Origin of the sequence: Rhodoblastus acidophilus (assembly GCF_009720655.1) — a bacterium.
GTDB classification, from domain to species: Bacteria; Pseudomonadota; Alphaproteobacteria; order Rhizobiales; family Beijerinckiaceae; genus Rhodoblastus; species Rhodoblastus acidophilus_A.
In genome coordinates, this window is the sequence record NZ_WNKS01000015.1 from 1 (window position 1) to 108,262 (window position 108,262).

Genomic DNA, 108,262 nt, shown 5'->3' on the forward strand with positions numbered 1-108,262 from the left:
GCGATTCATGACCACAAAGCTTAGCCTTATTGTGCGCACCAGGGAATCCGACCGAGTCATTCAGCCGGAAACCGTATCAGACGCTGAAGCCAGCGCCCCAGTCCCCCTCACCCTAACCCACACCCCGCACGCGGGGAGAGGGGACAGGCCCGTCATTGGGCGAGGCGCGCCTTACACCCCCCGATCGCAGAATTCGCGGGAGGGCAACAAAATGGCCACGCCAACGCCTTGATCTTACGCGACTTAACCGCTGCCGGGCTTGTCGAGCCTTGCGCTGAGCCGCACTGGACTCATGTCCAGAGCACAAACCCCTGACCTCAACCCAGACCATCCCAAGAGGTACGAGCCACGCGCAAGTGGCGAGCACAGGAGTAGAAGTTTGAAGGTTTTGACGATCCTCGTCGCGCTCGTCGCGACGCCGACCGCCACGATGGCTTCCGAATACGCCATCCGTTCCATGATCTCCGCCAAGGTCTCGTCCGAGATCGGCGCGCAATGGGTTCCAACGGCGTTAAAAATCGCCCAGATCGAATCCCGCATGCAGTGCAATCCGCGCGGCAACACCCGACATCACGGCGTCTTTCAGGTCGGCGATCCCCACCGTTTCGGCATCTCTCCTTCCGCCGCCCGCACCTGCGCCGGCGGCATCGCGGCGGGCGTCGCCCATATGGCCGCCTGTATCAGAATGGGCGCCGCCAACGCCCGCCAGATGATGATCTGCCACAACGCCGGCAACCCCTTCGCCCGGCATGTCGAAAGGGCCTATCGCGTCGCGCTTCGCTAGCAGCGAGACTCCCGGGCGCGCCTTCGCAGCGCGCCCGGGACCGCGTCAGAGCGGGAAGCCAATCCGACGATCTAAAGCACCTTCCCCGGGTTCAGCGTCCCCTTCGGGTCCAGCGCGGCCTTGAAGCGGCGCATCACCTCCAGCGCCACCGGGTCTTTGACGCCCGGCAGCAGGTCGCGCTTCAGCACGCCCACGCCGTGTTCGGCGGAAATCGAGCCGTTCATGCGCGTCACAACCGCATGCACCGCCTCGTTCAGCTCCTCCCAGCGCGCCAAAAAACCCGCCTTGTCGGCGCCGACGGGTTGCGTGACGTTGTAATGCACGTTGCCGTCGCCCATGTGCCCGAACGGCACGGGACGCGCGCCCGGAATTGTCTTTTCGACAATCGGCCCGGCCTCGGCCAGAAAGGCCGGAACCAGCGCCACCGGCAAGCACACGTCGTGCTTGATCGACCCGCCCTCGTGCTTCTGCTTCTCCGACAGATTTTCGCGCAGCGTCCAAAACGCTGTCCGCTGGTCGAGCGAGGCGGCGACGACCGCGTCCTCGATGATTTCTTTTTCGAACGCGGCTTCGAGCAGCGCCATCAGCTTGTCGTTGAGGCCGGCTTCGGACTGCGAGGCCAATTCGAGAAGCACATACCAGTTGTGCTCGCCCTCCAGCGGCTCGCGCGCGCCGTCCGTGTGCTGGACCACGATCTCGACGCCGAACCGCGACATGAACTCAAACGTTTTCAGGTCCGGTCCGCCCATTTCCTGGGCCAGCATCAGCAGCTCAAGGCATTTTTCCGGGCTGTCCAAGCCGACCAGCGCCGTCTCCACCGCGCGCGGGCGCGGATAAAGTTTTACAACTGCCGCCGTGATCACCCCGAGCGTGCCTTCGGAGCCCATGAACACGTGCTTCAAATCGTAGCCGGTGTTGTCCTTGCGCAATTTCGAAAGATTGTTCAGCAGCTTGCCGTCGGCCAGAGCCACTTCCAGCCCGGTGACGAGGTCCCGCGCATTGCCATAGGCCAGCACGGCGGTGCCGCCCGCGTTGGACGCCAAATTGCCGCCGATGGTGCAAGAGCCCTCGGCCGCCAGCGACAGCGGAAACAGCCGGTCCACGCTCTCGGCGGCTTCCTGGACCTTTTGCAAGGTCACGCCGGCTTCGACGATCATGGTGTTGGAGGCGGGGTCGATCTCGCGAATCTTGTCGAGCCGGTTCAGCGACAACAAAATTTGCGTGCCGGATTGATCGGTGATCTGTCCGCCGACGAGGCCGGTATTGCCGCCCTGCGGCACCACTTTCAGGCCGTGGGCGTCGGCGTAGCCCAGCACCGCAGCCACTTCCTGGGCGGAGCCGGGGCGGACGACGCAGGCCGCCTTGCCATGCCAGAGATCGCGCGGCTCGCTCATATAGCCGGCCATATCGGCGCCGACCAAAACGTATTTGTCGCCGACAATGCCCGCGAGCGCCTTGGCGATTTGCTCAGCCATTTCATCCTCAAACGTCAGCCAAGCAGGCGGCGCTTCTTCCTTTTGGCGCGCGCATCGCTGGCGAAAATCCCGATCAGCTCCACATGCGGCGAATAGAGGAATTGGTCAACAGGAATGACGCTTTCCAGCACATAGCCGCCCGCGACCAAAGTTTTTGCATCGCGCGCAAATGTTTGCGCGTTGCAGGATGCCGCCGCAATTTTCGGCACGGTGCTGCGCGCCAGTTCGCGCGCTTGCGCCTCGGCGCCGGCGCGCGGCGGGTCGAACACGACCGCGTCGAATTTTTCCAGCTCCGCCGGAAGCAGGGGGCGAACAAAAAGGTCGCGCGCCTCGCCCTTCACGCCGCGCAAACCCTGCGTGTTGCGCGCGGCGCGCAAACACGCGTTCAGCGCGGCGGCGTCGTTCTCGACGCAGAAAACGTCCGCCTTTTCCGCCAGACGCAGGGCGAAGGCGCCCGAGCCGGAAAACAGGTCGGCGCATTTTTTCGCGCCCGCGAGCGCCTCGACGACCACGGAGGTCAAAATCTCCTCCCCCGCCGCCGTCGCCTGCAAAAAGCTGCCCGGCGGCGGCGTGACCACCGCGCGTCCGGACAAAATTTCAGGCGCGCGGCGCTCGATCAGGACGATGCCGTGATTGGAAATGCGCGCGAGGTCGAGTTTTTGGGCGACCGCGACCAGAGCCTGTTCCGTATGGAAATCGAGCTTGCCGCAGCCGCGCACGTCCACGTCGAGCCCGGTTCGCGCGCCGGTGACGACGAGATCCAGCGGTTTTTCGTTCTGCGCCAGTTTTTCCGCGATCTCGCGCGCGGCGGCCACGGCGCCGGCCATTTCGGGCGCGAGAATCGGGCAGGCGTCGAGTTCAAAAATCGTGTGGCTGCGCGCCTCCATGAAGCCGACGCGGGCGCGTCCGCGAAAATCGAACCGCGCATGGAACGTGGCGCGGCGCCGACCGGCGCCCCAGGCCGCGCGCAGCGGCGCGACCTCCGCGCTCACGCCCGCGTGGCGTAAGGCGTCCACCACAAGGCCCCGTTTCCATTCGGCATAGGCGTCGGGGGCCAGCGTCTGAACGGCGCAGCCGCCGCAGGCGGAAAAATGCGGGCAGGGCGCGGCCACCCGGTCCGGCGAGGGTTTCAAAACCTCGATCAGCCGGCCGCGCTCGCCGTCGACTTCGGCCAAAACCTCTTCGCCGGGCAGGGCGAAGGGAACGAAGACGGGGCCTTTCGCCATGCCTTCGCCACGCGAAGTCAATTTGTCGATGAAAAGATGGGCGTTGAGGTCGATCACGCGCGGCGCGCTCCTAGCAAGAATTCCACATTGCCGTCGCCGCCGCAGATCGGCGAGGGGACGACGCCCAGCACGCGCCACCCCAATTCGGTGACCAGCGCCTTTGTTTTTTCGCAGACGGCGTCGCGCACACAGGCGTCGCGGACAAAACCCTTTTTGACGTGCTCCGGCCCGGCCTCGAACTGCGGTTTGATCAGGATCGCGGCCTCGGCGCCCGGCGCGGCCAAGGCGAAAACCGGCGGCAGGACCAGGGTGAGCGATATGAAACTGACGTCGCAGACCAATAATTCCGGCGCGCCCGGCAGGTCGGCGGGGGTCAGCTTGCGCGCGTCAAACTTTTCAAGCGCGGTCACGCGCGGGTCGGCGGCGATCCGCGCGTGCAACTGGCCGGAGCCGACATCGACGCAGGTCACATGCGCGGCGCCGCGCGACAGCAGCACATCGGCGAACCCGCCTGTCGAGGCGCCGACATCCAGCGCCCGTTTTCCCGCGGGGTCAATGGCGAAGGCCTCCAGCGCCGCCGCCAGTTTTACGCCGCCGCGCGATACCCACGGATACGGCGCTTCCGCCTCGATCCGCGCGGCGTCCTCCACCGGCTCGGACGGCTTTCGAACCAAAACCCCGTCGAGCCGCACCAGCCCGGCCTCGATCGCCTCGCGCGCCTTGGCGCGGCTCGGGAAAAAGCCCCGGGCGACCAGAGCCAGATCGGCGCGCTGGGTCATGAGAAATTGTCCTTGGGGATCGGGCGAAAGCGGGGCTTGTCGAGCGCGAGGAGTCCTGCGCCTATCACATCGGGACGCGCGAGAGAAGCGGCGGGGCGCATGGACGACACATCGGACAAGATCGCGGTTCGGACGTTTCGCCAGATTCTGTTCTGGCCGTTGCAGCTCATGCCGCTGTCCGCGCCGCGCGCGCAACATTGGCACGCCTTGGAGGATCATTCCGACTGGATGCTGCTGGAGGACGATTTTCCCTCCGACGTCGCGCGCTACCGCGAGCGCCATTACCGCGAATTCGTCGCCTTCCTGCCCCACGTCCAGCGTTTTCTCTATGGCGAGCGCTGCGGCGGCGCGGCGAGCTATGGCGAGTCGCCGCTGCGGATCTATCGGCGAAAAAACATTTCCGCCGTGCGGGTGCGCGCCCCGGACGAGACGGAAAGCCGCACCTTTCGCGTCAAGCACGCCGACGTCTACTTCTTTTTCGACGCCGATGTGATCATCCCCGTGATCGAAATCTGGGCCGACGACATCGACCTCGATGTCGCCCTGGACACGATGAACCGGTTCGGGCGCGCTTATCCTTCGGGTTGGGACGAGCGCGGCGATCCCGCCAATTGTTTCGACAGCGTCGAATGGCTCGACGCCCAGGGGCAGCCTCTCGCCCAGTCCGATCTTGGCGACAAGGAGCGGTTCTATTCGGCGGTCGTCAGCGAACAGGTGGTGGAGATCGGCGCCCACTGGGACTATTTGCTGCGTCCGATGCGGCTCAACCGCGCCGGGGTGAAGGCGCCGGTGCGCTACCGTCCCCTGGAGTTCCATCGCATGCCGCTGATGGCGTTCCTCGCGGTGGACGATCCCCTGCGCCTCACCCGCGCGGAATTCGTGCGCCTCGCCTATTCCGCCGCGCCCGGCCCGCGCGCCGCCCTGCCGCTCTCCGGCGCCTTTCTCGAAGATTTCGAGAAGAACCATTGCTACGACCGCTACTTCGACCCCGAGCGCAGCGAACCCGACTGGCTCAACATGCGGATCATGTGCACGGCGCAGGCCCTGGTCATGGTCGGCCGCGCCGGCGATCCCGCCTATGCCGACCCCGAGCGCGGCTATCTCGGCCAGTTCCGCCACCAGTTCTTCATGCTCGGCATGATCGCGCATTTTCATCGCGCGGCGGTGTTGATGATGTCGAACCGCCTTGTCGAGGTCATCCGCAGGCTCGATCCTGGCGACGGCCGCACGGTCGCGCGGTTCCGCCGCGACATCCGCAACCTCTCGGCCGGCTTCCTGCGCTTCACCCACCGCTATTATTTCTCCGAAGTCTCGGACCAGGCGGTGCTGCGCGACATTTTTCGGCTGTGGTCGACGCAACTCGGCACGGCCGCGCTGTTTCAGGAGTTGCGCGACGAGGTCAACGACGGCGAGGGGTTTATGGAAGCCGACCTGTTGCGCCGGCAGGCCGTGACCATTCTGCAACTCACCGTCGTCACCATGCTCAGCCTGATCGGCACGGTCACCACCGGTTTTTTGGGAATGAACATTTTTGGCTATGCCGAACTGCCGGCGTGGGATCGCTTCCTGATTTTCTTGGCGGTGTTCATTCCGATCACGTTCCTCACCTTCTACACGGTGATGAAGTCGCGTCGGCTCGCCAACTTCCTCGATTTGCTTGGCAATGAACGGGCGAATTGGAAAATGCGCTTCAAGGCGCTGGCCAATGTCTGGCGCCGCGGCGAGGGGGATTTTGGGGAGTGACCGCGCGCGCCTTCTCCCCTTGCGGGAGAAGGTGGCCCCGAAGGGGCCGGATGAGGGGTTCGTCTCTTCAAGACCCAGCCGAACTGCGGGGTGCGTCGCCCCATACGGTTTCCGCAAGTTCGCTTCGCGATCCGCGAAAACGAAATCGCGAGGAAATCCTCCAGGCGAAGGGCGGATTTTCGCAATCGTATCATCCGTCTCCCGCAAGGGGAGAAGGGCAAAGCCTCAGACCGTCGCCGCCTCGACCGGCGTCTTCCCCAGCACGTTCAAAACCTTGGCGACGATGCCCGCCGCATCCAACCCGGACTTGGCGTAAAGTTTTTCCGGGCTGTCGTGGTCGAGATAGACGTCGGGCAGGACCATGGCGCGGGCCTTCAGCCCACGGTCGAGGAAGCCGTCCTCGGCGAGCTGCTGCATCACGTAAGAGCCGAAGCCGCCGATGGAGCCTTCCTCCACCGTGATCAGCGCCTCGTGCGACGAAGCGAGCTGGCGCAACAGTTCAACGTCCAGCGGCTTGGCGAAGCGGGCGTCGGCGACCGTCACCGAAATCCCCTGCGCGGCCAGTTGATCGGCGGCGTTCAGCGCCTCGTAGAGACGCGGACCCAGGGTCAGGATGGCGACCTTCTCGCCCTGGCGGACGATGCGGCCCTTGCCGATTTCGAGCGGAACGCCCTCTTGCGGCATCTCGACGCCAAATCCGTCGCCGCGCGGATAGCGCAGCGCGATCGGGCCATTGTCATAGGCGACGCAGGTCGCGACCATGTGCACCAGCTCCGCCTCATCGGCGGCGGCCATGATCACCATGTTCGGCAGGCAGCCCAAAAAGGCCACGTCGAACGAGCCCGCATGGGTGGCGCCGTCGGCGCCGACCAGACCGGCGCGGTCGATGGCGAAGCGCACCGGCAGCTTTTGCAGCGACACGTCGTGCATCACCTGGTCGTAGGCGCGCTGCAGGAAGCTGGAATAGATCGCGCAAAACGGCTTCAAACCTTCCGCCGCGAGGCCGGCGGCGAAAGTGACCGCGTGCTGCTCGGCGATGCCCACGTCAAAGGTGCGATCCGGAAAAACGTGCTCGAACAGGTCGACGCCGGTGCCGGTCGGCATGGCCGCGGTGATGGCGACGATCTTCGGGTCCTTTTCCCCCTCCTTGGCCAGCGACTGGCCAAACACTTTTGTGAAAGACGGGGCGTTGGCCTTGGGCTTGATCTGCGCGCCGGTGACCACGTCGAACTTGTTGACGCCGTGGTACTTGTCCTTGGCGGCTTCGGCGGGCGGATAGCCCTTGCCCTTCTGCGTGACCACGTGCAGCAGCACGGGGCCGCCCGGATCGGCGTCGCGCACGTTTTTCAGGACGGGCAGCAGGTGGTCGAGGTTATGGCCGTCGATCGGGCCGACGTAGTAAAAGCCGAGCTCCTCGAACAAGGTGCCGCCGGTGACATAGGTGCGGGCGTGCTCGACGGCGCGGGTGAGGGCGCGATCGACGCTCTTCGGCAGATGGGCGGAGAGATGCTTGCCCACATCGCGCAGTTTCAGGAAATTTTTGTCGGACGACAGGCGGGCGAGATAGGACGACATGGCGCCGGTCGGCGGCGCGATCGACATGTCGTTGTCATTGAGAATGACCGTCAGCCGTGACTGCATGGCGCCGGCGTTGTTCATCGCCTCATAGGCCATGCCGGCGGACAGCGAGCCGTCGCCGATGACGGCGATCACATGATTGTCGCGTTTCAGCAGATCGCGGGCCACCGCCATGCCGACGCCAACCGAGATCGACGTGGAGGAGTGTCCGGCGCCAAAGGGATCGTATTCGCTCTCGGTGCGCTTGGTGAAGCCGGAGAGGCCGCCGCCCTGGCGCAGGGTTTTGATGCGGTCGCGGCGCCCGGTGAGGAGCTTGTGCGGGTAGGCCTGGTGTCCCACGTCCCAAATCAGGCGGTCGTCCGGCGTGTTGAAGACGTAGTGCAGCGCCACGGTGAGTTCGACCACGCCGAGGCTGGAGCCAAGGTGCCCGCCGGTGACCGACACCGTGTCGATCGTCGCGCGCCGGACTTCGTCGGCCAAGGCCCTGAGGTCGCTCTCCGGAAGGCGGCGCAGATCGGCGGGGATTTTCACCCTGTCGAGCAGGGAGTATTTCGTCAAATCAGTCACAGCACTCAATATCTCACGGGCTCGGGGAGCCAGGGCGAAAGGCTGCTTTACACGCAACCGGCCGCTGGGGCAATGAATCCCATGCAAGTTTGTGATGCGTGCGGTCCAGTCACGCTTTAGCCCTTTTGATTAGGAACACCTTGACGCGCCTGCGCCGGGCGGTATTCATCCTGTTGGTTCCCGTCAGGGAGGCGGAGAACCAGCCCGCGGACCATTCAGCTTCGCGTGGCGTCAAACTTTTGTCGTACGCTAAAGGAAAACAAAAATGGCGAAATGGGTTTACTCGTTTGGCGACGGCAAGGCCGAGGGCGCCAGCGCAATGAAGAATTTGCTCGGCGGAAAGGGCGCCAATCTGGCCGAAATGGCCAATCTCGGCCTGCCCGTGCCGCCCGGCTTCACCATTTCCACGGAAGTCTGCACCTATTATTACGCCAACGGCCATACCTATCCCGACGATCTGAAGGCGCAGGTCGAGGCGGCGCTCGCCCAGGTCGGCGCGCTCACCGGCCACGTGTTCGCCGACGCCGCCAATCCGCTGCTGGTCTCCGTGCGCTCCGGCGCGCGCGCCTCGATGCCGGGCATGATGGACACGGTGTTGAACCTCGGCCTCAACGACGTCTCGGTCGAGGCGATGTCGGCGTCGTCGGGCGACCCGCGCTTCGCCTGGGACAGCTACCGCCGCTTCATCCAGATGTATTCCAACGTGGTCATGGACATCGACCACCACAATTTCGAGGAAATCCTGGAGCTCTACAAGGACCGCAAGGGCTACAGCCAGGACACCGACCTCAACGCCAACGACTGGACGCAGGTCGTCGACGGCTACAAGGACGTGGTCAAGCGCGAGACCGGCAAGGATTTCCCGCAGGACGCCCGCGAACAGCTCTGGGGCGCGATCGGCGCGGTGTTCTCCTCCTGGATGAACCAGCGCGCGATCACCTATCGCCGCCTCCATGACATTCCCGCAAGCTGGGGCACGGCGGTCAACGTCCAGGCCATGGTGTTCGGCAATATGGGCGACACCTCCGCCACCGGCGTCGCCTTCACCCGCAACCCCTCGACCGGCGAAAACGCGCTCTACGGCGAGTTCCTGATCAACGCCCAGGGCGAGGACGTGGTTGCGGGCATCCGCACCCCGCAGAACATCACGGAAGCCGCGCGCATCGGCGCCGGCTCCGACAAGCCGTCGCTGGAATCGGCGATGCCGGTCGTTTACGACGAATTCGTCCGCGCCACGCAATTGCTGGAAAAGCATTATCGCGACATGCAGGACATGGAATTCACCGTCGAGCGCGGCAAATTCTGGATGCTGCAAACCCGCAACGGCAAGCGCACCGCCAAGGCCGCGTTGCGCGTCGCGGTGGAAATGGCGAATGAAGGCCTGATCACCCGCGAAGAGGCGATCGGCCGCATCGAGCCGAACTCGCTCGACCAGCTGCTGCACCCCACCCTCGACCCGAAGGCGCCGCGGAAAATCGTCGCGACGGGCCTGCCGGCCTCGCCCGGCGCCGCCTGCGGCGAAGTCGTGTTCGATTCCGACGAGGCCGAGGCGCTCAAGGCCGGGGGGCGCCGCGTCATCCTGGTGCGCGTCGAAACCTCGCCGGAGGACATCCACGGCATGCACGCCGCCGAGGGCATCCTCACCACGCGCGGCGGCATGACCTCGCACGCCGCCGTGGTGGCGCGCGGCATGGGCAAGCCCTGCGTCTCCGGCGCCGGCTCGATCCGCGTCGATTACGCCACCCAGACCTTCACCGCCTCCGGCCAGACGTTCAAGAAGGGCGACATCATCACCATCGATGGCGCCAACGGACAGGTGATCGCCGGCGAAGTGCCGATGCTGCAGCCGGAACTGTCCGGCGAATTCGCCATCCTCATGACCTGGGCCGACGGCGCGCGGCGGCTGAAGGTGCGCACCAACGCCGACACCCCCGCCGACGCCCGCATCGCCCGGCAATTCGGCGCCGAGGGCATCGGCCTGTGCCGCACCGAGCACATGTTCTTCGAGGAATCGCGCATCATCGCGGTGCGCGAGATGATTCTCGCCGAGGAGGAGACCGGCCGCCGCGCCGCGCTCGCCAAGCTGGAGCCGATGCAGCGCGGCGATTTCGCCGCTTTGTTCGAGATCATGCAGGGCCTGCCGGTCACCATCCGCCTGCTCGATCCGCCGCTGCACGAATTCCTGCCGCACAAGCCGGAGGAAGTGGCGGAGGTCGCGGAAGCCACTGGAATCAGCGCGGAAAAACTCAAGCGCCGCGCCGACGAGTTGCACGAGTTCAACCCCATGCTGGGCTTCCGTGGCGTGCGCCTCGCCGTCGCCTATCCCGAGATCGCGGAAATGCAGGCGAAGGCCATCTTCGAGGGCGCGATCGAAGCGCAGCAAAAGACCGGCGTCGCCGTCACCCCCGAGATCATGGTGCCGCTGGTGCTGTCGAAGCGCGAATTCGACATGGTCAAGGCGCGGATCGACGCGGTGGCGGAATCCGTGTTCAAGGCCAAGGGCGTGACGCTGCCCTACCATGTCGGCACCATGATCGAACTGCCGCGCGCGGCGCTGCGCGCGGGCGACATCGCGGAGACGGCGGAATTCTTCTCCTTCGGCACCAACGATCTCACGCAGACGACGCTCGGCATTTCGCGCGACGACGCCGGCTCCTTCCTCGGCCCCTACGTCCAGAAGGGGATTCTGGCGCACGACCCCTTCGTCACGCTCGACCAGGAGGGCGTGGGCGAACTGGTGGCGCTGGCGGCGGAGCGCGGCCGCAAGACGCGCCCCGGCATCAAGCTGGGCATTTGCGGCGAGCACGGCGGCGATCCCGCGTCGATCGATTTCTGTGAACGCACCGGGCTCGACTATGTCTCGTGTTCGCCGTTCCGCGTGCCGATCGCCCGCCTCGCCGCCGCGCAAGCGGCGCTGCACAACGGCGGCGCCACCACGGCCTGACGCAACGCTCCCAACGTCATGCCCGGGCTTGTCCCGGGCATCCACACCAGCCCGCGAGGCGAAGCGACGACTTCACGACGCATGATCCGCGTGAGCCCCAAAAGGCCCCCACTCCAGTAGCCCTCATGGTGAGGAGGCCGCCGCGAGGCGGCCGTCTCGAACCACGAGGGCGGTCCACGGGCGCCAAACCCGCCATTTTGTGAAAAGTGAAAACGAATCCCCCACCCTTGACAAACGTCCAAAAGTTGTTCCTGTTATGTTCCACGTGAAACGTTTTTGCGTAACCTTTTGATTTAAGAGGCATTTGTTCGAGCGACCGCCGCCCGGCCGCCGCATCGCCGTCCCAACAACCCCGGAGTTGCACGCGCAAAAACCGACGTGTTTTGCGCGGTTTTTGCGCGAAAATGCAGAAAAACACACGGTTTGTGATCACTTTTCGCGAGTCGAATTCAACCCTGCGTAGAATTTTTGCAAAATCGACGGGTCGCCCGGGGGTGCGGAGGGCGCCAAAAAAAAACCTCAAATCCCGTTCGCCGGCCCCCCGCCTCGTGAATGATACGGTTTCCGCAAGATCGCTTCGCGATCCGCGAAAACGAAATCGCGCGAAAATCCTCCAAGCGAAGGGCGGATTTCCGCGCGAACGGAATACGATTTCCGAACTGATCGTTCGGAAATCGTATGAAATGGCCGAGGCTGACCCTTGCTGGCACGGCGCCGCATTAGCTGTTACGTCTGTCCAGCGTGACTGCGTTCACCGAGGCCAGCGAAGCTGCGGGGAATATTTATGCGCCAAAGCCAAAAAGTCCTGACGCTCAAAACCAAGGGCCCGGGCCTCTATGAATTCACGCCCGAAGCCCGCGCGTTTCTGCGCGGCGCGCACCTGCGCCTCGGCCAACTCACCATTTTCTGCCGGCACACCTCGGCGTCGCTGCTGATCCAGGAAAACGCCGACCCCTCGGTGGTGGACGACCTCAAAACCTTCTTCAGCCGGATCGCGCCGGAGGGCAGGGGGCTTTATGTCCACGACACCGAAGGCCCCGACGACATGCCGGGCCACATCCGCGCCGCGCTGACCCAGACCACGCTCGCCATCCCCTTCGCCGATGGCGAACTGGCGCTGGGGACGTGGCAGGGGATCTATCTTTTCGAGCACCGCCGCGCCGCGCACCACCGCGAAGTCGTGCTGCACGCGCTCGGCGAATAGGGCGCTTTTCAACGCGCGCTTTTGCCATTACCGAAGCGGAACATTTTGCGCAGAGGTTCCGTCGTGCCGCCCTTTCCCGATCTCCAAACCATCGCAGCCGGCGGCAAGCGCGGCCTGTCCCGCGCCCTCGCCCTGGTCGAAACCCACGAGGGCACGGCCGAACTCGCCACCCTCCTCGACGCCGCTCTCGCCCAAACCCGCGCCCACACCTCCGGCCTCACCGGCCCCCCCGGCGTCGGCAAATCCACGCTCACCAACGCCCTGCTGCGCGACTGGCGCGCGCGCAAAGAGACGGTGGGGGTGATCGCCGTCGATCCCTCCTCGCGGCGCACGGGCGGCGCGCTGCTCGGCGACCGCGCCCGCATGGCCACCGACCCCGAGGACCAGGGGGTTTTTGTCCGCTCCATGGCGGCCCGCGACCGGCTCGGCGGCCTCTCCGACCAGACCGTGGCCGCCAGCGTCCTTTTTCGCGCTTTCTATGACCGCGTGCTGATCGAAAGCGTCGGCATCGGCCAGTCCGAGGCCGATATTTCCTTTGCGGTCGATACGGTGATTCTCTGCGTTCAGCCCGGCTCCGGCGACAGCCTGCAATTCATGAAGGCGGGGGTGATGGAGCTGCCCGACATTGTCGTGGTGACAAAAGCCGACATGGGCGACGTCGCCCAGCGCGCCCGCAACGAGGTCGAAGGCGCGCTCACCCTGTTCGAGCGCGACGACGACTGGCGCGTGCCGGTGATCCTCGCCTCCGCGACCCACGGCGCCGGCGGCATGGTGGAGCTGCACAAGGCGCTCGCCGACCACCGCGCCTGGGCCGAACGCACAGGCGCGCTCAAGGCGCGCCGCGCGATCCAGCAACGGGCCTGGGTCGACGAATCGATTCGCGCCCGTTTCGGGACCGAGGGGTTTTTTCGCGCCAAGGCGATGACGGCGGAGGGCGGTCCTTTCACCCGAGAGCTGACACTTGCGCGGGAGCTGAGCCGACGGCTTGAAGGGTGAGCGCCTCCGCCATCGCCTCTTCGGTCTCAGCGAACGGCTGACGAACCGCCGCCATGGCGTCGATTTCGCGCAGCCGCTCCTCCAGCGCCAGCAATCGGCAATAAAGCTCGAAGATTTCGCTCCGGGTCAAACCACGCTGCGCCTCATGATCGGACAAAATTTCCATGGCGATGCGCCCTCGGTTTGATTCGCTCGGGAAGCGAGGCTAGGCCAAGATGACGGTAGGTCAACCTCCGGAAACCGCGGAGGCGGTCCTTTGACGACACCCCGCCGGCCTTCATGACAACGGCCGCGCCAGGCGCTATGATGCGGCAATGGCGAATTGGCTGCGTCTCATCGTCTCTGTTCTGGCTCTCGTCGGTCTGCTGGCCGCGGGAGCGGGCGGAGCTGTCGCCAAAAACGCCCACCAGTGCTGTCCCGAAACGGCGTCCATGACCATGGACGATCACGCCGCGGGCGGTGGCGACCATCATCGCGCCCTGCCGGATTGCTGCGTGTTCGGCGCCTGCGCGGTCCTGCCGCCGGCTCCGCCGCCGACCGCCTCCCTTGCGGCGCCGGCCGTTTTCGCCGAAGCCAGAGCGGCCGTTCTGGATGACGCGGGCCCCCCAAGCCGCTCGCCCTCTCCCGATCTGCGACCTCCCATCGCCTGAAGCCGTCCAACGCCGCGCCCCGACCGGGCGCGAGCGGCGCGTCTTCATGTTTGAGGCCGGTCAGCCGGCCGGGAGTCCAAAATGCCATTTTATCGCCTGACGGGCGCGCTCGCGCTCGCGGCTGTCCTCGCCTGCGCGGGCATGGCCGCCGCCGAGGAGGCCGCGCAAAAGCGCATCCTCTACTACCGCAATCCCATGGGCCTCGCTGACACCTCCCCGGTTCCCAAGAAGGACGGCATGGGCATGGACTACATCCCTGTTTACGAGGGCGAGGACGATGAGTCCGCGATCAGAATTGCGCCCGGGAAACTGCAACGCACAGGCGTGCGCACAGAGCCGGCGACCAGCCGCACGCTGGCGACAAAAATCCGCGTTCCCGGGACGATTCAGCTGGACGAGCGCCGCATCACCCTGGTGTCCACCCGCGCCACCGCCTTCATTGAACAGGTCGCCGAGGTGACGACGGGCGAGCGGGTGAAAAAGGGCCAGGCGCTGTTCCGCTTCTATTCGCCGGAAATCGCCTCGGCCGCCGCGCAATATTTTGCAAATCCCGGCTTTGAAGGCGCGCGACGCCGGCTCGACGTGCTCGACGTGCCCGCCGAGTTCATCACGGAGATCGACCGCGCGCGCAAAATCCCGCTGAGCCTGGACTGGCGGGCGCCGCGCGACGGCATCGTCTTCGAGCGCAACGCGTTTGAGGGCATGAAGGCCGAGCCGGGCCAGCAGCTTTTCAAGATCGTCGACCTGCAAAAAGTCTGGGCGCTGGTCGATGTCGCCGAACGCGATTTTTCGCGCATCAAGCCGGGGCAAAAGGTTGTGGTCCAGGCGCGCGGGATGCCGGATCGGGTTTTCAACGGCGTCGTCGGCCTCGTCTATCCGCAAATCAACAAGGACACCCGCACCGCGCGCGTGCGCGTAGAACTGCAAAACCCCGAACTTGCTCTGCGCCCCGACATGTATGTCGACGCCGAAATTTTTTCTGGCGACGACGGCAACGTCATCGCGGCGCCCGAAAGCGCGGTGATCGACTCCGGCGCGAAGCAGCTTGTCCTGATCGATCTGGGCGAGGGGCGTTTCGAACCGCGCGAGGTCAAGCTGGGCCGGCGCGGCGAGGGCTTTGTCGAAATCCGCGAGGGGGTGGCCGAGGGCGACAGGCTGGTGACCTCGGCGAACTTTTTGATCGACGCCGAAAGCAATCTGAAGGCGGCGCTGAAAAATTTCGGAGATTCGAAATGATCGGCCGCCTCATCGCCTGGTCGGCGCGCAATCTCGTGCTGGTCTTCATCGCCACGGCGTTTCTGGTCGCCGCCGGGATTCATGCGGTGAAGACTCTGCCGCTCGACGCGCTGCCCGACCTCTCCGACGCGCAGGTGATCGTCTATACCGAAGTCCCGGGACAGGCGCCGCAGGTGGTCGAGGATCAGGTCACCTATCCGCTCGCCAGCGCCATGCTCACCGTGCCCAAGTCAAAAGTGGTGCGCGGCTTCTCCTTCTTCGGCGTGTCCTTCGTCTACATCATTTTTGAGGACGGAACCGACCTCTACTGGGCGCGCTCGCGCGTGCTCGAATTTTTGGGCGCGGCCGGCAAAAAACTCCCGGCAGGCGTAACGCCGACGCTGGGGCCAGACGCCACCGGCGTCGGCTGGGTTTTTCAGTACGCCGTCGTCGCAAAGGAGATGACGCTCGCGGAACTGCGCTCCTTGCAGGACTGGACGCTGCGCTACGGCCTCGCCAAGGCGGAAGGCGTGGCGGAGATCGCCAGCGTCGGCGGTTTTGTCAAGCAATACAATGTCGTGGTCGATCCGAGCCGGCTCAAGGCGCTGAACATTCCGCTGCAAAAACTGCGCGACGCCATCCGCGCCAGCAACACTGATGTCGGCGGTCGCAGCGTCGAGCTTTCGGAATTCGAATTCATTGTTCGTGCGCGCGGCTATTTGCGCGGCGTTGCGGACCTCGAACAGATCGTGCTGAAGGCGGACGGCGGCACGCCGCTGCTGCTCAAGGATGTGGCGCGGGTCGAGATCGGCCCCGACGAGCGGCGCGGCATCACCGAGTTGAACGGCGAGGGCGAGGTCGCCAGCGGCATCGCCCTGCAGCGTTACGGCGCCAACGCCCTCAGCGTGATCGAAAACGTCAAGGCGACGCTGGCGCAACTGGCGCCGAGCCTCCCCAAAGGCGTCGAAATCCTGCCGGTTTACGACCGCTCGCAACTTATCCACGCCGCCATCGAGACGCTGAAACACACCCTTGCCGAGGAAAGCCTGATCGTCGCGCTGGTCTGCATCGTCTTTCTGCTGCATGTGCGCAGCGCGCTGGCCGCCATCGTCATGCTGCCGGTCGGCGTGCTCATGGCCTTCGCCGCGATGAAAATTTTGGGCCTCAGCTCCAACATCATGAGCTTAGGCGGCATCGCCATCGCCATCGGCGCCATGGTGGACGCCGCCATCGTCATGATCGAGAACGCCCACAAGCATCTGGAGCGCGCCCCGCCCGAAAAACCGCGCCTCGAAATCGTCATAGAGGCGGCGACCGAGGTCGGACCGGCCCTGTTTTTCAGCCTGCTGGTGATCACCGTTTCGTTCCTGCCGATCTTTTCGCTGGAGGCGCAGGAGGGGCGGCTGTTCAGCCCGCTCGCCTACACCAAAACCTTTGCCATGGCGGCGGCGGCGTTCCTGTCCGTCACCCTGGTTCCGGCGCTGATGGTGGTGTTCGTGCGGGGAAAAATCGTCGCGGAGTCAAAAAATCCGATCAACCGATTCCTGATCTGGATCTATCGACCGGTCATCCGCGTGGTCTTACGCGCACGCCTCGCCACGATCCTGCTGGCCGTGGCCATCCTCGCCGCAACCGTGATTCCCGCGCAAAAAATCGGCAGCGAATTCATGCCGACGCTGAACGAAGGCACGCTGCTTTACATGCCGACGACGCTGCCGGGCCTGTCGGTGACCAAGGCGGCGGAACTGCTGCAAACGCAGGACCGCATCATCAAGAGTTTTGCCGAGGTCGAGAGCGCCTATGGCAAGGCGGGGCGCGTCAACAGCGCCACCGATCCGGCGCCGACAGAAATGTTCGAGACGGTGATCCAGCTTACACCCAAGGCGCAATGGCGGCCGGGCCTCACCATCGACAAACTGATCGCGGAGATGGACGCGGCGCTGCAATTCCCCGGCGTTTCCAACGCCTGGACCATGCCGATCAAAGGCCGGCTCGACATGCTCTCGACCGGCATCCGCACCCCGGTCGGCGTCAAAATTTTCGGCCGCGATCTCACCGAGATCGAGGGACTGGCGCGGCGGGTCGAAAGCGTGCTCAAAACCGTGCCGGGAACGTCGAGCGCCTATGCCGAGCGCATCATCGGCGGCTATTATCTCGAAGTGATTCCCGACCGTTCCGCGCTCGCGCGCTACGGCCTGATGATCGGCGACGTGCAGGACGTGATCGCCGCCGCGCTTGGCGGCGAGACGGTGACCACGACGGTCGAGGGGCGCGAACGCTACGGCGTGAACATCCGCTATCCCCGAGATTACAGGTCGTCGCCGCAGGCCATCGCCGACGAGGTTTTGATCCCCTTGCCGAATGGCGGAACCACGCCGCTCGGCGACGTGGCCAAGGTGCAATTGGCGCGCGGCCCCACCTCGATCCGCACCGAAAACGGCCAACTCGCGGCCTATGTTTTCGTTGACGTGCGCGACCGCGACATCGGCTCTTACGTCGCGGAGGCCAAGGCGGCGGTGGCGAAATCGATAACATTCCCTCCCGGCGCCTATGTCACGTGGAGCGGGCAGTACGAATATATGGAGCGCGCGGCGGCGAAGTTGAAACTCGTGATCCCCGTCACGCTGCTGCTGATCCTGCTGCTGCTCTATCTCAACTTCCGCAGTTTTGTCGAAACCCTGATCGTGATGGCCTCGCTGCCGTTCGCGCTGGTGGGCGGCGTCTGGCTGATGGCGTATCTCAACTTCAACATGTCGGTGGCGGTCGCGGTCGGCTTCATCGCGCTCGCCGGCGTCGCGGCGGAAACCGGCGTGGTCATGCTGATCTACCTCGACCACGCGCGGCGCGAGCTGATGATCGCGCGCGAAAAAGAGGGGCGCCTGTTCACCCGCGAAGACCTGCATCGCGCCATCATGCTCGGCGCCGTCGAGCGCGTGCGCCCGAAGATGATGACGGTGGCGGCGATCATGGCCGGCCTCTTGCCCATCCTGTGGAGCACGGGCGCGGGCTCGGAAGTCATGCAGCGCATCGCGGTGCCGATGATCGGCGGCATGGTGTCGTCCACGCTGCTGACGCTCGTCGTCATTCCGGCGATCTACGATCTCGTCAAGGGTTTTGGTTTGCCGCGTGAAAACAACGCGGCGGCCGAAAAAACCGTCCCGTCTCAGCACAGCGGTCCCATCGCCGCCGAATAGGAGAAGCACTATGAAAAAAATCGCACTTGCCGCCGCGCTGGTCGCCGCCGTTCCGCTCGCTGCCACGCCTGCGCTCGCCACCGAAAACATCGTCGTCGCGCAGGCGGAAAAACCGACGGGGCAGGGGACGATCAACAGCATCGACGCCGCCGGCAAAAAGCTCAACATGACCCACGGCCCCGTCGCGGCGCTCAAATGGCCCGGCATGACCATGGATTTCAACGTCGCGCCCGGCGTCGACTTTTCCGCGCTCAAGAGCGGCCAAAAAGTCGTGTTCACGCTGTCGCGCGGCGCCGGCGGCTATGTGATCGACAGCATCAAGCCGGAGTGATCGCTACTGCACCTTGCGCTGGAACATCCAGGCCGCCAGCCCCATGGTGACCATGCCGACGACCGCCATGGGCCAGATGCGCTGCGCGACGAGCCAGAACGGCATGTCGCGCAGGAACAGGCCGCGCACAATGACGAGCATGTGGGTGAGCGGATTGGTCAGCGCGAGGGGTTGGAGCCAGTCCGGCATGTTCTGCACCGGCGACGAAAACCCCGAGAGCATCATCGCCGGCATCATCACCAGCATGATGCCCATCATCGCCTGCTGCTGCGTCGAGACCAGCGACGAGATGAACAAGGCGATGCCGATCACCGCGACCAAAAACACGGTGAGCGACAGGAACAGCATCGCCGCCGAGCCCAGCAGCGGGATGCCGAACAGCAGGATGACGATGCCGCTGATGATGACGCATTGGCCGAGGCCCACAAGCAGGCCGGGCGCGGCCTTGCCGACGACGATTTCCAGCGGCTGCAATGGCGACACCAGCAATTGCTCGAACGTGCCAAGCTCGCGTTCGCGCGCGACGGACATGCCCACCATCATCAACACCATGGTCATCGGCAGCGTCGCGATCAGGACGGGAACCATGGCGTTGCGATAGTCGCGGTTGGGATTGTACCAGGCGCGCTCGACGATGCGGCTGTCGGCGTTCAATTTGTCGGGAGCGAAGGTTTCGGTCCCGAACTGGCTGATGATGGTGTTCAGATAGGAATTGACGATCTGCGCGCTGTTCGATTTTCGCCCGTCGAGCAGGACCGAAACGTCGGGCGTCTCGCGCGCCGCAATCTTGCGTGAAAAATCCTGGCCGATCTGGACGACGACCATCACCTCCTGGCGGTCGATGGCGGCGCGCGCGTCAGCCTGGCTGTCGTAGCGGCGGATTTCGGAAAAGGCGGAGGCGCGTTCGAACCGGCTGATGAGCTGTTCGGATTGCGCGCCCCAATCCTGGTTGACCACGCCGACGGGCACGTTGGTGACTTCCATGGTCGCGGCGAAGGCGAACAAAAAAACCTGGATCAGCGGCGGCATGATCAGCGCGAAGCGCGCCTTCTTGTCGCGGAACGCCGCAAGCAGCTCTTTCACGACCAGTGCGGAGAGGCGGGTCCACAGCATGGGTTCAATCCAGCCGCTGGCGCGTTTTTCGCGCGGTGAGGGTGAACAGGGCGATCGCCATGACGATGAGCACAAGGCTTTCGGGCAGGATCACCGCCCAGATGTCGCCGGCGAGAAAAATGGTTTGCAGACCCGGCACGTAATAATAGGCAGGGACGACGCGCGCAAAAACGCGCAACGGCGCCGGCATGCTCGCGACCTCGAACAGGAAGCCGGAGAAATACAGGCCCGGCAAAAAGGCGACCAGCATGGCGATCTGGCTGGCGATGAACTGCGTGCGCGCGACGGTCGAAATCAGCAGGCCGATGCTCAGCGCCACCATCAGGAAAATCGCGGTGAAACCGGTGAGCACGAGAAACGAGCCGCGCAACGGAATGTCGAACACGAACAGCGAGGCTGCGACGCACACCCCCATGGCGATCATGCCGAGCACGAAATTCGGCACGAGTTTTCCAATGATGAATTCGACGACGCCGACGGGGGTCGCCAACAGCGCCTCCATGGTGCCGCGCTCCCATTCGCGCGAGACGACCAGCGCGGTGAGCATGGAGCCGATCATCATCTGGATCAGCGAAATCGAGCCGGGCACGAGAAAGCGGCGGCTTTGCAGCTCCGGGTTGAACCAGAACCGCGCCTTGATCTCGATTTGTCCGGGCGGCGCCTCGGCGCCGAGGCCGCGTTTTTCCCGCCATGACGCCCAGGCGCCTTGCATGTAGCCGGTCACCAGCGCGGCGGTGTTGGGGTCGCTGCCGTCCGAAATGACCTGGATCGCGGCGGTGTCGCCGCGCGCCAGTTTTTCGGAAAAATCGCCGGCGAGGACGATCACGCCATTGAGCTTTCCGGCCGAGAGATCGTCGATGAAGGCGCGGCGGTCGGAGGATTCATGCACGTCGAAATAGGGGGTGTTCGACAGCGCGATCAAAAATTCGCGCGAGGCGGGCGTGGGGTCTTCGATGACCAGCCCGACCTTCAGCCGCGTCGCGTCGAAGGAAATGCCGAAGCCGAACAGGAAAAGCAGCAAGGCCGGCAGGACGAAGGCGACGACAAAACTGGAGGGGTCGCGCGACACCTGCCGCGTCTCCTTGACGATCAGGGCGCGGATGCGCCGCCAGCGGCCGCTCGGGGCGCTCATGCGGCGGCCTCCCGCTGACGGTCGCTCTCTTCCACCAGGGCGATGAACGCGTCCTCCAGCGTCGGATTCGGCATTTTTTCCGAGCGCACGCGCGCCTGCAATTCCTCTGGCGCGCCGGTGGCGATGGCCTTGCCTCGATAGATCAGCGCGACGCGGTCGCAATATTCCGCCTCGTCCATGAAATGGGTGGTCACCATCACCGTCACCCCGCGCCCGACCATGGCGTTGATGGTCGCCCAGAATTCGCGCCGGGTGAGCGGGTCGACGCCGGAGGTCGGTTCGTCGAGGAACAGCACGGGCGGTTCGTGCATGATCGCGGCGGCCAGCGCGAGGCGTTGTTTAAAGCCAAGCGGAAGGCCGCCGGCATTGGCGTTGAGATGCGGCGTGAGGTCGAAGGCGTCGACAACGCGGGCGACCGCGTCGCGGCGCCTGGCGCCGGAAAGCCCATAGGCGCCAGCAAAAAATTCCAGGTTTTGCCGCACGCTGAGATCGCCGTAGAGCGAAAATTTCTGCGCCATGTAGCCAAGCCGCGCGCGCGCGGCCGAGGGCGCCTTGGCGAGATCAAGCCCGTCCACCAGCGCCGCGCCTTCGCTGGGCCGCAGCAGCCCGCACATCATCTTGAAGGTCGTGGATTTGCCGGCGCCATTGGGGCCGAGCAGGCCAAAAATCTCGCCGCGATGGATGCGGAACGTGATGTGATCCGCAGCCGTAAAATCGCCGAAGCGGCGCGTCAAACCCCTGGCCTCCACGGAGGGCGCGTCGGTCTCGTCCACGGGCCGGCGCGCCTGCGCCGACAGCGTGCGTTTTGAGGCGCCGCCGAGCATGGCGACGAAGGCGTCCTCGAAACGCGGCGCTGTCGCGACGATTTCGACCGGAGCGGCGACGCCCAGAATTTCAGGCGTCGGCGGGGGCGCGCCTTGCGCCGTCACAAGGCGAATGGTTTGGCCCTGCATCACACCGTCGACAATGTCCGGATTTTGCAGCGCCCGCGCCAGGCCCTCGCGGCGCTCGGCGCCGGCGCCTCGTGCGTAAAACACGCGGCCGGCCATGGTCGCGGTCATCGCCTTGGGATCGCCCTGGTAGAGCACGCGGCCCGCGTTCATCACGATCACCTCGGCGCAATTTTCGGCTTCGTCGAGATAGGCCGTGCTCCAGACCACACCCACCCCTTCGCCGATCAGGGTATAAACCATGCGCCAGAGTTCGCGGCGCGAGATCGGATCGACGCCGACGCTGGGCTCATCGAGCAACAAAAGTTTTGGCGAGCGCAGCATGGCGCAGGCGAGTCCGAGTTTTTGCTTCATGCCCCCGGACAGCGCGCCCGCGAGCCGGTTGGTGAACCGGGCCAGATCGGTGAAGGCGAGCAGGCGCTCGAACGTGTCCTTGCGTTGCGGATCCACCACGCCGCGCAGGTCGGCGTAGAGGGTGAGGTTCTCCATGACGGTGAGGTCTTCGTAGAGACCGAATTTTTGCGGCATGTAGCCGATCACGTCGCGGATCGGCTCGGGAGTGTCGCGGGTGTCGAAGCCGCAGGTTTTGATGACGCCGTCGCTCGGCGTCAGCAGCGCCGCCATCAGGCGGATCAGCGTGGTTTTTCCCGCGCCGTCGGGGCCGACCAGCCCGGTCACCTGGTTCGATTTTATCTGCGTCGTCAGACCGTCGATCGCAGCGGGACCGCTGGCGTCAAAATTCTTGACCAGTCCGTCGATCGCGACCAGCGTGGTCATTGGGACGATCCCTGCGGCGCCGGTTCCGCGACCGCGATCGTCATCGGCATGCCTTGTCGCAGCACGCCCTCGGGATCGTCGGCGACGATGCGGAGGCGATAGACCAGCGCGGTGCGCAATTCGCGCGTCTCCACCGTTTTTGGCGTGAATTCGGCTGTCGTCGAGATAAAGCCGATCCGGCCCTTCAGCGGTTTTATGCTCGGCGTGTCCGTGCGCAGTTCGACCTCCTGGCCCGGCTTGATCCGGCCGAGGTCGGGCTCGGACACATAGGAGCGCACCCAGACCGGGGTCGTCAGGCTGACGACAAAAACGGTCTCGCCGGCGTTGACGATGGCGCCGAGTTCGCGCACGCGGCTGAGGATGACCCCGTTCGCCGGCGCGAACAGGTCGGCGTCGGCGAGCTGGCGCTCGGCGATGGCGATGGCCGCGTCGCGATCGGCGAGCTGGGCGCGGGCGAGATCGATGTCCTCCTGGCGGAATCCCGCCTTCATCAGCTTTTCCGCCGCGCGCGCGGAATCCAGCTGCGCCTGCGCCTGCTTCACCGCCTGCGTCGCGTCGTCATAGGCCTTTTGCGTCCCGGCGGCGTTTTTCAAGAGTTTTTGCGCGCGCTCGACCGTTAGCTGCATGTTGGCGAGCGACGCCTCGCGATCCGCGACATTGGCCTCGGCCTGCGAAATTTCCTCGGGCCGGTTGCCGGCCACCATTTTCGCCAGATTGGCGGCGAATTGCTCACGCTGCGCCCGCAATTGGCCGAGCGCATCGGTAAAATAGACCTTGTCCAGCGAGGCCAACTTTTTGCCCGCTTCGACCTTATCCCCCTCGTCGACGTCGAGCTGGGCGATGCGCCCGGCGACCTTGAAGCCGAGATTGACCTGGCGGACCTCGACATTGCCTTGCAGAACCAGCGGGCCCTCGCCCTTGTGGCGCCCGCTCCACCAAAACCCGCCGCCAGCGACGGCGAGGACGGCGATGACGACAAGGATTTTCGCGCGCGTGTTCATGACGTCGGCTTTCGCGCTTGAGGGGCGGACAGAATCTCGCGATGTGTCGCCAGCAGGCCGGGCACATCGAGTTTTTCGATGGGGTCGAAGGTGGAGGTCCACAGCAGGCTGACCAGCATCGGCGCGAAGGCCAGCAGCGGCTGCCGCACCAGCGCGTCGGAGGCGAGTTCGCCGCGCTGATGGGCGCGCCGCGCGAGGCGGCGCAGCAGGTCGAGACCCGGCGTGATCACCTCGCGATGGTAGAAGGCGGCGAGTTCGGGGAAGCGCCGCCCCTCGGCGAGAATAAGCCGGGGAATTTCGCGCTTCGGCGTCGCGAGAATGTCGCGCTGGAATTTTTCGAACAAGGCGGCGAGCATGACGTCGAACGGCGCGTCGGTCTTTTCCGCGAGCGCGGCCATTTCGGCGAAGACAGGCCCGATGGCGCCGCGCACCACCTGTTCGAACAGATCCTGCTTGTCGCGGAAGAACAGGTAGATCGTGCCCTTGGCGACGCCGGCGGCGGCGACGATGTCGTCAAGCCGGGCGGCGGCGAAACCCTGGCTGACGAAGGCGTCGAGCGCCGCATCGAGGATCGCCTGCCGACGCGCCTCGGAAGCCGCTTCGCGCTTGTTGCGCCTATGGGGAGGAGCGCCGACCATTTTGGTATTTGACTGACTTCCCAGTCATTTGTCAAGCTCTTTTCGGGGCAAGGCTGAAGCGGGCGGCGCCTTGCAAGCGAGATCATGACGAAATTGCGTCCGCCCGCTTGCGAGCGGCGCAGTCTTGTGCAACATTATGTCGCAGGAAGAGCGATCAATAGTTAAGCTTGGCAAGTTCCAAGCCAGATCGCCTCAAATCCGGTTTCCCAAAGCTCAGTATAGTGCGGCAAATCGCCGCTGTTTGTTCCGCATGGCAGGCGTGAGTAAATACCGTATCTCGCGCGCCGCGATCTCCACTACATAAAACTCAACAAATGGAGATTCCCATGCGACGCATCCTGTTGACGACTGTGCTCGCCCTCGTGGCGGCCCCCGCCTTCGCCGGTCCGAAGTTCAAGACCGCCATCGTCGGATCGGAGCCGGCGCTGCTCTGCCAGACCCGCACGCAGATCCTGACCTACCAGCTCAACCGGCTGAACGACCCGATCAAGGCCGAAACCGCCCGCGTGCATTGCGCGCAGCTGGCGCCGGGCGCCAAGGTGGCGCTGATCTACCTGTATGGCGACGAGATCGCCGGCGCCCACATGGTTCAGGTGCGTCCGCTGCACAAGCCCGACGCCAAGATTGGCTACGCGCTGACCAGCGCCTTCTCGATCGCCCAGGACGTGGCGCGCGCCGCCGACTAAGCGATCCCTTGCCTTCCCTTATGCCGCAGGCCGCCCCAGCCTGCGGCATTTTCTTTTGCGCCGCCGGAAAGAAAAGGCCTGGGTCACGCGGACCCAGGCCTCACCACACATCGGCAAATACGCGCCGACCGGAAGAGAATATCCGCTTCCGCCTTATCGAAGGGTAAAGGCTCTCGCCCTCCCGTATCGGCCGCGAAGCCAGAAGCTTCACGCAAACGTCATCTTGTTGATAGACTGCTCGCGCGCCAGGCGCATGCGAGGGAATTGACGTGAAGATAGCCATTGCAGGAATGGGGTATGTCGGCCTGGCCAATGCGGTCCTGCTCGCCCAGTCGCATGACGTCGTGGTGCGCGACGTCGTCGCCGAAAAGGTGGAGCTGCTGAACCGGGGCGAGGCGCCCTTCGTCGATGCGGAATTGCAGGACTGGCTCAGGCGCAGAAAGCTCAACCTGCGGGCGACGCTGGACGCTGTGGACGCTTACGCGGGCGCGGACTATGTCATCATCGCCACCCCCACCGACTACGATCCCAAAACCAATTTCTTCGACACCTCCTCGGTCGAGGCTACGATCGGCGAGGTGCTGAACATCAACCCCAACGCCATCATGGTGGTGAAATCGACCGTGCCCGTCGGTTTTACGCGCGCCATGCGCGAGTTTTTCGCAACCGAAAACCTGATCTTCTCGCCGGAATTTTTGCGCGAAGGGCGGGCGCTCCACGACAATCTGCATCCCTCGCGCATCGTCGTCGGCGAGGTTTCGGAACGCGCGAAAACATTCGCGGATATGTTGAAAGCCGGGTCGCTGGAGCCGGAGGCGCCGGTCATCCTGGCCCATTCCGACGAGGCCGAAGCCATAAAACTGTTCGCCAACACGTTTCTGGCGATGCGGGTGTCCTATTTCAACGAACTCGACTCCTACGCGATGACGCGCGGTCTCGACTCGCGCCAGATCATCGACGGCGTCTGCCTCGATCCGCGCATCGGCGCGCATTACAACAATCCCTCCTTCGGCTACGGCGGCTATTGCCTGCCCAAGGACACCAAGCAATTGCTGGCCAATTACTCCGACGTGCCGCAGACGCTGATCCGCGCCATCGTCGATTCCAACACGATGCGGAAGGATTTCATCGCCGAGGACATCGTCCGCCGCAATCCTGGGGTCGTCGGGGTTTACAGGCTGATCATGAAGGCGGGCTCCGACAATTTCCGCTCGTCGAGCATCCAGGGCATCATGAAGCGGATCAAGGGCAAGGGCATCGAAGTCATCATTTACGAGCCCATGCTCAAACAGGACGAGTTTTTCCGCTCGCGCGTGGTTCGCGACCTCGACGCCTTCAAGCAGGAGGCCGACCTCATCCTCTGCAACCGCCGCAGCCCGGCGCTCGCCGACGTCGCCGCCAAGGTTTACACGCGCGATCTCTTTGAATCCGATTGAGCTCGCTCAATCCGATTGAGCTCGCTCAATCCGATTGAGCTCGCTCAATCCGATTGAACCCGTTCAATCCGATTGAACCCGGAATCCGATTGAGCCCGGCTTGACGTCGCGCGAAAAGTTCATACATGAACCATATTGACCTCTGGGGGCGCTTCGACTACCTTCAGCGTCAAGGAAAAAGTTTTCGCCGGCGCGCGACATAAGCGCGCGGCGCGGGAGGAATGCCGGTTTTGTACGCCATCCGCGAAAATGGGCGCCGCGCGCGCCTCCAGAGCATTTTCGAGCGAATTGGATGCCAGTTCGCGTAGAGAAAATGCGTCAAAACAAGAAGCTAGAGCCCGTTCGGTGAACGGGAGTTCGCCGAACGGGCTCTAAGCTGCCAGCAAGCTTGAACGCTTCACATCGGGAGATTTTTGAATGACTCGCACCGTCATTGCGGGCTATGCGCGCTCGCCTTTCACCCTGGCGAAAAAGGGCGACCTCGTTTCGGTCCGCCCGGACGACCTCGCCGCGCAGGTGATCGCCGGCCTCATGGCGAAAACCGGCGTCAATTCCGCCGACATCGAGGACGTGCTCATGGGCTGCGCCTTCCCCGAGGGCGAGCAGGGTTTTAACGTCGCCCGCCTCGTCAGCCTGCTCGCCGGGCTGCCGAAATCGGCCGGCGGCGCCACCGTCAACCGTTTCTGCGGCTCCTCCATGTCGTCCGTTCATATCGCCGCCGGCGCGATCGCGCTGGGCGCTGGCGACGTTTTTATCTGCGGCGGCGTCGAGAGCATGACCCGCGTGCCGATGATGGGGTTCAATCCCCTTCCGAGCCCCGAGCTTTATGCGAAAATGCCCGGCGCCTATATGGGCATGGGCGAGACCGCGGAAAATGTCGCCAACAAGTGGCAGATTTCGCGGAAAGAACAGGAAGAGTTTGCCCTGCGCTCGCAACAGCGCACCGCCGCCGCCCAGGCCGCTGGCAAATTCAAGGATGAGATCATCCCGATCAAGACGAAAAAGGGCGAAGTGTCCGTCGACGGCTGTCCGCGCCCGGACGCCACCGCCGAAGGTCTGGCCGAGCTGAAGCCGGCGTTCGACGCGCAAGGCTCGGTGACGGCGGGCACCTCCTCGCCGCTCACCGACGGCGCCTCCGCCTGCCTCGTCTGCTCCGAGGATTACGCAAAGGCCAAGGGGTTGGAAATTCTGGCCGTGGTGAAGAGCGTGGCGGTTTGCGGCTGCGATCCCGAAATCATGGGCATCGGCCCGGTCGGCGCCACCCGCAAGGCGCTCGCGCGCGCCGGGATCGAGGCCAAGCAACTCGACGTGGTGGAGTTGAACGAGGCCTTTGCCTCGCAAAGCATCGCCTGCATGCGCGAACTCGGTCTTTCGCCGGAGCAAGTGAATCTCGACGGCGGCGCCATTGCGCTCGGCCATCCGCTCGGCGCCACCGGCGCGCGCATCGTCGGCAAGGCCGCGAGCCTGTTGAAGCGCGAGAACGGCAAATATGCGCTGGCGACCCAGTGCATCGGCGGCGGCCAGGGCATCGCCACCATTCTGGAGGCGGTGTGATGACCATCAACAAAGTCGCCGTCATAGGGGCCGGCGTGATGGGCGCCGGGATCGCCGCCCAAGTGGCCAATGCGGGAACGCCGGTTGTGCTGCTCGACATCGTTCCGGCGGGCGCGACAAACCGCAATGCGGTGGCCGAGGGCGCCGTCGCCAAATTGCTGAAAACCGAGCCGGCGCCGTTCATGAGCAAGGCCGCGGCCAAGCTGATCACCACCGGAAATATCGAAGACCATCTCGAACTTTTGCGCGACTGCGACTGGATCGTCGAAGTCGTGGTGGAAAAACTTGAGGTGAAGCAGGCGCTCTACAAAAAGATCGACGCCCACAAAAAACCGGACGCGATTGTTTCGTCGAACACCTCGACCATTCCGCTGGCCACGCTGATCGCGGGCATGCCGCAAGAATTCGCGGAAAAATTCGTCATCACCCACTTCTTCAATCCGCCGCGCTACATGCGCCTGCTGGAACTGGTGACGAGCGACAAGAACAGCGCCGATACGGTGAAAAAAATCACCGATTTCTGCGACTACAAGCTCGGCAAGGGCGTGGTGGTCTGCAAGGACCGGCCGGGCTTCATCGCCAACCGACTCGGCGTCTATTGGCTGCAATCGGCCGTGGTGCTGGCCTTCGAGCACGGACTGCAAGTCGAGGAAGCCGACGCGATCATCGGCAAGCCGCTTGGCATACCGAAAACCGGCGTGTTTGGCCTGCTCGACCTGATCGGCCTCGACCTGATGCCGCACATCAACGCCAGCATGGCTTCGGCGCTGCCCTCGACCGACCCGTTCCACGGCATGAACAAGCCGCTGCCGCTGGTCGAGCGCATGATTAGGGACGGCTATACCGGGCGAAAGGGCAAGGGCGGTTTTTACCGGCTCAATCGCGAGAAGGGCAAGCTGAAGGAGGCGCTCGACCTCCAGACCGGCGACTATCGCGCGCAGAAAAGAATGCGGGTCGACGCCGTGACCGACGCCGGCAGGGATCTGAAGAAACTGTTCACGCACGACAGCGAGCATGGCCGCTACGCCTGGGATGTCGCGCGCAAAACCCTGACCTATGCGGCGGCGCTGGTCGGCGACGCGGCCGACGACATTGTCTCCATCGACGAGGCCATGCGCCTTGGCTATGCGTGGAAATGGGGCCCGTTCGAGCTGCTCGACAAGATCGGCGTCGACTGGTTCGTCTCAAAACTGGAGGAGGCGGGTTGCCTCGTGCCGCCGATCCTGCAAGCGGCGCGCGGAAAGACTTTTTACCGCATCGAGAACGGCAAGCGCCAGGCGCTCACGCTGTCAGGCGATTACGTCACGCTGGAGCGCCGCGAGGGCGTCTTGTTGCTCGCCGACATCAAACTCACGCAAAAGCCGGTGCTGAAAAACGGCTCGGCTTCGGTGTGGGACATTGGCGACGGCGTGCTGTGTTTCGAGTTCACCAGCATCATGAACTCGCTCGACGCCGATATCGTCATGCTGCTGAACCAGACCGTGCAGCTGGTGCAATCCAAGTACAAGGCGCTGGTGATCTACAACGAGGGCAGCAATTTCACCGTCGGCGCGAATTTGGGCCTCGCTCTTTTCGCCGCAAACATCGCGGCCTGGACCGAAATCGAGCAATTGGTGGGGCTCGGCCAGTTCGCCTACAAGGGCCTGAAATACGCGCCCTTCCCGGTGGTCGGCGCGCCCTCGGGCATGGCGCTGGGCGGCGGCTGTGAAATCCTGCTGCACTGTTCCGCGATCCAGGCCCATGCCGAGAGCTATATCGGCCTTGTCGAAGTCGGCGTCGGGCTGATCCCCGCCTGGGGCGGCTGCAAGGAATTTTTGGCGCGCTGGCAGGCCAACACAAAAATGCCCAAGGGGCCCATGCCCTCCGTCGCGCAGGTGTTCGAATACATCAGCACGGCGCGCGTGGCGAAGTCTGCCGCCGAAGCCCGCGAAATGATGATCCTGCGCGATGGCGACGGCATCACCATGAACCGCGACCGCCTGCTGTTCGACGCCAAGGCCAAGGCGCTCAAAATGGCGGAAAACTACAAGCCGCCGGCGCCGCCAACCTATCGCCTGCCCGGTCTCTCGGGAAAACTGGCGCTGAAAATGGCGGTCGACAGTTTCGCCAAAATGGGCAAGGCGACCAAACACGACGTGGTCGTCTCCGACGTGCTCGCCGACATCCTCACCGGCGGCGACGTCGAATATTTCGACGAACTGAGCGAGGACAAGCTCCTCGAACTCGAACGGAAAAACTTCATGCGCCTGGTGCGCAATCCCGACAGCATGGCGCGGGTCGAGCACATGCTCGAAACCGGCAAGCCGCTCCGCAATTGAATGTTTGCCGCTGCTTCCGACAGGTCGGAAGCAGCGGCGCCCGGCGGCATCAGCCGCCGCCGCGCCAGTCGGCGCGGGCGCCCGCGGCCCTTGTCAGGGCTGCAGGCGCGACCGCAGGGAGGAGAAACTGAATGCCAGCCTACAAGGCTCCGCTGCGCGACATGCGCTACGCCCTTTATGACGTGATCGGCTACGACGATCTGACGAAACTTCCGGGCTACGAGGATTTCGACCGCGACACGGTGGACGCCGTGCTCGACGAGGCGGCGAAGATTTGCGAGGAGGTGCTGCAACCGCTCAATCACTCTGGCGACGCCGAAGGCTGCCACTACGAAAACGGCGTCGTGCGCACGCCCAAAGGTTTTAAGGAAGCCTACACCCTGTTTCGCGATGGCGGCTGGACCTCGCTCGCCTGCGCCCCCCAATATGGCGGCCAGGGCATGCCGGTGTCGGTGAACGCGCTGGTCGAGGAGATGATCTGCGCCGCCAACATGTCGTTCGGCATGTATCCGGGCCTGACGCACGGCGCCTACAAGGCGCTGCACGCCTTCGGCTCCAAGGAGCTGCAAGACAGCTATTTGCCAAAACTCGTGGACGGCACATGGTCGGGCACCATGTGCATGACCGAACCGCATTGCGGCACCGATTTGGGACAGATGCGCACCAAGGCCGTGCCGCAGGAGGATGGCTCCTACCGCGTCACCGGCACCAAAATCTTCATTTCGGCCGGCGAGCATGACCTCACCGAAAACATCATCCATCTGGTGCTGGCGAAGATTCCGGGCGGCCCCAAGGGGACCAAGGGCGTCAGCCTGTTCCTCGTGCCCAAATTCCTGCCGGACGCCAATGGAAATCCCGGCGAGCGCAATGGCGTGCGCTGCGGCTCCATCGAGCACAAGATGGGCATCAAGGCCTCTTCCACCTGCGTGATGAATTTCGACGACGCCAAGGGTTTTCTCGTCGGCGAGGAACACAAGGGCATGAAGGCCATGTTCACCATGATGAACACGGCCCGGCTCGGCGTCGGCGTGCAAGGCCTCGGCCTCGCCGAAGCCGCCTATCAGGGAGCGGTGACCTACGCCAAGGACCGGCTGCAAGGGCGCGCGCTGTCCGGCGCCAAATTCCCCGAAAAAGCCGCCGATCCGATCATCGTCCATCCCGACGTGCGCCGCATGCTGCTGACGCAGCGCGCCTATATCGAGGGCTGCCGCGCGCTGGCGATGTGGACGGCGAAGTGCATCGACATCTACCGCATGCATCCCGATCCGGCGGAGCGGGAAAAGGCGGACGATTACGTCGCCCTGGTCACCCCGGTGATCAAGGCCTTCTTCACCGACATCGGTTTCGAGGCGGCCAATATCGGCGTGCAGGTGTTCGGCGGCCACGGCTACATCCGCGACAACGGCATGGAGCAGCTGGTGCGCGACGCCCGCATCGCCCAGATCTACGAAGGCGCCAATGGCATTCAGGGGCTCGATCTTGTCGGGCGCAAGATGGCCATGCACGCCGGGCGCTACATGCGCACCGTGTTCCACCCCATTTCCGAATATGTCGAGGCCAACAAGGCCAATGCCGCTCTGGCGGATTTCGTCGGGCCGCTGGGAAAAGCCTTCGGGCGGTTGCAGCAGGCGACCATGCATGTCGCGCGCGCCGGCATGGCGCGGCCCGACGAGGCCGGCGCGGCGGCGACCGATTATCTGCGGCTGTTCGGCCTGACGGTGCTGGCCTTCATGTGGGCGCGCATGGCGGAGGTCAGCCTGCCGCAGGCCGACAGCGATCCGTTCCACAAGGCGAAAGTTTTGACGGCGCGGTTTTACATGGAGCGCCTGCTGCCGCAAACCGGCGCGCTGCTCGCCACCATCACCGCCGGCGGCAAGACCATCATGGCGTTCGAGGAAGCGGCGTTCTGACGGACCTTCGCCGGAAAGCCGTCATTGCGAGGAGCGTAGCGACGAAGCAATCCACGCTGCGGTTCTCGAACAGGTGGATTGCTTCGCTCCGCTCGCAATGACGGAACTGGCCGAGGAATGAAGTCGAATGGCGCCCTGGTTGCGATTATTAAAAATGGCCTTTGGCGCCCCGTTCCGCCCCAAACTGGGCTGGCGCGACGAATCCGTCCTGACCTTTCGCGTCTGGCCCAACGACCTCGACGTCAACCTGCATATGAACAACGCCCGCTATCTCGCGGTGATGGACATCGGCCGGTTCGACCTCGCGCTGCGCGGCGGTTTTGCGGGGTTGGTGTGGCGCGAAAAACTGAAACCCGTGGTGGCCAGCGCCATGGTGCGGTTTCGCCGCTCGCTCGCGCCGTTCCAGCTTTTCGTCCTGCGCAGCCGGATCATCGGCTGGGACGCGAAATGGCTGTTCATCGAACATCGCATAGAGAGCGACGGCGAACTTTGTTGTCAGGCGGTGGTCAAGGCGCTGCTGCTTGGACGCGAGGGCGGACTGCCGACAGCCGACCTGCTGCGCGCCATATCGGCGGAGGCGCCGGAGTCCGAAGTCCCGGACTGGCTCGCGCATTGGATCGCCGCGGAGGCGGGCGCGCGCGGCTGAATTTTTGAAGCGTCCCGAAAACGACGCCAAATGGGGAGGAAGAAATGAAACGAATTGCTCTGGTCGCCATCGCCCTGTCCGCAGCCGCGCCGGCTCTGGCCGGCGACATCATCGGCGAATGGAAGCGCACGGATGGCCGCTCGCGCATCCGCATGGCCAATTGCGGCGGCGCCGTCTGCGGAACCATCACCTGGCTGCGCGATCCCAATTCGCCCGCGCGTGTGGGACAGCAGGTTTTCTCCGGGCTGACGCGGACGGCGGAGGGCTGGACCGGCTCCGCCTTCAATCCCGAGGACGGCAAGACCTATGACGGCAAGGTGATCCTGTCGGGCGCGTCGATGACGACCTCGGGCTGCGCGTTCGGCGGCATGATCTGCAAGTCGGCGCAGTGGACACGGGCGAACTGACGCCGAGCGGCGTGGGCTTCGGCGCCGCCGCTCTCCACAACCGGCCGCGCGAAGTCGATTCGACAAGCGGGGCGCAAGCCCCCACATTGGCGGCGACGATTCGCAAAAGGCCGCCGTGTCCGATCCATTCGACGATTTTCCCGGTTACGAACCGGTCGCGCCGCGCGCCGGCGGCATTGCCGCGCGCGCGCTCGCGGCGTTGAACCCCGCGCCGGATTTCATCTCAGCCCTCAATCCCGAACAGCGCGAGGCCGTTGAAAAGACCGAAGGTCCGGTGCTCGTGCTGGCGGGCGCGGGTACGGGAAAAACCCGCGTGCTCACCGCGCGCATCGCCCATATCCTCGCGCAAGGCCTGGCCCGCCCGCATCAAATCCTCGCTGTCACCTTCACCAACAAGGCGGCGCGCGAGATGAAGGAGCGCATCGCCGCCCTGATCGGCCCCAGCGCCGAGGGCATGGGCTGGCTCGGCACGTTCCACGCGATTTCCACAAAAATCCTGCGCCGCCATGCCGAACTCGCCGGTCTCAAAAGCAATTTCACCATTCTGGACACCGACGACCAGATGCGCCTGCTCAAGCAGGTTTTGCGCGCGGAAGACATTGATGAGAAACGCTGGACGGCGCGCACGCTGGCCTATCTCATCGACAACTGGAAAAACCGGGGTCTCTCGCCGAAAAACGTGCCCGCCGGCGAGGCTCAGGCTTTTGCCAACGGCAAGGGCGGCGCAATCTACGCGCTGTATCAGGAGAGACTGAAGATCCTGAACGCCGCCGACTTCGGCGATCTTCTGCTGGAGGCTCTCAAGGTTTTACGAGAGAATCCCGACGTTTTGGCGGAGTATCAGCAGCGCTTCAAATATATTCTCGTCGATGAGTACCAGGACACCAACGCGGTCCAGTACCTCTGGTTGAGATTGTTGGCGCAACGCACGGATAACGTGCGGAAACCGAATTTATGTTGCGTGGGAGATGACGACCAGTCGATCTATGGCTGGCGCGGCGCCGATGTCGACAATATCCTGCGGTTTGAAAAGGATTTTCCCGGCGCGAAGGTGATCCGTCTGGAGCGCAACTACCGCTCGACCGGCCATATTCTCGCCGCCGCCGCCCATCTCATCGCCCATAACACCGACCGGCTCGGCAAAACCCTTTTTACCGATGGCGAGGATGGCGAGAAGCCGCAGGTTTCGGGCGTGTGGGATTCCGAGGAGGAGGCCCGCGTCATTGGCGAAGACATTGAACAATTGCAGCGCCAAAACCATTCGCTCGACGAAGTCGCCATCCTCGTGCGCGCCTCCTTCCAGATGCGCGAATTCGAGGAACGTTTCATCACTTTGGGCTTGCCTTACAAGGTGATCGGCGGCCCGCGCTTTTACGAGCGCATGGAAATTCGCGACGCGCTGGCCTATCTGCGCTGCACGGCGCAACCGGCCGACGACCTCGCCTTCGAGCGCATCGTCAACACGCCCAAGCGCGGGTTGGGCGAGGCCAGCCTGCAAATTGTTCATGATCACGCCCGTCGCCAGCAGATTCCGCTGATGCAGGCGGCGCGCATGCTGGTCGAAACCGAGGAGCTGAAGCCGAAACAACGCTCCACCTTGCGGGCGCTTCTCAATGATTTCGAGCGCTGGGGGGCGGGGATCGGCCAAACGCCGCATCACGAACTCGCGGAAAAAATTCTGGAGGAATCCGGCTACACCGATTTCTGGAAGCAGGACAAGAGCGCGGAAGCCGAGGGTCGCCTGGAAAACCTCAAGGAACTCGTCAGGTCCATGGAGGAGTTTCCCGACCTCGGCGCCTTCCTCGAACATGTCTCGCTGGTGATGGACGCCGACAATGCCGACGGCGGCGAACGCGTCTCCATCATGACCCTGCACGGCGCCAAGGGGCTGGAATTCGAAACGGTGTTCTTGCCGGGCTGGGAGGAGGGGCTGTTTCCCCACCAGCGCAGCCTCGACGACAACGGCCGCGCCGGGCTGGAGGAGGAGCGCCGCCTCGCTTATGTCGGCGTCACCCGCGCAAGGCGGCGCGCCAAAATTTATTTCGCGACCAATCGCCGCATCCACGGCCTGTGGCAGACCACCACGCCCTCGCGCTTTTTGGACGATCTGCCCGCCGCCCATGTGCAGGTCACGGAAAATCGCGGCAGCGGCTCGGGCTATGGCGCCTATGCGCAATCGCGCTTCGCCAACATGGATTCGTTCGGCTCGCGCTACGACACGCCGGGCTGGAAGCGCGCGCAGAAAAACGGACCCGGCGGGCGCGGCCCGCTCACCATCGAGGGCGAGGTTTTGAGCAAGTCCACGCCGGGCGCCGCCTTCGCGCCGGGCGACCGCGTGTTTCATCAAAAATTCGGCCCGGGTTCCGTTGTCGCCGTCGACGCCTCGAAATTGACCATCGATTTTGATAAAGCTGGACGCAAACTCGTGCTCGACTCCTTCGTCGAGAAAGCAAGCAAGTGATTTATGCGCGATTTTCTCACCTATCTCGGCATTGGCCTGATCCTCGTGCTGACGGCGCTGCTCGGGGCGCCCTATGTCGTCGATTTCGACGCGCATCGCGGGCGTTTCGCCGAGGAAATCTCGAAAGCGACGGGGTCGCAGGCGCAGCTTGACGGCCCTATCGAGTTCCGCGTCCTGCCCACGCCCTATTTTTCCGCGCAAAACCTGTCGCTGAAGGGGCCGCTGGGGGCGCTCAAGGCGGAAAAGGCCACTTTCGAACTGTCGCTGCCCGCGTTGATCCAGGGCGGCATGACTTTTACGCGCGCGGAGCTGTCGCAATTCGCGCTGGAGGTCGATGGCGACCTTTTGCGCAAGCCGAACTCTTCCGTGCGCTTCGACGATCTGTCCCTGCGCGACGGAACGCTGCGCGTGCTTCATGCGGGCAAACCGTTCCTTTCGCTGGATCATGTCGATCTCTCCGGCCGCCTCGCCGCGGAAGGCCCGTTTGACGCGCGCGGCGCATTTCGGGTCAAGGATCGCAGCATCCGCTACACCCTCAGCAGCGACGCTTTTTCCGGGTCGCGCCTGCCGCTCAAACTGGCGCTGAACAGCGACGGCCTCGGCGCGCTCTCGCTCGACGGCGCGCTCGACCTCGGCGGCAACCTCGCTTTTTCCGGCAAAATTTTGGGCGAGGGCGCGGCGGCGGACGGCCCCTGGCGGGTTGAGGGCGATGTTTTCGCCAAGCCTGATGCCGTCAAGCTGGACAAGGCGGCGCTGCATCTGGGCGAGGGCGCCCAGGCCATGCATTTTTCCGGCGGCGCCGACTACGGAGTCGATAATGGCGCGCTGGCGGTCGATCTTTCCGGCGCGCATCTCGAAGGCGCCTGGGCGGATGTCGGGGCGGGTTTGTTGGCGCGCGCCATGGAGCGTCCCGCGCCGACGGTTTTGCGCGCGCAACTCGACGCGCTGAACTGGCGGGGGTCTTGGAGCCGGGTGAAACTGGCGCGCGACCCCGGCTCTCCGCTCAAAGTGGCCGCCGAGGGCGCCGGCGGCGCGCGATTTGATGTCGCCGTCACCCGCGAGGGGTCAAAAAGCTGGCGCGGCAAGGGCGATTTTTCGACCGTCGACTACCCCGTCTTCGCCGCCGATGTCGGCGCGCCGGCGCTGCCGTTCCGCCAGATCGCCGCCGGCGGCCTGTTCAATTTTTCCGGCGGCGCGCTGGCGCTCTCGAACGCCACCGTCACGCTCGACCGCACCAAATTCACCGGCGACGCGAGTTGGACCCCGGCGACGAAAGAGTCGCGTGCAAAACTGACGGCGAAACTCGCGGCGAGCGCGCTCGACCTTGCGAGCGTTCCCGACTACGGCGCCGCGCTCGGCGAGTCCGATCTCGATCTGACCCTGGACGCGCAGACGCTCGGCAAGGCGGACGGAAGACTCAGCCTGCGCCTGCTGCGCGAAAAAGGGTTTTCGAGGCTGGAGCGGCTTGAGGGCAAAAACCTCGCCGGCGCCGACGTGTCCGCCTCGGGCGAGTGGAAGGACAAGTTTTCCGGCCTCAAGGGTTTTGTGCGGCTGAAGGCCGGCGAACTCCAGGATTTTGCAGTCCTGCTGGCGCGTCTGGCGCCCAACGAAACCACGCGCCTCGTGGCCTCCCGCGCCAAAATCCTGTCGCCCGCCACCTTCAACGCCAAAGCGGAGGAGAAGGGATATGCCTTCGACGGGCAGGCGGCGGGAACGAAATTTTCGGCGAGCCTGGACGACAAGGGGCTGGCGCTGGACGTGTCCGCCCCTGAAGCTTTTGATCTGCTGGCGCAACTGGGCGCGCCGCCGCTGTTGTCGCCGCAAAAGCTCGGCCCCGGACAGATTTTTGTGCAGACGCAAATCCAGGGGGCGCGCGGCGCGGTCACGGGCAGGGCGGCGCTTGGAAAAATCAACGGCCAGTTTGACGGCGCTTTGCGCGACGGCGCAGTGGAAGGGCGATTGTCGCTGGCCGGCGATCCGTCGAGCCTGATCGGCGGTCCCTCCGGCGCCGGCAAGATCGACGGCGATGTCGAGTCGCGCGACGGCCGCATCCTGTTGCGCAAAATCGTCGGCGAGCGCGGCGACGCGCATTTCAGCGGCGAATTGCGCCTGTCCTCGGACGGGGTGAGCGGCGAACTGGATGTCGACAAATTCTCCGCGCCGGCATTTTTAGCCCTGATCCTCGGGCCGCCGGCGCCGGCGAAACCCGGCGCGTTCTGGCCGAGCCTGTCGTTCGCCCCCGTCGTGATCGATCCGCCGCGCACCAAGCTGGCGATTCATGCGGCCGACGTCGCGCCCTTCGGCGTTCCCGCCACCTTCCAGCTCAGCCTCGCCGCCAACGCGCTCAGCGTCGCCAATCTCGAAGCGACGGTGAACGGCGGCAAGCTGCGCGGCGGTTTTGATCTGCGCCGCCAGGCCGGTCAGGCGATTTTTTCGGGAGAGGTTTCGGGCGAGGGGCTGGCGCTGAAAAACCCGGCCCTGTCGGCGACGGCGGGCGGACGGATAAAAGTGGCCGGATCGGGCGCGAGCATGGCGGCGCTGATCGGCGCGCTTTCGGGAACGGGGTCGGCGAAACTGACGGATGTGATCGTCGCCGGCGCCGCGCCGGACGCGCCGGCGCAAGTGCTCGACGCCCAGGCGGCGTCCGAAAAACCGTTCAACGCCAAGGACACCGTTCGCGATCTCGACAAGGCGCTCGCCGGGGGCGAGTTGCGCGTCGGCGACGGCGAGGCGGCGCTGCGGCTCGCCAAGGGCGAGCTGAAGGCGGCGCGCGAGGGCCTCGCCTTCAGCTACGATCTCAACGATCTGACCTTTGCCCTGGACTCGTCGCTGCCGGACAGGCAGGGCGAATTGACTTGGGCCGGCGCGTGGGCGTCGCCGGTTCGAAAAGTCGAGGCGGCGCCTTTTGTGGCGGTGGCGGCGGCCAAGGCGCTGGAGCGCGAACAGGCGCGCATCGCCCGCCAGCGCGAGGCGGACCGGCAGCGCAAGGTCGAAGTGGAGCGGCGCAAGCAGGAGGAGGCGGCCCGCAAGCAGGCCGAAAAACTTCAGCCGCCGCAAGCGCCGGCCGCGCCCGCGCAGTGATACGATTTCCGAACGATCCGTTCGGAAATCGTATTCCGCTCGCGCGGAAATCCGCCCTTCGCTTGGAGGATTTCCGTGCGATTTCGTTTTCGCGGATCGCGAAGCGATCTTGCGGAAACCGTATGAAATCTTAGAAATCCCATAGCCGGCTTTCGGCGGGACGCGGCCTCTGCCACAATCCTCCCATAACGAAATGGGGAGGACTGCATGCGTGCTCTGGCTCTGGCTGCGGCAATGGTGGCGATGTCGGCGTTTTCGGCGACGGCCCACGGACCGACGCGCCAGAAAATCGTCGAGACCGTGGACATCGACAAGCCCGTCGAAAAAGTCTGGGCGGTGATGGGCGATTACGACGCCTTGTCCAAGTGGCATCCGGTGGTCGCCTCCAGCGTCGCCGACAAGGGCAATGAAGTCGGCTCCGTGCGGCATCTGGTGCTGAAGGCGCCGGGCGATCCAAGCTTTGACGAAGTCTTGGACAAATACGACGTGGCGGGCCACAGCTACAAATACGAGATCCCCAAGGTCGACCCAAAAATCCTGCCGGTGAACAACTACGCCTCGACCATCACCGTGCTCGACAACGGCAAGGGCGGTTCGACCGTGGAATGGAAGGGGGCTTTCTATCGCGGCTACATGCTCAACGATCCCCCCGAAGAGCTGAATGACGAGAGTTCGGTGAAGGCGGTGCGCGGGGTTTATCGCGCGGGGCTCGACAATCTGAAGAAGATGGTTGAATCCGCGCCGTGACGGCCGCGTTCGTGGACCGCCCTCGCGCTTCGAGACGGCCCCTGACGGATGCAGCTGACTTTACATTAGCCCTCACCCTGAGGAGCCCGCGCGAGCGGGCGTCTCGAAGCATAGCCCGCCGTCAGACGGGCGTTCTTCGAAACGCCCTGTGGGCGGTCCACGTCTGTCTCCTCCTCCTCACCCTGGCCGCGCCAACGCGCGCCGCCCCGCTGGCCTATGTCACGGCGCAGGGGGCGGATTCCCTCTCGATCGTCGATCTGGCGCAAGGGCGCGTGGTGGAGACGCTGAAGATCGGCAAGAAACCCGCCGGCGTCGCCGTGGCGCCGGGGGGTGAACGCATCTATGCGACCAACCCCGAGGGCCACAGCTTTTCCGTCATCGAACGCGAAAAGGGCGCGCATCGCGTGATCGCGGAAATCCCCGCCGGCGTTGGACCGCTCGGGATCGCCCTCGATCCCACGGGCAAAACCATCTTTGTCGCCGACTGGTATGCCGACGAGGTCCACATCTTCGACGCCGACAGCCTGCAAAAAGCCGGCGCGGCCAAAGTCGGCCAGTCGCCGGCCGGCATGGCCAGCGATCCGCAAGGCAAGTTTTTGTACGTCGCCAATCGCGAGAGCGATTCCGTTTCCGTGGTCGACATTTCCGCGCGCAAGACGGTCGCGACGATTCCCGTCGGCAAGGCGCCGTTCGGCGTCACCTACGACCCCAGCGGCCCCCGCCTGTTCGTCGCCAATGTGCAATCCGGCGACGTCTCGGTGATCGACCCGGAGTCGCGCCGCGAGACGCGGCGGCTGAAAGTGCGCAGCTTTCCCTACGCCATCGCGCTGGCGCCGGATCGAAAAATCTTCGTCACCAACCAGCACGACGACAGCGTGTCCGTCTTCGACGGCGAGACGCTCGAAGAGCTGAGGACATTGGACGTGTGCGGCTATCCCGAAGGGGTTTTGGCGGTGGACGGCGCGGTCTATGTCGCCTGCTGGATGGACGACGTCCTCGCCCGCATCGACGCCACCACCCTCGCCGTCACGCAAAAAATTCCCGTTGCGGCGAGCCCGCGCGCCTTCGGCCAGTTCGTCGCGCCCGCCCTCACGCCGCAACCGCGCCTTCACGGGCGAGCGGAGTGAAAAGACGGGTTTTCGCCAAGACCGTCTCCGGACTCATGCGGGGCCGATCATTTTGCGCGCATCGACCCATTTGTCGAAATCTTCCGCGCTGACGAGGCCAAGCGCGAGCGCGGCCTCGCGCAGGCTGAGATCGTGCGCGGCGGCGTGATGGGCGATTTGCGCCGCCTTGTCGTAGCCGAGCACGGGAACGAGCGCCGTGACCAGCATCAGCGAGCGCTCGACGTTTTTCGCGATTTTTTGCGGGTTCGGCTGCATGCCCTCGACAAGGTTTTTGCGAAAGCTGACGCAGCCGTCCGCCAGCAGGATCATGGATTGCAGCAGATTATGGATGATCAGCGGCTTTTGCGCGTTCATCTGCAAATGTCCGCCGGCGCCCCCCAGACCCACGGCGACATCGTTGGCGCTGACCTGCATCGCGATCATGGTCAAAACCTCTGTCTGCGTCGGGTTCACCTTTCCCGGCATGATCGAGGAGCCCGGCTCGTTTTCCGGCAGGGACAATTCGCCGAGACCGGCGCGGGGGCCGCAGGCTTCGAGGCGTATGTCGTCGGCGATCTTTTTCAGCGAGCCCGCGAGCGTGCGCAGCACGCCGGAAAGATGGACGAGCGCGTCATGGCTACCCTGCGCCGCGAATGTGTTGGGGGCGGTGACAAACGGGTGTTGCGTGAGCGCCGCCAGCTCCATGGTCGCGGTCTCGCCGAAATTTTTGGGGGCGTTGACGCCCGTGCCGACTGCCGTGCCGCCGAGGGCCAAGCGAAAAACCCCCTTCAGCGCGTCGTTGATGCGGTCGAGATTGTCGTCAAGCAGAGCCGAAAAGCCGGAAAACTCCTGGCCGAGCGTGAGCGGCGTCGCGTCCTGCAAATGGGTGCGGCCGATCCTGACGATTTCCGACCACGTGTGCGCCTTGGCGGCGAGGCTGTCGCGCAGGTCCGTGACGGCAGGGATCAGCCGGCGTGTCGCCGTCAGCGCCGCCGCAATGTGCATGGCGCTGGGAAACGTGTCGTTGGAGGATTGCGACCTGTTGGCGTGGTCGTTGGGATGGACCGGGGTTTTGCTCCCCAGCGCCGTCCCCGAAAAACGGCAGCACAGGTTTGAAATCACCTCATTGACGTTCATGTTGAACTGCGTGCCGCTGCCGCTGATCCAGACCGGAAGCGGAAAATTTTCGAAAAGATCCCCGGAGAGGATGACGTCGCAGGCTTTTTCGATCAGGCGGGCTGTTTCCGCGTCGAGCTGGCCGAGCGCGGCATTGGCGTGGGCGCAGGCTTTTTTGAGCAGCGCATAGGCTTCCACCATTTCCGGCGGCATTTTCTCGCGGCCGATGACAAAATTTTGCAGGGCCCGCTGGGTTTGCGCGCCCCACAGTTTTTTTGCGGGAACGCGGACCTCGCCCAGCGCGTCCTGTTCGATGCGGAAATTGTCCATACGGCCTCCGCCTGAAACGTCTCCTGCGTAAGACCATTAACGCGGCTTTCCGTTCCGGGCGGGCGAGGCCGCCCGCCCTTCGAGACGTTGAGGGCTATTCTTTCAGAAAACAGCTTGGATTAGCCCTCATCCTGAGGAAGCCGCCGGAAGGCGGCTGTCTCGAAGGAGAGGGCGGTCCACGAATTATACGGTTTCCGCAAGATCGCTTCGCGATCCGCGAAAACGAAATCGCGCGAAAATCCTCCAAGCGAAGGGCGGATTTCCGCGCGAACGGAATACGATTTCCGAACTGATCGTTCGGAAATCGTATTATTCCTCCAGCAGGCTGCGCAGCATCCACGCGGTCTTTTCATGCACGTCGAGGCGCTGCGTCAGCAGGTCGGCGGTGGGTTGGTCGTTGGCGTCGTTGACCAGCGGGAACAGGTCGCGGGCCGTCCGGGCCGTCGCCTCCTGCGCGTCCACCAGATGCTGAATCATGTCGGTGGCCGCCGGCACGCCTTCGACCTCCTGGATCGACGCGAGTTTCGAAAACTCCTTGTAGGTGCCGGGCGCCGGGAAACCCAGCGAACGGATGCGCTCGGCGATCAGGTCCAGCGCGGTCCATTGCTCGGTATATTGCTGCATGAACATCACGTGCAGCGTGTTGAACATCGGACCCTTCACGTTCCAGTGGAAATTGTGGGTCATCAGGTAGAGCGTGTAGGAATCGGCCAGCAGATGCGACAGGCCTGCCGCAATTTTCTTGCGCACGTCTTCGGGAATGCCGATGTTGATGGTGGGCTTCTTGGTCATCATGATCTCCGTTGCAAATTTTTCGTTCGAATTGGCGCCTGGGGCTGAGCTATATATGGCGGTGCGCTCGCGTTTGCGCCAACAGAAAAGATTCGGTTTTTTGATCGGAAATTCCGATTAATCGCCCGTTTGGCGCGCCCGCGCGTTCGTTTTATGTTCAGGCGTGCAGACCAGCGATTCGCTTATCGGGGAGGGATACCTCGCCAAACTCAACGACGCCCAGCGCCGGGCCGCCGTCTTTCCGGGCGCGGAGCGGGCGCTGCTGGTGATCGCCGGGGCGGGCTCGGGCAAGACCAACACGCTCGCCCACCGGGTCGCCCATCTGATCGTCACCGGCGCCGATCCGCGCCGCATCCTGCTCATGACCTTTTCGCGCCGCGCCGCCAGCGAAATGGTGTCGCGCGTGCGGCGCATCTGCAAGGAAGCGCTCGGCCAACGCGCCGACGTGCTGGCCGACGCCCTCACCTGGGCCGGCACGTTTCACAGCATTGGCGCGCGTCTGCTGCGCGAGCAGGCGCTGAACATCGGGCTCGATCCCGATTTCACCATCCACGACCGCGAGGATTCGGCCGATCTCCTGAATCTCGCGCGGCACGATCTCGGCCTGTCCAAGACCGAAAAACGCTTTCCCGCAAAGGGGACGTGTCTGGCGATCTATTCGCGCGCGGTGAATTCCGAAGCGCCGTTGGAAGAGGTTTTGGGAAAACAGTTTCCGTGGTGCGCGGGCTGGGCGGATGAGCTTCGAAAAGTGTTTGGGGCTTATGTCGAGGCCAAGCAGGCGCAAAACGTGCTCGATTACGACGACCTGCTGCTCTACTGGGCGCAGATGATGCAGGAGCCGGCGCTCGCGGAAGAGTTTTCCGCGCGGTTCGACCATGTGCTGGTGGACGAATACCAGGACACCAATCGCTTGCAGGCCAGCATTTTGTTTGGCCTCAAGCCGGACGGGCGCGGCCTGACGGCGGTGGGCGACGACGCGCAGTCCATCTATGCGTTCCGCGCCGCCGAGGTGCGCAACATTCTGGATTTTCCGCAAAAGTTTGCGCCGCCCGCCGAGGTGGTGACGCTGGAGCGCAATTATCGCTCGACGCAAGCCATTCTGGAGGCCGCTAACGGCGTCATCGCGCTGGCTAAGGAGCGGTTCACCAAGAACCTGTGGACCGAGCGGCAAACCGCCGAGCGCCCCGCGCTGGTGATCGTGCGCGACGAAACCGATCAGGCCAACTTCGTCGCCGAAAAAGTTCTGGAGGCGCGCGAAACCGGGATGCGGCTGAAGGACCAGGCGGTGCTGTTTCGCGCCGCCCATCATTCCGGGCCGCTGGAAATCGAACTGACCCGCCGCAACATTCCCTTCGTCAAATTCGGCGGCCTCAAATTTTTGGACAGCGCCCATGTGAAGGACATTCTGGCCTTCCTGCGCTTTTCGCAAAACCCGCGCGACCGCATGTCCGGCTTCCGCCTGCTGCAACTTTTGCCCGGCGTCGGGCCGGCGGCGGCGCGGAAAATTTTGGACAAGATCGCGCCCGAGGCGGCGCCGCTGCAGATGCTGGCGTCGCTGCCGGCGCCGGCGAAAGCCGGCGAGCACTGGGGCGCGCTGGTGGAGGTTTTGCGCGCGCCTTCGTCCTGGCCCGGCGATCTCGCGCGGGCAAAAAACTGGTACGAGCCGCATCTCGACCGGCTGCACGAGGATTCCGTCACGCGGAAGATCGATCTCGCGCAATTGGAGGTCATCGCCCAAAACTATCCGTCGCGCGAAAAATTTTTGACCGAACTCACGCTCGATCCGCCCGACGCCACCAGCGCCGAAGCCGGGCCGCCATTGCGCGACGAGGATTACCTCATTCTCTCCACCATCCATTCCGCCAAGGGGCAGGAGTGGAAAAGCGTTTTTGTTCTCAACGTCGTGGACGGCTGCATCCCCTCCGACCTCGCCACCGGGACCAGCGCCGAGATCGAGGAGGAGCGCCGGTTGCTCTATGTCGCCATGACCCGCGCCAAGGACCATTTGCGCTTGGTCACGCCGCAACGCTTTTTTACCCACGGCCAGCACGCGCGGGGCGACCGCCACGTCTATGCCGCGCGCAGCCGCTTCATTCCGACCGAAATTCTGGGACATTTCGACACGATCGGCTGGCCGGCGGTCCGCGCGGACGAAAAAGGGCCGGATTCGAAAACCCGCGTCAACCTGAGCGCGCGCATGCGCGGCATGTGGAAATGACCGCGCCGGAGCGGGTCAGGAAGATTATTCACATCGACATGGACGCGTTCTTCGCGTCGGTGGAGCAGCGCGACAATCCGGTTTTCCGCGGCAAGCCGTTGGCCGTGGGCTATGGCCGCGCGCGCGGCGTCGTTGCGGCGGCGAGCTATGAGGCGCGCGCCTTTGGCGTCCATTCCGCCATGCCCTCGGTGACGGCGCAGCGCAAATGCCCGGAGCTGATTTTCACCCCGCCGCGCTTCGACGTGTACCGCGCGGTGTCGCTGCAGATTCGCAACATATTCGCCCGCCACACGCCGCTGATCGAGCCGTTGTCGCTGGACGAAGCCTATCTCGACCTCACCGATTTTCTCCAGGACGGCGAGACGGCGACGCAGGCGGCGGAAACCATTCGCGCGGCCATTTTTGCCGAGACCGGGCTCACCGCTTCGGCGGGCGTGTCCTACAACAAGTTCCTGGCGAAGATGGCGTCGGACCAGCGCAAGCCCAATGGCCTGTTCGTCATCACCCCGAAACAGGGGCCGGCGTTCGTCGCGGCTCTGCCGGTGCGCAAATTCCATGGCGTCGGCCCGGCGACCGCCGACAGGATGAAAAAACTCGGCATCGAGACCGGCGAGGATTTGCGCGCCCGCGACCCGAAATTTTTGACCCGTCACTTCGGCAAGGCCGGCGCCTTTTACGCGGCCATTGCGCGCGGCGAGGATCATCGCCCGGTCAAACCCAACCGCGAGCGAAAAAGCATCGGAGCCGAAAGCACGTTTCTCCAGGACATATTCACGCCCGAAGCCATGCGGGAAAAAATCGCGCCGATCGTGACAAAGGTGTTTTCCGCCTGCGAGCGGCTGCGCATGTTCGGCCGCACGGTCACGGTCAAAGTCAAATATTCCGATTTCCAGCAACTCACCCGCGCGCACACGGAAAGCGCGCCCGTTGGTTCTTGCGACGATTTGTCACGTCGGGCGCTCGACCTGCTAAGACCTTTGTTCCCGTCGGCCAAAGGGGTGCGGTTGCTCGGGGTCACCGTCTCTGGGTTCGAGGGAACGCGGGCGGAAGACGATCAACTCGGGTTTTCGTTTCGTCGCGACTAAGTGCCGAGGCATGCGTTGACGCAAAGTCACTGTTACCGTTTTTCGTCTTGAACTGTGAATTTAGATCGCCGAAACAGTGTCTAAGCGCACCTTGAGGCGCGGCGGCAAGGAACAAGGCGTCATGCCGTGACAAGAAGCAAGCACCAGGACCCCGTTCTCGTCGAGTCGTTGCTGCGCAAAGGCCTGGAGACCATGCTGTCCGGCGATGTCGAGGCTGGCAAGTCGATCCTGCGCGATTATATCAAGGCCACGGTCGGCTTCGAGAAATTGGGCGAAGCGACCGCCACCCCGCCCAAGAGTCTCATCCGCATGTTCGGCCCGAGCGGAAATCCCCAGGCGCGAAATCTTTTCGGCGTTATCGGCTACCTGCAAAAGCGGGCTGGCCTGGAGCTCCAGGTCACCCCGCAAAGGCGATAATTTAGAGCGTTTTCGAGCGAAGTGGATGCCGGTTCGCGTGAAGAAAACGCGTAGAAACAAAAAACCAGAGCTCGTTCGGTGAACGGGAGTTCACCGAACGAGCTCTAGTTCACCGGACTGGGCGCGTACCAGTTCAATTTTTCGCGCAGCTTCACCACATCGCCGATGATGATGATCGTCGGCCCTTTCAGGCCCGCCGCCTTGGCCTTGTCGCCGAGGTCGGCGATCGTGCCGGTGACGGTGACCTGATTTGACCGCGTGCCATTTTCGATGATGGCGGCGGGCAGGGCCGGATCGGCGCCGCGTTTCAAGAACTCGCCCATCAGGAAATCGAGGTGGGCGAGGCCCATGTAGACCGCCACGGTCTGGTTCGGCCGCAGCAGCGTCGACCAGTCGAGATCGATCGGCCCCTCGCGGCCGTGGCCGGTGACGAACACGCAGGATTGCGCGTAATCGCGATGGGTGAGCGGAATTCCGGCGTAGGACGAGCACCCGGCGGCGGCGGTGACGCCGGGCACGACCTGGAAGGGAATGCTGTGCCCGGCGAGCGTGTCGATTTCCTCGCCGCCGCGCCCGAAAATGAAGGGGTCGCCGCCCTTGAGCCGCAGCACGCGCTTGCCCTGCTTCGCGAGCTTCACCATGAGTTCGCCGATTTCCTCCTGCGGCAGCGCATGGTTGGAGCGTTTTTTGCCCACATAGATGCGTTCGGCGTCGCGACGCACGCGCTCCAGAATGGTGGGTTCGACCAGCCGGTCGTAGAGCACCACGTCCGCCTTCTGCATCAGCCGGAAGGCGCGGAAGGTGAGCAGGTCCGGATCGCCCGGGCCGGCGCCGACCAGATAGACCTCGCCCCTGACCTCGGCGTCCGGGGAGGAGCCGTCGGGCCGGGTGCGCCAGATCTCATGGTCGAGCACCGCGCGCGCGCCGTTCTCGTCGCCCGCCAGCGCCATTTCGACAGCCGGGCCCTCGTAAAAACGCTCCCAGAAGCGCAGCCGCGCCGAATGGCTTGACAGTTTTTGGGCGAGGGCCGCGCGGCCTTCGCCGGCGAGCGCGGCGAGCCGCCCATAGGACGCCGGGATCAGCGTTTCCAGCCGCGCCTTCAGCATGCGCCCGAGCAGCGGCGCCTCGCCCCCCGTCGAGATGGCGACGATCAGCGGCGAACGGTCGAGCACGGAGGGATTGATGAAATCGCTCAATTCGGGATGATCGGCGACATTGACCAGCGCCCCCGCCGCTTTCGCGCGCGCGACCAGGGCCTCGTCGGGCGCGTCGTCGCCATCGGGCGCGAAATAGCACAGCGCGCAGTGTTCGAAAGCGTCGTTCGCCGCGAGGTCGCCGCGCAGGCAGCGGTTGGCGAGGCCCAAAAACTCCTCGTGAGGTTTTTTGGCGAACAGAACGACTTTGGCGCCGCTGGAGAGCAGCGTGGCGGCGCGCCGCGCCGCGATGGGGCCATCGCCGACGACAGCGACGCGCCGGCCCTGAAGGGAGAGGAAGAGAGGTTGCCGGTCCATATTACTGCTTGATCCACATGTCGCGGTCGCGGGCGTTCCAAAGCCCGGTCGCCAGCGCCTGAGCCGAATCCTGGTCCGGCGCCGCGCCGCTGGTTTTCAGCGCCAGCGCCATCGTGCCGGTGATCGCGGCTTCGGCGTAGGAATTGTCTTCGCCGCGCCAAACCGCGACAAGTTTTTTCGGGTCCATGTCGTCGTCGGGCAATTGCCTAGGCTCCTCCATGAGCGGCGCCCAGCGCTCCTCGAAGGGGACGCCGTCGCGCAGCCCCAGGGTTTCGCACGGTTTTCCCGGGCGGCGCTCGATTTCGCCGCCCTCGCCGCGAAACACGATCATGTTGCGCTCGCCCAGAATTTTGGCCGCGCCGCTGTGGGTCGCCATGTAATTCGGATGAAAAATGCCTTGCAGCAGGCAGGGGGCGCCGAACGGGTTGATCATGCGCGCGATGGTGTGGACCGGCGAGCGCAGGCCCAGGATCGGTTTGAAGCCCATCATTTTCGCCAGCGGCGGACTGATCGCGACGAGATCGAGATAGGCGAAATTGTGCTTTGTCAGCTGGGCGCTCGCCTCGACCAGGTTTTTCGAGCGCGCGACGCCCAGGGCGCTCAAAACCTCGCCGGTGTAGAGGCGGCCCGGCGTGTGGCCGTCGAACCCATGCATGAACACTTTTCGGCCCGACTGCGCCAGGGCGAAGGCGGCGAGCAGGAACCAGGGCAATTGCCGTTTCTTGCCCGCATAGGAGGAGAAATCGATGTCGGCGCCCTGCCGGGAGGGCAGGGTTTTGCGCACGGCGCGGACAAAGCCGGCGATTTCCTCGGGGCTCTCCTCTTTCACGCGCAACAGCATGAGAAAGGCGCCGAGCTGTTCGGGAAGGACCTCGCCGGCGAGGATCAGGTCCATGGCCTCTTCGGCTTCTTCGACCGTGAGGGGTCGGGTGAGATTGCGGCCGCGGCCGAGGATGGCGATGAAGCGGGCGAAGGGGTGGGGCGTGTGTGACATGGGGCTTCCAGAATTTCGCGCCTTCATATCACGACTTTCGCGCCATGACGAAATTTTGGCGCCTTGTCCTTGGGCGCCCCGGAACGCCCCTTCCCCCGTCACGGGTGACCGCTTTTGCGGGCCCTTGTCGTCCTGACCGGCGCCATGCTCGGCGACGCGACGCGCCCCGAGCGGGTTGACTTTGCCGGGTCCTTTGGAATGCTGCGCGCAACCGAGAGAGTCTTTTCATGCGCGCTTTCGTTGTCGGCGCTTACGTCAGCGCCAATTTCCTGTTCGTCCCCTCCTTGCCGCGCGAGGCGCAGACCGCGGCGGCGACCGGCTATTTTCATGACCACGGCGGCAAGGGGCTGAATCTCGGCATCGGCCTGCACCGTCTCGGCGTCGCCACCGACCTGCTGCTTTCGGTCGGCGACGATGCGCGCGGGCGGGAAATCACCCAATTGCTGCGCGAGATGGGCCTATCGACGGACCATGTCCACACGGCGGAGGTCGGCTCGGGTTTCGGCATCGGCCTGATCGCGCCGGACGGCGCAAACCTGCTCGCCGCCTATATGGGCGCGAACGCCCTGCTCGGTGAAACGCACGTCGAGCAGGCGCGTAAAACCATCGAAGCCGCGCATTTTTGCCTCGCCCAGTTCGAGTCGCCGGAGCCGGCCATTCTCGCCGCCTTCCGCATCGCCAAGGCGGCGGGCCGCGTCACCTATCTCAATCCCTCGCCGTGGAGCCAGCCGAGCGACGAGCTTTTGGGGCTGACCGACATTATGGTGGTCAACGAACCCGAGGCCATGGATTTTCTCGGCGTCGCCACGGCCGGCGCGCCGGCGCAGGATTTTGCGCGCGATCTGCCCGATTTTTCGAAACGGCGGGGCTGGCGCGGCGAACTTTTGGTGGTCACCCTCGCCGAGCGCGGCGCCGTGGCGCTCAAGGGCGGCGCCTGCACGGTCGCCCCGGCCTTCCCCATCGATCAGATCGACGCCACCGGGGCGGGCGACGGTTTTGGCTGCGGACTGGTCTCAGCTCTGGCCGCTGGCGAAAGCCTCGACGCCGCCCTTCGAAAAGCCTCGGCCTGCGGCGCGCTCGTCGCCTCGCGAAAAGGCGTGTTCGATGTGCTGCCGCATACGGGCGAGCTGGAAAAATTTCTCAGTTCCCGCCCGATGGCTCCAGGTTGAGACGATAGGTGTAGGCGTCGCCGCGAAAAGTCCCTTCGACATATTCGACGAGCTGGCCGGTGAGCGCGCGGCTCTTGCGCTTGATCAGCAGGCAGGGTTGCGGGCTGTCGAAGCCGAAGGCGGCGTTTTCCTCGTCGCTGCTCAGCACCGCCTCGATGCTCTGCTCCGCCGCGCCCAGCCTGATGCCGCAGCTGTTGGAGAGATAGGCATAGGCCGACCCCTCGACGTTCCATTCGGCCATTTCCGGCGCGAGCGCCAGGTCGAACCAGGCGATCTCGCGCGACAACGGCGTCCCGTCGCCCAGGCGCAGACGCACCAGCCTCAAAAAATGCGCGGTCGAGGGGCGGTTGAACACCGAGGCGACGACGCGGTCGCGAACAATGTCGCGCGCCAGCAGCCGCGTCGAGGGCTCCATGCCCAGTTCGCGCATCTCGTCGGTAAAACCCTTGAGCGGTCCCATGCGCGGCGACAGGCGCTGCGGCGCCTTGGCCACCGCGCCGTTGCGGCGGCTGGTGCTGAGCAGATCGTCTTTTCGAAGCTCCTCGTAGAAGCGGCGCACGGTGGTGCGGCTCAGGTCGAGTTTTTCGGCCAGCAGGCGTTCCGCCGGCAGGCTCTGCCCCTCGCCGATCTCGCCGGTTTCAAGCATCTTGTTGAAGGCGCGGGCCATCTGCTTGTAAACCGGCTCGGCCAGGCCGCGATCCGGGGCGAGGGATTCGATCAGTCGTTCGCTGGAGAGCATGATCTGCAAAGGTCTTCCATTCGAGTCTGGCCGGGAGCGCCCCGATGATGGCGCCATAATGGCCGTTTCCCGGCTGAATAGAAGATGAATAGCGTCAACTGCACGGCAATTGCGGCGAATACTCAAGCATATTCAGCGTGTTAGAAGCCGAGGGGGACGGCGCGCCGGCTGGGGAAGCCGGGCTGGCGCGGGGCGGAAGCACGCGGCGGCCACGCCAGCGCGCTCCACGGAATGGGATCGAGCGACAGCAGCGGGCTATAGCCGGGATCCGCGACCAGCGCCTCGCCCCAGGCGGCGCGCAGGTTGCGCAACTCGCGCTGCATCCGCTTCGCCTTGTCCGGCGCCTCGTCCCGCCCGCGCGACGCGGACTCGCGGTGCAGCAGGCGCGCGTGCGGCGTCTGCACCACCCGCAGCCCCTGCGCGCGCAATTTCAGGCAATAATCGACATCGTTGAAATTGACCGGAAAGTTCAGCGCGTCAAACCCGCCGGCGGCGTCGAACAGCCGTTTTTCCGTCAGCAGGCAGGCCGCGGTCGCCGCGCTGCATTCGTGGGCGGCGAGCAGCAGATCAGCATAGCCGGGATCCCCGTCGATGCGGTCGTTGAAGGCGTGCGCCGCCGCCAGACGCGGTCCAAGCGTGACGCCGCCGTGCTGCACCACCCCGCTCGGCCACAGCAGATGCGCGCCGACCGCGCCGACATCGGGCTCGATCATGCGGCCGAGCATTTCCTCCAGCCAGCCCTTGTGCAACGCCTCGATGTCGTTGTTGAGCAGCAGCAGGTATTGGCCGGTGGCCACGGCGGCGCCGGCGTTGATGATGCGGGAGAAATTGAAGGCGCCGCCGACGCGGAAGACGCGCAGGCCCCGCGCCGAAAGCTCCTCGAAATAGGTCAAGGTTTCGGGCGCGCTCGACTCGTTGTCGAGCACGATGATTTCGTGGGCGCCGAGGTCGGCCGTGGCGAACAGCGAGTCGATGCAGGGTTTCAGCAGATCGACGCGGTCGCGGGTGGGAATGAGGATCGACACCTTTCCGGACGCCGGCAGGCGCGTCAGCCGCAGGCGGGGGAAGGCAAAGCCGGCGGCGGCGTCGATGCGCGCCGGCGCGTGGCGGGCGTCGAAATGGCTCTTCACCGCCCGCATCAGCGCCGGCGTCAGGGCGCGGGCGTCGAAGCGGGGCAGGCGCGCGAGAAAACCGGGGACATGGACCGGCATGGCGTCGAGGGGCGCGGACTGGCGCGGACCGCGCGTGCGGCGCCGGTCGAAGGCGAAGGTGCAGATGCGAAACAGCGAGTCCGCCCCCGCCTGCAAGGCGGCGCGCAAAAAATCGCGGCGGGCGGCGAAGAACAGCGCGCCCGCGCCCTGTTCGAGCAGCCGTTCATAGTCGAAGGCGCCGTGCGCCACCGCCCATTCCGAGCCATCGGCGCCCGTCAGGCTGAAATCCGCATAGGCCCAGGGGGCTGAAGGGAATTTGTCCAGCGCCTCGGCCAGCAGGCTGAGCGCGCCGGGTTCAAAAACGGTTCCGCCGAGGGCGAAGACGATGGCGTCGCAGGCGCTGGCGTCCTGGTCGAGGAACTGGGTGAGGCTGGCGATGTCGAAGCGGGCGGCTTCGCGCGTGTCCAGCACGGCGGCGAGCCAGTCGCAGCCTTGCTGCGCCTCCAGCGTCGCCAGGCTGTCCTGCGCGTCGGTCTCGCCGATCAGGACCACCGCGACCGGGGCCTCCCTGGCGGGGCGCGGCGGCGGCGCGAACCGCTCTTTCCACGCGCCGATCGCGGAGAAGGGCAGGGCCTGCGGCATGACCTCGTCGAAAAATTCGGCGCGCAGGCGCTGCGACTCCAGGTCGGCGCCGTCGCGGATGAAGCGGGCGAGGCCATCGGCGAAGGCGACGAAGAACACCGGGCTGCCCAAAAGCTCCTGGCCGCTGTCGTCGATCACCTGCGCCTGATGGGCGCGGCCGTCGGCGAATGTTTCCGGCAGGAACAGGTCGAAGGCGCGACGCGGACGCGGCGCGGCGCCGTCGTCGAGATGCGCCCAGCTTCCGGCGCGCGCCTGCGCGACCACCTTGCCGTCCACCAAGGCGCGGACAAAGCCGTCGCTGACGCCTTCGGCCAGCCAGCCATTGAGGCGAAGTCCGCCGAGCCAGCGCGCCTCGCCGCGGGGCCCAGGTTTGTCGGCGGCGGCGAGCGGCGCGTCCAGGCGGGCCAGCGCGACGTCGGTGTTGGCGAGCCGCAACTCCAGGTTCTTCGCTTGCGCCAGCGCGCCCGGCGGCGGCGTGAACACAAACCCGTGGCAACCATCGCCCTGGCCGTCGCGCGCGAGGTCGGGATCAAAAAATTCCGCGCGGGCGAGACCCGCCGGGCGCCCGTCCAGCAGCAATTCCACCACCAGCCGCCGAAACGGGTTTTCGCGGTCGAAGGCGTGGCCGGCGACCTGCGGACCGGACAGGAAAAGAGTCGCCGTGATGGTGTGTTCGCTCATGCGCCTTGGTCTCTCGGGGCGTCGCTCAAGTCAAATGCGCGGCGGGCCGCCAGCCAGTCCACGATGATCTCGGCCGTCTTGCGGTCGCACAGGCGCGGATCGAGCGCCAGCTCCCCGGCGCCGAACGGCAGCGCGCCCGAGGACCAGTCGAATCCGGCGCGCGGCAGGCCGCAGACCGCCGCCAGCGCATCGAGCCGTCCGCAATACGCGCGCGAGCCGGACATGAGTTCGGTGAGGCCGAAAGCCTGGACCAGAGGGGCGAGGTCCTCGCCCTCCACGGAGCCGGAAACCACCACATTCCCCGGCGCCATCACGGCGAAATCGTCGAGGCAGGCGCCAAGCACGACGATTTCGGCGGGATCGCCGCGCCGGCGCAACGCACGGGCCAGCGCGACGACGAGCGCGTCGGCCTCGGCGCTGGGCTGCGGCGACAGCACGCCGAGCACGCGCCCGCCGGGAGCGGCTGAAATGGCGTGCGAAAAATCCGGCGGCGGCAGGAGGCGCGCCTGCGGAAACAGACGTTCCGCCACATGGGCGCTCATGCGGTCGAGCGGTCGCAACGCCGCGCTGATGTTGGCGGCGAACCGCCAGGCCCGCAGCCGCGCCGCCATCGCCTCGGAGGCGGTGAAGGCGCTGGCGCAGGACGGGCATGGTCTTGGGCCCTCCGGCTGCGCGCAGGTTTCAGGCCGGGGCGGCGGGGAAAAAAGTTCGATTCCCGCGATCGCCAGTTCGACGTCGCCCAGCGCGGGGAGCATTTCGACCAGGGTTTTTGGCAGCGTGGTGGAAAAGAACAGGGTGACTCCCGACAGGCGCAGTCGAAAAAACCATTTGCCCAGCGCATCGAATCCCAAGGGCGCGCTCAGGTCGAACTCCAGCGACTGCGGCGCGCAGCCTTCCGGCGCCCGCAGCCGCGCCTTTTGTTCGATGGGGTCGTAGAGGCAGAGCAGGGGCGCGGGCGCCTCGCCGTCGGTTTCCAATGCGCGCGCAAGACCCTGCGCCTCCAGCGCGCTGGCGCCCAGCGCCGCGACGATGAGACGGAACGGCCGGCGCGGCGGGTCCAGTCTTTCGATCGCGGCCCGCGCCGGGCGCAGCGGATCGGCGCGCAAGAAGGCGGCGCATTCCGCCTCGTGATGCGGAAAACGGTCTTCGAGCAGGTTCATGTTGCGCATCACCAGCCCGCGCTTTTCGGCGCCGAACGACAGCGAACCGGCATGGCCGACATAAACGCCCGCGGCGCAGACGGTTCGAAAACCGCGTTCGCGGGCTTTCAGGCAGAATTCCACGTCCTCGTAATAGCCGCGACCATAAATTTCCGGCAGCGGTCCCGTCGCGTCGAGACAGGCGCGGGTGATGTAAAGACAGAAGCCGATGCCGTTGGGCAGGTCGATCAGCAGGTCGCCGTTCGCCCGCTGCGCCAGGGCGTCGAGACGCGCGATCTCGTCCTCGTCCGGCAGCGGGCTGGCGGCGTTGGCGACGGGAAAGCTGCAGGTCTCGCCATTGTTGGACAGCGGCGTCAACGCGCCGACGTCGGGCGCCGCGCGCGCCAGCTCCGCCAGGCGCGCGAAAACGCCGCGCGGCGGCAGGGCGTCGGCGTTGAGCAAGATCACGTCGCCGCCCAGGCACAGTTTGAGCGCGCGATTGACGGAGGCGGCGAAGCCGAGGTTTTTCGGGTTGCGGATCAGCTCCAGCCGTCCCGAGGCCGCGATCACGTCGAGCCAGCCGCGCAGCGCCGCATTCGGGCTGGCGTCGTCGATGACGACGAGCCGCATGTCGTCGTCAAGTTGCGCCATCGCCGCGTTCAGGCAAGCGCGGGTCGCCGCCAGATCCTCGTAGACGGGAACGACGATCCACAGTTTCGCTGTCTGGGGCGCGCGCGGGAGCGGCGGCGGCTCAGGCGGCGGCGACCAGGAGGCGATCTCACGGTCGCCGTTCATCAGGCGGACGCCGCGCAGGCCGGCGGGGTCGAGCGTCAGGTTCGCCGCGTCGAGGCCCTCCTGGCGCAAGACATGCTGCGGGTCCGCCGCCAGGAGGCGCGAAACGGTTTTTTCGCGCAGCTCGACGACATCGGGGGGATGGCCCGCGCGAAAAACCGCCCAGCCCGCCAGACGCGCGCCGACCGGGCGCAGCAGCAACAAGGCCTCCACGCCGCCCGCGAACATTTCCGCGACCGCGCGTCGCAACAGGTCGGGGTCGGCGGCGGGATCGTCGATCAGCGCGCGCGCCGCCGCCTGCTTCTCCAGCCGGCCGCCCCATTGCAGCACGAATCGCAGCACGGTGCGCTGGGTCGGGTCGAGGTCGAGGGCGCGGGCGAGATCGGCGGCGGCGCGGTCATCGAGGCCGGCGCCGCGCGCCGCTTCGGAGCGCAGCAGGAAATCCAGCGCGGTCGCCCGGGTGACGCGGCACAGGCGGTCGGCGAAGCGGAAGGCGCCGACGTGGTCGCCTCGCCGCAGATGCTCGGCCGCCCGCATGGCCAGGGCTTCGCCATGGCGCGCGGGGTCATGGAAGGAAGGAGGCGCCGCCGCGCTCACGCCGGGCCGGGCTGCGTCGCCGTCCGGGCCGCGGATTCGTCAGCCGGTCGAGGCGCGACTTGAGCCGCCGCTTGGGCTCCCGTTTGCGGCGCCACTTGGGCCGCCGCCTGGGCCCCCGCTTGCGGCGCCACTTGGGCGGCCGCCTGCTCCTTCGCCACCTTGTCCAGTGTCAGCAGCGGTTCGAGCACGGAGCCGGTGAACAATTTCTTCAGCGCGTCCCAGGATGTTTCCGGCGTGAGCAGCAGGCCCCAGATGTCGAAGAACTTACCCTCGATCACCCGGACTTCGGAAAAGCCGGCGTTCATCGCCACCCGGCCCAGCCGCTGCGCGGTGAAGCCGGTGTGATGGGCCATATAGGTCGCGCCATTGGCGATGAACTCGCTATGACCATAGAGCATGTCGATGGGGCGAATCGCGCCCGCCGGGGATTCGTAGGCGATCGCTTCGGCGCCCTCGGCGAGGATGAAGCGGGCGATGGCGACCAGGCTCGGGCAGGTGACGATGGCGAAGCCGCCCGGCTTGAGCACCCGGCGGAATTCGCGGAAGGCCGGGATCACCTCGTGCGCGTGGAGGTGCTCGATCGCATGGGAGGAATAGATCACATCGACCATGGCGTCGCCGACGAGCGCGCGCATGTCAACGATCGAGCCGACGATATCGGGTTCGTTGGCGGGAAAAATGTCGAGACGGACCTCCGACCACTCCTGTTCATTGAACATGGGGGGAATGCGCCCGGCCGAGCGGGAGCCCGAGCCGGCGTTCAGGATGATCTTCTTGTGTTCGGTCATTCGACGTCCTCTGCCGCTGGGGTGGCGTCCAAGGCGCCGCGGCTGCGCCGAACGATGAAGGCTGGCCTGTCCGGCGCCGCGACGGGCTCGGGAACGAGGGGGGCCGAAGCCGGCTCGAGGCCGAGAATCCGCCGGACCTCGCGGAGGCAGTCCTTGCGGTCGTAGCGCGAAAGCGCCGTTTTGCGCGCGGCGGCGCCCAGGGCGGCGTGGTCGCCTGGATTGGCGAGGACGCGCGTCACCTTCTCGGCCAGCGCCGCGGGATCGTGAAACGGCGTCAGCAGTCCGTCGACGCCGTCGGTGATGGCTTCCCGCACCGGCGCCGTGTCGGAGCCGATGATGACGCAGCCAAGCGCCATGGCCTCGACCATCGACCAGGACAGGACGAAGGGAAAGGTGAGATAGACGTGGACCGTCGTGGTCTGCAGCAACTGGACGAAACGGTCGTAGGGTTGCGGCGGCAGGAAGTGCACGCGCGACAGGTCGAGCCGGTCGGCCACCTCGTCGATATAGATCGACTTCCAGCTCTTGCCCTGCTCGGGCGCCGCTCCATACGACACGTCGTCGCCGCCGACGAGGACGACCTGCGCGTTGGGCCGCGCGGCGAGGATGGCGGGCAGCGCGCGCATGAAAATATGGTAGCCGCGCATGGGTTCGAGATTGCGAGCGATGAAGGTGACGATCTCGTCGCCGCGATAGAGCACCCGGCCGCCCGGCAGTTCGAACCGGGCATTCGGGTCGGGCGCCAGACGCTCGCCGTCGACGCCCTCGTGCACGACATGAATCTTCGAATGAAATTCCCGCGGATAGGTCTGCTTCTGCCATTGCGTCGGCGAAAGGCCGAGATCGGCGTCCACCAGCGACAGCAGGGTCGCCGCGTTCTTGCAATGCAGCGTAATCAGGCCGTCGACGCCGAACTGGGGATCTTCGGGATCGAAATGGACGTCCTGGCCCTCCGGGCGATAATAGAATTCGCAGTAGATCGCGATTTTCGCTTCGGGAAAGCACGCGCGCAGCGGCAGGGTTTCGCCCCAGCCGCAATGGCCGACGATCAGGTCGGGAACAAAACCGCTGGCGCGCAATTCGCTCAGCGCGAAGAGAACCTCGGTGGCGCGGCGTCCCTCGATGTCGAGGCGGCGTGCGAACGGGTGAGTCTGTCCGACATTGAAGAACGGCATCCGATAGCGCAGCAACTCCACGCCGGGGAGGTCCTGTGCGGTTTCGGAACCAATGGCGACGACGCGGTTGTCTGGAGATTTCGCCAGTTCTCCCGCCAAACCGCGGAACTGGGCGGGAAAATTGTTATGGATAAATAAGATCTGCATACCGCTCTTCTCGCCAGGCCCGTGGGCGACGGGCCTTGCAACCCTTGATCATGCAATTTCTGCGCGAAAGATAGCGCGCGCGCGGGCCAAGGTTAACCCCGGCCGAGCCAAAAGAAAACGCCGCGCGGATCCCGCGCGGCGTCTTGTGTGTCGAACAGCGCCGATCAGGTGTTGTTCTTGAAGGTGTTGAAGTCCGACAGGTCCGCCGCCTGGCCCCAGGTGAGATGAACGTTCTGATCCACGGTGAGCGAATGATTGCCGAACGTGAACGTGGTCGTGCCATCGTTGTGGGTGACGCCGGTGATGGCTTTGCCCTGATCCACGATGTTGACGGTCGTGCCCGTGCTTGTGCCAGCAAGCACCGTCGCGTTCGACTCGGAGCTCCAGTAGTTGACGGTATCGTTGCCCGCAGCGCCGAGAATGCTCGAGCTGCCGGTGTTGGTGAGGTTGACCACGTCGTCGGCGGAGCCGAGCTTGATGGTGTCGCTGCCCTCGCCGTTCCAGACGAACAGTTTTCCCGTGCCGCCTTCGATCGAGGCGTTGCCCATGCCCAGACCGATGTACATGTTGTTCTCGCCAGCGACGATGTTGGACATCGCTCCAGCGACCGTGGCGCCAACGACTTCCGTGACGCCCGTGCCCGAATGCAGGGTGTCGCCGACGGCGACACCGTAGATGTCGGTGTGGGCGCCAGAGTAGATGGTGTCGCTGCCGGAGCCGGTGAAGATGGTGTTATTGCCGTCCGTCCAGTGTTGGCCGGTGCCGTCGTTGTTCCATCCGTAGATGACGTCGTTGCCGTTCCAGGTGTTGACCACATCGTTGCCGGAGGCGGTATAGAGCGTATCCGCCGAGGTCGACCACTGACCGCCGTTGAGGACTTGATTCGCGCCGTTGCCGGCGTGCACGGCGCTCAGGCCGCCGCCCCACAACACGTCCGAACCATTGCCGCCCCAAAGCGTGTTGGCGTAATGCGTCACCGAATCCGTTCCGCCGATGATCGTGGAATGGCCGGACGCGTTTTCGCCGGTGCCGCTGGCCACGAACGGTCCCTGGGCAAGGGTGATGGTCTCGCCTGCGCCGCTGCCCCACACGTTATCCAGCGCAGAACCCAGGTTGGCGATGGTCAGATTTTCCCCGTTGACGTTGGCGCCGGTCACGAAAAAGTTGCCGCCGGCGCTGTCCGTGACGTTGATCGTGGGCGTGCCAACCACAACCTCACCGTTGATGAGGTCGACCGACGGTTGCGCGTCGGCGATCAGCAATTGCCCGCTCGTGGTGAAATTGCTGAAGCCCACCGTCGAGGCGTCGAAAGTATGGGGAAGACCCTGGTCGACATAGGTCGTCAAGATCGTCCCCGACCCCAGATTGGCGACGTTCAAGGCCGCTTCAACCGCTGCCTGGGTTGACGCGCTCACGGTTCCGCCAAGTAGTGCTTCAAGAGATGATTTGTGGAGATTGTATGTAAAAGTCACAGCCGCCCCCGCCTGTTGTAATCAAAAGTCCGAAATTTCCGCTCAGGCGCTCGCCATGGCGCGGAAAACCTTCAACTTGGACTCGGACGGAGGATCCGCCAGAGTCCGCTCATTCGCCGCAGGATCCCCGAAGGAGGCCGCGACCAATCTCAATTGCAGCCCCACGAGCGGGTCCAGGCCCGCGGCGCCGACGATCTCAACTTCGCGCCCGCGGCGGTTGACCACGGGAGACCCGAGGAACAGACCGCTGGCGACGATTTCAAAATTTCCCGCTGACGCCCCCGACAGGCGCATCCGCAACCCGGCCAGCGGCAACGCGCGCCGGCGTGTGCCGACGAAGCTTCCGGGGCCCGCCCAGTCCAGCCAGCGCGGCGGATTGGTGGCCAGAAGCGGTTGCAATTCGACAGAGACTCCGTCCGGCAGCGCGCCGCGCACTTCCAGCCCCTCGATGGGCGCCGGCGCGTCGGGGCCGGCGATCCAGGCTCCCATCGCGACCTCGATGTCGCCGCGCCGGGAGACATGCGCCAGAATGGTCGGCGGGGCTTGGATCGCAGGCGCGATGGACGCCTCGGCGGCAGAGGTCTTCTCGCCGCCCGCCAGGGGCTCCATGCGCAACGAAGCTTCAAGGGGGTCGCCGGGATTCTGGGCGACGATCTTGACGATGAGGCTTCCGCTCTGTTCGGCGCGCACGATGGCGAAATCGCCAGGCGCCGAAAGAAACCCGGCAACGACGCCGGGAGGGGAAATGACCTCGATGAAAGGAGCGCTCGCCGAGGCCGGCCTCACGACGGCGAAAGGGGAGCTGCCGTTCGCGGCGCCGGTTGCGTAACGCAAAAGAAACAACCCACGGTTTACCGTGATCGCCGTTTCCTGCTCTTGCGTCACTTGCGCCAATACACCCTCCAGCCGCTTGAACGACCTCGAAATGGTTACCAACCACTTCATGGTTTACGATGAGTAACCGTTACGTTTGGTAACATCGGCGTACCCGCTTTTCCAGCCCAAATTTCTGTCCTGCATCGTAATTTGGCGCCGCAAGGACGCTGTCTGGCCACAAATATGGCGGCGAGGCTCGTCTTGAAGGCGAGAAAACCAATATGAAACAATGGCAAGTGGTGGAGGGGTCACGGGCGCCGCGGGATACTGTGTGAAATACGTAGGGAATGTCAGCGCACGCGATAAAGATGAGGAAGCCGTTTTTTGTCCTGCTTGATCAAACCTGAGGCAATTCAACCGAAAGTAGAAATTGGGTATTGGGGGTGTAATGGCGAGTTGTCGTCGTAACGCTCGGAGAATATGGAAAAAGGCTCGGACACAGCGGGCGCTGGCGTGTCGGCGGCGGCTGGAGGCTCTGCCGCGAATACCACTTATGGATGTGGGTATCCGTCGCCGCGCCATCGCGGCATCGGGTGGGGAAGCCCCTTAAGAATCAAGGAGGCGCCGCATAAGCGCGGCAGGTTGTGCTGCAACCTGGAGATTGGAGCCTTGGGGTCTGGTTGTGGGCAAATTCGCGCCATGGGTTGCGCTTCGCGCGCGCAATTGCGCCAAGCGCCTGACTTTGGCGGCGTTTATGTGTTTTTGGTATGGCTGATCGTGCGCGGGGGCAGTCCTGGCGGCGTGATTCTCGCCGACGCTCCGGGCGCGCGCGTGGATCGCGTCATGTTGCGCTGACTCGCGCGGCGTCGGTTGACCCCGGTCTCACGGGAGGGCGCCTGGAGCGCGCTCGCCGTCCTCGCGTTCGCCGGATGCGCTATTGTTCGGGGTTGAAGCGTTGCTGAAAACGCCCTGAGCGGAGCGCTTGCGTCGAATCGCTCCGCCGACGCGGAATACGATTTCCGAAGGATCAGTTCGGAAATCGTATTCCGCTCGCGCGGAAATCCGCCCTTCGCCCGAAGGATTTCCGCGCGATTTCGTTTTCGCGGATTGCGAAGCGATCTTGCGGAAACCGTATCAGATGAATTCCACCTTGAGGATTTCGTAGCTCTTGCCGCCGCCGGGCGTGTTGACCTCGACGGTGTCGCCCACCTTCTTACCGATCAGCGCCCGCGAAATCGGCGAGGAAATCGAGATTCGGCCGGATTTCACGTCGGCCTCGGTGTCGCCGACGATCTGGTAGCGCTTCTCTTCCTCGGTGTCCTCGTCGATCAGCGTGAGGGTCGCGCCGAACTTGACGCTGTTGCCGGACAATTTGCCGACATCGATGACGTCGGCGCGGGCGATCTTGTCTTCGAGCTCGGCGATTCGGCCTTCGTTCAGCGACTGCGATTCCTTGGCCGCGTGGTATTCGGCGTTTTCGGACAGGTCGCCATGGGAGCGCGCCTCGGAGATGGCCTCGACGATGCGCGGACGCTCCACCTGCTGGCGATGCTTCAATTCCGCTTCCAGCGCAGCGAAGCCGGCGGCGGTCATGGGCAGCTTTTCCATCCTTACGTCTTTCGTTGGTGGCGGTCCGGTTCGGACGCGCCGGGTTTAAATGCGCAACGCGCCCGTGGGGCGCGTCGGACTTGCACAAAAAGGGGCGTCATGATCGTACAGTCGGCGCTTCAGGTCAATCGCGTTCGGACGAAGGCATTGCGTGGACAACGGAGGCGGCAAGGAGCCTAGAACCCCGGTCCAATTCAAATTGCAAAGCTGGCGTCCATATGTTTACTTTGCCGCGAGCTGTCATGGTGTTCGAAAGCGTCGCGGAGATTCTTATCTCCGCAGCGCTGAGTCTTGTTAGGTTGAATTCAGAGCGCTGGGGCGTTTTTAATGAATGCGTTGAAGTGCACGATGTCATTGTTACTTAAAATGTTGGTTTGCGCTTTTGCGTCGGCCGTCTTCGTGAGGCTGTATTTGCGACATGAGCAGCCTTTGTATATCTGGGATCTCGGCATATACTGGGATGCGTTCAAGGTCTATGGTCGCGAAGCCGCGGCCCATGGTCCCTGGCTCAAGGCTCTGCGCCAGTCCGTGGCCCACGACGAATACAACGCCGCCGCGGTCGTTCCGCTGATTCCCGTCTATCGGCTCTTTGGCGGCGACCGGCTCGTCTATGTCACCGCCGTCGCGGCCCTCTATCTGACGCCCGCCGCGATGATCGCCGCGCACATCGCCAGGCGGTCCAGCGCGCCGGGCTGGTGGACGGCCGCGCTGGCGCTGTTCGCCGCCCTGTTCTCTCCGCTGTTCTGGAACCCGACCATTCGCGGCTATCTCGACATGATCGGGCTGATCCCGTTCGGCGCCGCCACATGGATCGTCCTGAGGTCGCGATTTCTCACCAGGGCGTCCGTTTACGAAGCCTTGGGCTTCGGCCTCGCGATCTGGCTGACGTTCGTGTTCCGGCGATGGTACGCTTTTTCGCTGATCGCGCTCATCGCCGCTTCGCTCGCGGTCGCCGTGGCGCTGCTGGCGGCGAATCGGCCCTTCAGCCTGGCGGCGGCGCGGCGGACCGCCCTGATCTACGTCCTGGCCGGCGTGGCCTGCCTGAGTCCGGCGCTGGCGTTCCAGGCGCCGCTGCTGCTCCAGATTCTCGACACCAACTACGCCCTGGCCTTTTCGGCCTATCAGGCCAGCGCCGCCGACCAGTTGCGCTCCTATTACGCGAATTTCGGCGCCTTCATGCTGGCCTTCGCCGCGGTCGGACTGGGCTACGACCTCTGGCGGCGCCGCTTCGAAAGTTTGTTCTGCGCGGCTGTCGCGGTGCTGACCGGCGTCCTGTTCGCCCGGGTGCAGGCGCCGTCCCCGCAGCATTTCCTGCCCGTCGCCTTCCTGCTGTTTCCCGCGTATTTTTCCGGGCTGTCGTTGGCCTCAAGCCGACTTGTTCTCATCTCCCGTCCGCTCATCTGCGGCTTGATCGCCCTGAACTTTCTGACCGTCTATCTGAAGGAGTGGCCCGCGCCTGCGAATTTTTTGCGCGCGCCCTTTCCTGAAGCGCGCTTCCTGCCCTTGCGCATCAACCATTTCGACGAGGTCCAGCGTCTGCTCCGCGATCTCAAGGCGCTGCCGCGCGACGGCAAGATCACGGTTTTCGCCTCGTCGCTGCTGTTGTCGGAATCGCTGTTCTACGCGCTGGATGAAGAGATTCGCCCGCGCCTGCTTTGGCCGGGACACGTGGATTTGCGCGACCGTTTTCACTGGGAGGTTCTTCGCGGGGACTATTTTGTCGTCGGCGCGCCGACGCCGACGGACTTGCCGCGCTCCAGCCAGCGCGTCATCACCTATCCCGCCGAGGAGATCGCCAACGGCACGGGAATCGGCGCCGGTCTCGAACGGATCGTCGGCCCCTACACGCTGGGCAACGAAGCGCTGGCTTATGTTTACAAGCGCAACGCACCCATTGCCGCCGACGCCGTCGCCGGGCTGGCCGAGCGGCTCTATGCGCACTATCCCGAGTGGCGGCGGGACGATCAGGGCGATGTCGGCTTACTGCTCGCCGTCGCGGACATCACCGGCGACGCCGGCCGGGTGAGAAAGCTGTCGCATGACGCCTTGTCGATTTCTCCTGGAAACGGCGACGCCGTCGAGATCGCGTTCCGCAACGCCGGGGTTCTGGCCGCGCGGCGCGCCGTGGTTTCGGTCGATGCGGAGGTTTTGCGGCGCTGCCCGGACGCCGATGGCGTTTCCGCGGAGCTGAAGGTCGAGGGCGCGGCGAGCCGGACGGTCGATGCGCCGCCCGGCGGCCGCGCGGAATTCGATCTGCCGGCCGACGCGCGCATCGCGCTTTCGGTCGGTCCGCGCGCCAATACACATTGCGACGACGCGGTGATCCAGTTCGTTCATTGACCTTCGGCCCGGACGGCGGGCGGCCCGTTCGCGAGCGCGGTTGGAGCGCTCGCGAAAATGGTCAATCGAAATAGTCCTGCAACGCCCGCACTTCCAGGTCGCCGGCGCGGTAGGCGCGGACCCCTTCCGCCGCCGCCAGCGCGCCCGCCAGCGTGGTGTAATAGGGCGCCTTGTGCAGCAGGGCGGCGCGGCGCAGCGAGCGGGAATCGGCCAGGGCCTGCGCTCCCTCCGTGGTGTTGAACACGAGCTGGACGCCGCCGTTCTTGATGGCGTCCACCACATGCGGGCGCCCCTCCGACACCTTGTTGATGCGCTCGGCCGGAATCCCCTGTTCCCTGAGGAAACGGGCGGTGCCGCCGGTCGCCAGGACCTTGAAGCCGAGGCCGGAAAGCAGTTTGACGGCGTCGAGCACGCGCTCCTTGTCGGTTTCGCGCACCGAGACGAACAGCGCGCCCGAGGTCGGCACCTTGGCGCCGGCGCCGAGCTGGCTCTTGGCGAAGGCGACGTCGAACGAGCGGTCGAGGCCGATCACCTCGCCGGTGGAGCGCATTTCCGGACCTAAAACCGTGTCGACGCCGGGGAAGCGGGCGAAGGGGAAGACGGCTTCCTTCACGCCGACATGCCCGCCCTTCCACGGTTTGAGCCCGAACGACGCGAGGGTTTCGCCCGCCATGATGCGCGAGGCGATCTTGGCGATGGGCTGGCCGATGACCTTGGCGACGAACGGGACGGTTCGCGACGCGCGCGGATTGACTTCGAGCACGTAGATCTCGCCGTCCTTCAGCGCATATTGCACGTTCATCAACCCGCCGACGTTGAGCGCCAGCGCCAGTTTCTTGGTCTGCTCCTCCAGCCGGGCGATCATTTCGGGCGCCAGTGAACGCGGCGGCAGCGAGCAGGCGGAATCGCCGGAATGGATGCCGGCTTCCTCGATATGCTCCATCACCCCGGCGACGAACACGTCCTTGCCGTCGCACAGGCAATCCACGTCCACCTCGACCGCGTCGACGAGGTAGCGATCGAACAGCAGCGGGTTTTTGCCCAGAACCGTGTTGATCTGGCCGGTCTTGTCGTTGGGATAGCGGGCTTTCACGTCGGAGGGGACGAGGCCGGGCAGGGTGCCCAACAGATAATCGTCGAGATCGCTCTGGTCGCGCAGGATCGCCATGGCGCGGCCGCCGAGCACGTAGGACGGGCGCACCACCAGGGGCAGGCCGAGATCGCTGGCGACAATGCGCGCCTGCTCCACCGAATAGGCGATGCCGTTCTTCGGCTGCTTCAGGCCGAGCTTGTCCAGCAGGCGCTTGAACTGGTCGCGATCCTCGGCCAGATCAATCGAGTCGACGGAGGTGCCGAGAATCGGAATGTCCGCGTCCTCAAGCGCCTTGGCGAGTTTTAGCGGCGTCTGGCCGCCGAACTGCACGATCACGCCGACCAGCGCGCCGTTTTCCTTTTCCTTCGCCAAAATTTCGAGGACGTCCTCGCGGGTCAGCGGCTCGAAATAGAGGCGATCCGACGTGTCGTAGTCGGTCGAGACCGTCTCCGGATTGCAGTTGATCATGATGGTCTCAAAGCCGGCGTCGCTCAGCGCGAAACAGGCGTGGCAGCAGCAATAGTCGAACTCGATGCCCTGGCCGATGCGGTTGGGGCCGCCGCCGAGAATCACGATTTTTTTGCGGTCGCTCGGCCGCGCTTCGCAGGCGGGAACGCCGGCGAACGGGGTCTCGTAGGTCGAATACATGTAGGCGGTGGGCGAGAAGAACTCGGCCGCGCAGGTGTCGATGCGCTTGTAGACCGGGCGCACGTCGAGCTCCCGCCGGAACGCGGCGATATCAGCCTCGTTCTTGCCGGTGAGCGAGGCGAGCCGCAGGTCCGAAAAACCGGCCGCCTTCAGCGCGCGGAAATTGTCGGCGTCCTTCGGCAGTCCGAAAGTCTTGATCTTGTTTTCCAGGTCGATGATTTCGCCGATGCGCGCCAAAAACCATGGATCGATCTTGCAGGCCTCGAAAATGTCCTGCTGGCTCATGCCCATGCGCATCGCCTGGCCCACGACGAGGATGCGGTCGGGCGTGGGTGTGCCCAACGCGCCGCGAAGCACGTTCATGTCGTCGCCGCGGCCGAGGCCCTCGATCTCGAATTCGTCGAGGCCGGACAGGCCGGTTTCCAGCGAGCGCAGCGCCTTTTGCAGCGATTCGGCAAAGGTGCGGCCGATGGCCATGGCCTCGCCCACCGATTTCATCGCCGTGGTCAGAACCGGCTCGGCGCCGGGGAATTTTTCGAAGGCGAAACGCGGGATTTTTGTCACCACGTAATCGATGGTCGGCTCGAACGAGGCCGGGGTCGCGCCGCCGGTAATATCGTTGGCGATCTCGTCGAGCGTGTAGCCCACCGCCAGTTTCGCCGCGACCTTGGCGATGGGGAAGCCGGTGGCTTTCGACGCCAGCGCGGAAGAACGCGACACGCGCGGGTTCATCTCGATGACGATCATCCGGCCGTTGGCCGGATTGATGGCGAACTGCACGTTCGATCCACCCGTCTCAACACCAATTTCGCGCAAAACCGCCAGCGAGGCGTCGCGCATGATCTGGTATTCCTTGTCCGTCAGGGTCAGCGCCGGAGCGACGGTGATGGAATCGCCGGTGTGCACCCCCATCGGGTCGAGGTTTTCGATGGAGCAGATGATGATGCAATTGTCCGCCTTGTCGCGGACCACCTCCATCTCATACTCCTTCCAGCCCAAAACGCTTTCCTCGATCAGGACTTCGTTGGTGGGCGAGGCGTCGATGCCGCGCTCGACAATGTCGATGAACTCGGCCTTGTTGTAGGCGATGCCGCCGCCGGTGCCGCCCAGCGTGAACGACGGGCGGATGATCGCGGGCAGGCCGATGTCGTCGAGCGCCGCAAGCGCCTGGGTCAGCGTCTTGATGTGATGCGAATTCGGCGTGTCCAGGCCGATTTTCGTCATGGCCTTGCGAAAAAGCTCGCGGTCCTCGGCCTTGTCGATGGCTTCCGCCGTCGCGCCGATCATCTCGATGTCGTATTTTTCGAGTATGCCCATTTTCTTGAGCGACAGCGCGCAGTTGAGCGCGGTCTGGCCGCCCATGGTCGGCAGCAGGGCGAAGCCGCCGGGGACGGCGTAGCGCTCCTTCTCGATGATCTTCGCCACGATTTCCGGTGTGATCGGCTCGACATAGGTGCGGTCGGCCAGATCCGGGTCGGTCATGATGGTCGCCGGATTGGAATTGACCAGGACGATCCGGTAACCCTCGGCTTTCAGCGCCTTGCACGCCTGGGTTCCGGAATAGTCGAATTCGCAGGCCTGCCCGATGACGATCGGCCCCGCGCCGATGATCATGATCGTCTGGATGTCTGTCCGTTTCGGCATGGCTGCTCTTTAGTTATGTCGGGCGGCGGGAGGCCGCATATGAAAAAGGCCGCGCGCCGGCCCGAGGACCGGCGTTCTGGCGCCAAGGAGGGCGCGCGCGGTCCGGGGCCGCGGTCGCGGTCCCACACAAGCCGCACCTGTTAAACGAGTTTTTTTCGACTGTGAACCCTTTTCGCACGCCTCATGAGGCGTGCGTCATCGAATGACGACTTTTTCACGCGGCCATGCTAAGAGCCCAACCGTCGCCGCCGAGATTTTTCGCATGCGCCCCGTTTTGCCGATCCTCGCCTTGTTGCCTTGCGTCGCCCTGTCGCCCGGCGCTCTGGCGGCGCAGACCGATCTGATCGCCGGATGCATCCCCTGCCACGGTCTCGACGGCATCGGGCGCGACGCGGAGATTCCCAATCTGGCGGGGCAGAACGAAGCCTATCTGTTCAACCAGCTCAAGGCCTTCCGCGCCGGGCGCCGGCCGCATCAGGAAATGCAACACATGAGCCGCCACATGAGCGACGACGAGATGACCAGCCTCGCCGCCTATTTCGCGCAACTGCCGCCGCGTTGACGCGATGTTGAGGCGCCAGATCTCCTCTTTCCTCGTCGTCGGCGGCATCGCCACGTCAGCCCATTACGCCGTCATGATCGGGCTGCGGGAACTGGCGCATGCGCCGGTGATCCCCTCGGCCCTCACCGGCTATGTCGTCGGCGGCGTCACCAATTACATCCTCAACCGCCGCCACACCTTTGAAACCGACCGCACCCACGCAGAGGCCGGCTGGCGCTTCGCTTTGGTGGCCGCCGCCGGCTTCTTCATGACCTGGGCGCTGATGGCGCTGCTGACTTCAAAACTCGGCGTTCCCTACATTCTCGCGCAAATGTTCACCACCGGCCTGATCCTGGTGATCAATTTCATCGTTCACCGCATGTGGACCTTCAAAGCATTTTCGAGCGAAGTGGATGCCGGTTCGCGTGAAGACAATGCGTTAAAACAAAAAAGCCAGGCCGCGCCTCAGGAGAGCTTATGACGGACGCCCCCCAAACCCCATTGCGCCCCGGCATGTCGCCCGGCCGCGCCGGCGTCATCGCCGCCGGTCTCGTCTTTTTCGATTCGCTGCTGGGGCAGATGGCGACCGCGCCCAATCTCGTCCCGTGGTACGAGGGCCTGCAAAAACCCTGGTTCAATCCGCCGAACGCCGTGTTCGGCCCGGTCTGGACGTTTTTGTACTGCCTGATGGCGGTGGCGTTCTGGCGCATCCTGATGCTGCCGCGCCAGCCGGGAAAGCAGCTCGCCGTCGGCCTGTTTCTCGGGCAATTGCTGTTCACCGTGCTGTGGTCCTTCGCGTTTTTCGCCGCCCAAAGCCCCCTGTACGGGCTCATGGTGGTGATCCCGCAATGGATTTTGGTGGTCGCCACGGGTTTGGTGTTCTGGCGGTTCGATCGGCTCGCCGGCTGGCTGTTCGTTCCCCTGGCGCTGTGGGTGGGGTTCGCCGGGGTGCTCAATTTCGTTCTGTGGCGCATGAATTGAGGTGAGGCAGGCCGCGCTGGTCGTCGCCGGCGTCGTCGGCGTCCTTGCGTTCTCCGCGCTGGTCTATTGGGCGATCACGCGACGCATTCGCCGCCGCGACTTCATCGACGATTTTGGCTGGCCGCCGGGCCTGATCGACCGGTTTCGCAAGCGCCGGCCCGGCCTGTCGCCGGCCGATGTCGCCCGCGTCGAGCTGGGCTTGCGGCAATTTTTTCGCGCCTATCTCTCGGGCGGACGCGCCTATGTCGCCATGCCCTCGCAGGTGGTGGACGATCTCTGGCACGAGTTCATCCTTTTCACCCGCGCCTACCAGGATTTTTGCCAAAAAGCCTTTGGCGGCTTCCTCCATCACACCCCGGCGCTGGCGCTGAAGCCGGCGCAGCGGGAGTCCAACGCCGGGTTGCGGCGGGTGTGGAGCGCCTGTTGCGCCGAAGAGGCGATCAATCCGCGAAAACCCGACCGCCTGCCGCTGCTGTTCGCGCTGGACGCACAATTGCGCATCGCCGACGGATTTCGTTATTCCACGGATTGCCGGGCCTTGCGCGACCGGGGCGTCGCCTCCGCCTATTGCGGCGGCGATTTCAGCGACAGCTCCGTTGACGGAACGACGTCGGGATTGGGCGGGGGAGACGGCGACGGCCATGGCGGGGGCGATGGCGGCGGGGATGGCGGATCGTCCTGCGGCGGCGGGTGCGGCGGCGGCGATTGAAGCGGACGTCTCGTTCTGCAGCACGGCGCCTCGGTCCAGGCACAGGTCCACAATCACGGGCTTATCTCGTTATCCTGCCATTCCATGTCGTCATGGCCGGGCGTCGTCCCGGCCATCCACGCGGCGCCGCCACGCGAAATGAAAACAATGTCTCGCGCGGGTCGGCGTGGATGCCCGGGGACAAGCCCGGGCATGACGGCTGTGGGGGTTGCGTTTACGCGGTGATTGGCTCCAGCTTGCCCGACAGCGCCGCCTTCAGCTTGGCGCGGTCGAGTTCGCCCTCCCAGGCCGCCACCACCACCGTGGCCACGCCATTGCCGATGATGTTGGTCAGCGCGCGGTTCTCCGACATGAACTTGTCGATGGAGAACACGATGGCCATGCCCGGCACCAGACGCGGATCGACGGCGGCCAGCGTCGCGGCGAGCGTGATGAAGCCCGCGCCGGTGATGCCGGACGCCCCTTTCGAGGTCAGCATGGCCACCAGCAGGATGGTCAATTGCTGCATCAGGTCGAGGTGGATGTTCAGCGCCTGGGCGATGAACAGGGTCGCTAGCGTCATGTAGATGTTGGTGCCGTCGAGATTGAAACTGTAGCCGGTGGGAACGACGAGGCCGACCACCGGGCGGGCGCAGCCCGCGCGCTCCAGCTTTTCCATCAATTGGGGCAGGGCGCTTTCCGAGGAGGAGGTGCCGAGCACGATCAGCAGCTCGTCCTTGATATAGGCCAGGAACTTGAAAATGTTGAACCCGGCGATGGCCGCGATGGTCCCGAGCACGACGACGATGAACAGCGCCGAGGTGAGATAGAACACGCCAACCAGCGAGGCGAGGCTGCCGAGCGAGGTCGCGCCATATTTGCCGACGGTGTAGGCCATGGCGCCGAAGGCGCCGATGGGCGCGGCCTTCATCACGATGTTGATGACGCCGAACACGGCCTGCGCCGAGGTGTCGATCAGCGCGCGCAGCGGCGCGCCCCGTTCGCCGAGCGCCAGAAGCGCAAAGCCCATCAGGATCGAGAACAGCAGGACCTGCAAAATATCGCCGGCGGCGAAGGCGCCGACCACGGAATCCGGGATGACGCCGAGCAGAAAATCGACCGTGGTGCGGTGGGTGCCGGCGTATTTCTCAACCGCCGCCGCGTCGCCCATCTTGCCGGAAAAGCCCGCGCCCGGCTGGAACCAGTTGCCGACGGCCAGACCGATCAGCAGCGCGAAGGTGGAGACCAGCTCGAAATAGATCAGCGCCTTGACGCCGACGCGGCCGACCTTGCTGGCGTCCTGAATATGGGCGATGCCCGAGGAGACCGTGCAGAAGATGATCGGCGCGATCACCATCTTGATCAATTTGATGAAGCCGTCGCCGAGCGCCTTCACGCCGGGCGTGGTGGAAAAATCGGGGAAGAAAATGCCGCAGACCACGCCAAGCCCGATGGCGAACAGCACCTGGACATAGAGCAGTTTGTAAAAGGGACCCTTTTTCTTCTTCCCAGCGCTCGCCGGGGCCTGCAATTCCGCCATCACCCTGCTCCGTTTCCTCAATCCGCCTTTTGACGTGATTTTTCGCTTATGCGCGCTTTTGTCGCGCGCGATCAAGCGGCTTTGTAAAATTACGTTAACCCTGTCGCGCGCCCGCGCACAAGGCCCGGACCATCTCCGCGATCTGCGCCTCCAGCGCGTCATAGGGCACGGCGACCAGCATTGCCTCCAGCCCGAGCAGCACGACGCCGTGGACGGCGGAAAACCACGTGCGCGCCAGCAATTGCCGTTGCGCCTCGCTCTTGTGCGGGGCGATCCGCCGCAGCGGTTCCGCGAGGTGACGGAACAGTCCGAGCTGGGTTTCGACATGCCAGTCCGGGACGGCGGCCGGGTGATGCTCGAACACGGCGCGCCACAGCGAAAGGTTGTCGCGGGCGAATCGGCAATAGGCGAGGGCGGCGCCGACCAATTGTTCGACGGGGTCGTCGCCGGCCTCGGCGCCCAGCGCCGCGTCGAGCCGGCGCAGGGTGCGCGCCGACACCAGCAGCATCAGCTCGTCGAGGTCGCCGACCAGATTGTAGAGGCCGCCCAGCGACACCCCGACGCTGGCTGCGAGGTCGCGGGCTTTCAGCGCGGCGTGGCCTGAGAGCGCGATGGTCGCCTCCGCCGTCTCGATCAGGCGCTCGCGCTGGAGGGTTCGGCGGTCCTCGGCTTTGGTCATGTCTTTTTGCCCTGGGAGCTAGATTGTGAACTATGTTCAACATTTGTCTTGAACAACGTTCAAAACTGCGCTACAGCTAGATTGTGAACAATGTTCATAACACGGGGATCGCAATGTTCAAGACGCTTGTCACACTGTTTCGCGCCCGGACCTTTATCGCTGAAGAGACATTTTCGGACGCCCAGGCCCTGACCCTTCTCGACCAGCAGATCCGCGACTGCGTCGCGGCGCTGGCCCAGGCGAAAAAGGCCATGGCGCTCGCCTCGGCCCAGCACCAGGCCGAGCGCCGCCGTTTGCAGATGCTGGAGACGCAGATCGCCGATCTGGAAAGCCGCGCCTGCGCGGCGCTGAACCAGGGCCGCGACGATCTGGCGCTGGAGACCGCCGGCCTGATCGCCGATCTCGAAGCCGACCGGGAGGTCAGCCGCCGCGCCTGCGACCTGTGCGAGCGCGAATGTGAAAAGATGCGGGCGCGGCTGCGCAAGTCGGAGGCCCGCCTCGCCGAACTCAACAGGGGCCGCAATCTCGCCCGCGCGAAAGACTCGCTTGGCCAGCTGCGCCGCGACGCGCAGGCGGGCAATTTTTATCGCGCGGGGTTTGAGGAGGCGGAAGCAACCTTGGCGCGCCTCAACCAGCGCAATCAGCTGGCCGACGACGCCGAAGAGGCTTTGGCCGGTTTTGAAAACGAGCGCTCCCCCGAAACGATGGCGGAAAAGCTCGCCCAGGCCGGCTGCGGCCCGCGTTTGCGCCCCGCCGCCGAGGATGTTTTCGCAAGGCTGCGGGCGAAAAACGCCGCCGCTGCGTCCGCCGCGTGAGTGACGCGCCCTCGCCCCGCTTGAGCGGGGAGAGGGAGTGGATCGAGCCCTTCACCGAAACTTCGACAAAAGGATCAGGATCATGAACCAGAACGCCGCGTCTCATTCCTCCGCCTGGGTCACCTTCACTTACGCCACATTCGTGCTGGCTTTTTTCATGGTCGGCGCCGGCATCTTCTTCCTGCCCGTCGATATGTGGACCAAATCCTATCTCGGCATGGGCGTGGTCATGCTGGTGCAGTCCTGCGTGTCCGTGACCAAAACCGCGCGCGACAAGCATGAAGCCGAAAAACTGTTGAATCGCATCGAGGAAGCCAAGACCGAACGCTTGCTGATGGACATCAACAAGTGAATCCTGAATCGGACCGCTCCGGCCAAAAGGGAGCGGTCCCCGCGTCAACGGATAATTTCCGCTTTTGGCCGCATTTTGCGGCCTTCGGGAGGATCAGATGTTCGCCTTGATGACCGAGCGCCGGTTCGCGCCATTGTTCTGGACGCAATTCCTTTCCGCCTTCAACGACAATTTCTTGAAGAACGCCCTGGTCTTCCTGATCATGTTCAAGATGGCGGGGGTGGGCGAAGACGCCTCCGCGAAAACGCTGGTGACGCTGGCCGGCGGCCTGTTCATCCTGCCGTTTTTCCTGCTGTCGGGCCTGGGTGGCGAAATGGCCGACCGCTTCGACAAGGCCATGATCGCGCGGCGGCTGAAACTCACCGAAATGCTCGCCGCCGCGCTGGCGGTCGGCGGCTTCGCCTTGCAATCCATCCCGCTGCTGTTCCTGGCGCTCGGCCTGTTCGGCTGCATTTCCGCCCTGTTCGGGCCGATCAAATACGGCATCCTGCCCGATCACTTGAAAAAGAGCGAACTCCCGGCCGGCAACGCCCTGATCGAGGGCGCGACCTTCGTCGCCATCCTGCTCGGCACGCTCGCCGGCGGTTTCGCCTCGCGGGGCGGCGGCGATCCCGCGCATTTCGCCTGGGCCATGATTGGCGTCGCCGCCGCCTGCTATGCCGCCAGCCTGTTCATCCCTGGAACCAGCGAGGCCGCGCCCGATCTTCGGATCGAGACCAACATTTTTCGCTCCACCGGCCGGCTGATCGCCGAACTCTGGGCGGACAGCCGTCTGTGGCGCACCGGCGTCATGGTCAGCCTGTTCTGGATGTTCGGCTCCATCGCGTTGTCGTTGCTGCCGACCCTGGTCAAGATGCAGCTTGGCGGCGACGAGATGGCCGTCTCCTCTTATCTCGCCGCCTTCGCCGTGGCGGTGGCGCTCGGCTCGGGCCTCGGCGCCTTCCTCTGCGCCGGTCGCATCGTCCTGCTGCCGGCGCCGATCGCCACTCTGGTGATGGGTTTCTTCTCCGTCGAACTGGCGCTGGCGCTCAACGGCAGCGGCGCGTTGACGCAGGGCGATTTCTTCAGCCATGCCCTGGCCTGGCGGGTGGGCGCCGACCTGTTCGGCATCGCCTTTGCCGGCGGCGTGCTGGCCGTGCCCAGTTTCTCGGCGGCGCAGGCCTGGGCCGACGCCGACAAGCGGGCGCGGGTGGTGGCCGCCGTGAACGTGCTCAACGCCGCCTTCATGGTGATCGGCGCGATCGCCGTCGCCGCGCTCCAGGCGCTTGGGCTTGACTTTGCGGCATTATTTGGCCTGATGGGCCTGACCTGCCTGGCCGCGGCTCTGTGGATGTTCAAGACCTTGCCGACCAACCCCTTGAGCGACTTCCTCTCGATCGTTTTCCGCGCCTTTTACCGCGTGGAAATTGTGGGGCGCGAAAATTTCGCCAAGGCCGGTCCGAACTGCATCGTCGCCCTCAACCATGTCAGTTTTCTCGACGCGCCGCTCGCCTTCTCGTTGCTCGAGGGCAAGCCGGTGTTCGCCATCGACTCACAGATCGCCAAGGCGTGGTGGGTCAAGCCGTTCCTGCGCTTCGCCCGCACCTATGCGCTCGATCCGACCAAACCCTTGGCGACGCGCGGCCTGATCAAGGAAGTGCGCGACGGCGCCTCGCTGGTGATTTTTCCCGAGGGTCGCCTGACCGTCACGGGCTCGCTGATGAAGGTTTATGACGGCGCCGGCATGATCGCCGAAAAGGCCGGCGTCAAGGTCGTGCCGGTGCGCCTCGACGGCCTGGAGGCCACCGCCTTCTCCCGCCTGTCGCGCGAGCAGGCGCCGCGCCGCTGGTTTCCAAAGGTGCGCGTCACCGTGCTGGAGCCGGTCGAACTGAAGGTCGACGAAAAGCTGCGCGGAAAAGCGCGGCGCATGGCGGCGGGCGCCGCCCTCTATCAGGTGATGTCGGACCTCGTCTTCCGCACCACGGACGCCAAAAAAAGCCTTTTGCATTCGGTGATCGAGGCGGCGGAGAAATACGGGGTGGGCCGCGTCGCGGTGGAAGATCCCATCGGCGGCAAGCTGACTTACAAAAAGCTGCTGATCGGCGTCCGGGCGCTGGGCGAAAAGCTCGATGCGCTGGCCGAACCGGGCGCGCCCATCGGCCTGATGCTGCCCAATTCCAATGCGGCGGCGGTGTCGGTTCTTGGGCTGTCCTCGGCCAATCATCCGCCGGCCATGATCAATTTCACCGCCGGTCCCGCGAACATTATCTCGGCTTGCGCGGCGGCGAAGGTGGACACCATCGTCTCCTCGCGCGGTTTTATTGAAAAGGCCAATTTGCAGGCGCTGGTCGACCGGGTCGGCGAAAAGGTCAAGTTCGTCTGGCTTGAAGACGTCAAGGCCAAGATTTCGACGCTCGACAAACTGCGCGCCATCATGAACGCGCGCAAGCCGATCCACGAGAGCGACCCGGAGGCCTGCGCGGCCATCCTGTTCACCTCGGGCTCGGAAGGCGCGCCCAAAGGCGTGATGCTGTCGCACCAGAATATTCTGTCGAACATCGCGCAGGCGGCGGCGCGTATCGATTTCGGCCCGCAGGACCTGGTGTTCAACGTGCTGCCGGTGTTCCATTCCTTCGGCCTGACGGCGGGCATGCTTTTGCCGCTGGCCTCCGGCGTGCCGCTGTATCTCTATCCCTCGCCGCTGCACTACCGCGTCATTCCCGAACTGGTCTATGGCGGCAACGCCACCATCCTGTTCGGCACCGACACGCTGCTCGCGGGATATGCGCGCTCGGCGCACCCCTACGATTTCCGCTCGCTGCGCTATGTCATCGCCGGCGCGGAAGCCGTAAAAGCGTCGACGCGGAAAACCTATGACGAAAAGTTCGGGCTGCGCATTCTCGAGGGCTATGGCGTCACCGAATGCGCGCCGGTGCTGGCGCTGAACACGCCGATGTTCAACAAGTTCGGCACGGTCGGCCGGCTGCTGCCGGGGATCGAGGCCAAGCTGGAGCCGGTGCCCGGCATTTCCGAAGGCGGGCGCCTGCATGTGCGCGGCCCCAACATCATGATGGGTTATTTGCGCGCGGAGAATCCCGGCGTCATCGAAAGGCCCGCGGACGGCTGGCACGACACCGGCGATATCGTCGACATCGACAGCCAGGGGTTCGTCGCCATCAAGGGTCGGGCCAAGCGTTTTGCCAAGATCGGCGGCGAGATGATCTCGCTGGCGGCGGTCGAGGCTTTGGCCAGCGCCTTCTGGCCGGAGGCGAAGCTGGCGGTGGTGACCGCCCCGGACCCGCGAAAAGGCGAAAAGCTGATCCTGCTCACCGAACACGCCAACGCCAACCGCAGCGATTTCATTCCCTTCGCCAAGGGCATGGGCGCCACGGAGCTGATGCTGCCGGCGCAGGTGGTGGTGGTGGAGGAAATCCCGCTGCTGGGCTCGGGCAAGATCGACTATCCCGCCGTAAACCGGATGGCGGCGGAGATGGCGGCGGCGGCCTAGGGCGGTCCGTCAAGGCTCCAGGCGGTCCGCTCACGAAGGTATGATCGCCGCTGTGGCCCAGCGATGCGGCCAAGGCCCCCGTTAATCTTGAGTTCAGACGTGAACTGCGTAAGCTTCGCGCCTGAAGGAAAGAGGAGTGAGCGTCAATGGCGTCATCTTTCGTGAAGTTCGCACTGAGCGCGGCGGTCGCCGTGTCGATCTCGGCCTTTGCCGATCCCGCGTCGGCGCGCGGCGGCGGCGGGTTTGGCGGCCACGGCGGGTTTGGCGGCGGCGGCTTCGGTCATGGCGGTTTCGGCGGCGGCGGCTTCGGCCATGGGGGCGGCGGCTTCGGCCATGGCGGTTGGGGCGGCGGCCATGGCGGCTGGGGCGGCGGCGGTTGGGGCCACGGTGGCGGCGGCTGGGCGCACGGCCCCGGTTGGGGACGCCCCGGCTGGGGCGGCGGCGGTTGGGGTCGTCCCGGTTGGGGCGGCGGAGGCTGGGCGCGTCCCGGTTGGCGTCCGGGCTGGGGCTATGCCGGCTGGGGCGGCGGCTGGGGCTGGGGCGGCGGTTGGGGCGTTCCGGTCTACGCCGGCTACGACTATTACGACAGCTATTGCGTGTTGCGTCGCGCGCGCGTTCAGACCCCCTATGGCTGGCGCATCCGCACCGTGCGCATTTGCAATTGATGGATTGAGACGATTTCCGAACGATCCGTTCGGAAATCGTATTCCGCTCGCGCGGAAATCCGTCCTTCGCGTGGAGGATTTCCGCGCGATTTCGTTTGCGCGGATCGCGAAGCGATCGTTCGGAAACCGTGCGAGACGCTTTGTTTCTCTGAACTGAAAACGAGATCAGCCCTCGCCCTCGGAGGCCGCTTTCAAGCGCTCCGCGGGCGAGGGTGTTCCAAGGGCGTCAGCCGTTCGAGCGGCCCCAGACCAGCGAAAGCTCCGCATCGCCCGGGTATCCGTCGGGAAAGCTGGAGATGCGCGCCGAGAGCGCGTAGCCCAGCGGCTTCAACTCGCTCTCCCAGCGCAGGAAAAAGTCGGCGGCCTTGCCGCGCAGGCTCGCCGGCCAGTCCGGGGAAGGCAGGTTGATGGTGCGCCCGGCGTCCGTGCATAGCGCGACGGGGAAGGCGAGGGCGGCGCAGCCGGTTTCGCCGCGCCGCGCCGCTTCGACGGCGCGGGCGAGCAATTGCCCCATCTCGGCGTCGGTGAATTTCGCGTGCAAGAGATGCTTGATCGCCTCGTCGCGCTTGGCCTGCGTTTGCCGCGCGACATCGGCCTTCAGCTCCGCCTTGCGGCGCTCGTAATCCGAAACCAGCTGTTTCAGCTCCGCCGCGTTGACGACCCCGTCGGGCGCGGGCGGCGGCGCCGGCTTCGCCGGTTTGACCGGCGGCAGGCCGGCGGCCTCGATCGCCGCCTCGAACTCGTCGGGCGTCGGCAGCGGGCGCGCCGTGCGCTGTTGCGGGGCGAAGTAACGCAGCAGGCTGGAGCGGCCGACGATGCCGGTCACTTTGCCGTCGCGGGTCACGACCAGGCGGCGAAGCCGATGTTCCGCCAGCTTTTCGGCGGCCTCGACCAGGCTGGCGTCCTCGTCGATGCAGATCGCCGGCGAGGCCATGATGCGCTTGACCTGGTCGGCCTCGCATTCCAGCGCTTCGAGATAGGCCGAGGAGATCGCCTGGCCCTCGGAAATGTAGCGCACCCAGGCCTCGCGCTGCCGCGCGCGCTCAGCGGCGTCGGCGTAGCGAAAATCGCTCTCGCTGACCACGCCGATCGGGCGGTTTTCGGCATCGACGACGGGCAGGCCGCTGACCCGCAGCTTGATCATGATTTCCGCGGCATGGCAGGCGGAATCCTCGGGATGCACGGATGGCGCCGACGCATTCATGGCGTCGCGGACCCGTTTCTGCTCGAAAAGTTTGTGGGGAGAGATAATGGCGGCCTCCTGCGAGGAGATTGGAATGAAAGTCTCACCGTACCGTTTATACGCGCAATCCAATACGAGCGATTGTCAGCCGCCCGACGCCAGCAGACCCGCCAGCAACGACAGGCCGAGCAGGAAGACGGCGAGCGCGGCCAGCGCCTCGAGCGCGCGGGCAAAAATTTCGGCGCGGCGGTTTTGCTGGCCGCCGAGCAACCGCGTCATCCCGGACTTGAACAGCACGGCGCCCGCCGCGAGCCCGGCGGTGGTCAGCGCCGTGCCGGCGGCCATGGCGAGCGTCGCCCAGACGCCGATTTGAAAACCGCCCAGCGCGGCGGAAAACACCAGCACCAGAATCGCGCCGGAACAGGGGCGCGAGCCCGCCGCCAGCACGGTCGCCGCGCCCTGGCGCCAGGACAGCTCGCCGGCGAGTTTTTTCGGGTCGGGCGCGACGCAATGCGGACAATCCGCGGGATGGGCGCCGCTGCCGTCATCGCATTGGAAGCGCGAGGGCGGCGGCGGTGGGCGCAGCGCGGCGAGCAGGGCCGCGCCCTTTCGCCACAGCAGCCAGCCGCCGAAACCGGCGATCAGCGCGTAAGCCGTCTTTTCCACAAGGGAGGTCGCGGCGGTCATGGTTTGCGCCGTGGCCCCCAGGAGCAGCGAGGCCACGCCCACCAGGGCGATGGCGACCAGCGCCTGCCAGCCGGCGGCAAGCACCGACAAAGCGATTCCGCGCTTCATCGCCCGCTCGTTGGCGAGCATGTAGGAGGAAATGACCGCCTTGCCGTGGCCGGGGCCGGCGGCGTGAAAAACCCCATAGGCGAAGGCGGCGGCCGCCAGGGACAACAGCGCCGAGGGGTCGTGCAGCGCGGCTTCAACCCCGCCGCGAAGGGTTTTGTAAAACTCCCCCTGCTGATGCAGCAGCCACAGGCCGATGCGCCCGGCATTGCCGACCGAGCCTTCATCGACCCCCAGGGAAAACGGATTTCTTTTGCCGATCTGCGCCAGCGCCGGGTTGGACGCCAACATCAGCGCCACGACAAAAAACCGCCTCATGGGCAGGCCACCAGGGTGCGGGGCGCGAGTTTCACGCCAAAATCCTGGCCCGGCGCCAGGCCGGACAAATAGCTTTCGGTCATCTTGCTCTGGTCCGAGGCGCTGAGCGGGTCGGGCTTGATCGTGGTCATGGAGCAACCGGACGGCGCGCTCTTCAGGATCACCGGATCTTTCTTCTCCAGCTCGATGCTGACGAAATAGGTGGGATCGTAAACCATGACGGTGACGGGCTTATGCGCGGAAATCGGGGTTTTCAGCGGCAGGGTGAAGCGCAGCGTGACGATTTTGTTGGCGTCGGCCTCCAGCGAATAATCTTTCGGCTCGCCAAATTCCTGATAGGTCGGACCCGTCTTGACGGCGGTGAAATACTGGAACGCGGCGAGCGACTCCACATTGATCTTCGCCAGCGGCGCCATCTCCTCGCGGGTCGGCGGCTTGCCGTCCTTGCCCAGGCCCTGCACGGCGAAGGCGGAATACATTTCGTCGAACGTCCAGATGTGCCTGACCGCCTCGACCCGCCCCTGCGCGTCGAACAAAACCTCCTCGCGGGCGGCGACCCAGACATGCGGATGGGCCAGGGCCGGCGCGCACAGGGCCGTGAGCGCAAAAACCGTCGTCAACACTCTCGCCACGATTCGCCTCCATCGTAAGGTTAGGAATAGCGGAACTCTGGCGAAAGCGAGGCGATTGTGACTCAAAAGTCATTTGCCCTTTCGCTTCGGCCTCCGTACAAAGCGCTTCGCATTGAGCACAGACGGAAATCATGCGCGTCAGGTCTTTCCTCCTCACTTTCATCATTCTGTCGGCCGTGGTCGGCGGACTCGCCTACTTCCAGTTCAAGGTCAAGCCGTCGATGGTGGCTGCCTTCATGGCGAAAATGCCGCGTCCGGCGAGCGGCGTTTCCGTCGAGGAGGCGCGGTCCGAAACCTGGACGCCGCGCCTCGCCGCCATCGGCTCGTTCAAGGCCGTGCCCGGCATCGACGTCGCCGGACAATTGGCGGGCATTATCGCCGAGGTCGCGGTGAAAAACGGCCAGGACGTGCTCCAGGGCGCGCTGCTGTTCCGCATCGACGACGCCATCGAGCAGGCCGAGCTGAAGTCCAACGCCGCCACGTTGAAGAACGCCGAGATCGCCTACCAGCGCCAGCAATCGCTGATGGCGCGCGGCGTCGCCGCCCAGGCCAATCTCGACGCCGCCATCGCCGCGCGCGACACCGCCGCCGCCGCCGTGGAGCGCGCCAAGGTGATCATCGCGCAAAAAACCATCCTGGCCCCGTTCGCCGGGCGAATCGGCATCCGCAAGGTCGATGTCGGGCAATATGTCGCCGCCGGCGCCCCTCTGGTGACCCTGCAGCAGCTCGACCCCATTTATATCGATTTCGCCGCGCCGGAGCAGTTTTTCAGCGATCTGGCGATCGGCCAGAGCGTGACGGCGCAAGTCGACCTGCTCGGCGGCTTGAAGGTCACGGGAAAAATCGTCAATCTCGACGCGCGGGTCGACCGCGAAACCCGCACGCTGCTGGTGCGCGCCGAAATGGCCAATCCGGACAAGAAGGTGCTGCCCGGCATGTTCGGCAATGTCGAGGTCGAGGCGGGCAAGCCGCACGACGTCGTCTCCGTTCCGCGCACGGCCATCGCCTATTCGCTCTATGGCGATTCGGTTTACGTCGTCGTCCCCGAGGATGCGCAAAAAGGTCTTGACGGGCCGCTGCGCGCCGAACGGCGGTTTGTGCGGCTGGGCGACACGCGCGGAGAGCGCGTGGCGATCTCCGAGGGGGTGAAGCCGGGCGACAAGGTGGTGTCGCAAGGCCAGATCAAGCTCCAGCCCAACGCGCCGGTGACGATCGAGGCCAATTCGGGCCTGCCGCCGCAAAAACCGTTGCCGCTGCAATGAGTTTCAGGGACGAACCCCTCATCCGTCGCGCTCGCGCGCGACACCTGCTCCCGCAAGGGGAGAAGGGAGGCGCCCCCGGCAGCCGCAACGTTCGGTGATTTTTCGACTCGCAAGAGCCCGTCGCGAGGCGGGCGTTCATAAACGCCTTCAGTGGCAGTCCACATTGGATAGATAATGGGCGCCTTTACCGATCTCTTCATCCGCCGGCCGGTTCTGGCGAGCGTCGTCAGCCTGCTGATCCTGCTGGTCGGCGCGCAGGCCGGATTCCAGATGCAGATCCGGCAATATCCCAATCTGTCCTCGGCGACCATCACCATCACGACGAGCTATCCCGGCGCCAACGCCGAGGTGATCAAGGGGTTCATCACCACCCCCATCGAGCAGGCGGTGGCGAGCGCCGAAGGGATCGACACGATGGTGTCGAGCTCGCAGCAGAACACCTCGCTGATCACGCTCAATCTGCGCCTCAACGCCAACGCCGACCGCGCCGTCACCGACGTGCTCGCCAAGGTCAACCAGGTCAAGTACCTGCTGCCGCGCGAGGCGCTGGACCCCGTGGTGGTCAAACAGGCCGGGCAGAGCACGGCGCTGATGTACATGTCGTTCAACTCGGCAGACCTCACGGGGCCGCAGATCAACGACTATCTGTCCCGCGTCGTCCAGCCCGCGCTGCAAACCATCGACGGCGTCGCCAGCGCCCAGATCCTCGGCGGCCAGAATTTCGCGATGCGCGTCTGGCTCGATCCCGACCGCATGGCGGCGCGCGGCGTGACCGCGGCGGACATCCGCCTGGCGCTGATCGCCAACAATTTCACCTCCGCCGCCGGCCAGATCAAGTCGGACTATACGCAGGTCTCCATCGACGCGCAGACCTCGCTCGAAAGCGCCAGGGCGTTTTCCCAGCTCACCGTGTCCAACCGGGGCGATGCGCTGGTGCGGCTCGGCGATGTCGCCAAAATCCAGCTCGGGCCGGAAAACGCCGAATCCTCCGCCGTGTTCGACGGGCTCAAGGCGGTGTTCATCGGCATTTATGGCACGCCGACCGCCAATCCGCTGAGCGTCATCGCCGATGTGCGCAAAGCCTTCCCGAACATTCAGGCGGGCCTGCCCACCGGCCTCAAGGCGGCGGTCGCCTATGACGCCACCGAATTCATCCGCGCCTCGATCTACGAGGTGCAGAAAACGCTGCTCGAAGCGGTCCTGATCGTCGTCCTGGTGATCTTCCTGTTCCTCGGCGACCTCCGCTCGACCATCATCCCGCTGGTCACCATTCCGCTGTCGCTGATCGGCGTGATGCTGTTCATGCTGCTGCTCGGCTATTCCATCAACCTATTGACGCTGCTGGCCTTCGTGCTCGCTATCGGCCTTGTGGTGGACGACGCGATTGTGGTCGTGGAAAACATTTATCGGCACATCGAGGAGGGCATGACGCCCTACGACGCGGCGATCAAGGGCGCGCGCGAGATCGCGCTGCCGGTGATCGGCATGACCGTGACGCTCGCCGCCGTCTATGCGCCCATCGGTTTTGTCGGCGGCCTCTCCGGCGCGCTGTTCAAGGAATTCGCCTTCACCCTGGCGGGCTCGGTGATCGTCTCGGGCTTCATCGCGCTCACGCTGTCGCCGATGATGTGTTCGCGGCTGCTGCGCTCCCATCGCCGTGAGGACGGCAAGAAGGGGCTGGCGGAAAAACTCGACGCCCTTTTCGAAAAACTGCGGTTGCGTTACGAGGCCCGCCTGCACCGGGCGCTGAACAATCGGCCGGTGACGCTGCTGTACCTCGCGGCGGCGCTGGCGCTGACCGGCGTGTTCTATTTCTCCACGCCGCGCGAACTGGCCCCTGAGGAGGACCAGGGGTTTCTGTTGACCATGGTCAAGACGCCGCAATCGGCCAATCTGGACTATATGGAGCAGGTCACCGGCAATCTGCAGCGCGTGCTCGACGGCGTGCCCGAGAAGGACCATGTGTTCGCCATCAACGGCTCCCAGGGCGTCACGCAAGGCATAGCCGGCATGATTCTCAAACCCTGGGGCGAGCGCGAAAAGGGCCAGAAGCAGGTGCTGCAGGGGCTGGGGCCGAAACTCGCGGAAATTCCGGGCGGACAGGTGGTCGCCTTTGCTCTGCCGTCGCTGCCCGGCAGCGCCGGGGGGCCGCCGGTGCAATTCGTCATCCGCACCGCCGGCGACTTCCAGACCCTGTCCGGCGTGCTCGACCGCCTGCAGGCCGAGGCGGCCAAGAGCGGCCTGTTCATCTTCACCGACGGCGATCTGAAGTTCAACACGCCGCAGCTCGAGGTGAAGATCGACGCGGCCAAGGCCAATGCGCTCGGCATTTCCATGCAGGACATCGGCGCGACGCTCGCCACCTTTTTGGGCGGCAATTATGTCAACCGCTTCAGCCTGTACGGCCGCTCCTACCAAGTCATTCCGCAGGCGCCGCGCGAGTTCCGCCTCGACGCCGACTGGCTGACCCGCTACCACCTGCGCACCAGCTCGGGGACGCTCACGCCGCTCTCGACCGTGGTGCAGATCAAGGAAAAGATTCAGCCCAACGCCCTGACCTCGTTCCAGCAATTGAACTCCGCGACCCTGTCGGGCGTGCCGTTTCCCGGCCGGACGGTCGGCGAGGCGCTCGACTTCCTGAAGGCCAAGGCGACGGAAATTTTCCCCGAGGGCTACACCTACGATTTCCTCGGCGAGAGCCGGCAATACGTGCAGGAGGGCAATACGCTGGCGCTGGCCTTCGCCTTCTCGCTGATCGTCATCTATCTGGTGCTCGCCGCCCAATTCGAAAGTTTTCGCGACCCGCTGATCATTCTGATCGCGCTGCCGACCTCCATGTTCGGCGCGCTGCTGCCGCTCAACGTGATGGGGTTCTTCGGCGCCGCTTCGATCAACATCTATACCCAGATCGGCCTGATGACGCTGATCGGGCTGATTTCCAAGCACGGCATCCTCATGGTGGACTTCGCCAACGCCATGCAGCGCAACCAGGGGCTTTCGCCGCGCGAGGCGATCGAACATGCGGCGGGCGTGCGCCTGCGTCCGATCCTGATGACCACCTCCGCGATGGTGATCGGCGTGATTCCGCTGATCATGGCCGCCGGCGCCGGCGCGAAAAGCCGCGCCGCCATCGGCATCGTCATCGCCGCCGGCATGAGCATCGGCACGCTGTTCACCTTGTTCGTCACGCCGACGGTCTATTCGCTGCTGGCGCGCGACCATCGCAAGGAGAAACTCTGAGTGACCGACGGGGTCGTCCTCCTGCACGGCCTCGGCCGCACCCCGGCCTCCATGTGGGGCGCGCAGGCTTTTCTGGAGATGCGCGGCTTCGCGACGCTCAACCTGGCGTATCCGTCGCGCCGCGCTTCGGTCGATGAGCACGCGACGCGGCTCGCGCCCCGGGTGCGCGCCTTTGCCGAAAAGCTTGAGGGCGACGTGCATTTCCTTACCCATTCCATGGGCGGGCTGGTGGCCTGGGCGCTGATCGCGCGCGACCGCCCGAAGAACCTGGGCAAGGTGGTGATGCTGGCGCCGCCGCTCGGCGGCAGCGAGATCGCCGATTTCATCGCCTCCAGCCCGCTGTTGCGGTCGCTGTTTGGCCCGGCCATCGACGATTTGACCTGTTCGGCCGAACGCGGCCCGATCGATTTTCCGGTGGGGGTGATCGCCGGCGACCGCACGCTCAACCCGCTGCTGTCCTATTTTTTCCTGCGCGGCCCCAACGACGGCAAGGTGACGGTGGAGCGCACGCGGCTGCCCGGCCTCGCCGACCACATCAGCCTGCCGGCCTCGCACACGCTGATCGCCTGGGACGGCGACGCGCTGCGCCAGGCGGTGGTGTTTTTTCGGGAGGGCGCGTTCCAGCGCAAGGGGCTGGAGCGCGTGCGCTAAAGCATTTTCAAGCGAAGGGAATGCCGGTTCGCGTGAAGAAAATGCGTTAAGGCAAGAATTAGAGCGGGCAAAGGCGCCGCCTCTTTGGCGGGCATGCACAGAAAACAGGCTTGTTGCCCCGCGGCCCCGGCGCTAAAGCAGGACGCAGAGGAGAACAATGATGCAAAGCGTCGAGGAATTTTTGGCCTACGCCATTCGTCTCGAACAGGAGGCGGCCGAGCGCTTCGGCGAACTCGCCGACGTCATGCAGAGCGCCGGCAATGGCGAGACCGCGAAACTTTTCCGCCAGTTGTCCGACTATTCGCGTCTCCACCTCGGCGACGCCAAGGCGCGCGCCGGTTATCGCGAGGTGCCGGAACTGTTGCCCGCGGCGTTCGAGTGGCCGGATTTCGAGAGCCCGGAAAAGGCCGCGATCTGGGGCGCCGATCCGATGATCGGCAAGGGCGAGGCGCTCGAAATCGCGCTCGAAGCCGAGCAGGCCGGCTACGATTTCTACAAGAACGTTCTCGACACCACCACCGACCCCGAGATCAAGGCGCTCGCGGCCGAATTCGTCGAGGAGGAGGCCGGCCACGTCGCCGAGCTGCAAAAATGGATCGCCGCGCACAAGGCTGGGCAGAAGACCCCGGCGTGAAAAGGCTTCCCCTTTCGCGGCCCATGCTCTAATCAGCCGCAATCAAGTCAGCATCCGGCGAACCTCGGTTCGCCGGATGCTGACTTGATTCTTCGCTTCACGCGTTTTCCGCACGCGAACCGGCATCCCCTTCGCTTGAAAACGCTATGAGAAATTGCGGTTGACCATGTCCAAAGACCCCGTCGCCCGGCGGCGCACCTTCGCCATCATTTCCCACCCGGACGCCGGCAAGACCACGCTGACCGAAAAACTGCTGCTGTTCGGCGGCGCCATCCAGCTCGCGGGCGAGGTGCGCGCCAAGGCCAATCGCCGCCAGACCCGCTCCGACTGGATGGGCATCGAGCGCGAACGCGGCATTTCCGTCGTCACCTCGGTGATGACCTTTGAATACGGCGATTGCGTCTACAACCTGCTCGACACGCCCGGCCACGAAGACTTTTCCGAGGACACGTATCGCACGCTGACCGCGGTGGACTCGGCCATCATGGTCATCGACGCCGCCAAGGGTATTGAGGCGCGCACACGCAAACTGTTCGAGGTTTGCCGTCTCCGCGACATCCCCATCATCACCTTCGTCAACAAGATGGACCGCGAAAGCCGCGACTGTTTTGATCTGCTCGACGAAATCGAAAAGACCCTGGCGCTCGACACCGTCGCTTTGACCTGGCCGATCGGGCGGGGCAGGGGATTCGCGGGAACCTACGATTTGCGCGCCAATCTGGTGCGGCTGCTGGAAGAGGATTCGGAGCCGATAAAAGTTTCTGGCCCCGACGATCCGAAAATCGCGGAAATTTCCTCCGATGGCGACGCGCTGCTGGCGATGGAGGAGATCGAGCTGGCGCGCGAGGCGCAAAAGCCGTTCGACGTCCAGGCTTTCCTTGAAGGTCACCTGACGCCTGTTTTCTTCGGCTCGGCGCTGAAAAAATTCGGCGTGCAGGATTTGATCGACGCTCTGGCCGAGTTCGCGCCCGAACCGCAGCCGGTGGCGGCGGCCTCGCGAACAGTCGATCCGCGCGAAGCCAAAATGAGCGGCTTTGTGTTCAAAATTCAGGCGAACATGGACCCCAACCACCGCGACCGCATCGCTTTTATGCGCGTCTCTTCTGGAAAGCTGACGCGCGGGATGAAGGCGCGTCTGGCGCGCACGGGCAAAAACATCGCGCTCAACGCGCCGCAATTCTTCTTCGCCCAGGACCGCCAGCTCGCCGAAGAGGCGTTTGCCGGCGATGTCGTCGGCATTCCGAATCACGGCGCGCTGCGCATCGGCGACACGCTCACCGAGGGTGAGAACCTCGTCTTTCGCGGGGTGCCGAGCTTCGCGCCGGAAATTTTGCGTCGTGTAAAGCTCGGCGACGCGATGAAGGCGAAAAAGCTGCGCGAGGCGCTGCAGCAAATGGCCGAAGAGGGCGTGGTGCAGCTGTTCATCCCGCATGACGGCTCGCCGGCCATGGTCGGCGTGGTCGGCGCGCTGCAGCTCGACGTGCTCGCCGAGCGGCTTCAGGCCGAATATGGCCTGCCCGTCAGCTTTGAAACCAGCCGTTTCGAAATCTGCCGCTGGATCAGTTCGGACCAGCCGGCGGAACTGGAAAAATTTGTCCGCGCCTATCCGACGGCCATGGCCAACGACCTCGACGGCGCTCCGGTCTTCCTGGCGCAGTCGGCCTTCAACCTGCGCTACGATCAGGAGCGCTGGCCGGCGATCCAGTTCACCGACATCAAGGATTATCAGGTCGGGCAGGGGTGAGAGCGCGCTTCCCCCGGTAGAAAAACCTTGACGCTGCGCGGCGGTTTCGCGCATCGTCTGCGCGAATGCATACCGGGGATTCCCATGCTTTTTTCGCGTCCCGCCCTCGCGGCGACCTTATTCGTTCTCGCGCTCCCGGCCTTCGCCGGCTCCGCGTCGCGCGACATGGCGCCTTATACTTTTCCAGCCGAAGACCGGGCCATCTCCCTGAATGGCGATCTGCCGGCCTGCGACGACGGCGGCATCCTCAGCGCCATCAAGGACCAATTCGACTCCAAGCAGTTCTGGTTCGGCGAAAGCGATCTCTCCATCGTCAGCTTCGACGTGGGCCAGGAAAGGCAGGTGGGCTTCCGCAAGCACGGCGCCGAATTCATCCCGCGCCGCTATTGCGTCATCCGCGCCATGTTCAACGACGGCCGGCCCCGTGAAGTGAAATACAACATCATCGAGCGCGGCGGATTTGTCGGCTTCGGGCCCGGCGTCGAGTTCTGCGCCGTCGGCGAAGACCGCGCGAGGGCATTCCCGCCGCATTGCTCGGGCGCGGTGAGATGAAGGTTTGGGCGGTCGCCGCGGCTTTGCTGGCGGCGACGCCGGTTGGCGCCGCCAACGACTGCATCCTCGACAATTGCGCGGACCAGCGCCCGGCGCGACAAGGATCTGCGCCGTCTGAGGACCGGGCCGCGCCGCGCGACAATGACCGGGCCGCGCCGCGCGACAATGACGGGGCCGCCGAACCTTTTCGCCGGCGCGGGACCACGCCCTCGGGCGATTTTGATTATTATCTGCTCTCCCTGTCGTGGTCGCCGTCGTTTTGCGCCACGGGCGGCGCGGAGAGATCGCGGCGCCAGTGCGCGCCCGGCGCCAATCCCGGCTTTGTCGTTCACGGGCTCTGGCAGCAATATGCGCGGGGCTATCCGCCCAATTGCGACGGCGGCGATCTGCCTTACAGCGTCCTGACGACCTTGAACGACCTCTATCCCGATCCGGGGCTCGCCCGGCACGAATGGCGCGCCCATGGCGCCTGTTCCGGCAAGAGCCCGCAAAACTATTTTGCCGATGTGCGCGCGGCGCGCGACGCCGTGGCGATTCCTCCCGAGTTGAAAGCCCTGCGCGAAGATCTGTTCGTGTCGCCGCTCGACATCCAGCGCGCCTTCATCGCCGCCAACCCGCGTCTGAGGCCGGGCATGATGACGGTGACCTGCCAGCGCGGCGCCTTGCAGGAGGCGCGCATCTGCCTGTCCCGCGATTTGCGCGATTTCGTCGCCTGTCCCGATGTCGTGCGGCGCGGTTGCCGCAGTCAGGACATTGTCGTGCCGGCGGGACGGTGAACCGTCCGTTGCGGTGAACGCAGCGCGGCCTGGGCCATGGCTTGCTTCACAACGGACAAGCCTCAGGCGGCGACATCATCGGAAACGATCCTTATTTCGGGACCGGATGGACTTCGCCTTCGAAAACAGTGCCCCAGACCGGAATGTCCTTGAGCTTGATCGGATCGACCGCATAGGGATCCTCGCCGAGCACGGTGAAATTGGCGATTTTTCCGGGCGCGATGCTGCCGATCAGGTCCTCCTGCCGCCACGAATAGGCCGCCTCGATGGTGACCGCGCGCAGAGCGGCGTCAACGTCGATGCGCTGTTCCGGGCCCGCGACGCGGCCCGAAGGCGTGACGCGATTGACCCCGAACGACGCCAGCGCCAGCGGCGCCGACGGGCCCATGGGCAGATCGGAATGATAGGAGAGCGGGATCGCGTGCTTGCGCACGGAATTGGCCCGCACCATCGCATTGGCGCGCTCCGGGCCAAGGCCTGTTTCGGAATATTTGTCGGCAAAGCCAACGGGATAATAGGGATTGGCGCTGACGATCGCGCCGAGCCGCGCGATCCGGCCGATCTGCTCCTCGGTGGAATTGGCGAAATGCACGATGACGGTGCGGTGGTCGGCGCGCGGATTTTCCGCCATCAGCTTTTCCAGAATGTTCAGCAGCACTTCGAGGCCGAGGTCGCCGTTGACGTGGATATGCAGCTGGTAACCGGCGTTCCAGTAGAGCCGCGCCCGCTCCTCAAGCTGGTCCGGCGGCATGATCCATTCGCCCTTGTGGCCGTCGAGATAGCCGTCCTTCATCTGCATCAATTGCGAGATGATGGCGCCGTCGGCGAACAGCTTGATCTGGCGCGGGAAGAACATCAGTTTCTTGCCCGGTCCGGCCGGCGACACCGCGATCTGCTCCTCGGTGGCCTGAAGCGCCTTGGCCATGCCGACGCGATCGGGAATGCCGCGCCCGTCGGCGAGGAAGGTCGAATAGATCGGCGTCGACGGCGCGCCGAGGATGTCCTGATAGAGCGCCCACATGTCCGGCGTATAGAGCGCGCCGGGCTCGTTATAGGCGGTGACGCCATTGGCGTGCAGATATGTGACCATCTGCCTGAGACCGAAACCGAGGCGCTCCGGCGTGGCCAGCACCTTCAGCATCGGGGCCATCATGAAGTTCAGCCCGCCTTCCCAATAATGGCCCTCGTTGAAATTGACCTGCTCGCTCCATTCGCCCTTGCCCTTGGTCGCGGCCTCGGTCAAGCCGAGCGCGGCGATGGCGGCGTCGTTGAGGAAAAATTCGTGACACGAGCGATGCCAGACCGAGATCGGCCGCGTCTTGCTGATCGCGTTGAGGTCGGCCCGCGTCAACTTCCCGTGCCACAGCGGTTGATAGCCCCAGGTCAACAGCCATTCGTTCGGGCTTTTCAGCGCCGTTTCCGCCGCCTTCAGCCGCGCGCGATAGTCCTCCGGCGTCAACGCCGCCTTGTTGAACTTGCCGGGCATCGGCCAGTCCTCCGGCGCGATCACCTCGACCGCAAGCGTCAACGCGCCGAGGATCGGATGCAGATGCTGGTCGATCAGGCCCGGGGTGAGCACCTTGTCGGCGAAGGTCTTGTCAATGCGGAACGGGCGCTCGCCGAGCGCCGCCTTGACCTGATCGAGCGAACCCACGGCGACGATCCTGTTCCCGGCGATGGCCACCGCCGTCGCCGTCGGGTTCTCGCGCTCCATGGTGATGATCTTCTTCGCGACGAAGATTTTCGCGATGGGCGCGCCCAGCCCGCTTGCAAGCGTTTCGTTGAGGGCGCCATCGGCCAGCGCTGGCCCGACAGCCTCGGCGACGAAGGCTCCCGCGGCCGCGACCGCGGCGCCGCGCAAAAAAGTGCGGCGCGATTTATAGCTCAGGCCTTTGAACGCGCCGGAAAAAGCTGGATTGCACATCATGCACATCGCGTCACGCCTCCTGCGCTTCAAGCGATTATTTTTATAGATGTTTTCTTGGCGACGCTCAAGTTTGGCAGGCGGTGCAAACGTCGTCGGCGCATGCATTTTAAGCTTCAGTTGCTCGAAATTGTGCTTCGCGCCCGCTCGCTCGGCGATGTCCGTAATTGCTGCGCCGCCCGGCCCGCGTCGGCGGCGCTCGCCGCCGATCTCCGTCGTTGCCTCAGGCGCGCCGCCCGCTCTATGTGACTGCGTTGAAGGATGGGCGCGCATGAATTATCGCCATGAATTTCACGCCGGCAATTTCGCCGACGTGCTCAAACACGCGCTGCTCGTGCGCGTGCTGCTCTATCTGCGGCGCAAGGACAAGCCGTTCCGCTACATCGACACCCATGCCGGCGCCGGGCTTTTCGATCTCGACGGGCCCGAGGCGCAGCGCTCGGGCGAGGCGCGCGGCGGGATTTTGCGCCTGCGCGATGCGAACATCTCGCCGGAGGCGGCCGAGCTGCTCGCGCCCTATCTCGAAGCTGCCGGCGCCGGCCCGCTTTATCCGGGCTCGCCAAAAATCGCCCAGGCGTTCTTGCGTCCGCAAGACCGTGGATTGTGCTGCGAACTGCTGCCGGAGGCCGCGAATCATCTGCGCGGCGCGCTGGCGCGCGACAAGCGCATCAAGGTGATCGCGCGCGACGGTTTCGAGGGGCTGAACGCCTTCGTTCCTCCGCCGGAGCGGCGCGGACTCGTCCTGATCGATCCGCCTTTCGAACGGCGCGACGATTACGAGCGCGTCCATGATTCGCTTGAGAGCGCGCTGCGGAAGTGGCCCGGCGGCATGTTCATGGTCTGGCAGCCGGTGAAGGAGCCGGAGGTGGCGGACGCCTTCTGCGCCGCCGTCGGCGGGCTCGCGGAGGCCCTGCGCATCGACCTTCAGGTCGCGACGTCAGGAAAAGGTCTGACCCGGACCGGCGTGATCGTTGTCAACCCCCCCTATGTGCTCGAACAGGAGGCGGCGACGCTGCTTCCCGAACTGACGCGCGTGCTGGCGCAAGACGAAAGGGCCGCGTTCTGGCTCGAACGTCTGGGGGCGGCGAAGGTTTCCTCACAATAAAGATACTCCTCAAGGCCCCCGCGGGTCTTGCCATTTGCGACAATCTGCCGCAACTTGGCTGGAATTGGAGGGGCCTTCGGCGCACCGAAGGGCTGACGGAAATATCCGCGGCGGTCTTGCAAATAAGAAGACTGCAACAAGCAAGACGATCCGCCAATCGGCCGTGCGGCCGGGTGGGCTTAGGGATTGCAGGAATGGCAATATCGGCCGCCCCGCCGATCGGCGCATGACCGGAGGAAAGGCGTCATGACGCAACAGGGCGTGATCAAGTTTTTCAATGCGGAAAAAGGCTATGGCTTCATCAAGCCGGTCGATGGCGGCAAGGACATCTTCGTCCACATCACGGCGGTCGAACAGGCCGGCCTCGCCTCTCTGAACGAGGGGCAGAGGCTGACCTTCGAGGTCGAGCCGGACAAGAAGGGAAAGGGGCCGAAGGCCGTCAACCTCCATCTCGAATAGGCGGCCGAGCCAACCTTTTTCAGAGGCGAAAGACTCCAGAAAGGTTGGCGGCTTGTCCGCGCGCCGGAAATCGGCTTTGGTCCGGCCCGCCGCGCGCTTGGAGGTCGCCATGAAGCTTTACTATTCGCCTTATTCGCCCTTTTCGCGAAAGGTCAGGATCGCCGCGGCCGCGCTCGGTTTCGGCGCGGAGCTCGAGCTGACGCCGACGGAGACGATCAATCCCGACGATCCGATCCGGCAAAAAAATCCGCTCGGCAAGATCCCCACGCTGGAAACCGACGACGGGGACTGCATTTTCGACAGCGCCGTGATCGCCGCCTGGCTCGACGCGCAGGCCGGCGGCGGCCGCATCATCCCGCGCGATCCCAAGGCGCGCACGCGCGCCCTGGTGCTTGAATCCCTGGCCGATGGCCTTGCCGAGGCCGCCGTGCTGATCATCTACGAATCGCGCTTCCGCGAACCGGAGGAGCGCAGCGGCAAATGGCTGGCCCATCAGGGCGAGAAGATCGCGCGCGCGCTGGCGCGGCTGGAGCAGGCGCCGCCGGCTTTGGCGGGGACGCCCGACATCGGCCAGATCGCGCTCGCCTGCGCGCTCGGTTATCTCGATCTGCGGTTTTCCGGCGAATGGCGGGCGACTCACCCCCGCCTGGTGGCCTGGCTCGATGACTTCGCGGAGACGACGCCGGCCTTTGCCGCAACCGCCGCCTGAACGAAAAAGCCCGGCGAGGCCGGGCTGAGGTTTCGGGAGATTGTTTCCGCCGCGCGGCTTGTTGTGACCGCATATTGCCATCCCGACGCGGCCTTCGCATCCGCGAAGACGCGCGGCCTCCTGAAATTACGGCTTTTGGAAAACAATGGGTTAACCATCGCGCCGGTCAAGGTTTCGCGTCGGGCGTCCCTTGCTCCGCCAGGACCTCCACGTCGCGGTCCTGGCCGGACTGCACCTTGAACGTCGCCTGAAACGTCTGGTTTTCGTGGCGGGCGATGGCGACATATTCGCCTTCCGCCAGCACCAGCGAGGGGAAGGCGCCGATCAGTTCGCGGATCACGTCGCCGCCGGGCGTCAGCACGGAAAAGCTGGTGTTGGCCAGCGCCTCGCCGCCGGGCGCATTCACCAGTTTCAACGTCATGGTGGCGGCGCGGTGGCGCAGCGCGCCGGAGGTCAGCTTGCCCGCGATGACGCGCAGGTCGGCGTAGATGACCGAGTTGGTGGCGTTGGTCGTGGCGCCGGAGACGTCCATCAGTTTCGAGACGACGTGATAATTCCCCTCCGGCAGACAGGCGGAGTCGCCGGCCCTCAGGTTCGGCAGGATCAGCTTGGCCTCCGGATCTCTCGCGGAAGGAAGATAGACCTGAATGACGAGTTTTGTCGGGGGAATGGCGCTGTCGTTGAGCACGCCGTTGATCTTGAGGCCGCCGGCGTTCATCACCAGTCGCTGCGCTTGCGGGGCGATGCCGTTCACGCTGATCTGCTTGGCGACCCCCGCGAGGCCGCAGGCGGCGTGGACGATATATTCGCCGTTGTCGAGCGTCACCACGGGCGCCGCTTCGTTCGATTCCGCGACCAGCGCGTGTTCGCCTTCGGCGGCGAACACGCGCCAGACGACGCCTGAGCGGATCGGTTGTGAATCGGCGGGAGCGTAAACGGCGCTCAGGCTGACCGGCGCCGCGGCCAGAACGGGCGCGCCGGGCAAAAGGCACGGGGTCGCGAAAAGCCAGCGATACCGCCAGAGAGTCATGGGTCTTCTCATCCGCGCACAATGGCCTTTTCGCATCGGTTTACAAAGCGGCGATTTTGCGGCCAATGTCGCGGAAAAGGACGAGCCATGACCGACACGCTGAAACTTCTGGAGAAACGCCGCTCCGCGCCGCCGCCGACCATGATGGGGCCGGGACCGACGCGCGAGGAGCTCACGCGCCTGCTGGCGCTGGCCGCGCGCGTTCCCGATCACGGCAAGCTCGCGCCCTGGCGTTTCATCGTGTTCGAAGGCGAGGGTCGCGACCGCGCCGGCGCGCTGTGCGCGGAGGTTTTCCGCGCACGCAATCCCGATGCTGGAGAGGAGCGGCTGGCTGCGGAGCAGGGTCGATTCTCGCGCGCGCCGAACGTGATCGCGGTCGTGTCGCGCGCCGCGCCCCACGTCAAAATTCCGCTGTGGGAGCAGGAGATGTCGGCGGGCGCGGTCTGCATGGCCCTCACCATCGCGGCGGTGGCCATGGGTTTTCGAACCGCATGGCTGACGGAATGGATCGCCTATGACCGGACGTTTTTGAGCCGGCTCGGCCTGGAGGAGCACGAAAGGATCGCCGGCTTCATCCACATCGGCCGCGTCGACGGCGAGATCGAGGACCGGGTCAGGCCTGATGTCGCGGCGCTGACGCGCTGGTTCTGATACGATTTCCGAACGATCAGTTCGAAAATCGTATTCCACTCGCGCGGACATCCGCCCTTCGCCTGAAGGATTTCCGCGCGATTTCGTTTTCGCGGATCGCGAAGCGATCTTCGCGGAAACCGTATGAGGCAGGCAAGGAAAAACCCGGCCCTTTCGGGCCGGGTCGATTGACAATCAGACGACTCGTCTCAGTACCTGGCGACGACCGGCGCCTCAACCGGGGCGCCGAACTTGTAGATGAGCGCGCCGCGGATGGTGCTCGCCTGCAGGCTCACGCTGCGGTCGGCGTATCCGATCGCGGCGGCGCCGCCGACGATCGGCAAATTGGCGAACGCGTAATTCTGCGAGCCATAGTTGTCGTAAATATACTCGACGCGGCCGATCCAGTTGGGCGTGAAGGCATAATCGACGCCGCCGCCGATGTTCCAGCCGACCAAATTATTCCGGATGCTGTAAGGGCCGTCAACGATGGTCAGGGTGTTGAGTTTCAGGTTGACGTCGGTGAACGACACGCCGCCGGCAACGAAGAACAGGGCGCGAGCGCCGAGGGCGTAGCCGAGACGGCCGCGGATGCGGGCGGAATAACTCGTTTCGGCCGTCTGGGTGAAGGCGGAGTTGCTGGTCGCGCTGACGAGGGTGTTGGTGGCGGTGACGCCCTGCCAGCCGCCTTCGCCTTCGAGGCCGATCACCCAGTTCGGGTTGAACTGGAAGTTATAGCCGACGAGGCCGCCGAGGGCGCCGCCGTTCGGGCTCTGGTTGTAGGCGTTGCTGGCGAAGGGGCCGACGGGGCCGGTGACGTTGCTCGTGCCGAACACGCCGCCGCCGTAGACGCCGAGATAAAAGCCGGTCCAGGTGAAAACGGGCGCCGGGGGAATATAGACCGGAGCGGCCTTCTCCGAAGGCAGATCGGCCGCCACGGCTGCGTAAGCCGTTGAAGCCAGCAGGAAAGTTGAAATCAGAATGCGACGCATGGCCACGTCCTCCAAGAGAAAGGATCGTCAGAGTCGCATTCCCCTGGAGTGGACGCAATCTGCTGGGGCAAAGATTGCTCCGGCGTTGCGTTCGGGACACAGTATTTTTCCGGACGTCCTGGACTTACACTGCGCAAGCTTTTGTAAAAAATGATCGCGCCAGCGTAATTTGTGGCGAAAGGGCGCCACCGCCTTGAAATCGAACGATTTGGCGGGGAGCTCTGACTCAGTAGTCGCCGGCGCCGACCAGAGGGCAGATCGCGCCGGGCGCGCATTTGCCGCCCTTCGCCTTGGCGGCTTTCGCCGGCTTGGCCTTGCTCTTGACCTGATGAACGACCGGCGCGGACAGGCCGGCCTGTGCGACGGGCAGGGCGAAGGCTGGCAGGGCGAAGGCGCAGAGCAGGGCGGCGGCGATCGGCATACGCATGGGGCGCTCCTCGATATCGGCCGCTCGAACGGCGGCGGAGGCAAATGAAACCGCGAAACGCCGCTTCCGGCAAGCCGCAATGTGGGGCGGGCGCTACCGCGCGCCCGGCGGGCCAAAACTCTGGCGGGTCCATTCGTAGGCGGTCGCGTCCGTCCTGATGCCGCCGAGCCGCGCCGTGGCGAGATCGAGAATGCTGACGATCACCGCGCTCCACATCGTCATCAGCAGGAACACGAGCCATTGGGGCTCTTTGCCGCGCAGGCCGAGCTGGTAGGCGAGCGCGCCGGCGCCGATCAGGGTGAGGACGATCAGAAGCAAGAAGAATTGCCACGGCAGTTGCATCGAAAAGGCGAAGCGAACCGCCGCGCTGGCGTCGAACGCCTCGTTGACCGCCGTCATCAGCGACACCGAAACCGGATTGGGGTTTTCGCGCACGATCGTGCTGACATGGCTCCAGATTTGCGTTTGCAACGCGTTGGTCTGGCGGTTGATCCCCTCGATCTTTTCCGCTTCGGCGCCGGCGCGGACGAAATCGGCGCGCGCCTCGACATAGGTTTCGAACAGCCGGGCGATCGCCTCGCCATCGGGGCCTCCGACGGCTTTCGCGCGCAAAAAAGCCGTGCCGATGGCGTTGGTCTCCGCGAGCGTGCCGGCGCGGCGCTCGGTGAACCGCTCGTTGGCGAAGGACAGGGTCAGCGCCAGCACGAAGGCGAGCAGCCCGAGCATGCCGGCGACCAGGGCGCTGACGCTGTCGGACGCGCTGTGGCCCCGCCTCCGGGCGCGGACGCCGACGACATAGCCGATCATGTGGGCGAGGCCCTGGGCGGCCAGGAGAATGAGGCCGAACAGCCAGACGCTGATCGCGGCGATGGAAATGACAAGGGACACGAGGGCTCATCCGGTTGGATGGAAACGAGCTGAGCCTACACCGTCAGCGGCCCCACCACCACGCGCCCGCGACAATGACCGCCTCTCCGGCGAGAATGGCGGCGAAGACGGAGCGGCGGAAGGCGAAGAAGGCGGCGCCGGCGAACAGCAAGGCGCCGCCGCGCGCCCAGATCGGCACGGCGGCCAGCTCCCGCGCTGGCGTGGCGACGATTTTGAGCACCACCCCGACAAGGAGCGCGGTGGCGACGCTGCGCACGAACCGAAAAATTTCGGAGTCTTCGTCGATTCGGTGGGCGACGAGCACGGACAGCCAGCGCCAGACCTCGCTGGGCAGAAAACCGAGCAGGACGACGGCGAGATAAGGGGACAGGGCGGGATCAAAACTCACGCCGCCACCTTGCGCGCGTAAAAACCGGCGAGCCAGGCGCCGCCGCCGCCGACCAGCGCCAGGATCATCAGATCGAAGCCGCCGCCGACGAAAATCTGGGTCAGCGGCGCCAGCGCCGCGCCGGCGCCGATCGCCAGCCAGTCCGAGCCGTCGCGCGCCGCTCGCGCCGTCGCCGCGAGGAAATAGAAGGGCGACAGCATCATCAGGCCGCCGGCGACCGGCGCGGGAACGGCGGCTGTCAGCCAATAGCCGAGACCGCTGGTCAGCGTGGTCAGCCCGAGGCAGGTGAGGGCGAAGCCGAAAAAGAAAGGCATGCGCTGCGCCTTCTCCAGTTCGGGCAGGCGGCGCAGCGATTCGGCCCAAACGGTCACGGCGATGAAATGGGCGGCGAACAGCAGAGTGATTCGGCGCGTCTTTTCCCCGCGCAGCATCGGCAGCACCGACAGGCACATCGGCAGCAGGCGCACGGAGGACAGGCTGACGGCGACGGCGATGGCGGCGGGCGCGGTCTTGGCCGCGAGCGCGCCGAAGAAAAGCACCTGGCCGGGGCCGGCCCAGATCAGCGCCGTGGCCAGCATGGCGGCGTCGGGCGGCATGTCGGCGGCCCGCGCCAGCGCCCCCGTACTCATCAATGATAGGGCGACATACCAGGCTGGGCCGGTCAAAGCCGTTCGCGCGCCGGCGTAAAACCAGCGTCGGTCTTTCCGCGCGTTCAAGACATCAGACTTCCGCGAGGCGCTCCAGGCGCTGCACGTCGAGCAGGCGCACGCCGTCGGGCACGATGACGATGGTTTTTTCCCGCGCCATGCGGGTCATCATCCGGCTCACCGTCTCTACGGTGAGGCCAAGATAATCGCCGATGTCGAGACGGGTCATCGGCAGCGGCACGTGGACCGAGGGGCCCTGGATGCGCGCATAGCGCTTGCGCATGCCGACCAGGAAGGCGGCGATCTTTTCCTCCGCCGTGCGGCGGCCGAGCACCACCATCTGCTCCTGCGCCAGCGCCAGTTCGTGCGACGCCATGTTCATGAGACGGCGCAGCAGGCGCGGCTTGTCGTCGAGCATCTCGCTGAAGCCCGTGCGCGAAAACTGGCAGACTTTCGCGGGGGTCAGGGCGTCGGCGGTGTAGAGATAGGTGGGCTCGAAATCGAGTCCCAAAAAATCGCCCGGCATGGCGAAGCCGACCACCTGGCGCCGGCCGTCCGGCAGCAGTTTTGACAGCCGCAGCGCGCCGGCGGTGAGATTGTAAACAAAGCCGGCTTCGCGGCCCTGCTCGAAAATCGTGCTCTTGGCGGGATAGCCCTGGCTGCGGCCGATCTTGTCCAAAACCTCGAATTCGTCGGGATCGAGGGCGCAACAGACGCTCTGGTCCTTGATCTCGCAGTCGCAGCAGTCGAGCCCCGGACTTTGCGCCACCTTGTGTCCGCTGCAGGGGATGACGCGCGTGTTGGCGTCGAGACGCCCGAACACCGTTTCCACAAGGGCCTTATCGACCAGCGTATCCAAGCCGCGCTCCCTATTGAACTTTCGCGGCCGCACTGCCGCGAGGGCAACTGTAGCATTGAAAATCAGAACGAGAAAGTTTTTGATCCTCGTCAACGACAAAACATGAAAACGTCTTCGACGCAATTGAATGCCCCGGACGGACAATCTGGGCGCGCGCGGCGCGGTTTTGTTGGTCGGCTCGCCCGCTCTCGGCTTGCTCTGCGCGACGTCCCGGCTTAAGTCTGCGGCGAAAGCGCGGCGATTTGCCGCGCGGATCGTTTCCGCCCGATGGTGCGGAAGCGACGGAAGGGACGGGCCTTTCGATGATCGAGGGGTATCACGGCGGCCGCCGGTTCGAGCGGATCCATTTCCTGTCTTCGGACGCGCCCGAGGCCGAGGAGGCGCGCGCCCGGCTGGTCGGCCGTTATGGCGACGTCCATTCGGAAGAGGCGGATGTGGTGGTGGCGCTGGGCGGCGACGGCCTGATGCTGCAAACCCTGCATCGCTTCATGGGGCGCGGCGTGCCGATCTACGGCCTGAACCGGGGCTCCGTCGGTTTCCTGATGAACGAGTTCCGCGAGACCGGCTTGCGCAAGCGGCTGGCCGCGACGCGCAGCACCATCATCCATCCGTTGAAGATGACGGCGAACACGTTTCGCGGCGAAACCGCGGAGGCGCGGGCGATCAATGAAGTGTCGCTGCTGCGCCAGTCGGCGCAGGCGGCGAAACTGCGCATTCTGGTCGATGGCCACACGCGCATGGCGGAGTTGATCGCCGATGGCGTGCTGCTGGCGACGCCGGCGGGGTCGACCGCCTACAACCTCTCCGCCGGCGGGCCGATCATGCCGATCGAGGCGCCGCTGATGGCGCTCACCCCCATTTCCGCTTTCCGCCCGCGCCACTGGCGCGGCGCGCTGATCTCCAGCAAGGCCCAGGTGGTCATCGAGGTGCTGGAGCAGGAAAAGCGGCCGGTGGCGGCGGTCGCCGACCATTTCGAAATCCGCGACGTCGCGCTCGTGGCGATCGCGATGGACGAGAGCACCGGGCTGGAGCTGCTCCACGATCCCGGACATTCCATGGAAGAGCGCATTTTGCGCGAACAGTTCAGGCATTGACCATGACGACATCATCCGACGCTCAAACGCCTTTGCTGCGCGACCTCGAAGAAAAAGTGCTGGTTTCCGACAAATATTCCTATTCGAGCGTCACCTACGACCTTTTGCGCGCGGATGGGCGCTGGGACGCGCACACGCGCAGCCTGTTCCGCCGTCCCGACGCGGTGACCCTGCTGCCCTACGATGCGCAGCGCGGAAAAGTGTTGTTGACGCATCAGTTTCGCCTGGGCGCCCATATGAACGACCGTTCTCCGGGCCTGCTGGAGGCCTGCGCCGGCACGCTCGACCCCGGCGAGGACCCGCAAGCCTGCATGCGCCGCGAGGCCCATGAGGAAATGGGCCTCGCAGTCGGCGAGGCGCGGTTTCTGTTCGAGGCTTTTGTCAGCCCGGCCGCGACGACGGAAAAACTCTATTTCTTCGTCGCGCCCTACACGCCGGAGGCCCGCGTCGCCGACGGCGGCGGACTCGAGGAGGAGGGCGAGGAGATTTTGGTGGTCGAGGCCGATTTCGACGAGGTTCTGGCGCAGGCCGGGCGGGGCGAGATTCGCGACGCCAAAACCCTGACAATGCTCTACTGGCTCGCGGCCTCCGGGCTGATGCGCGGATGACGTTTGCGCGTTGGTTGGCGCCGCTGCGTCCGCCACGCCTGACGTGATGACCGCAATTGACGGCGTGGCGTGAGAAAATATACAAACCAAAAAAGAACGCAGTCGCCGCAGTCGCGTGTCGTCAAGTGCGTTAACCGCGAGGTCAAGGAAGCGTCAGGTGTCCGTCGATGTCGCACGGCTTGCTCGCGCCAGCGATGAGCTCAACTCCGCCATCGTCCTGGGGCGTTCCTGGGCGCAAGCCCTCGAACAGCTCGCGGATGCGGCGGGCGCCAAAGCCGTCTGCTTCAGCCGCTCGACCAAGACCGACTTGAGAATGCTCCCGTCGATAGGATTGGCGGAGGCCTATCAGGACATCAGGTCGCGCAAGACGCCGCCCTACAGCTCCAAAGTCCTGATCCTGGATTCGAAGGTCAACGGCTTCGTGTCGGACGGCGCTCCGCGCATTCGCGAGCGGCTGGAGCGGGAACGGTTCTTTCGCGAGTTCATGAAGCCCATAGCCGACGTGCCCTACCGCGCGTCGGTGTCGCTGCTCGGGCCCTCGGACATGACCGGCTTGAAAGTGTCGTTCTGGCGCGGAGGCAAACAGGGTGCGTTCGACCCGCAGGACGTCGAGCGACTGAATTCCATTCTTCCGGCGATTCGGGCGTCGGCTCAGCTCGCGGTCTTCGGTCTCGGCCAGCAGGCGCGCGAACAATCCGTGCTGTTCCGGCGACGCGGCGAATTCATCATCGAATTCGACTTTGCCGGCAGGCCGCTGGAGTCGGGTGTTCAAGCCATCGTTGCGCACGGCGATCCCTTGTCCGTCGTCCGGGGCCGGCTTGCGTGCCAGGTGGCGGCCGAACAGCCCCGCCTTGACGCGATCATCGGCCGGGCCGTCGCGCCTCAGCCCGCCGCCGGCGCCTTGCGGTTGACGCGTCAAAGCGATGGCGCGCCATTTTTCCTGATGGTCACGCCCGTTCGGGGAGAGGCGGTCGACGTCATGGCGCCCGTGGCGGCGATCGGCGTGCTGATCGATCCGGCGACCAAAAGCCGAACCGATCCGGCCGCTTTGCAGCGCGTGCAAATGGCGGCCGGTTTGACGGACAGGGAGACCGTGATCTCGGGGCTGATTTCAGTTGGCCTTTCCGTTTCGGCCATCGCGCAAAAAGTTGGGGTGAGCACAGGAACGGCGCGCAATCATCTCAAGGCGGCGATGCAAAAATGCGGCGTTCACAGTCAGGTCGAACTGGCTGCGTTCATTGGCCGGTTCGGGTAGGCCATCAGGATCAGGTCGTCGAACACCGTGTTGGTGGGAACTTCAAAGTGTATTCCTGTGCGAACTTCGTAAATTGAAAACGCGCCCTCCGGCGAAAACCAGCGCATTCTTTTCGCCATCGTCACGGCTTGCTGGAAAGTCGGAGCCTCTCCTCTTGTATAACCGCCCTCGCAAATGAGGTATTGTTTATCTGGTATCGCATCATGCTTGCCGCCGTCGATCAATTGCATCGCCTTCCCCCACGCAAATGCCTTTCCCGACTCTAGCAGCGCGGACATCTGTCCGATTGTCCCATATGGCACAGATCGGCGCGGGCGGCTGGGGCATGGCGTGGACCGCCGCGACCGGGCCATGCAGGGCGGGACTGAGCTTAAACCTCTTTCAGCCACCCCTCGGAGACGGCATAGCCCACCAGTTGCACGCGGCTGTGAAAACCCAGCTTGTCCATGCCGCGCGCCTTGTAGGTCTCGACGCTCTTGACGCTGAGATTGAGCAGGGTGGCCAGCTCCTTGTTGCTGTGGCCGAGCGCGGCCAGCCGCAGGATTTCGACCTCGCGTTCGCTCAGGTCGACCCAGTGGTCAGCCGTCTCCCCGGGCTTGTGCGCGATTCCGTCGATCGCCTTGCTGGCGACGGAGGGATCGAGATAGACGCCCCCGGCCGCGACCGAATGAATGGCGCGGCGCAAATCCTCGGAGACCGAGCGCTTCAGCACATAGCCGACCGCGCCCACCTCGATCAGCTTGCGAAAATAGGAGCGGTCCTCATGCACGGTCAGGACGATGACCTTGCAGAGCGGACATTCGCGCAGCAATTGCCGGGTGACGTCGACCCCGTTCAGGCCGGGCATGGAGAGGTCGAGGACGACGACATCGGGCTTGAGGTCGAGCGCCAGGCGCAGCGCCGTGCGCCCGTCGCGCGCCTCGGCGACGATTTCGAGATCGGGATCGCCCTTCAAAAGCGAGCGGATGCCGTCGAGCACCAGCGGATGGTCGTCGGCGAGAAGAATGCGCAAGCGCGGTCCAAGGTCGGATGTCATATCGGAACCCTTACAAAAAGCGTGCAGCCGCGCCCCGGCGCGGATTCGACCTCAAGCGCGCCCGAAACCAGCGACAGGCGCTCCCTGATGCCGAGAAGCCCCAGCCGATGTGTCGGCGCGCCGGTCCGCAGGGGATCGTCGACCGAAAATCCCCGGCCGTCATCCTCGATGATCATGCGGACCTCCTTGTCCCTCACTTCCAGCAGCACGCCGGCCCGCGTCGCGCCGGCGTGACGGGCGATATTGGTGATCGCTTCCTGCAACACGCGGTAGAGCGTGGTTTCGACCGCCGGATCGAGACGACGGTCGTCGAGGGCGAGGCGCAGGTCAACGCGAAAATTCAGCCGCTCGCTCCATGTCTCCACGAGATGATGGATGGCGGTCTGCAGGCCGAGGTCGTCGAGCGCCGTGGGACGGATTTCCCAGGCCAGCCGGTTCACGTCGGAGCCGACGCCCTTGGCCAGAGTTCGCAGGGCCGCGAGGCGCTCCTTCGCCAGCGCCGGCATGGCGTCGCCGAGTTCATCGAGACCAAGCTGGAGAAGGGTAACGCTCTGTCCCAGCGTGTCGTGAAGCTCCCGCGCGATCCGCAGCCGCTCGGCTTCCTGATCCTCCACGGTGGAGCGCAACACCATCGACAGCTCCGCCTCGGCCACGGCGCGGCGCCGGCTTTCCTGCTTCAGCTCCTCGAGCCGGCGGTCCAGTTCGATCGCCAGCGCCTCCTGCTTCGCGCGCGCATCCTCCCGCTCGCGGGCGACCAGATCGATGCGCTTGAGAACGACCTCGAGCAGCGAGACGCGCAGGGTGTGGGCCGCCTCCAAGTCCACGTTGCGCCAGCGCTGCGAGTGATGCCGCACCGACTCGCGCCACGCCTCGAAACTCGTTCGCGGCGACAGGCGGTCGCCGTTCGGGCCGGAGGTCACGGGTTTCGACGGGTTTCCGGCCCAGGTGAGCGTGCGGATCGCCTCGGGGCGGAACCACAGCACGTAGTCGCGCGGAAATTTCGACACGGAAAGCGCCATGATCCCGCTGGCGACCTCCGCGAACTCCCTGGCAGGAGGATAGACCAGCGGCAGCCGGTCCGTGTGATAAATCCCGTCCGCTGCGGTGTTGTTGAGCCAGGCGACCAGCGCCGCGATCTGATCGGCGCGCGGCGTCGCGCCAAGCTCCGTATAAACGCCGTCGAACCACAGGCCCACGCCTTCCGCGGGTATGTAGTCGAGCAGGTTCGGCCGGCAGCGGATCAGTCCTTGGGCGAGGTCGCCCTCCTGGCTCATCCGCGTCAGCAACTCCTCGTGGACGCGCTTGCGGCGCAACTGCTCCTCGAAATCTTGCGCCGCGACGCGGGTTTCGAGCTGTGACGAAACCATTTGCGCGAACAATTCGCAGGCCATGCGCAGACGGTGGGTGAGAAAACGCGGCGTGGGATGGTGGCAGGCGATCAAGCCCCACAGGCGCCCGCCCAGGATGATCGACAGCGACATCGACGCCGTCACGCCCATATTGGCCAGATATTGGAGATGAATGGGCGACACGCTGCGGATCTGGCTGTAGCTCAGGTCAAGCGGCCGGCCGTCGCGCGGATTGACCGGCGGCAGAATGGGCGCGGCCGTGTAACGCGCATCGGGAATGAGCCTGATCCAGTTCTTTTGGTAAAGCTCGCGCGCCTGGCGGGGAATATCGGACGCCGGGTAATGCAGGCCGAGGAAGGACTCGACGCCGGCGTTGCGCGATTCCGCCTCCACCATGCCGCTGCCGTCCGACAGGAAGCGATAGACCATGACGCGGTCGAAGCCGGAGACCCGCCGCACCTCCTCGGCCATGCTCTGGCAAAAGTCGTGCGGCGTGGCCGCCTGCTGCACGCGCAGCAGCATGGATTGCATGAGGCTCAGGGCGTCCTCGGGATTGCTCTCCTGGATCGGCTCCAGTTCGAGGACGACGAGGCCGCTGCTCTCGTGCACGAGGGCGTCGACGGTCCGCCCGTCGCGCGCGTCCAAGGTGAAGGCGTGCACGGGCCGCACGATCGGTCCCTCGGTCCCGAGCAGGGTTTTGATGCGCCGCTCCAGACCGCGCGGCAAACAGCTTTTCAGGTCCTGGCCCGGCAGGTTTTCCGGCGCGTGTCCCAAAATGCCCTCGGTGTCGCCCCCCGCCTGAATGACCTGCAAGGTCTCCGGGTCGAACGCCAGCAGCGCCCCGTGCGGCTGGACGGACGCCGGGATGTGGATCGGTTCGCGGTCGCAATGGGTGAGGTCGAGCGCACCTGGAACGGGATCGTGGCCGCCGCCAACATGGGTGTGGTCGCCGCTCATGGCGGACAGGGCCGCAGCGTCGCAACCATCGCTGAGCCTCCTTGGGACCTTGAAGCTTGAGCCCCACATTATGCTGAAAGCTTTGCGAGGGAAAGCTGGGAAGCAACGGACAGGCGGTCGGGGAAAACCCTGACGCTCACCCCTTCGCAGCCGATCCCGTCGGTTCGCCCTGGCCGCCGGCGCCGGGCGATTTTGCGCGCCAAGATATTGTTAAAGCGTAAAAATATCTTCGTGGAGGGCAGATCTCGGGTGTCGGTCCGCTCCTGTCGAGACGGAATGTGATCATGCAGTGCTGCAAGTCATTCGCGCCTCCGCGGGCGCGAACCCAAGGGAAAACCCTGAAGCGGGGCACGAAATTCCCCCAAAGGGCGCCGACGAATTCTCTGACGCCCGGCTATGTCACCCCAAATTGACATAGAGAAGCGTCAAGTTATAGTCGGACCTGCGTTTCGGCGACGATATCTTCTTGATTTCGTGTAAGTTTACGCCGCCCAGCCGCTGGGGCGAAAAACCTGTGCGCAGGCATGCGCGAGGAATAAGCAGCGGTATTAACGAGAGGTGTACAATGGCTGACAAACCGCTCACCGCCGATCAGGCTGAGGAACTCCACAAGTATGTCATCGACGGCGCCCGCGCCTTCGTCGCGATCGCGGCGTTCGCGCACGTCCTCGCCTACTCGCTGACCCCCTGGCTGCACTAAGGAGTTCCGTTATGAACCAAGGCAAAATCTGGACCGTCGTCGACCCGGCCGTTGGCCTTCCGCTGCTGTTGGGCTCCGTGGCCGTGACCGCTCTTCTGGTGCACCTCGCCATTCTGCAGAACACCACCTGGTTCCCGGCGTTCATGCAGGGTGGGATGAAGAAGTCCGCCGCGATCGTGCACGTGGTCGGCTGACCATGTAAAGCCGATTTGCCGAGCAACGTCGCTATCGACTGAGATGGCCGACGGTGTGTGGCGCTGGCCAGGATCGTGACGTCGATCTGCTGTGCGGGGAATATTTTTTGCCCACCGCTTCAGATGTCGGAAAACAAAAGACGCCCGCGCGGATTGTCCACCCCTCGCGACCGTCAATTGTCGAACCGAACGGCGCTCTATCCTGCTACGCCCCTTCACCTGACTTGATCGACGTCACCAGCTGCTGGTCAAGTAAATGAAGTCGGACAATGCCGGCCGGTATCAAAAAGATACCGGCCGGTTTTTTTCGTGTCAAGCGGTCGCTGCGAAACGCTGGCGCGCTTGAGTCGAGCAGCGCTGGGGATTCGTCGATTTGTCGACGGCTTTGGCGGCCATAGCGGCCTTCCGCACCCTTCCCAACCCGTCTTGCTTGCCGTTCAGAACTGCGTCGTGTGGCCCGGCTGGCCGACGCCGTCGCGCGCGATCGCGCGCCTGCGTCGATGGGCCGTCGGGGAAACCCTGAAGCAAATGGGGATAGACCAACCCCATTCGGGGGAAACCCTTGGCGTTTGCGGCAAGTTTCCCCATAGAAGATCGCCGATTTCACTGACGCGCTCTTATGTAAAACGAAGTTGACCTTATTGAATGTCAATCTATACTTACACCTGCGTTTGGACGACGGTATCTCATTGATGTCGTTGTTGTTTACGCCGCCCAGCTACTGGGGCGCAGACCTGCGTGCAGGTTTAGCACGAGAAAAACAGTGGCTTATCATAAGAGGTGTACAATGGCTGTTCTGTCCCCGGAGCAATCTGAAGAGCTCCACAAGTATGTGATCGATGGCGCGCGCGCTTTCCTCGGCATCGCCCTGGTCGCGCACTTCCTCGCTTTCTCGATGACCCCCTGGATGCACTAAGGAGCTCCGGTTATGAACCAAGGCAAAATCTGGACCGTCGTCAACCCGGCCGTCGGCCTTCCCCTGCTGCTCGGCTCCGTGGCCATCACCGCTCTGCTGGTGCACCTCGCCATTCTGACGCACACCACCTGGTTCCCCGCGTTCATGCAGGGCGGCCTGAAGAAGGCGGCGTCGATCGAGCAGATCGTCGGCTGATCGCATGAAGCCGCTCTGTTGGCGGTGCGGAATACGCCCGGATTGCGCACGGCAGGCGTTGGCTTTTGGAGGGTCCGCCGCCGCGCCAGCTCCTCGAACCGCCTCATGACAGAGCGACGCGTGTTCGCCTGACTGACGACGCCATGCGTCGATCAGCCAAGTGAAAGCGAATAGTTCGGTCGGCGCAAAACGGCGCCGACCGTGTTCCGCACCAAAAGGGCAGCCAAGCTGAGCCTCAAGGGAAAACCCCAAGGCCAATGTCCGGATTCCCCCCATGGGAAGCTGCCGGATTTTCTGACATGGGGTTATGTCAACCCAAGTTGATCTCTCAAGACGTCAATCTATGATGACACCTGCGTTCGGACGACGATATCTCTTTGATTTCGCAGTGCTTGCGCCGCCCAGTCGCTGGGGCGCCCGCGTGCGGGTTTCGCACGATAACAACAGCGGCTTATCTAAGAGGTGTACAATGGCTGTTCTGTCTGCGGAGCAATCTGAAGAGCTCCACAAGTATGTGATCGATGGCGCGCGCGTCTTCCTCGGCATCGCCCTGGTCGCGCACTTCCTCGCTTTCTCGATGACCCCCTGGATGCACTAAGGAGCTCCGGTTATGAA

The 108,262-nt window shown here is 64.8% G+C and carries 91 protein-coding genes; 52 read left to right on the plus strand and 39 right to left on the minus strand.

Annotated elements, in window-relative coordinates; translation table 11 throughout:
* The first annotated feature begins 379 nt into the window (after positions 1-379).
* Positions 380-784, plus strand: coding sequence for a hypothetical protein (locus GJ654_RS14810; protein WP_155446954.1), 405 nt, complete (start codon positions 380-382; stop codon positions 782-784).
* Positions 785-855: 71 nt separating this feature from the next.
* Here GJ654_RS14810 and GJ654_RS14815 read toward each other — a convergent pair whose 3' ends face one another.
* Genes GJ654_RS14815 through GJ654_RS14825 form a run of 3 tightly spaced genes read right to left on the minus strand, consistent with a single transcriptional unit; the run spans position 856 to position 4,264 of the window.
* Positions 856-2,259 (minus strand): FAD-binding oxidoreductase, encoded by a 1,404-nt coding sequence (locus GJ654_RS14815; protein ID WP_155446955.1) that lies wholly within the window; start codon positions 2,257-2,259, stop codon positions 856-858.
* A gap of 14 nt (positions 2,260-2,273) precedes the next feature.
* Positions 2,274-3,542, minus strand: coding sequence for a class I SAM-dependent RNA methyltransferase (locus tag GJ654_RS14820; protein ID WP_264586185.1), 1,269 nt, complete (start codon positions 3,540-3,542; stop codon positions 2,274-2,276).
* Positions 3,539-4,264 carry a TlyA family RNA methyltransferase gene (locus GJ654_RS14825; protein ID WP_155446956.1) on the minus strand — a complete coding sequence of 242 codons (726 nt, stop codon included), beginning with the start codon at positions 4,262-4,264 and terminating at the stop codon, positions 3,539-3,541. The genes GJ654_RS14820 and GJ654_RS14825 overlap by 4 nt, the downstream gene beginning before the upstream one ends.
* Before the next feature lie 99 nt (positions 4,265-4,363).
* Here GJ654_RS14825 and GJ654_RS14830 point away from each other — a divergent pair, with 99 nt between their 5' ends.
* Entirely contained in the window at positions 4,364-6,007 is a 1,644-nt protein-coding gene (locus tag GJ654_RS14830) for a hypothetical protein (RefSeq protein WP_155446957.1), read from the plus strand.
* A gap of 225 nt (positions 6,008-6,232) precedes the next feature.
* Here GJ654_RS14830 and dxs read toward each other — a convergent pair whose 3' ends face one another.
* Positions 6,233-8,152 (minus strand): 1-deoxy-D-xylulose-5-phosphate synthase, encoded by a 1,920-nt coding sequence (gene dxs / locus GJ654_RS14835; RefSeq protein WP_264586186.1) that lies wholly within the window; start codon positions 8,150-8,152, stop codon positions 6,233-6,235.
* 265 nt (positions 8,153-8,417) lie between these two features.
* On the opposite strand from dxs, the gene ppdK reads away from it, so the two are divergent.
* The 3 genes from ppdK to GJ654_RS14850 all read left to right on the plus strand — a co-directional run bounded on the left by ppdK (position 8,418) and on the right by GJ654_RS14850 (position 13,296).
* Positions 8,418-11,096 carry a pyruvate, phosphate dikinase gene (ppdK, locus tag GJ654_RS14840; protein WP_155446959.1) on the plus strand — a complete coding sequence of 893 codons (2,679 nt, stop codon included), beginning with the start codon at positions 8,418-8,420 and terminating at the stop codon, positions 11,094-11,096.
* Between the two features lie 784 nt (positions 11,097-11,880).
* Positions 11,881-12,300, plus strand: a complete 420-nt coding sequence (locus GJ654_RS14845; RefSeq protein WP_155446960.1) for a secondary thiamine-phosphate synthase enzyme YjbQ — start codon at positions 11,881-11,883, stop codon at positions 12,298-12,300.
* Positions 12,301-12,363: 63 nt separating this feature from the next.
* Positions 12,364-13,296: an ArgK/MeaB family GTPase gene (locus GJ654_RS14850; protein WP_264586187.1), complete on the plus strand. Its 933-nt coding sequence runs from the start codon at positions 12,364-12,366 to the stop codon at positions 13,294-13,296.
* On the opposite strand, the gene GJ654_RS14855 is transcribed toward GJ654_RS14850, so the two are convergent.
* Positions 13,244-13,462, minus strand: a complete 219-nt coding sequence (locus GJ654_RS14855; RefSeq protein ID WP_155446962.1) for a hypothetical protein — start codon at positions 13,460-13,462, stop codon at positions 13,244-13,246. The two genes, GJ654_RS14850 and GJ654_RS14855, sit on opposite strands and share 53 nt — an antisense overlap.
* A 148-nt stretch (positions 13,463-13,610) precedes the next feature.
* Here GJ654_RS14855 and GJ654_RS14860 point away from each other — a divergent pair, with 148 nt between their 5' ends.
* From GJ654_RS14860 to GJ654_RS14875, 4 genes are all read left to right on the plus strand, one after another.
* Complete coding sequence (locus GJ654_RS14860) at positions 13,611-13,946, plus strand: DUF2946 family protein (protein ID WP_155446963.1); 336 nt, start codon at positions 13,611-13,613, stop codon at positions 13,944-13,946.
* A gap of 81 nt (positions 13,947-14,027) precedes the next feature.
* Positions 14,028-15,182 (plus strand): efflux RND transporter periplasmic adaptor subunit, encoded by a 1,155-nt coding sequence (locus GJ654_RS14865; RefSeq protein ID WP_155446964.1) that lies wholly within the window; start codon positions 14,028-14,030, stop codon positions 15,180-15,182.
* Complete coding sequence (locus GJ654_RS14870) at positions 15,179-18,355, plus strand: efflux RND transporter permease subunit (RefSeq protein ID WP_155446965.1); 3,177 nt, start codon at positions 15,179-15,181, stop codon at positions 18,353-18,355. The genes GJ654_RS14865 and GJ654_RS14870 overlap by 4 nt, the downstream gene beginning before the upstream one ends.
* A 10-nt stretch (positions 18,356-18,365) precedes the next feature.
* Positions 18,366-18,686, plus strand: a complete 321-nt coding sequence (locus GJ654_RS14875) for a copper-binding protein (protein ID WP_155446966.1) — start codon at positions 18,366-18,368, stop codon at positions 18,684-18,686.
* A gap of 3 nt (positions 18,687-18,689) precedes the next feature.
* On the opposite strand, the gene GJ654_RS14880 is transcribed toward GJ654_RS14875, so the two are convergent.
* The 5 genes from GJ654_RS14880 to GJ654_RS14900 are packed head-to-tail and all read right to left on the minus strand — an operon-like array spanning position 18,690 to position 24,297.
* A complete protein-coding gene (locus GJ654_RS14880; protein WP_155446967.1) occupies positions 18,690-19,799 on the minus strand; it encodes an ABC transporter permease in 1,110 nt (369 codons plus the stop codon).
* A 4-nt stretch (positions 19,800-19,803) separates the two neighbouring features.
* Positions 19,804-20,931: an ABC transporter permease gene (locus tag GJ654_RS14885; RefSeq protein ID WP_155446968.1), complete on the minus strand. Its 1,128-nt coding sequence runs from the start codon at positions 20,929-20,931 to the stop codon at positions 19,804-19,806.
* Positions 20,928-22,658 carry an ATP-binding cassette domain-containing protein gene (locus GJ654_RS14890; RefSeq protein WP_155446969.1) on the minus strand — a complete coding sequence of 577 codons (1,731 nt, stop codon included), beginning with the start codon at positions 22,656-22,658 and terminating at the stop codon, positions 20,928-20,930. Before GJ654_RS14890 ends, GJ654_RS14885 begins: the two co-directional genes overlap by 4 nt.
* Positions 22,655-23,659, minus strand: coding sequence for a secretion protein HlyD (hlyD, locus tag GJ654_RS14895; RefSeq protein WP_155446970.1), 1,005 nt, complete (start codon positions 23,657-23,659; stop codon positions 22,655-22,657). The genes GJ654_RS14890 and hlyD overlap by 4 nt, the downstream gene beginning before the upstream one ends.
* The gene (locus GJ654_RS14900) at positions 23,656-24,297 is read right to left on the minus strand and encodes a TetR/AcrR family transcriptional regulator (RefSeq protein WP_155446971.1); all 642 of its coding nucleotides are present in this window, start codon (positions 24,295-24,297) and stop codon (positions 23,656-23,658) included. Before GJ654_RS14900 ends, hlyD begins: the two co-directional genes overlap by 4 nt.
* 326 nt (positions 24,298-24,623) lie before the next feature.
* Between GJ654_RS14900 and GJ654_RS20835 the strand changes: the two genes are divergently transcribed.
* The 11 genes from GJ654_RS20835 to GJ654_RS21600 all read left to right on the plus strand — a co-directional run bounded on the left by GJ654_RS20835 (position 24,624) and on the right by GJ654_RS21600 (position 40,670).
* Positions 24,624-24,983 carry a hypothetical protein gene (locus GJ654_RS20835; protein WP_196305574.1) on the plus strand — a complete coding sequence of 120 codons (360 nt, stop codon included), beginning with the start codon at positions 24,624-24,626 and terminating at the stop codon, positions 24,981-24,983.
* Between the two features lie 269 nt (positions 24,984-25,252).
* On the plus strand, positions 25,253-26,419 hold the full coding sequence (locus tag GJ654_RS14910; protein WP_264586188.1) for a nucleotide sugar dehydrogenase: 1,167 nt from the start codon (positions 25,253-25,255) through the stop codon (positions 26,417-26,419).
* A 417-nt stretch (positions 26,420-26,836) separates the two neighbouring features.
* Entirely contained in the window at positions 26,837-27,973 is a 1,137-nt protein-coding gene (locus GJ654_RS14915; RefSeq protein ID WP_155446972.1) for a thiolase family protein, read from the plus strand.
* The gene (locus GJ654_RS14920; protein WP_155446973.1) at positions 27,973-30,291 is read left to right on the plus strand and encodes a 3-hydroxyacyl-CoA dehydrogenase/enoyl-CoA hydratase family protein; all 2,319 of its coding nucleotides are present in this window, start codon (positions 27,973-27,975) and stop codon (positions 30,289-30,291) included. The genes GJ654_RS14915 and GJ654_RS14920 overlap by 1 nt, the downstream gene beginning before the upstream one ends.
* 131 nt (positions 30,292-30,422) lie before the next feature.
* Positions 30,423-32,201 carry an acyl-CoA dehydrogenase C-terminal domain-containing protein gene (locus GJ654_RS14925; protein ID WP_155446974.1) on the plus strand — a complete coding sequence of 593 codons (1,779 nt, stop codon included), beginning with the start codon at positions 30,423-30,425 and terminating at the stop codon, positions 32,199-32,201.
* Positions 32,202-32,328: 127 nt separating this feature from the next.
* Positions 32,329-32,847: a thioesterase family protein gene (locus tag GJ654_RS14930; RefSeq protein ID WP_155446975.1), complete on the plus strand. Its 519-nt coding sequence runs from the start codon at positions 32,329-32,331 to the stop codon at positions 32,845-32,847.
* 44 nt (positions 32,848-32,891) lie between these two features.
* Entirely contained in the window at positions 32,892-33,254 is a 363-nt protein-coding gene (locus GJ654_RS14935; protein ID WP_155446976.1) for a DUF2147 domain-containing protein, read from the plus strand.
* Between the two features lie 115 nt (positions 33,255-33,369).
* The gene (locus GJ654_RS14940; protein WP_264586189.1) at positions 33,370-35,715 is read left to right on the plus strand and encodes an ATP-dependent helicase; all 2,346 of its coding nucleotides are present in this window, start codon (positions 33,370-33,372) and stop codon (positions 35,713-35,715) included.
* A 3-nt stretch (positions 35,716-35,718) separates the two neighbouring features.
* Entirely contained in the window at positions 35,719-38,796 is a 3,078-nt protein-coding gene (locus GJ654_RS14945; RefSeq protein WP_155446977.1) for a hypothetical protein, read from the plus strand.
* Between the two features lie 207 nt (positions 38,797-39,003).
* Entirely contained in the window at positions 39,004-39,543 is a 540-nt protein-coding gene (locus GJ654_RS14950; RefSeq protein WP_155446978.1) for an SRPBCC family protein, read from the plus strand.
* The gene (locus tag GJ654_RS21600; RefSeq protein WP_155446979.1) at positions 39,540-40,670 is read left to right on the plus strand and encodes a YncE family protein; all 1,131 of its coding nucleotides are present in this window, start codon (positions 39,540-39,542) and stop codon (positions 40,668-40,670) included. The genes GJ654_RS14950 and GJ654_RS21600 overlap by 4 nt, the downstream gene beginning before the upstream one ends.
* Positions 40,671-40,703: 33 nt before the next feature.
* Here GJ654_RS21600 and fumC read toward each other — a convergent pair whose 3' ends face one another.
* A complete protein-coding gene (gene fumC, locus GJ654_RS14960; protein WP_155446980.1) occupies positions 40,704-42,095 on the minus strand; it encodes a class II fumarate hydratase in 1,392 nt (463 codons plus the stop codon).
* A 309-nt stretch (positions 42,096-42,404) separates the two neighbouring features.
* Positions 42,405-42,887: a Dps family protein gene (locus GJ654_RS14965; RefSeq protein WP_155446981.1), complete on the minus strand. Its 483-nt coding sequence runs from the start codon at positions 42,885-42,887 to the stop codon at positions 42,405-42,407.
* A gap of 184 nt (positions 42,888-43,071) precedes the next feature.
* On the opposite strand from GJ654_RS14965, the gene GJ654_RS14970 reads away from it, so the two are divergent.
* The 3 genes from GJ654_RS14970 (at position 43,072) to GJ654_RS14980 (ending at position 46,607) form a co-directional block, all read left to right on the plus strand.
* On the plus strand, positions 43,072-45,105 hold the full coding sequence (locus GJ654_RS14970; protein ID WP_425540395.1) for an ATP-dependent helicase: 2,034 nt from the start codon (positions 43,072-43,074) through the stop codon (positions 45,103-45,105).
* Entirely contained in the window at positions 45,102-46,190 is a 1,089-nt protein-coding gene (gene dinB, locus GJ654_RS14975) for a DNA polymerase IV (protein WP_155446982.1), read from the plus strand. Before GJ654_RS14970 ends, dinB begins: the two co-directional genes overlap by 4 nt.
* Positions 46,191-46,316: 126 nt before the next feature.
* Positions 46,317-46,607, plus strand: coding sequence for a transcriptional regulator (locus GJ654_RS14980; protein WP_264586191.1), 291 nt, complete (start codon positions 46,317-46,319; stop codon positions 46,605-46,607).
* Positions 46,608-46,711: 104 nt separating this feature from the next.
* Here GJ654_RS14980 and cysG read toward each other — a convergent pair whose 3' ends face one another.
* Together cysG and GJ654_RS14990 are read right to left on the minus strand one after the other, a co-directional pair.
* Complete coding sequence (gene cysG / locus GJ654_RS14985; RefSeq protein WP_155446983.1) at positions 46,712-48,118, minus strand: siroheme synthase CysG; 1,407 nt, start codon at positions 48,116-48,118, stop codon at positions 46,712-46,714.
* Between the two features lies 1 nt (position 48,119).
* Positions 48,120-49,112, minus strand: a complete 993-nt coding sequence (locus GJ654_RS14990) for a glycosyl transferase family protein (protein WP_155446984.1) — start codon at positions 49,110-49,112, stop codon at positions 48,120-48,122.
* Positions 49,113-49,339: 227 nt separating this feature from the next.
* Here GJ654_RS14990 and GJ654_RS14995 point away from each other — a divergent pair, with 227 nt between their 5' ends.
* Positions 49,340-50,281, plus strand: coding sequence for a PfkB family carbohydrate kinase (locus GJ654_RS14995; RefSeq protein ID WP_155446985.1), 942 nt, complete (start codon positions 49,340-49,342; stop codon positions 50,279-50,281).
* Here the strand turns inward: GJ654_RS14995 and GJ654_RS15000 are convergent.
* The 8 genes from GJ654_RS15000 to greA all read right to left on the minus strand — a co-directional run bounded on the left by GJ654_RS15000 (position 50,253) and on the right by greA (position 62,028).
* Positions 50,253-51,020 carry a GntR family transcriptional regulator gene (locus GJ654_RS15000; protein ID WP_155447033.1) on the minus strand — a complete coding sequence of 256 codons (768 nt, stop codon included), beginning with the start codon at positions 51,018-51,020 and terminating at the stop codon, positions 50,253-50,255. The genes GJ654_RS14995 and GJ654_RS15000 overlap by 29 nt on opposite strands.
* Positions 51,021-51,160: 140 nt before the next feature.
* Positions 51,161-53,494 carry a glycosyltransferase gene (locus GJ654_RS15005; protein ID WP_155446986.1) on the minus strand — a complete coding sequence of 778 codons (2,334 nt, stop codon included), beginning with the start codon at positions 53,492-53,494 and terminating at the stop codon, positions 51,161-51,163.
* Positions 53,491-55,962 carry a glycosyltransferase family 2 protein gene (locus tag GJ654_RS15010; protein WP_155446987.1) on the minus strand — a complete coding sequence of 824 codons (2,472 nt, stop codon included), beginning with the start codon at positions 55,960-55,962 and terminating at the stop codon, positions 53,491-53,493. The genes GJ654_RS15005 and GJ654_RS15010 overlap by 4 nt, the downstream gene beginning before the upstream one ends.
* Positions 55,963-56,018: 56 nt before the next feature.
* The gene (locus GJ654_RS15015) at positions 56,019-56,810 is read right to left on the minus strand and encodes a class I SAM-dependent methyltransferase (RefSeq protein WP_155446988.1); all 792 of its coding nucleotides are present in this window, start codon (positions 56,808-56,810) and stop codon (positions 56,019-56,021) included.
* On the minus strand, positions 56,807-58,132 hold the full coding sequence (locus tag GJ654_RS15020) for a glycosyltransferase (RefSeq protein ID WP_155446989.1): 1,326 nt from the start codon (positions 58,130-58,132) through the stop codon (positions 56,807-56,809). Before GJ654_RS15020 ends, GJ654_RS15015 begins: the two co-directional genes overlap by 4 nt.
* Before the next feature lie 164 nt (positions 58,133-58,296).
* On the minus strand, positions 58,297-59,478 hold the full coding sequence (locus GJ654_RS15025; RefSeq protein WP_155446990.1) for a hypothetical protein: 1,182 nt from the start codon (positions 59,476-59,478) through the stop codon (positions 58,297-58,299).
* A gap of 168 nt (positions 59,479-59,646) precedes the next feature.
* On the minus strand, positions 59,647-60,498 hold the full coding sequence (locus tag GJ654_RS15030; RefSeq protein WP_155446991.1) for a hypothetical protein: 852 nt from the start codon (positions 60,496-60,498) through the stop codon (positions 59,647-59,649).
* A 1,056-nt stretch (positions 60,499-61,554) separates the two neighbouring features.
* Positions 61,555-62,028 (minus strand): transcription elongation factor GreA, encoded by a 474-nt coding sequence (gene greA / locus GJ654_RS15035; protein ID WP_155446992.1) that lies wholly within the window; start codon positions 62,026-62,028, stop codon positions 61,555-61,557.
* A gap of 429 nt (positions 62,029-62,457) precedes the next feature.
* Here greA and GJ654_RS15040 point away from each other — a divergent pair, with 429 nt between their 5' ends.
* Positions 62,458-64,368 (plus strand): hypothetical protein, encoded by a 1,911-nt coding sequence (locus GJ654_RS15040; RefSeq protein ID WP_155446993.1) that lies wholly within the window; start codon positions 62,458-62,460, stop codon positions 64,366-64,368.
* Between the two features lie 61 nt (positions 64,369-64,429).
* On the opposite strand, the gene carB is transcribed toward GJ654_RS15040, so the two are convergent.
* The gene (gene carB, locus GJ654_RS15045) at positions 64,430-67,753 is read right to left on the minus strand and encodes a carbamoyl-phosphate synthase large subunit (RefSeq protein WP_155446994.1); all 3,324 of its coding nucleotides are present in this window, start codon (positions 67,751-67,753) and stop codon (positions 64,430-64,432) included.
* A gap of 202 nt (positions 67,754-67,955) precedes the next feature.
* On the opposite strand from carB, the gene GJ654_RS15050 reads away from it, so the two are divergent.
* The 4 genes from GJ654_RS15050 to GJ654_RS15065 are packed head-to-tail and all read left to right on the plus strand — an operon-like array spanning position 67,956 to position 69,984.
* Positions 67,956-68,315, plus strand: coding sequence for a c-type cytochrome (locus tag GJ654_RS15050; RefSeq protein WP_155446995.1), 360 nt, complete (start codon positions 67,956-67,958; stop codon positions 68,313-68,315).
* 4 nt (positions 68,316-68,319) lie between these two features.
* Positions 68,320-68,775: a GtrA family protein gene (locus GJ654_RS15055; protein WP_155446996.1), complete on the plus strand. Its 456-nt coding sequence runs from the start codon at positions 68,320-68,322 to the stop codon at positions 68,773-68,775.
* Entirely contained in the window at positions 68,772-69,275 is a 504-nt protein-coding gene (locus GJ654_RS15060) for a TspO/MBR family protein (RefSeq protein ID WP_246664769.1), read from the plus strand. The genes GJ654_RS15055 and GJ654_RS15060 overlap by 4 nt, the downstream gene beginning before the upstream one ends.
* Position 69,276: 1 nt before the next feature.
* Positions 69,277-69,984, plus strand: coding sequence for a glycine-rich domain-containing protein (locus GJ654_RS15065; protein WP_264586192.1), 708 nt, complete (start codon positions 69,277-69,279; stop codon positions 69,982-69,984).
* 214 nt (positions 69,985-70,198) lie between these two features.
* Here the strand turns inward: GJ654_RS15065 and GJ654_RS15070 are convergent, their stop codons facing one another.
* Both GJ654_RS15070 and GJ654_RS15075 read right to left on the minus strand, forming a co-directional pair.
* Positions 70,199-71,503: a dicarboxylate/amino acid:cation symporter gene (locus GJ654_RS15070; protein ID WP_155446997.1), complete on the minus strand. Its 1,305-nt coding sequence runs from the start codon at positions 71,501-71,503 to the stop codon at positions 70,199-70,201.
* Positions 71,504-71,597: 94 nt separating this feature from the next.
* On the minus strand, positions 71,598-72,182 hold the full coding sequence (locus GJ654_RS15075; protein WP_155446998.1) for a TetR/AcrR family transcriptional regulator: 585 nt from the start codon (positions 72,180-72,182) through the stop codon (positions 71,598-71,600).
* A 113-nt stretch (positions 72,183-72,295) separates the two neighbouring features.
* Between GJ654_RS15075 and GJ654_RS15080 the strand changes: the two genes are divergently transcribed.
* The 4 genes from GJ654_RS15080 (at position 72,296) to GJ654_RS20985 (ending at position 77,501) form a co-directional block, all read left to right on the plus strand.
* Positions 72,296-72,997 carry a PspA/IM30 family protein gene (locus GJ654_RS15080; RefSeq protein WP_155446999.1) on the plus strand — a complete coding sequence of 234 codons (702 nt, stop codon included), beginning with the start codon at positions 72,296-72,298 and terminating at the stop codon, positions 72,995-72,997.
* 82 nt (positions 72,998-73,079) lie between these two features.
* Entirely contained in the window at positions 73,080-73,349 is a 270-nt protein-coding gene (locus GJ654_RS15085; protein ID WP_155447000.1) for a YiaA/YiaB family inner membrane protein, read from the plus strand.
* Between the two features lie 97 nt (positions 73,350-73,446).
* Positions 73,447-76,836 carry an acyl-[ACP]--phospholipid O-acyltransferase gene (locus GJ654_RS15090; RefSeq protein WP_155447001.1) on the plus strand — a complete coding sequence of 1,130 codons (3,390 nt, stop codon included), beginning with the start codon at positions 73,447-73,449 and terminating at the stop codon, positions 76,834-76,836.
* A gap of 146 nt (positions 76,837-76,982) precedes the next feature.
* Entirely contained in the window at positions 76,983-77,501 is a 519-nt protein-coding gene (locus GJ654_RS20985; protein ID WP_155447002.1) for a hypothetical protein, read from the plus strand.
* Between the two features lie 226 nt (positions 77,502-77,727).
* Here GJ654_RS20985 and GJ654_RS15100 read toward each other — a convergent pair whose 3' ends face one another.
* The 3 genes from GJ654_RS15100 to GJ654_RS15110 form a co-directional block, all read right to left on the minus strand.
* Positions 77,728-78,705, minus strand: coding sequence for a CBS domain-containing protein (locus tag GJ654_RS15100; RefSeq protein WP_155447003.1), 978 nt, complete (start codon positions 78,703-78,705; stop codon positions 77,728-77,730).
* Between the two features lie 123 nt (positions 78,706-78,828).
* Complete coding sequence (locus GJ654_RS15105) at positions 78,829-79,794, minus strand: nickel/cobalt transporter (protein ID WP_155447004.1); 966 nt, start codon at positions 79,792-79,794, stop codon at positions 78,829-78,831.
* Positions 79,791-80,426 carry a DUF1007 family protein gene (locus GJ654_RS15110; protein ID WP_264586193.1) on the minus strand — a complete coding sequence of 212 codons (636 nt, stop codon included), beginning with the start codon at positions 80,424-80,426 and terminating at the stop codon, positions 79,791-79,793. The genes GJ654_RS15105 and GJ654_RS15110 overlap by 4 nt, the downstream gene beginning before the upstream one ends.
* 131 nt (positions 80,427-80,557) lie before the next feature.
* Between GJ654_RS15110 and GJ654_RS15115 the strand changes: the two genes are divergently transcribed.
* The 7 genes from GJ654_RS15115 (at position 80,558) to GJ654_RS15145 (ending at position 89,285) form a co-directional block, all read left to right on the plus strand.
* On the plus strand, positions 80,558-81,688 hold the full coding sequence (locus GJ654_RS15115) for an efflux RND transporter periplasmic adaptor subunit (protein WP_155447005.1): 1,131 nt from the start codon (positions 80,558-80,560) through the stop codon (positions 81,686-81,688).
* Between the two features lie 174 nt (positions 81,689-81,862).
* Complete coding sequence (locus GJ654_RS15120; RefSeq protein WP_155447006.1) at positions 81,863-84,928, plus strand: multidrug efflux RND transporter permease subunit; 3,066 nt, start codon at positions 81,863-81,865, stop codon at positions 84,926-84,928.
* Positions 84,929-85,579, plus strand: a complete 651-nt coding sequence (locus GJ654_RS15125; RefSeq protein WP_264586194.1) for an esterase/lipase family protein — start codon at positions 84,929-84,931, stop codon at positions 85,577-85,579.
* 160 nt (positions 85,580-85,739) lie between these two features.
* Positions 85,740-86,213, plus strand: a complete 474-nt coding sequence (locus GJ654_RS15130; protein ID WP_155447038.1) for a ferritin-like domain-containing protein — start codon at positions 85,740-85,742, stop codon at positions 86,211-86,213.
* A gap of 166 nt (positions 86,214-86,379) precedes the next feature.
* Entirely contained in the window at positions 86,380-87,957 is a 1,578-nt protein-coding gene (locus tag GJ654_RS15135) for a peptide chain release factor 3 (RefSeq protein WP_155447007.1), read from the plus strand.
* Between the two features lie 84 nt (positions 87,958-88,041).
* Positions 88,042-88,509 (plus strand): hypothetical protein, encoded by a 468-nt coding sequence (locus GJ654_RS15140; protein WP_155447008.1) that lies wholly within the window; start codon positions 88,042-88,044, stop codon positions 88,507-88,509.
* A complete protein-coding gene (locus GJ654_RS15145; RefSeq protein WP_155447009.1) occupies positions 88,506-89,285 on the plus strand; it encodes a ribonuclease T2 family protein in 780 nt (259 codons plus the stop codon). The genes GJ654_RS15140 and GJ654_RS15145 overlap by 4 nt, the downstream gene beginning before the upstream one ends.
* Positions 89,286-89,376: 91 nt before the next feature.
* Here GJ654_RS15145 and GJ654_RS15150 read toward each other — a convergent pair whose 3' ends face one another.
* Entirely contained in the window at positions 89,377-91,209 is a 1,833-nt protein-coding gene (locus GJ654_RS15150) for an amidohydrolase (RefSeq protein WP_246664770.1), read from the minus strand.
* 271 nt (positions 91,210-91,480) lie between these two features.
* On the opposite strand from GJ654_RS15150, the gene GJ654_RS15155 reads away from it, so the two are divergent.
* The 3 genes from GJ654_RS15155 (at position 91,481) to GJ654_RS15165 (ending at position 93,482) form a co-directional block, all read left to right on the plus strand.
* Entirely contained in the window at positions 91,481-92,314 is an 834-nt protein-coding gene (locus GJ654_RS15155) for a 23S rRNA (adenine(2030)-N(6))-methyltransferase RlmJ (RefSeq protein ID WP_155447011.1), read from the plus strand.
* Between the two features lie 246 nt (positions 92,315-92,560).
* Positions 92,561-92,773, plus strand: coding sequence for a cold-shock protein (locus tag GJ654_RS15160; RefSeq protein WP_155447012.1), 213 nt, complete (start codon positions 92,561-92,563; stop codon positions 92,771-92,773).
* Positions 92,774-92,882: 109 nt separating this feature from the next.
* Positions 92,883-93,482, plus strand: a complete 600-nt coding sequence (locus tag GJ654_RS15165) for a glutathione S-transferase N-terminal domain-containing protein (RefSeq protein ID WP_155447013.1) — start codon at positions 92,883-92,885, stop codon at positions 93,480-93,482.
* Positions 93,483-93,648: 166 nt separating this feature from the next.
* On the opposite strand, the gene GJ654_RS15170 is transcribed toward GJ654_RS15165, so the two are convergent.
* Positions 93,649-94,512, minus strand: a complete 864-nt coding sequence (locus GJ654_RS15170; RefSeq protein WP_155447014.1) for a hypothetical protein — start codon at positions 94,510-94,512, stop codon at positions 93,649-93,651.
* 87 nt (positions 94,513-94,599) lie between these two features.
* Here GJ654_RS15170 and GJ654_RS15175 point away from each other — a divergent pair, with 87 nt between their 5' ends.
* Positions 94,600-95,163, plus strand: coding sequence for a nitroreductase family protein (locus GJ654_RS15175; RefSeq protein WP_155447015.1), 564 nt, complete (start codon positions 94,600-94,602; stop codon positions 95,161-95,163).
* A 188-nt stretch (positions 95,164-95,351) separates the two neighbouring features.
* On the opposite strand, the gene GJ654_RS15180 is transcribed toward GJ654_RS15175, so the two are convergent.
* The 6 genes from GJ654_RS15180 to GJ654_RS15205 form a co-directional block, all read right to left on the minus strand.
* A complete protein-coding gene (locus GJ654_RS15180; RefSeq protein WP_155447016.1) occupies positions 95,352-96,134 on the minus strand; it encodes an outer membrane protein in 783 nt (260 codons plus the stop codon).
* Between the two features lie 226 nt (positions 96,135-96,360).
* Positions 96,361-96,561, minus strand: a complete 201-nt coding sequence (locus tag GJ654_RS15185; protein WP_155447017.1) for a hypothetical protein — start codon at positions 96,559-96,561, stop codon at positions 96,361-96,363.
* Positions 96,562-96,654: 93 nt separating this feature from the next.
* Positions 96,655-97,449, minus strand: coding sequence for a hypothetical protein (locus GJ654_RS15190; protein ID WP_264586195.1), 795 nt, complete (start codon positions 97,447-97,449; stop codon positions 96,655-96,657).
* Positions 97,450-97,492: 43 nt separating this feature from the next.
* Positions 97,493-97,837: an AzlD domain-containing protein gene (locus tag GJ654_RS15195; protein ID WP_264586196.1), complete on the minus strand. Its 345-nt coding sequence runs from the start codon at positions 97,835-97,837 to the stop codon at positions 97,493-97,495.
* The gene (locus tag GJ654_RS15200; protein ID WP_155447018.1) at positions 97,834-98,553 is read right to left on the minus strand and encodes an AzlC family ABC transporter permease; all 720 of its coding nucleotides are present in this window, start codon (positions 98,551-98,553) and stop codon (positions 97,834-97,836) included. Before GJ654_RS15200 ends, GJ654_RS15195 begins: the two co-directional genes overlap by 4 nt.
* 4 nt (positions 98,554-98,557) lie before the next feature.
* On the minus strand, positions 98,558-99,343 hold the full coding sequence (locus tag GJ654_RS15205; protein WP_246664771.1) for a Crp/Fnr family transcriptional regulator: 786 nt from the start codon (positions 99,341-99,343) through the stop codon (positions 98,558-98,560).
* A 302-nt stretch (positions 99,344-99,645) separates the two neighbouring features.
* Here GJ654_RS15205 and GJ654_RS15210 point away from each other — a divergent pair, with 302 nt between their 5' ends.
* The 3 genes from GJ654_RS15210 to GJ654_RS21605 all read left to right on the plus strand — a co-directional run bounded on the left by GJ654_RS15210 (position 99,646) and on the right by GJ654_RS21605 (position 102,300).
* Positions 99,646-100,437, plus strand: a complete 792-nt coding sequence (locus GJ654_RS15210) for an NAD kinase (RefSeq protein WP_155447019.1) — start codon at positions 99,646-99,648, stop codon at positions 100,435-100,437.
* Positions 100,438-100,439: 2 nt separating this feature from the next.
* Positions 100,440-101,045, plus strand: a complete 606-nt coding sequence (locus tag GJ654_RS15215) for an NUDIX domain-containing protein (RefSeq protein ID WP_155447020.1) — start codon at positions 100,440-100,442, stop codon at positions 101,043-101,045.
* A gap of 157 nt (positions 101,046-101,202) precedes the next feature.
* A complete protein-coding gene (locus GJ654_RS21605) occupies positions 101,203-102,300 on the plus strand; it encodes a helix-turn-helix transcriptional regulator (RefSeq protein WP_155447021.1) in 1,098 nt (365 codons plus the stop codon).
* Here the strand turns inward: GJ654_RS21605 and GJ654_RS15225 are convergent.
* From GJ654_RS15225 to GJ654_RS15235, 3 genes are all read right to left on the minus strand, one after another.
* On the minus strand, positions 102,261-102,530 hold the full coding sequence (locus GJ654_RS15225; RefSeq protein ID WP_155447022.1) for a hypothetical protein: 270 nt from the start codon (positions 102,528-102,530) through the stop codon (positions 102,261-102,263). The two genes, GJ654_RS21605 and GJ654_RS15225, sit on opposite strands and share 40 nt — an antisense overlap.
* Positions 102,531-102,670: 140 nt before the next feature.
* Positions 102,671-103,336, minus strand: coding sequence for a response regulator (locus GJ654_RS15230; protein WP_155447023.1), 666 nt, complete (start codon positions 103,334-103,336; stop codon positions 102,671-102,673).
* A complete protein-coding gene (locus GJ654_RS15235) occupies positions 103,333-105,642 on the minus strand; it encodes a GAF domain-containing protein (RefSeq protein WP_155447024.1) in 2,310 nt (769 codons plus the stop codon). Before GJ654_RS15235 ends, GJ654_RS15230 begins: the two co-directional genes overlap by 4 nt.
* Positions 105,643-106,207: 565 nt before the next feature.
* Between GJ654_RS15235 and GJ654_RS15240 the strand changes: the two genes are divergently transcribed.
* The 5 genes from GJ654_RS15240 to GJ654_RS15260 all read left to right on the plus strand — a co-directional run bounded on the left by GJ654_RS15240 (position 106,208) and on the right by GJ654_RS15260 (position 108,245).
* Entirely contained in the window at positions 106,208-106,342 is a 135-nt protein-coding gene (locus GJ654_RS15240; RefSeq protein ID WP_155447025.1) for a light-harvesting protein, read from the plus strand.
* 11 nt (positions 106,343-106,353) lie between these two features.
* The gene (locus GJ654_RS15245) at positions 106,354-106,536 is read left to right on the plus strand and encodes a light-harvesting protein (RefSeq protein ID WP_155447026.1); all 183 of its coding nucleotides are present in this window, start codon (positions 106,354-106,356) and stop codon (positions 106,534-106,536) included.
* A 787-nt stretch (positions 106,537-107,323) separates the two neighbouring features.
* A complete protein-coding gene (locus GJ654_RS15250) occupies positions 107,324-107,452 on the plus strand; it encodes a light-harvesting protein (RefSeq protein ID WP_155447027.1) in 129 nt (42 codons plus the stop codon).
* 12 nt (positions 107,453-107,464) lie between these two features.
* On the plus strand, positions 107,465-107,647 hold the full coding sequence (locus GJ654_RS15255) for a light-harvesting protein (RefSeq protein WP_155447028.1): 183 nt from the start codon (positions 107,465-107,467) through the stop codon (positions 107,645-107,647).
* Between the two features lie 469 nt (positions 107,648-108,116).
* Positions 108,117-108,245 carry a light-harvesting protein gene (locus GJ654_RS15260; RefSeq protein ID WP_155447029.1) on the plus strand — a complete coding sequence of 43 codons (129 nt, stop codon included), beginning with the start codon at positions 108,117-108,119 and terminating at the stop codon, positions 108,243-108,245.
* The last annotated feature ends 17 nt before the right edge of the window (positions 108,246-108,262 follow it).

Bases quoted from the DNA above. Each gene is read 5' to 3' on its own strand.
- GJ654_RS14815 (WP_155446955.1), bottom strand. From the start codon at position 2,259: ATGGCTGAGCAAATCGCCAAGGCGCTCGCGGGCATTGTCGGCGACAAA.
- GJ654_RS14825 (WP_155446956.1), bottom strand. From the start codon at position 4,264: ATGACCCAGCGCGCCGATCTGGCTCTGGTCGCCCGGGGCTTTTTCCCG.
- GJ654_RS14830 (WP_155446957.1), top strand. From the start codon at position 4,364: ATGGACGACACATCGGACAAGATCGCGGTTCGGACGTTTCGCCAGATT.
- ppdK (WP_155446959.1), top strand. From the start codon at position 8,418: ATGGCGAAATGGGTTTACTCGTTTGGCGACGGCAAGGCCGAGGGCGCC.
- GJ654_RS14845 (WP_155446960.1), top strand. From the start codon at position 11,881: ATGCGCCAAAGCCAAAAAGTCCTGACGCTCAAAACCAAGGGCCCGGGC.
- GJ654_RS14855 (WP_155446962.1), bottom strand. From the start codon at position 13,462: ATGGAAATTTTGTCCGATCATGAGGCGCAGCGTGGTTTGACCCGGAGC.
- GJ654_RS14860 (WP_155446963.1), top strand. From the start codon at position 13,611: ATGGCGAATTGGCTGCGTCTCATCGTCTCTGTTCTGGCTCTCGTCGGT.
- GJ654_RS14865 (WP_155446964.1), top strand. From the start codon at position 14,028: ATGCCATTTTATCGCCTGACGGGCGCGCTCGCGCTCGCGGCTGTCCTC.
- GJ654_RS14870 (WP_155446965.1), top strand. From the start codon at position 15,179: ATGATCGGCCGCCTCATCGCCTGGTCGGCGCGCAATCTCGTGCTGGTC.
- GJ654_RS14875 (WP_155446966.1), top strand. From the start codon at position 18,366: ATGAAAAAAATCGCACTTGCCGCCGCGCTGGTCGCCGCCGTTCCGCTC.
- GJ654_RS14880 (WP_155446967.1), bottom strand. From the start codon at position 19,799: ATGCTGTGGACCCGCCTCTCCGCACTGGTCGTGAAAGAGCTGCTTGCG.
- GJ654_RS14885 (WP_155446968.1), bottom strand. From the start codon at position 20,931: ATGAGCGCCCCGAGCGGCCGCTGGCGGCGCATCCGCGCCCTGATCGTC.
- GJ654_RS14890 (WP_155446969.1), bottom strand. From the start codon at position 22,658: ATGACCACGCTGGTCGCGATCGACGGACTGGTCAAGAATTTTGACGCC.
- hlyD (WP_155446970.1), bottom strand. From the start codon at position 23,659: ATGAACACGCGCGCGAAAATCCTTGTCGTCATCGCCGTCCTCGCCGTC.
- GJ654_RS14900 (WP_155446971.1), bottom strand. From the start codon at position 24,297: ATGGTCGGCGCTCCTCCCCATAGGCGCAACAAGCGCGAAGCGGCTTCC.
- GJ654_RS20835 (WP_196305574.1), top strand. From the start codon at position 24,624: ATGCGACGCATCCTGTTGACGACTGTGCTCGCCCTCGTGGCGGCCCCC.
- GJ654_RS14915 (WP_155446972.1), top strand. From the start codon at position 26,837: ATGACTCGCACCGTCATTGCGGGCTATGCGCGCTCGCCTTTCACCCTG.
- GJ654_RS14920 (WP_155446973.1), top strand. From the start codon at position 27,973: ATGACCATCAACAAAGTCGCCGTCATAGGGGCCGGCGTGATGGGCGCC.
- GJ654_RS14925 (WP_155446974.1), top strand. From the start codon at position 30,423: ATGCCAGCCTACAAGGCTCCGCTGCGCGACATGCGCTACGCCCTTTAT.
- GJ654_RS14930 (WP_155446975.1), top strand. From the start codon at position 32,329: ATGGCGCCCTGGTTGCGATTATTAAAAATGGCCTTTGGCGCCCCGTTC.
- GJ654_RS14935 (WP_155446976.1), top strand. From the start codon at position 32,892: ATGAAACGAATTGCTCTGGTCGCCATCGCCCTGTCCGCAGCCGCGCCG.
- GJ654_RS14945 (WP_155446977.1), top strand. From the start codon at position 35,719: ATGCGCGATTTTCTCACCTATCTCGGCATTGGCCTGATCCTCGTGCTG.
- GJ654_RS14950 (WP_155446978.1), top strand. From the start codon at position 39,004: ATGCGTGCTCTGGCTCTGGCTGCGGCAATGGTGGCGATGTCGGCGTTT.
- fumC (WP_155446980.1), bottom strand. From the start codon at position 42,095: ATGGACAATTTCCGCATCGAACAGGACGCGCTGGGCGAGGTCCGCGTT.
- GJ654_RS14965 (WP_155446981.1), bottom strand. From the start codon at position 42,887: ATGACCAAGAAGCCCACCATCAACATCGGCATTCCCGAAGACGTGCGC.
- dinB (WP_155446982.1), top strand. From the start codon at position 45,102: ATGACCGCGCCGGAGCGGGTCAGGAAGATTATTCACATCGACATGGAC.
- cysG (WP_155446983.1), bottom strand. From the start codon at position 48,118: ATGGACCGGCAACCTCTCTTCCTCTCCCTTCAGGGCCGGCGCGTCGCT.
- GJ654_RS14990 (WP_155446984.1), bottom strand. From the start codon at position 49,112: ATGTCACACACGCCCCACCCCTTCGCCCGCTTCATCGCCATCCTCGGC.
- GJ654_RS14995 (WP_155446985.1), top strand. From the start codon at position 49,340: ATGCGCGCTTTCGTTGTCGGCGCTTACGTCAGCGCCAATTTCCTGTTC.
- GJ654_RS15000 (WP_155447033.1), bottom strand. From the start codon at position 51,020: ATGCTCTCCAGCGAACGACTGATCGAATCCCTCGCCCCGGATCGCGGC.
- GJ654_RS15005 (WP_155446986.1), bottom strand. From the start codon at position 53,494: ATGAGCGAACACACCATCACGGCGACTCTTTTCCTGTCCGGTCCGCAG.
- GJ654_RS15010 (WP_155446987.1), bottom strand. From the start codon at position 55,962: ATGCGGGCGGCCGAGCATCTGCGGCGAGGCGACCACGTCGGCGCCTTC.
- GJ654_RS15015 (WP_155446988.1), bottom strand. From the start codon at position 56,810: ATGACCGAACACAAGAAGATCATCCTGAACGCCGGCTCGGGCTCCCGC.
- GJ654_RS15020 (WP_155446989.1), bottom strand. From the start codon at position 58,132: ATGCAGATCTTATTTATCCATAACAATTTTCCCGCCCAGTTCCGCGGT.
- greA (WP_155446992.1), bottom strand. From the start codon at position 62,028: ATGGAAAAGCTGCCCATGACCGCCGCCGGCTTCGCTGCGCTGGAAGCG.
- carB (WP_155446994.1), bottom strand. From the start codon at position 67,753: ATGCCGAAACGGACAGACATCCAGACGATCATGATCATCGGCGCGGGG.
- GJ654_RS15050 (WP_155446995.1), top strand. From the start codon at position 67,956: ATGACGACTTTTTCACGCGGCCATGCTAAGAGCCCAACCGTCGCCGCC.
- GJ654_RS15055 (WP_155446996.1), top strand. From the start codon at position 68,320: ATGTTGAGGCGCCAGATCTCCTCTTTCCTCGTCGTCGGCGGCATCGCC.
- GJ654_RS15060 (WP_246664769.1), top strand. From the start codon at position 68,772: ATGACGGACGCCCCCCAAACCCCATTGCGCCCCGGCATGTCGCCCGGC.
- GJ654_RS15070 (WP_155446997.1), bottom strand. From the start codon at position 71,503: ATGGCGGAATTGCAGGCCCCGGCGAGCGCTGGGAAGAAGAAAAAGGGT.
- GJ654_RS15075 (WP_155446998.1), bottom strand. From the start codon at position 72,182: ATGACCAAAGCCGAGGACCGCCGAACCCTCCAGCGCGAGCGCCTGATC.
- GJ654_RS15080 (WP_155446999.1), top strand. From the start codon at position 72,296: ATGTTCAAGACGCTTGTCACACTGTTTCGCGCCCGGACCTTTATCGCT.
- GJ654_RS15085 (WP_155447000.1), top strand. From the start codon at position 73,080: ATGAACCAGAACGCCGCGTCTCATTCCTCCGCCTGGGTCACCTTCACT.
- GJ654_RS15090 (WP_155447001.1), top strand. From the start codon at position 73,447: ATGTTCGCCTTGATGACCGAGCGCCGGTTCGCGCCATTGTTCTGGACG.
- GJ654_RS20985 (WP_155447002.1), top strand. From the start codon at position 76,983: ATGGCGTCATCTTTCGTGAAGTTCGCACTGAGCGCGGCGGTCGCCGTG.
- GJ654_RS15100 (WP_155447003.1), bottom strand. From the start codon at position 78,705: ATGAATGCGTCGGCGCCATCCGTGCATCCCGAGGATTCCGCCTGCCAT.
- GJ654_RS15105 (WP_155447004.1), bottom strand. From the start codon at position 79,794: ATGAGGCGGTTTTTTGTCGTGGCGCTGATGTTGGCGTCCAACCCGGCG.
- GJ654_RS15115 (WP_155447005.1), top strand. From the start codon at position 80,558: ATGCGCGTCAGGTCTTTCCTCCTCACTTTCATCATTCTGTCGGCCGTG.
- GJ654_RS15120 (WP_155447006.1), top strand. From the start codon at position 81,863: ATGGGCGCCTTTACCGATCTCTTCATCCGCCGGCCGGTTCTGGCGAGC.
- GJ654_RS15130 (WP_155447038.1), top strand. From the start codon at position 85,740: ATGCAAAGCGTCGAGGAATTTTTGGCCTACGCCATTCGTCTCGAACAG.
- GJ654_RS15135 (WP_155447007.1), top strand. From the start codon at position 86,380: ATGTCCAAAGACCCCGTCGCCCGGCGGCGCACCTTCGCCATCATTTCC.
- GJ654_RS15140 (WP_155447008.1), top strand. From the start codon at position 88,042: ATGCTTTTTTCGCGTCCCGCCCTCGCGGCGACCTTATTCGTTCTCGCG.
- GJ654_RS15145 (WP_155447009.1), top strand. From the start codon at position 88,506: ATGAAGGTTTGGGCGGTCGCCGCGGCTTTGCTGGCGGCGACGCCGGTT.
- GJ654_RS15150 (WP_246664770.1), bottom strand. From the start codon at position 91,209: ATGTGCAATCCAGCTTTTTCCGGCGCGTTCAAAGGCCTGAGCTATAAA.
- GJ654_RS15155 (WP_155447011.1), top strand. From the start codon at position 91,481: ATGAATTATCGCCATGAATTTCACGCCGGCAATTTCGCCGACGTGCTC.
- GJ654_RS15160 (WP_155447012.1), top strand. From the start codon at position 92,561: ATGACGCAACAGGGCGTGATCAAGTTTTTCAATGCGGAAAAAGGCTAT.
- GJ654_RS15165 (WP_155447013.1), top strand. From the start codon at position 92,883: ATGAAGCTTTACTATTCGCCTTATTCGCCCTTTTCGCGAAAGGTCAGG.
- GJ654_RS15170 (WP_155447014.1), bottom strand. From the start codon at position 94,512: ATGACTCTCTGGCGGTATCGCTGGCTTTTCGCGACCCCGTGCCTTTTG.
- GJ654_RS15175 (WP_155447015.1), top strand. From the start codon at position 94,600: ATGACCGACACGCTGAAACTTCTGGAGAAACGCCGCTCCGCGCCGCCG.
- GJ654_RS15180 (WP_155447016.1), bottom strand. From the start codon at position 96,134: ATGCGTCGCATTCTGATTTCAACTTTCCTGCTGGCTTCAACGGCTTAC.
- GJ654_RS15185 (WP_155447017.1), bottom strand. From the start codon at position 96,561: ATGCGTATGCCGATCGCCGCCGCCCTGCTCTGCGCCTTCGCCCTGCCA.
- GJ654_RS15210 (WP_155447019.1), top strand. From the start codon at position 99,646: ATGATCGAGGGGTATCACGGCGGCCGCCGGTTCGAGCGGATCCATTTC.
- GJ654_RS15215 (WP_155447020.1), top strand. From the start codon at position 100,440: ATGACGACATCATCCGACGCTCAAACGCCTTTGCTGCGCGACCTCGAA.
- GJ654_RS15225 (WP_155447022.1), bottom strand. From the start codon at position 102,530: ATGCAATTGATCGACGGCGGCAAGCATGATGCGATACCAGATAAACAA.
- GJ654_RS15230 (WP_155447023.1), bottom strand. From the start codon at position 103,336: ATGACATCCGACCTTGGACCGCGCTTGCGCATTCTTCTCGCCGACGAC.
- GJ654_RS15235 (WP_155447024.1), bottom strand. From the start codon at position 105,642: ATGAGCGGCGACCACACCCATGTTGGCGGCGGCCACGATCCCGTTCCA.
- GJ654_RS15240 (WP_155447025.1), top strand. From the start codon at position 106,208: ATGGCTGACAAACCGCTCACCGCCGATCAGGCTGAGGAACTCCACAAG.
- GJ654_RS15245 (WP_155447026.1), top strand. From the start codon at position 106,354: ATGAACCAAGGCAAAATCTGGACCGTCGTCGACCCGGCCGTTGGCCTT.
- GJ654_RS15250 (WP_155447027.1), top strand. From the start codon at position 107,324: ATGGCTGTTCTGTCCCCGGAGCAATCTGAAGAGCTCCACAAGTATGTG.
- GJ654_RS15255 (WP_155447028.1), top strand. From the start codon at position 107,465: ATGAACCAAGGCAAAATCTGGACCGTCGTCAACCCGGCCGTCGGCCTT.
- GJ654_RS15260 (WP_155447029.1), top strand. From the start codon at position 108,117: ATGGCTGTTCTGTCTGCGGAGCAATCTGAAGAGCTCCACAAGTATGTG.